107 protein-coding genes, 3 tRNA genes and 1 pseudogene are annotated in these 110,513 nt (G+C 72.7%); 57 read left to right on the forward strand and 54 right to left on the reverse strand.

Annotated features, from left to right (window positions below; translation table 11 throughout):
- Positions 1–92 precede the first annotated feature (92 nt).
- The 4 genes from ACIRPK_RS23135 to ACIRPK_RS23150 are packed head-to-tail and all read right to left on the reverse strand — an operon-like array spanning position 93 to position 5,775.
- The gene (locus tag ACIRPK_RS23135) at positions 93–2,252 is read right to left on the reverse strand and encodes a 3-hydroxyacyl-CoA dehydrogenase NAD-binding domain-containing protein (protein WP_403041180.1); all 2,160 of its coding nucleotides are present in this window, start codon (positions 2,250–2,252) and stop codon (positions 93–95) included.
- Between the two features lie 29 nt (positions 2,253–2,281).
- On the reverse strand, positions 2,282–3,496 hold the full coding sequence (locus tag ACIRPK_RS23140; RefSeq protein ID WP_403041181.1) for an acetyl-CoA C-acetyltransferase: 1,215 nt from the start codon (positions 3,494–3,496) through the stop codon (positions 2,282–2,284).
- An 11-nt stretch (positions 3,497–3,507) separates the two neighbouring features.
- A complete protein-coding gene (locus ACIRPK_RS23145) occupies positions 3,508–4,650 on the reverse strand; it encodes an acyl-CoA dehydrogenase family protein (RefSeq protein ID WP_403041182.1) in 1,143 nt (380 codons plus the stop codon).
- 12 nt (positions 4,651–4,662) lie between these two features.
- Positions 4,663–5,775, reverse strand: a complete 1,113-nt coding sequence (locus ACIRPK_RS23150) for a CaiB/BaiF CoA transferase family protein (RefSeq protein WP_403041183.1) — start codon at positions 5,773–5,775, stop codon at positions 4,663–4,665.
- A gap of 173 nt (positions 5,776–5,948) precedes the next feature.
- Between ACIRPK_RS23150 and ACIRPK_RS23155 the strand changes: the two genes are divergently transcribed.
- From ACIRPK_RS23155 to ACIRPK_RS23185, 7 genes are all read left to right on the forward strand, one after another.
- Positions 5,949–6,212 (forward strand): DUF1876 domain-containing protein, encoded by a 264-nt coding sequence (locus tag ACIRPK_RS23155; protein WP_403041184.1) that lies wholly within the window; start codon positions 5,949–5,951, stop codon positions 6,210–6,212.
- 98 nt (positions 6,213–6,310) lie between these two features.
- Positions 6,311–7,015 (forward strand): hypothetical protein, encoded by a 705-nt coding sequence (locus ACIRPK_RS23160; RefSeq protein WP_403041185.1) that lies wholly within the window; start codon positions 6,311–6,313, stop codon positions 7,013–7,015.
- Positions 7,016–7,205: 190 nt separating this feature from the next.
- Positions 7,206–8,582: an FAD-dependent oxidoreductase gene (locus ACIRPK_RS23165; protein ID WP_403041186.1), complete on the forward strand. Its 1,377-nt coding sequence runs from the start codon at positions 7,206–7,208 to the stop codon at positions 8,580–8,582.
- An 80-nt stretch (positions 8,583–8,662) separates the two neighbouring features.
- Positions 8,663–9,646, forward strand: a complete 984-nt coding sequence (locus tag ACIRPK_RS23170; RefSeq protein ID WP_403041187.1) for a hypothetical protein — start codon at positions 8,663–8,665, stop codon at positions 9,644–9,646.
- The gene (locus ACIRPK_RS23175; protein WP_403041188.1) at positions 9,643–10,854 is read left to right on the forward strand and encodes a sensor histidine kinase; all 1,212 of its coding nucleotides are present in this window, start codon (positions 9,643–9,645) and stop codon (positions 10,852–10,854) included. The genes ACIRPK_RS23170 and ACIRPK_RS23175 overlap by 4 nt, the downstream gene beginning before the upstream one ends.
- Entirely contained in the window at positions 10,851–11,495 is a 645-nt protein-coding gene (locus ACIRPK_RS23180) for a response regulator (protein WP_403041189.1), read from the forward strand. The genes ACIRPK_RS23175 and ACIRPK_RS23180 overlap by 4 nt, the downstream gene beginning before the upstream one ends.
- A gap of 104 nt (positions 11,496–11,599) precedes the next feature.
- Positions 11,600–12,247 (forward strand): Pr6Pr family membrane protein, encoded by a 648-nt coding sequence (locus ACIRPK_RS23185; RefSeq protein ID WP_403041190.1) that lies wholly within the window; start codon positions 11,600–11,602, stop codon positions 12,245–12,247.
- An 8-nt stretch (positions 12,248–12,255) separates the two neighbouring features.
- On the opposite strand, the gene aroA is transcribed toward ACIRPK_RS23185, so the two are convergent.
- Both aroA and ACIRPK_RS23195 read right to left on the reverse strand, forming a co-directional pair.
- Positions 12,256–13,494 carry a 3-phosphoshikimate 1-carboxyvinyltransferase gene (gene aroA, locus ACIRPK_RS23190; RefSeq protein WP_403041290.1) on the reverse strand — a complete coding sequence of 413 codons (1,239 nt, stop codon included), beginning with the start codon at positions 13,492–13,494 and terminating at the stop codon, positions 12,256–12,258.
- Between the two features lie 389 nt (positions 13,495–13,883).
- Complete coding sequence (locus tag ACIRPK_RS23195; protein WP_403041191.1) at positions 13,884–14,654, reverse strand: SDR family oxidoreductase; 771 nt, start codon at positions 14,652–14,654, stop codon at positions 13,884–13,886.
- Between the two features lie 96 nt (positions 14,655–14,750).
- On the opposite strand from ACIRPK_RS23195, the gene ACIRPK_RS23200 reads away from it, so the two are divergent.
- Positions 14,751–15,398, forward strand: a complete 648-nt coding sequence (locus ACIRPK_RS23200) for a TetR/AcrR family transcriptional regulator (RefSeq protein ID WP_403041192.1) — start codon at positions 14,751–14,753, stop codon at positions 15,396–15,398.
- Here ACIRPK_RS23200 and ACIRPK_RS23205 read toward each other — a convergent pair.
- The gene (locus tag ACIRPK_RS23205; RefSeq protein WP_403041193.1) at positions 15,395–16,195 is read right to left on the reverse strand and encodes a helix-turn-helix domain-containing protein; all 801 of its coding nucleotides are present in this window, start codon (positions 16,193–16,195) and stop codon (positions 15,395–15,397) included. The genes ACIRPK_RS23200 and ACIRPK_RS23205 overlap by 4 nt on opposite strands.
- Before the next feature lie 49 nt (positions 16,196–16,244).
- Between ACIRPK_RS23205 and ACIRPK_RS23210 the strand changes: the two genes are divergently transcribed.
- Positions 16,245–16,688: a DUF2000 family protein gene (locus tag ACIRPK_RS23210; RefSeq protein WP_403041194.1), complete on the forward strand. Its 444-nt coding sequence runs from the start codon at positions 16,245–16,247 to the stop codon at positions 16,686–16,688.
- Between the two features lie 26 nt (positions 16,689–16,714).
- Positions 16,715–17,287: a YdeI family protein gene (locus ACIRPK_RS23215; RefSeq protein ID WP_403041195.1), complete on the forward strand. Its 573-nt coding sequence runs from the start codon at positions 16,715–16,717 to the stop codon at positions 17,285–17,287.
- A 24-nt stretch (positions 17,288–17,311) separates the two neighbouring features.
- On the opposite strand, the gene ACIRPK_RS23220 is transcribed toward ACIRPK_RS23215, so the two are convergent.
- Together ACIRPK_RS23220 and ACIRPK_RS23225 are read right to left on the reverse strand one after the other, a co-directional pair.
- Positions 17,312–17,698, reverse strand: a complete 387-nt coding sequence (locus tag ACIRPK_RS23220) for a hypothetical protein (protein ID WP_403041196.1) — start codon at positions 17,696–17,698, stop codon at positions 17,312–17,314.
- On the reverse strand, positions 17,695–18,033 hold the full coding sequence (locus ACIRPK_RS23225) for a hypothetical protein (RefSeq protein ID WP_403041197.1): 339 nt from the start codon (positions 18,031–18,033) through the stop codon (positions 17,695–17,697). Before ACIRPK_RS23225 ends, ACIRPK_RS23220 begins: the two co-directional genes overlap by 4 nt.
- Positions 18,034–18,477: 444 nt before the next feature.
- Between ACIRPK_RS23225 and ACIRPK_RS23230 the strand changes: the two genes are divergently transcribed.
- A complete protein-coding gene (locus tag ACIRPK_RS23230) occupies positions 18,478–20,454 on the forward strand; it encodes a carbohydrate binding domain-containing protein (protein WP_403041198.1) in 1,977 nt (658 codons plus the stop codon).
- 31 nt (positions 20,455–20,485) lie between these two features.
- On the opposite strand, the gene ACIRPK_RS23235 is transcribed toward ACIRPK_RS23230, so the two are convergent.
- The 3 genes from ACIRPK_RS23235 to ACIRPK_RS23245 form a co-directional block, all read right to left on the reverse strand.
- Positions 20,486–20,863, reverse strand: a complete 378-nt coding sequence (locus ACIRPK_RS23235; RefSeq protein WP_403041199.1) for a toxin Doc — start codon at positions 20,861–20,863, stop codon at positions 20,486–20,488.
- On the reverse strand, positions 20,860–21,108 hold the full coding sequence (locus ACIRPK_RS23240) for a hypothetical protein (RefSeq protein ID WP_403041200.1): 249 nt from the start codon (positions 21,106–21,108) through the stop codon (positions 20,860–20,862). Before ACIRPK_RS23240 ends, ACIRPK_RS23235 begins: the two co-directional genes overlap by 4 nt.
- A gap of 75 nt (positions 21,109–21,183) precedes the next feature.
- Positions 21,184–22,791, reverse strand: a complete 1,608-nt coding sequence (locus ACIRPK_RS23245; RefSeq protein ID WP_403041201.1) for an ABC-F family ATP-binding cassette domain-containing protein — start codon at positions 22,789–22,791, stop codon at positions 21,184–21,186.
- Positions 22,792–23,071: 280 nt separating this feature from the next.
- Between ACIRPK_RS23245 and ACIRPK_RS23250 the strand changes: the two genes are divergently transcribed.
- From ACIRPK_RS23250 to ACIRPK_RS23265, 4 genes are all read left to right on the forward strand, one after another.
- A complete protein-coding gene (locus tag ACIRPK_RS23250; protein WP_403041202.1) occupies positions 23,072–24,721 on the forward strand; it encodes an ABC-F family ATP-binding cassette domain-containing protein in 1,650 nt (549 codons plus the stop codon).
- 56 nt (positions 24,722–24,777) lie between these two features.
- Positions 24,778–25,452: a nitroreductase family protein gene (locus ACIRPK_RS23255; RefSeq protein ID WP_403041203.1), complete on the forward strand. Its 675-nt coding sequence runs from the start codon at positions 24,778–24,780 to the stop codon at positions 25,450–25,452.
- A 108-nt stretch (positions 25,453–25,560) separates the two neighbouring features.
- Positions 25,561–26,178 (forward strand): GNAT family N-acetyltransferase, encoded by a 618-nt coding sequence (locus ACIRPK_RS23260; protein WP_403041204.1) that lies wholly within the window; start codon positions 25,561–25,563, stop codon positions 26,176–26,178.
- 109 nt (positions 26,179–26,287) lie between these two features.
- Positions 26,288–27,262: an aldo/keto reductase gene (locus ACIRPK_RS23265; protein ID WP_403041205.1), complete on the forward strand. Its 975-nt coding sequence runs from the start codon at positions 26,288–26,290 to the stop codon at positions 27,260–27,262.
- 48 nt (positions 27,263–27,310) lie between these two features.
- Here ACIRPK_RS23265 and ACIRPK_RS23270 read toward each other — a convergent pair whose 3' ends face one another.
- Both ACIRPK_RS23270 and ACIRPK_RS23275 read right to left on the reverse strand, forming a co-directional pair.
- A complete protein-coding gene (locus tag ACIRPK_RS23270; RefSeq protein WP_403041206.1) occupies positions 27,311–28,267 on the reverse strand; it encodes an aldo/keto reductase in 957 nt (318 codons plus the stop codon).
- Positions 28,268–28,360: 93 nt separating this feature from the next.
- The gene (locus ACIRPK_RS23275; RefSeq protein ID WP_403041207.1) at positions 28,361–29,011 is read right to left on the reverse strand and encodes an HAD family hydrolase; all 651 of its coding nucleotides are present in this window, start codon (positions 29,009–29,011) and stop codon (positions 28,361–28,363) included.
- Between the two features lie 36 nt (positions 29,012–29,047).
- Here ACIRPK_RS23275 and ACIRPK_RS23280 point away from each other — a divergent pair.
- The 5 genes from ACIRPK_RS23280 (at position 29,048) to ACIRPK_RS23300 (ending at position 31,127) form a co-directional block, all read left to right on the forward strand.
- Positions 29,048–29,122: transfer RNA gene (locus ACIRPK_RS23280), tRNA-Trp, on the forward strand.
- Between the two features lie 72 nt (positions 29,123–29,194).
- Positions 29,195–29,270 (forward strand) — tRNA-OTHER (locus ACIRPK_RS23285).
- Between the two features lie 8 nt (positions 29,271–29,278).
- Positions 29,279–29,350, forward strand: a tRNA-Ala gene (locus tag ACIRPK_RS23290).
- 20 nt (positions 29,351–29,370) lie between these two features.
- On the forward strand, positions 29,371–30,729 hold the full coding sequence (locus ACIRPK_RS23295) for an SDR family NAD(P)-dependent oxidoreductase (RefSeq protein ID WP_403041208.1): 1,359 nt from the start codon (positions 29,371–29,373) through the stop codon (positions 30,727–30,729).
- Positions 30,726–31,127, forward strand: a complete 402-nt coding sequence (locus ACIRPK_RS23300; protein ID WP_403041209.1) for a hypothetical protein — start codon at positions 30,726–30,728, stop codon at positions 31,125–31,127. Before ACIRPK_RS23295 ends, ACIRPK_RS23300 begins: the two co-directional genes overlap by 4 nt.
- 132 nt (positions 31,128–31,259) lie before the next feature.
- Here ACIRPK_RS23300 and ACIRPK_RS23305 read toward each other — a convergent pair whose 3' ends face one another.
- Positions 31,260–32,300, reverse strand: a complete 1,041-nt coding sequence (locus ACIRPK_RS23305; RefSeq protein ID WP_403041210.1) for a hypothetical protein — start codon at positions 32,298–32,300, stop codon at positions 31,260–31,262.
- Between the two features lie 39 nt (positions 32,301–32,339).
- Positions 32,340–32,990, reverse strand: coding sequence for a LysE family translocator (locus ACIRPK_RS23310; RefSeq protein WP_403041211.1), 651 nt, complete (start codon positions 32,988–32,990; stop codon positions 32,340–32,342).
- 248 nt (positions 32,991–33,238) lie between these two features.
- Here ACIRPK_RS23310 and ACIRPK_RS23315 point away from each other — a divergent pair, with 248 nt between their 5' ends.
- Positions 33,239–34,066, forward strand: a complete 828-nt coding sequence (locus ACIRPK_RS23315) for an SDR family oxidoreductase (protein WP_403041212.1) — start codon at positions 33,239–33,241, stop codon at positions 34,064–34,066.
- Between the two features lie 69 nt (positions 34,067–34,135).
- Positions 34,136–36,493, forward strand: a complete 2,358-nt coding sequence (locus tag ACIRPK_RS23320; RefSeq protein WP_403041213.1) for a SpoIIE family protein phosphatase — start codon at positions 34,136–34,138, stop codon at positions 36,491–36,493.
- A 63-nt stretch (positions 36,494–36,556) separates the two neighbouring features.
- Here ACIRPK_RS23320 and snpA read toward each other — a convergent pair whose 3' ends face one another.
- Positions 36,557–37,207: a snapalysin gene (snpA, locus tag ACIRPK_RS23325; protein ID WP_403041214.1), complete on the reverse strand. Its 651-nt coding sequence runs from the start codon at positions 37,205–37,207 to the stop codon at positions 36,557–36,559.
- A 198-nt stretch (positions 37,208–37,405) separates the two neighbouring features.
- Here snpA and ACIRPK_RS23330 point away from each other — a divergent pair, with 198 nt between their 5' ends.
- From ACIRPK_RS23330 to ACIRPK_RS23340, 3 genes are all read left to right on the forward strand, one after another.
- A complete protein-coding gene (locus tag ACIRPK_RS23330; RefSeq protein WP_403041215.1) occupies positions 37,406–38,362 on the forward strand; it encodes a LysR family transcriptional regulator in 957 nt (318 codons plus the stop codon).
- 74 nt (positions 38,363–38,436) lie between these two features.
- Positions 38,437–38,868 (forward strand): SRPBCC family protein, encoded by a 432-nt coding sequence (locus ACIRPK_RS23335; RefSeq protein ID WP_403041216.1) that lies wholly within the window; start codon positions 38,437–38,439, stop codon positions 38,866–38,868.
- Between the two features lie 4 nt (positions 38,869–38,872).
- A complete protein-coding gene (locus ACIRPK_RS23340) occupies positions 38,873–39,295 on the forward strand; it encodes a MarR family winged helix-turn-helix transcriptional regulator (protein ID WP_403041217.1) in 423 nt (140 codons plus the stop codon).
- A 19-nt stretch (positions 39,296–39,314) separates the two neighbouring features.
- Here the strand turns inward: ACIRPK_RS23340 and ACIRPK_RS23345 are convergent, their stop codons facing one another.
- Both ACIRPK_RS23345 and ACIRPK_RS23350 read right to left on the reverse strand, forming a co-directional pair.
- Positions 39,315–40,130 (reverse strand): hypothetical protein, encoded by an 816-nt coding sequence (locus ACIRPK_RS23345; RefSeq protein ID WP_403041218.1) that lies wholly within the window; start codon positions 40,128–40,130, stop codon positions 39,315–39,317.
- Positions 40,131–40,163: 33 nt separating this feature from the next.
- On the reverse strand, positions 40,164–40,397 hold the full coding sequence (locus ACIRPK_RS23350; protein WP_403041219.1) for a helix-turn-helix transcriptional regulator: 234 nt from the start codon (positions 40,395–40,397) through the stop codon (positions 40,164–40,166).
- Between the two features lie 79 nt (positions 40,398–40,476).
- On the opposite strand from ACIRPK_RS23350, the gene ACIRPK_RS23355 reads away from it, so the two are divergent.
- Positions 40,477–41,046: an NUDIX domain-containing protein gene (locus tag ACIRPK_RS23355; protein ID WP_403041220.1), complete on the forward strand. Its 570-nt coding sequence runs from the start codon at positions 40,477–40,479 to the stop codon at positions 41,044–41,046.
- 177 nt (positions 41,047–41,223) lie between these two features.
- Here ACIRPK_RS23355 and ACIRPK_RS23360 read toward each other — a convergent pair whose 3' ends face one another.
- The 3 genes from ACIRPK_RS23360 to ACIRPK_RS23370 all read right to left on the reverse strand — a co-directional run bounded on the left by ACIRPK_RS23360 (position 41,224) and on the right by ACIRPK_RS23370 (position 45,171).
- Positions 41,224–43,560, reverse strand: a complete 2,337-nt coding sequence (locus tag ACIRPK_RS23360) for a Tex family protein (RefSeq protein ID WP_403041292.1) — start codon at positions 43,558–43,560, stop codon at positions 41,224–41,226.
- A 174-nt stretch (positions 43,561–43,734) separates the two neighbouring features.
- Positions 43,735–43,932, reverse strand: a complete 198-nt coding sequence (locus ACIRPK_RS23365) for a ferredoxin (protein WP_403041221.1) — start codon at positions 43,930–43,932, stop codon at positions 43,735–43,737.
- Positions 43,933–43,938: 6 nt separating this feature from the next.
- On the reverse strand, positions 43,939–45,171 hold the full coding sequence (locus tag ACIRPK_RS23370; protein WP_403041222.1) for a cytochrome P450: 1,233 nt from the start codon (positions 45,169–45,171) through the stop codon (positions 43,939–43,941).
- Between the two features lie 357 nt (positions 45,172–45,528).
- On the opposite strand from ACIRPK_RS23370, the gene ACIRPK_RS23375 reads away from it, so the two are divergent.
- Positions 45,529–46,005 (forward strand): MarR family winged helix-turn-helix transcriptional regulator, encoded by a 477-nt coding sequence (locus tag ACIRPK_RS23375; RefSeq protein WP_403041223.1) that lies wholly within the window; start codon positions 45,529–45,531, stop codon positions 46,003–46,005.
- 136 nt (positions 46,006–46,141) lie between these two features.
- Complete coding sequence (locus tag ACIRPK_RS23380; RefSeq protein ID WP_403041224.1) at positions 46,142–46,804, forward strand: HAD family hydrolase; 663 nt, start codon at positions 46,142–46,144, stop codon at positions 46,802–46,804.
- Here ACIRPK_RS23380 and ACIRPK_RS23385 read toward each other — a convergent pair.
- The 3 genes from ACIRPK_RS23385 to ACIRPK_RS23395 form a co-directional block, all read right to left on the reverse strand.
- Positions 46,773–47,423: a hypothetical protein gene (locus ACIRPK_RS23385; protein ID WP_403041225.1), complete on the reverse strand. Its 651-nt coding sequence runs from the start codon at positions 47,421–47,423 to the stop codon at positions 46,773–46,775. The genes ACIRPK_RS23380 and ACIRPK_RS23385 overlap by 32 nt on opposite strands.
- Positions 47,424–47,539: 116 nt before the next feature.
- Entirely contained in the window at positions 47,540–47,890 is a 351-nt protein-coding gene (locus tag ACIRPK_RS23390) for a VOC family protein (RefSeq protein ID WP_403041226.1), read from the reverse strand.
- Between the two features lie 153 nt (positions 47,891–48,043).
- Positions 48,044–48,496: a MarR family winged helix-turn-helix transcriptional regulator gene (locus ACIRPK_RS23395; RefSeq protein ID WP_403041227.1), complete on the reverse strand. Its 453-nt coding sequence runs from the start codon at positions 48,494–48,496 to the stop codon at positions 48,044–48,046.
- Between the two features lie 99 nt (positions 48,497–48,595).
- On the opposite strand from ACIRPK_RS23395, the gene ACIRPK_RS23400 reads away from it, so the two are divergent.
- Complete coding sequence (locus ACIRPK_RS23400) at positions 48,596–48,970, forward strand: cupin domain-containing protein (protein WP_403041228.1); 375 nt, start codon at positions 48,596–48,598, stop codon at positions 48,968–48,970.
- Between the two features lie 22 nt (positions 48,971–48,992).
- Here the strand turns inward: ACIRPK_RS23400 and ACIRPK_RS23405 are convergent, their stop codons facing one another.
- Positions 48,993–49,778, reverse strand: coding sequence for an SGNH/GDSL hydrolase family protein (locus ACIRPK_RS23405; RefSeq protein ID WP_403041229.1), 786 nt, complete (start codon positions 49,776–49,778; stop codon positions 48,993–48,995).
- Between the two features lie 94 nt (positions 49,779–49,872).
- Here ACIRPK_RS23405 and ACIRPK_RS23410 point away from each other — a divergent pair, with 94 nt between their 5' ends.
- Positions 49,873–50,685 (forward strand): GNAT family N-acetyltransferase, encoded by an 813-nt coding sequence (locus tag ACIRPK_RS23410; protein ID WP_403041230.1) that lies wholly within the window; start codon positions 49,873–49,875, stop codon positions 50,683–50,685.
- Between the two features lie 60 nt (positions 50,686–50,745).
- Here the strand turns inward: ACIRPK_RS23410 and ACIRPK_RS23415 are convergent, their stop codons facing one another.
- Both ACIRPK_RS23415 and ACIRPK_RS23420 read right to left on the reverse strand, forming a co-directional pair.
- A complete protein-coding gene (locus ACIRPK_RS23415) occupies positions 50,746–52,320 on the reverse strand; it encodes a S8 family peptidase (protein WP_403041231.1) in 1,575 nt (524 codons plus the stop codon).
- A 317-nt stretch (positions 52,321–52,637) separates the two neighbouring features.
- The gene (locus ACIRPK_RS23420; RefSeq protein WP_403041232.1) at positions 52,638–53,024 is read right to left on the reverse strand and encodes a winged helix-turn-helix transcriptional regulator; all 387 of its coding nucleotides are present in this window, start codon (positions 53,022–53,024) and stop codon (positions 52,638–52,640) included.
- Positions 53,025–53,121: 97 nt separating this feature from the next.
- On the opposite strand from ACIRPK_RS23420, the gene ACIRPK_RS23425 reads away from it, so the two are divergent.
- Together ACIRPK_RS23425 and ACIRPK_RS23430 are read left to right on the forward strand one after the other, a co-directional pair.
- Complete coding sequence (locus ACIRPK_RS23425; protein WP_403041233.1) at positions 53,122–54,333, forward strand: pyridoxal phosphate-dependent aminotransferase; 1,212 nt, start codon at positions 53,122–53,124, stop codon at positions 54,331–54,333.
- A 267-nt stretch (positions 54,334–54,600) separates the two neighbouring features.
- A complete protein-coding gene (locus ACIRPK_RS23430) occupies positions 54,601–54,975 on the forward strand; it encodes a GNAT family N-acetyltransferase (RefSeq protein ID WP_403041234.1) in 375 nt (124 codons plus the stop codon).
- A gap of 7 nt (positions 54,976–54,982) precedes the next feature.
- Here the strand turns inward: ACIRPK_RS23430 and ACIRPK_RS23435 are convergent, their stop codons facing one another.
- Positions 54,983–55,678, reverse strand: a complete 696-nt coding sequence (locus tag ACIRPK_RS23435; protein ID WP_403041235.1) for a GNAT family N-acetyltransferase — start codon at positions 55,676–55,678, stop codon at positions 54,983–54,985.
- 258 nt (positions 55,679–55,936) lie between these two features.
- Here ACIRPK_RS23435 and ACIRPK_RS23440 point away from each other — a divergent pair, with 258 nt between their 5' ends.
- Complete coding sequence (locus tag ACIRPK_RS23440; RefSeq protein ID WP_403041236.1) at positions 55,937–56,269, forward strand: YnfA family protein; 333 nt, start codon at positions 55,937–55,939, stop codon at positions 56,267–56,269.
- A gap of 91 nt (positions 56,270–56,360) precedes the next feature.
- Positions 56,361–56,846: a peroxiredoxin gene (locus tag ACIRPK_RS23445; RefSeq protein ID WP_403041237.1), complete on the forward strand. Its 486-nt coding sequence runs from the start codon at positions 56,361–56,363 to the stop codon at positions 56,844–56,846.
- Positions 56,847–56,942: 96 nt separating this feature from the next.
- Here ACIRPK_RS23445 and ACIRPK_RS23450 read toward each other — a convergent pair whose 3' ends face one another.
- Positions 56,943–57,701, reverse strand: coding sequence for a GNAT family N-acetyltransferase (locus ACIRPK_RS23450; protein ID WP_403041238.1), 759 nt, complete (start codon positions 57,699–57,701; stop codon positions 56,943–56,945).
- A 165-nt stretch (positions 57,702–57,866) separates the two neighbouring features.
- Here ACIRPK_RS23450 and ACIRPK_RS23455 point away from each other — a divergent pair, with 165 nt between their 5' ends.
- Together ACIRPK_RS23455 and ACIRPK_RS23460 are read left to right on the forward strand one after the other, a co-directional pair.
- Positions 57,867–58,340: a Dps family protein gene (locus ACIRPK_RS23455; RefSeq protein WP_403041239.1), complete on the forward strand. Its 474-nt coding sequence runs from the start codon at positions 57,867–57,869 to the stop codon at positions 58,338–58,340.
- A gap of 142 nt (positions 58,341–58,482) precedes the next feature.
- The gene (locus ACIRPK_RS23460; protein ID WP_403041240.1) at positions 58,483–59,466 is read left to right on the forward strand and encodes a hypothetical protein; all 984 of its coding nucleotides are present in this window, start codon (positions 58,483–58,485) and stop codon (positions 59,464–59,466) included.
- A 53-nt stretch (positions 59,467–59,519) separates the two neighbouring features.
- On the opposite strand, the gene ACIRPK_RS23465 is transcribed toward ACIRPK_RS23460, so the two are convergent.
- The 3 genes from ACIRPK_RS23465 to ACIRPK_RS23475 form a co-directional block, all read right to left on the reverse strand.
- Positions 59,520–60,296 (reverse strand): aminotransferase class IV, encoded by a 777-nt coding sequence (locus ACIRPK_RS23465; protein ID WP_403041241.1) that lies wholly within the window; start codon positions 60,294–60,296, stop codon positions 59,520–59,522.
- Between the two features lie 32 nt (positions 60,297–60,328).
- Positions 60,329–60,730: a (2Fe-2S) ferredoxin domain-containing protein gene (locus tag ACIRPK_RS23470; protein WP_403041242.1), complete on the reverse strand. Its 402-nt coding sequence runs from the start codon at positions 60,728–60,730 to the stop codon at positions 60,329–60,331.
- Between the two features lie 97 nt (positions 60,731–60,827).
- Positions 60,828–61,544, reverse strand: a complete 717-nt coding sequence (locus ACIRPK_RS23475) for a lysostaphin resistance A-like protein (RefSeq protein WP_403041243.1) — start codon at positions 61,542–61,544, stop codon at positions 60,828–60,830.
- A gap of 198 nt (positions 61,545–61,742) precedes the next feature.
- On the opposite strand from ACIRPK_RS23475, the gene ACIRPK_RS23480 reads away from it, so the two are divergent.
- Positions 61,743–62,231: a carboxymuconolactone decarboxylase family protein gene (locus ACIRPK_RS23480; RefSeq protein WP_403041244.1), complete on the forward strand. Its 489-nt coding sequence runs from the start codon at positions 61,743–61,745 to the stop codon at positions 62,229–62,231.
- Between the two features lie 61 nt (positions 62,232–62,292).
- On the opposite strand, the gene ACIRPK_RS23485 is transcribed toward ACIRPK_RS23480, so the two are convergent.
- The 3 genes from ACIRPK_RS23485 to ACIRPK_RS23495 all read right to left on the reverse strand — a co-directional run bounded on the left by ACIRPK_RS23485 (position 62,293) and on the right by ACIRPK_RS23495 (position 65,185).
- On the reverse strand, positions 62,293–62,943 hold the full coding sequence (locus ACIRPK_RS23485) for a hypothetical protein (RefSeq protein WP_403041245.1): 651 nt from the start codon (positions 62,941–62,943) through the stop codon (positions 62,293–62,295).
- Positions 62,944–63,017: 74 nt separating this feature from the next.
- Positions 63,018–63,533 carry an HAD domain-containing protein gene (locus ACIRPK_RS23490; protein WP_403041246.1) on the reverse strand — a complete coding sequence of 172 codons (516 nt, stop codon included), beginning with the start codon at positions 63,531–63,533 and terminating at the stop codon, positions 63,018–63,020.
- Positions 63,530–65,185, reverse strand: a complete 1,656-nt coding sequence (locus ACIRPK_RS23495; RefSeq protein ID WP_403041247.1) for an FAD-binding dehydrogenase — start codon at positions 65,183–65,185, stop codon at positions 63,530–63,532. Before ACIRPK_RS23495 ends, ACIRPK_RS23490 begins: the two co-directional genes overlap by 4 nt.
- 311 nt (positions 65,186–65,496) lie before the next feature.
- Between ACIRPK_RS23495 and ACIRPK_RS23500 the strand changes: the two genes are divergently transcribed.
- Positions 65,497–66,417, forward strand: a complete 921-nt coding sequence (locus ACIRPK_RS23500) for an SGNH/GDSL hydrolase family protein (protein ID WP_403041248.1) — start codon at positions 65,497–65,499, stop codon at positions 66,415–66,417.
- A gap of 58 nt (positions 66,418–66,475) precedes the next feature.
- Here the strand turns inward: ACIRPK_RS23500 and ACIRPK_RS23505 are convergent, their stop codons facing one another.
- Positions 66,476–68,899 carry an endonuclease/exonuclease/phosphatase family protein gene (locus ACIRPK_RS23505; protein WP_403041249.1) on the reverse strand — a complete coding sequence of 808 codons (2,424 nt, stop codon included), beginning with the start codon at positions 68,897–68,899 and terminating at the stop codon, positions 66,476–66,478.
- 283 nt (positions 68,900–69,182) lie between these two features.
- Positions 69,183–70,283, reverse strand: a complete 1,101-nt coding sequence (locus ACIRPK_RS23510; RefSeq protein ID WP_403041250.1) for a HoxN/HupN/NixA family nickel/cobalt transporter — start codon at positions 70,281–70,283, stop codon at positions 69,183–69,185.
- A gap of 227 nt (positions 70,284–70,510) precedes the next feature.
- Between ACIRPK_RS23510 and ACIRPK_RS23515 the strand changes: the two genes are divergently transcribed.
- Together ACIRPK_RS23515 and ACIRPK_RS23520 are read left to right on the forward strand one after the other, a co-directional pair.
- Positions 70,511–71,998 carry a peptide MFS transporter gene (locus ACIRPK_RS23515; protein WP_403041251.1) on the forward strand — a complete coding sequence of 496 codons (1,488 nt, stop codon included), beginning with the start codon at positions 70,511–70,513 and terminating at the stop codon, positions 71,996–71,998.
- Between the two features lie 10 nt (positions 71,999–72,008).
- Entirely contained in the window at positions 72,009–74,039 is a 2,031-nt protein-coding gene (locus tag ACIRPK_RS23520; RefSeq protein WP_403041252.1) for a CocE/NonD family hydrolase, read from the forward strand.
- Between the two features lie 10 nt (positions 74,040–74,049).
- On the opposite strand, the gene ACIRPK_RS23525 is transcribed toward ACIRPK_RS23520, so the two are convergent.
- Positions 74,050–74,529, reverse strand: a complete 480-nt coding sequence (locus ACIRPK_RS23525) for a hypothetical protein (protein WP_403041253.1) — start codon at positions 74,527–74,529, stop codon at positions 74,050–74,052.
- A gap of 89 nt (positions 74,530–74,618) precedes the next feature.
- Here ACIRPK_RS23525 and ACIRPK_RS23530 point away from each other — a divergent pair, with 89 nt between their 5' ends.
- Entirely contained in the window at positions 74,619–74,753 is a 135-nt protein-coding gene (locus tag ACIRPK_RS23530; RefSeq protein ID WP_403041254.1) for a hypothetical protein, read from the forward strand.
- A 266-nt stretch (positions 74,754–75,019) separates the two neighbouring features.
- Here the strand turns inward: ACIRPK_RS23530 and ACIRPK_RS23535 are convergent, their stop codons facing one another.
- The 4 genes from ACIRPK_RS23535 to ACIRPK_RS23550 form a co-directional block, all read right to left on the reverse strand.
- Complete coding sequence (locus ACIRPK_RS23535; RefSeq protein WP_403041255.1) at positions 75,020–76,357, reverse strand: GH1 family beta-glucosidase; 1,338 nt, start codon at positions 76,355–76,357, stop codon at positions 75,020–75,022.
- Between the two features lie 20 nt (positions 76,358–76,377).
- The gene (locus ACIRPK_RS23540; protein ID WP_403041294.1) at positions 76,378–77,229 is read right to left on the reverse strand and encodes a carbohydrate ABC transporter permease; all 852 of its coding nucleotides are present in this window, start codon (positions 77,227–77,229) and stop codon (positions 76,378–76,380) included.
- A 145-nt stretch (positions 77,230–77,374) separates the two neighbouring features.
- A complete protein-coding gene (locus tag ACIRPK_RS23545; RefSeq protein WP_403041256.1) occupies positions 77,375–78,307 on the reverse strand; it encodes a carbohydrate ABC transporter permease in 933 nt (310 codons plus the stop codon).
- Position 78,308: 1 nt separating this feature from the next.
- Positions 78,309–79,622 (reverse strand): ABC transporter substrate-binding protein, encoded by a 1,314-nt coding sequence (locus tag ACIRPK_RS23550; RefSeq protein WP_403041257.1) that lies wholly within the window; start codon positions 79,620–79,622, stop codon positions 78,309–78,311.
- 145 nt (positions 79,623–79,767) lie between these two features.
- Between ACIRPK_RS23550 and ACIRPK_RS23555 the strand changes: the two genes are divergently transcribed.
- Both ACIRPK_RS23555 and ACIRPK_RS23560 read left to right on the forward strand, forming a co-directional pair.
- Positions 79,768–80,988, forward strand: coding sequence for an ROK family protein (locus ACIRPK_RS23555; protein ID WP_403041258.1), 1,221 nt, complete (start codon positions 79,768–79,770; stop codon positions 80,986–80,988).
- A gap of 300 nt (positions 80,989–81,288) precedes the next feature.
- Entirely contained in the window at positions 81,289–83,850 is a 2,562-nt protein-coding gene (locus ACIRPK_RS23560) for a discoidin domain-containing protein (RefSeq protein WP_403041259.1), read from the forward strand.
- Between the two features lie 44 nt (positions 83,851–83,894).
- Here the strand turns inward: ACIRPK_RS23560 and ACIRPK_RS23565 are convergent, their stop codons facing one another.
- From ACIRPK_RS23565 to ACIRPK_RS23575, 3 genes are all read right to left on the reverse strand, one after another.
- Positions 83,895–85,235 carry an acyltransferase gene (locus ACIRPK_RS23565; RefSeq protein ID WP_403041260.1) on the reverse strand — a complete coding sequence of 447 codons (1,341 nt, stop codon included), beginning with the start codon at positions 85,233–85,235 and terminating at the stop codon, positions 83,895–83,897.
- Positions 85,236–85,280: 45 nt separating this feature from the next.
- Complete coding sequence (locus ACIRPK_RS23570; protein WP_403041261.1) at positions 85,281–86,138, reverse strand: polysaccharide deacetylase family protein; 858 nt, start codon at positions 86,136–86,138, stop codon at positions 85,281–85,283.
- Positions 86,139–86,205: 67 nt separating this feature from the next.
- Positions 86,206–87,222, reverse strand: coding sequence for a LacI family DNA-binding transcriptional regulator (locus ACIRPK_RS23575; protein WP_403041262.1), 1,017 nt, complete (start codon positions 87,220–87,222; stop codon positions 86,206–86,208).
- A 152-nt stretch (positions 87,223–87,374) separates the two neighbouring features.
- On the opposite strand from ACIRPK_RS23575, the gene ACIRPK_RS23580 reads away from it, so the two are divergent.
- Together ACIRPK_RS23580 and ACIRPK_RS23585 are read left to right on the forward strand one after the other, a co-directional pair.
- Positions 87,375–88,493: an alpha/beta hydrolase gene (locus tag ACIRPK_RS23580; protein WP_403041263.1), complete on the forward strand. Its 1,119-nt coding sequence runs from the start codon at positions 87,375–87,377 to the stop codon at positions 88,491–88,493.
- Between the two features lie 79 nt (positions 88,494–88,572).
- Complete coding sequence (locus ACIRPK_RS23585; RefSeq protein WP_403041264.1) at positions 88,573–90,915, forward strand: ArnT family glycosyltransferase; 2,343 nt, start codon at positions 88,573–88,575, stop codon at positions 90,913–90,915.
- Positions 90,916–90,977: 62 nt separating this feature from the next.
- Here the strand turns inward: ACIRPK_RS23585 and ACIRPK_RS23590 are convergent, their stop codons facing one another.
- A complete protein-coding gene (locus ACIRPK_RS23590; RefSeq protein ID WP_403041265.1) occupies positions 90,978–91,598 on the reverse strand; it encodes a TetR/AcrR family transcriptional regulator in 621 nt (206 codons plus the stop codon).
- Between the two features lie 37 nt (positions 91,599–91,635).
- Here ACIRPK_RS23590 and ACIRPK_RS23595 point away from each other — a divergent pair, with 37 nt between their 5' ends.
- Positions 91,636–91,962, forward strand: coding sequence for a rhodanese-like domain-containing protein (locus ACIRPK_RS23595; RefSeq protein ID WP_403041266.1), 327 nt, complete (start codon positions 91,636–91,638; stop codon positions 91,960–91,962).
- A gap of 191 nt (positions 91,963–92,153) precedes the next feature.
- The gene (locus tag ACIRPK_RS23600) at positions 92,154–92,900 is read left to right on the forward strand and encodes an HNH endonuclease family protein (RefSeq protein WP_403041267.1); all 747 of its coding nucleotides are present in this window, start codon (positions 92,154–92,156) and stop codon (positions 92,898–92,900) included.
- 154 nt (positions 92,901–93,054) lie between these two features.
- Here the strand turns inward: ACIRPK_RS23600 and moaA are convergent, their stop codons facing one another.
- The gene (gene moaA / locus ACIRPK_RS23605) at positions 93,055–94,050 is read right to left on the reverse strand and encodes a GTP 3',8-cyclase MoaA (RefSeq protein WP_403041268.1); all 996 of its coding nucleotides are present in this window, start codon (positions 94,048–94,050) and stop codon (positions 93,055–93,057) included.
- 130 nt (positions 94,051–94,180) lie between these two features.
- Between moaA and ACIRPK_RS23610 the strand changes: the two genes are divergently transcribed.
- The 6 genes from ACIRPK_RS23610 to ACIRPK_RS23635 all read left to right on the forward strand — a co-directional run bounded on the left by ACIRPK_RS23610 (position 94,181) and on the right by ACIRPK_RS23635 (position 98,510).
- Positions 94,181–94,825, forward strand: a complete 645-nt coding sequence (locus tag ACIRPK_RS23610; RefSeq protein ID WP_403041269.1) for an NTP transferase domain-containing protein — start codon at positions 94,181–94,183, stop codon at positions 94,823–94,825.
- An 89-nt stretch (positions 94,826–94,914) separates the two neighbouring features.
- Positions 94,915–95,775 (forward strand): hypothetical protein, encoded by an 861-nt coding sequence (locus ACIRPK_RS23615; RefSeq protein WP_403041270.1) that lies wholly within the window; start codon positions 94,915–94,917, stop codon positions 95,773–95,775.
- A 151-nt stretch (positions 95,776–95,926) separates the two neighbouring features.
- The gene (locus tag ACIRPK_RS23620) at positions 95,927–96,712 is read left to right on the forward strand and encodes a hypothetical protein (protein ID WP_403041271.1); all 786 of its coding nucleotides are present in this window, start codon (positions 95,927–95,929) and stop codon (positions 96,710–96,712) included.
- Between the two features lie 120 nt (positions 96,713–96,832).
- Complete coding sequence (locus ACIRPK_RS23625; RefSeq protein WP_403041272.1) at positions 96,833–96,985, forward strand: hypothetical protein; 153 nt, start codon at positions 96,833–96,835, stop codon at positions 96,983–96,985.
- Between the two features lie 17 nt (positions 96,986–97,002).
- On the forward strand, positions 97,003–97,308 hold the full coding sequence (locus ACIRPK_RS23630) for a (2Fe-2S)-binding protein (protein ID WP_403041273.1): 306 nt from the start codon (positions 97,003–97,005) through the stop codon (positions 97,306–97,308).
- A 170-nt stretch (positions 97,309–97,478) separates the two neighbouring features.
- Complete coding sequence (locus tag ACIRPK_RS23635; RefSeq protein ID WP_403041274.1) at positions 97,479–98,510, forward strand: DUF2637 domain-containing protein; 1,032 nt, start codon at positions 97,479–97,481, stop codon at positions 98,508–98,510.
- 19 nt (positions 98,511–98,529) lie between these two features.
- Here ACIRPK_RS23635 and ACIRPK_RS23640 read toward each other — a convergent pair whose 3' ends face one another.
- The 4 genes from ACIRPK_RS23640 to ACIRPK_RS23655 form a co-directional block, all read right to left on the reverse strand.
- Positions 98,530–100,752 carry a SpoIIE family protein phosphatase gene (locus ACIRPK_RS23640; protein WP_403041275.1) on the reverse strand — a complete coding sequence of 741 codons (2,223 nt, stop codon included), beginning with the start codon at positions 100,750–100,752 and terminating at the stop codon, positions 98,530–98,532.
- 316 nt (positions 100,753–101,068) lie between these two features.
- Positions 101,069–101,470, reverse strand: a complete 402-nt coding sequence (locus ACIRPK_RS23645; protein WP_403041276.1) for an ATP-binding protein — start codon at positions 101,468–101,470, stop codon at positions 101,069–101,071.
- Positions 101,471–101,755: 285 nt separating this feature from the next.
- Entirely contained in the window at positions 101,756–102,226 is a 471-nt protein-coding gene (locus ACIRPK_RS23650; RefSeq protein WP_403041277.1) for a MarR family winged helix-turn-helix transcriptional regulator, read from the reverse strand.
- Between the two features lie 69 nt (positions 102,227–102,295).
- Positions 102,296–103,261, reverse strand: a complete 966-nt coding sequence (locus tag ACIRPK_RS23655; protein ID WP_403041278.1) for a zinc-binding alcohol dehydrogenase family protein — start codon at positions 103,259–103,261, stop codon at positions 102,296–102,298.
- A gap of 232 nt (positions 103,262–103,493) precedes the next feature.
- Between ACIRPK_RS23655 and ACIRPK_RS23660 the strand changes: the two genes are divergently transcribed.
- From ACIRPK_RS23660 to ACIRPK_RS23670, 3 genes are all read left to right on the forward strand, one after another.
- Positions 103,494–104,204, forward strand: coding sequence for an urease subunit gamma (locus tag ACIRPK_RS23660; protein WP_403041280.1), 711 nt, complete (start codon positions 103,494–103,496; stop codon positions 104,202–104,204).
- A 159-nt stretch (positions 104,205–104,363) separates the two neighbouring features.
- Positions 104,364–106,082 (forward strand): urease subunit alpha, encoded by a 1,719-nt coding sequence (locus tag ACIRPK_RS23665; RefSeq protein WP_403041282.1) that lies wholly within the window; start codon positions 104,364–104,366, stop codon positions 106,080–106,082.
- 36 nt (positions 106,083–106,118) lie between these two features.
- Complete coding sequence (locus tag ACIRPK_RS23670; protein WP_403041284.1) at positions 106,119–107,159, forward strand: agmatine/peptidylarginine deiminase; 1,041 nt, start codon at positions 106,119–106,121, stop codon at positions 107,157–107,159.
- 832 nt (positions 107,160–107,991) lie between these two features.
- On the opposite strand, the gene ACIRPK_RS23675 is transcribed toward ACIRPK_RS23670, so the two are convergent.
- On the reverse strand, positions 107,992–108,168 hold the full coding sequence (locus ACIRPK_RS23675; RefSeq protein ID WP_403041286.1) for a hypothetical protein: 177 nt from the start codon (positions 108,166–108,168) through the stop codon (positions 107,992–107,994).
- 205 nt (positions 108,169–108,373) lie between these two features.
- On the opposite strand from ACIRPK_RS23675, the pseudogene ACIRPK_RS23680 reads away from it, so the two are divergent.
- Positions 108,374–109,647, forward strand: a pseudogene (locus ACIRPK_RS23680) (transcriptional regulator).
- Here the strand turns inward: ACIRPK_RS23680 and ACIRPK_RS23685 are convergent.
- Positions 109,628–110,290, reverse strand: a complete 663-nt coding sequence (locus tag ACIRPK_RS23685) for an HAD family hydrolase (RefSeq protein WP_403041288.1) — start codon at positions 110,288–110,290, stop codon at positions 109,628–109,630. The pseudogene ACIRPK_RS23680 and the gene ACIRPK_RS23685 overlap by 20 nt on opposite strands.
- Positions 110,291–110,513: the final 223 nt, after the last annotated feature.

Below are 110,513 nucleotides of genomic sequence, written 5' to 3' on the forward strand. Positions count from 1 at the left end.
GAAAGTTGCACACGTGTCATGGAACACGGTCTACCGGATCAGGCCGTACCGCGAGGACAACTTCCCAGAATGATCACAACCGAATACGCACCCTAGAAGGTCCGCCCGTCGGCGGCCATCTCGTCCAGCAGCGCGGGCGGCTCGAAGCGCGACCCGTACGCGGCGGCCAACTCACGGGCCCGGGCGGTGAATCCGGGCAGACCGCCGTCGTAGCCGTTGATGTACTGGAGCACGCCGCCGGTCCAGGCCGGGAAGCCGATGCCGAGGATGGAGCCGACGTTGGCGTCGGGCACCGAGGTGAGGACGCCCTCGGCGAGGCAGCGGACCGAGTCCAGTGCCTCGGCGAACAGCATCCGCTCCTTCATGTCCTCGAACGGGATCTCCGCGCCCGGCCGGGCGAAGTGCTCCCGCAGGCCGGGCCAGAGCCGGGCGCGGCGGCCGTCCTGGTAGTCGTAGAAGCCCGCGCCGCCGCTCCGGCCCGGGCGCTCGAACTCGTCCAGCATCCGGTCCATCACGGTGTCGGCGGGGTGCGCGGGCCAGACGCCGCCCGCCTCCTCGATCGCCCGGCGGGTCTCGTCGCGGATCTTGCGCGGCAGGGTCAGGGTCAGCTCGTCCAGCAGCGACAGCACCTTGGCCGGGTAGCCGGCCTGGGCGGCGGCCTGCTCGACCGAGGACGGGTCGAGGCCCTCGCCGATCATCGCCACGCCCTCGTTGATGAACTGGCCGATCACCCGCGAGGTGAAGAAGCCGCGCGAGTCGTTCACCACGATCGGGGTCTTGTTGATCTGGCGGACCAGGTCGAACGCCCGGGCCAGCGCCTCGTCCCCGGTCTCTGGGCCCCGGATGATCTCGACCAGCGGCATCTTGTCGACCGGCGAGAAGAAGTGCAGACCGATGAAGTCGGCCCGCCGGGTGACCCCTTCGGCCAGCACGCCGATCGGCAGGGTGGAGGTGTTGGAGCAGAGCAGCGCGTCCGGCGCGACCACGTCCTGGACCTCCTGGAACACCTTGTGCTTGAGCTCGGTGTTCTCGAAGACCGCCTCGATCACGGTGTCGCAGCCGGCCAGGTCGGCGGCGTCGGCGGTCGGGGTGATCCGGGCCAGCAGGGCGTCCCGCTCCTCGGGCGTGGTCCGGCCGCGCGCGACCGCCTTGTCCAGCAGCCCGGCCGAGTACGCCTTGCCGCGCTCGGCCGCCTCCTGGGTGACGTCCTTGAGCAGCACCTCGATCCCCGCCCGGGCACAGGAGTACGCGATGCCCGCGCCCATCATCCCGGCGCCCAGCACGGCCACCCTGGCGGCCTTCCGGGCCGGCACGGCATCCGGGCGGCTGGCACCGGAGTTGACCGCCTGCATGTCGAAGAACAGCGCCTTGATCATGTTCTTCGAGGTCTGCCCGCAGGCCAGCTCGGCGAAGTAGCGGGCCTCGATCACCATCGCGGTGTCCACGTCCACCTGGCTGCTCTCCACCGCCGCCGCCAGGATGTTGCGCGGCGCCGGGTAGGGCGCACCGGCCAGCTGCTTGCGCAGGTTGGCCGGAAAGGCGGGCAGGTTGGCGGCGAACGCGGGCGTGCTCGGGGTGCCGCCGGGGATCTTGTACCCCTTGACGTCCCAGGGCTGGACGGCCTCCTCGTGGGCGTCCACCCAGGCCCGCGCCTTCGCCAGCAACTCCTGTGGAGTTGAAGCCAGTTCGTCGACCAGGCCGTGCTCCAGCGCCTGGGCCGGCCGGTACTGCCTGCCCTGCAGCAGCACCTTGAGCAGCGCGTCGGTGATGCCGAACATCCGCACCGTACGGACCACGCCGCCCCCGCCCGGGAGCAGACCCAGCGTCACCTCGGGCAGGCCGATCTTGCTGCCGGGGGCGTCCAGTGCGACCCGGTGGTGGCAGGCCAGCGCGAGTTCGAGGCCGCCGCCGAGCGCGGCGCCGTTGATCGCGGCGACCACCGGGCGGCCGAGCGTCTCCAGGGTGCGCAGCGCGCGCTTGATCCGCATCGAGTTGTCGAACACCCGCTCGGCGTCCTCGGGGCGGGCGGCCGAGATCAGCCGCAGGTCCCCGCCGGCGAAGAAGGTCTTCTTGGCGGAGGTGATGACGACACCGCGCAGGCCGTCAAGGGCCTTCAGTCGGGCGACGGTTGCCTCCAGCGCGTCGGTGAAGGCGGCGTTCATGGTGTTGGCGGACTGGTCCGGGTCGTCCAGTACCAGGGTGACCACGCCGGTCGCGTCCTGCTCCCAGCGGATGGGGGTGGTGGCAGTCATGAGTCCAGGTCTCCAGGAGTGACGGGTGGTCAGATGCGCTCGACGATGGTGGCGACGCCCATGCCGCCGCCCACGCACAGGGTGATCAGGCCGTAGCGCAGGTCGCGCCGCTCCAGCTCGTCGACGATGGTGCCGAGCAGCATCGCGCCGGTGGCGCCGAGCGGGTGGCCGAGCGCGATCGCGCCGCCGTTGACGTTCACCTGGTCGGGGCGGAAGCCGAGTTCGCGGATGAAGCGGAGCGCGACGGCGGCGAACGCCTCGTTGATCTCGACCAGGTCGATGTCGGCGGCGGTCAGCCCGGCCTTGGCCAGCGCCTTGCGGGTGGCGGGGGCGGGACCGGTGAGCATGATGGTGGGCTCGGAGCCTGAGACGGCGGCCGAGACGATCCGGGCCCGCGGGCGCAGCCCGTACCGCTCGCCGATCTCCCGGGAGCCGATCGCCACCAGGGCGGCACCGTCCACGATGCCGGAGGAGTTGCCCGCGTGGTGCACGTGGTCGATCCGTTCGACCCAGTGGTACTTCTGCAGCGCCACGGCGTCGAAGCCGCCCGCCTCGCCGATCCCGGCGAACGAGGGCTTGAGCCCGGCCAGCGTCTCGACCGTGGTGCCGGGGCGGATGAACTCGTCCCGGTCCAGCACCACCAGCCCGTTGCGGTCCTTGACCGGGACCACCGAGCGGTCGAACAGGCCGTCGGCCTGGGCCTTGGCGGCGCGGGCCTGGGACTCGGCGGCGAAGGCGTCCACGTCGGTGCGGGACAGGCCCTCGATGGTGGCGATCAGGTCGGCCCCGATGCCCTGCGGGACGAAGTGGGTGTCGTAGGAGGTCATCGGGTCGGCGAACCAGGCGCCGCCGTCGGAGCCCATCTTCACCCGGCTCATCGACTCCACGCCGCCGGCCAGGATCAGGTCCTCCCAGCCCGAACGGACCTTGGCGGCGGCCAGGTTGACCGCCTCCAGGCCGGAGGCGCAGAAGCGGTTCTCCTGCACCCCGGCCACGGTGTCCGGCAGCCCGGCCGCGATCGCGGCGATCCGGGCGATGTCGGAGCCCTGGTCGCCGATCGGGCTGACCACGCCGAGCACGATGTCGTCGATCGCGGCCGGGTCCAACCCCGGTTGGCGGGCCTGGAGTTCGTGGATCAGACCGACCACCAGGTCGATCGGCTTGGTGCCGTGCAGACTGCCGTTGGCCTTGCCCCGGCCGCGTGGGGTGCGGACAGCGTCGTAGACGTACGCTTCGGTGGTCACGTGAGTGCCTCTCAGGTCAGCAGGGAGCGGCCGATGATCTCTTTCATGATCTCGGTGGTGCCGCCGTAAATGGTCTGGATCCGGCCGTCGGTGAACGCCTTGGCGACCGGGTACTCCGTCATGTAGCCGTATCCACCGTGCAGTTGCAGGCAGCGGTCGGCGGTGCGCTTCTGCAGCTCGGTGGCCCACCACTTGGCCATCGAGGCGTCCACGGGGGTGAGCGCGTAGCGGTTGTGCTCGGTGATGCAGCGGTCCACGAAGGTCCGGGTGACCGCGCACTCGGTGGCCAGCTCGGCGATCTCGAACCGGACGTGCTGGAGCTTGGCCAGCGGCTTCCCGAACGCGGTGCGCTGCTTGACGTACGCGGTGGTCAGCTCGACCAGGTACTCCGCCCCGGCGATCGCCGAGACCGCGATGCCCAGGCGCTCCTGGGCCAGGTTGCGCATCAGGTACAGGAAGCCCTGGTTCTCCTCGCCGAGCAGGTTGGCCTTCGGCACCCGGACGTCCTGGAAGAACAACTCGGCGGTGTCCTGGGCCTTCTGGCCGATCTTGTCCAGGTTCCGGCCGCGCTCGAAGCCCGGCATGCCGCGCTCCACCACCAGCAGGCTGAGGCCGTGCGCGCCGCCCTCGACGGTGGTCCTGGCGACCACCACCACCAGGTCGGCCAGGATGCCGTTGGAGATGAAGGTCTTCGCGCCGTTCAGCAGGTAGTGGTCGCCCCGGTCCTCGGCCCGGGTGGTGATGCCCTGCAGGTCGGAGCCGGTGCCCGGCTCGGTCATCGCGATCGCGGTGACCAGCTCGCCGGAGCAGAAGCCGGGCAGCCAGCGCCGCTTCTGCTCCTCGGTGGACAGCTGGGTCACGTACGGGCCGATGATGTCGTTGTGCAGGCCGAGTGCCAGCCCGCTGGCCCCGGCCCGGGTGAACTCCTCGGCCAGCACGGCCGGGTAGCGGAAGTCGAGGCTGCCTCCGCCGCCGTACTCCTCGGGGACGGCCAGGCCGAGCAGGCCCTGCCGGCCGGCCGCCAGCCAGGCCGAGCGGTCGACGATCCCGGCCCGCTCCCAGCGTTCGTGGTGCGGGAGCACCTCCTTGGCCAGGAAGGCGCGCACGGTCTCCCGGAACGCCTCGTGCTCCTCGGTGTAGATCTCACGCTGCACGGTTTCCTGCCTTCAGCTGGAGAGGCTCTTGACGTCCCAGTCCCGGGCCACCTCGGCGGTGTGACCGCCGGGCTGTGCCGGGAGGCGGCGCAGCGCGCCGGGGGTGACGGAGAAGCGCGGGGCGGGTGCGGGCTGGGTGATCCCGCCGGCGGTGACGTACGTGCCGCGCGCCACCAGGTGTTCGTGCTCGGCCGCCTGACCGAGCGTCAGCACGGGGGCGGTGCAGGCGTCGGTGCCCTCGAAGACGGCGGCCCACTCGGCCTGGGTCCTGGTCGCGAACCGGGTGGCGATCAGCGCCCGGAGTTCGGGCCAGCGGGCCTGCTCGTACTGGCCGGGGGCGTCCGGGCCGAGTTCCAGCAGCCGGGCGAACTCGGCGTAGAACTGCGGCTCCAGCGCACCGACGGCCAGGTAGCCGCCGTCGGCCGCCTGGTAGACGGAGTAGCAGGGGGCGCCGCCGTCCAGCAGGTTGACGCCGCGTCCGTCCTGCCAGAGCCCGGCGGCCAGCAGGCCCCAGAGCATGGTGGTCAGGTGGGCCGCCCCGTCCACGATGGCGGCGTCCACCACCTGTCCGGTGCCGGTCCGTTCGGCGTGCCGGAGCGCGGCCAGCAGGCCGGTCACCAGGTAGAGCGAGCCGCCGGCGTAGTCGCCGAGCAGGTTGGCGGGGAAGGCGGGCGGGCCGTCCGCCGCCCCGGCCAGGCCGAGCACGCCGGCGGTGGCCGCGTAGCCGAGGTCGTGCCCGGCCCGCTGGGCGAGCGGGCCGCTCTGGCCCCAGCCGGTCATCCGGCCGTAGACCAGCGCGGGATTACGGGCCAGGCAGGCGTCGGGGCCGATGCCGAGGCGTTCGGCCACGCCCGGGCGGTAGCCCTCGATCAGCAGGTGGGCCCGCTCCACCAGGTCGAGCACCCGGCCGGGCCCCTCGGGCGCCTTCAGGTCGACCAGCACCGAGCGCTTGTTGCGGTTGGTGACGTCGTACGCCGGGTCGACGCCGAGCACCGCCGGGCCTGGCCGGTCCACCCGGACCACGTCGGCGCCGAGGTCGGCGAGCAGCATCGCGGCGAACGGCCCCGGCCCGATCCCGGCCAGTTCCACCACCCTGACCCCGGCCAGCGGCCCGGGACTGGTCATCTGTGCCACCGGCTGTCCTCCAAGTTTGACAGTGGGGCTGTCACAGTCGCGATGATAGACAAGTGACCAGCCGGTAACAAGGGCCCCGACAGCGCGTCGGGGACGGCCTTGCGATCGGCTGCACACAGGCGGATTCTGGGGGCTGAACGATCGACCGGGAGAGGTGATCGGACATGCAGAACCACTGGATCGTCGACCTCGTCTTCGAGGAGGACGACAACCGCACCGCCTGCACCGCGACGCTCAGCGGCTTCAGCGCCCCCGGCGTCCGGGGAGTCGGCATCGCCCGCCGCAATCCGGGCGACTCCCCCGACTCCACCGTCGGCGAGGAACTGGCCGCCGCCCGCGCCTGCTCCAACCTGGCCCACGAGCTGATCCACCGGGCCGCCGCCGGAATCGAGGACCGCACCCGCACCACCGCCCACCTGATCTTCTGACCCACCGCCAGCCGCCCCCACCGCCGGGCCCGGGTGGCCACGAGGGCCCGGTGGTAAAATTTCATAGCTCGGGATGATTCGTCCGGAAGGTCGCGATCATGACGTCATTGCGCGTGGATCCCCATCGCAGCACCATGTCGGCGGTGGTCGCGGGTGTGCTGTCCGCCGGCTTGCTGGTGACCGGACAACTGCTCCTGTGGCGGACGCCGGAGTACGACGGAGCGAACGCGGTGCCGCAGCTCACCCGCTTCTACCTCAACCACGGCAACCAGAACCTCGCCGAGGTGTCGGCCCTGATGCACCTCGGTTCGGCCCTGCTGTTCGCCTGGTTCCTGGTGGCGCTGATCCGGACCGTGCGCGGGGCGGAGCGGCGGGCCGGCCGGGTCGGCAACCTGTCGACGCTGATGCTGCTGGGCGGCACGGTCTTCATGGTGTTCATCATGCTGGCCGGCACCACCGGGAACCTGTTCGGCATCACCGCCGACAACGCGGACGGCTTCCCGGTCGAGCCCCGCACCGCGGTGATCGCCATCCTGCTGCTGGACATGTCCTACGCCGCCGCGATCGCCGCGATGGTGGGCGTGTCGATCCTGCTGTTCGCCCTCTGGCGCGCGGTGCGGACCGTCCACGCGCTGCCCGCCTGGCTCGGCTGGTTCGCGTTCGTGCTGGCCGTCCTGTGCCTGGCCGGCCCGTTCGGCGCCTGGGTCACTCCGCTGATCTTCGCGCTCTGGATGCTGGCGGCCTGCGTCGCGCTGCTGATGACCACCGAAGCCGCGCCCGAGCAGCCGGGCCCAGCGGCCTGACCGTTCCGCACTGACGCCCCTCGACTGCGGGGTCCGGACCACCGGGCCCCGCAGCCGGCTGCGCGGACCTGCCTGTTCCCGGCCGGACATAGATCATCCCTATGAGGCCATAACCGCGGAAAGGGTAGCCTAACCAGAAGCCGCCAGCCACCCTGGCGGATAACCGCCGCCCAGCCGAAGGACGCATCGCATGCCTCGCCCCATCCGAGTGGCCATAGTCGGAGCCGGCCCCGCCGGCATCTACGCCGCCGACGCGCTGCTGAAGTCCGAGGTCGCCACCGAACCCGGGGTCTCGATCGACCTGTTCGAGCGGATGCCTGCCCCCTTCGGTCTGATCCGCTACGGCGTCGCCCCCGACCACCCCCGGATCAAGGGCATCGTGTCCGCGCTGAACCAGGTGCTCGACAAGCCGCAGATCCGCCTGTTCGGCAACGTCGACTACGGCACCGACCTCACCCTGGACGACCTGCACCGGTTCTACGACGCCGTGGTCTTCTCCACCGGCGCCGACGCCGACCGCGCGCTGGACATCCCCGGCATCGGCCTGGACGGCTCCTACGGCGCGGCCGACTTCGTCTCCTGGTACGACGGCCACCCGGACGTCCCGCGGACCTGGCCGCTGGAGGCCGAGAAGGTCGCCGTGCTCGGCGTCGGCAACGTCGCGCTGGACGTGGCCCGGATCCTGGCCAAGACCGCCGACGAGCTGCTGCCCACCGAGATCCCGCCGAACGTCCACGCCGGTCTGGCCGCCAACAAGGCCGTGGAGATCCACGTCTTCGGTCGCCGCGGCCCGGCCCAGGCGAAGTTCAGCCCGATGGAGCTGCGCGAGCTCGACCACTCGCCCACCATCGAGGTGATCGTCAACCCCGAGGACATCGACTACGACGACGGCAGCATCGCCACCCGCCGGGGCAACAAGCAGGCCGACATGGTCGCCTCCACCCTGGAGAACTGGGCGATCCGCGACGTCGGCGACCGCCCGCACAAGCTCTTCCTGCACTTCTTCGAGTCCCCGGTCGAGGTGCTCGGCGCGGACGGCAAGGTGGTCGGCCTGCGCACCGAGCGCACCGAGCTGGACGGCACCGGCAACGTCAAGGGCACCGGCACGTACCAGGACTGGGACGTCCAGTCGGTCTACCGCGCGGTCGGCTACCTCTCCCAGGAGCTGGCCAAGCTGCCCTTCGACACCCTCTCCGGCACCGTCCCGCACCAGGCCGGCCGGGTGATCGAGGGCGGGCAGCACCTCCCGTCCACCTACGTCACCGGCTGGATCAAGCGCGGCCCGGTCGGCCTGATCGGCCACACCAAGGGCGACGCCAACGAGACCGTGGCCTGCCTGATCGAGGACTTCCGGGCCGGCGCGCTGCGTTCCCCGGAGGCCCCGGAGCAGGACGCGGTCGTCGCGCACCTGACCGCGAACGGCGTCGGCTACACCACCTGGGACGGCTGGAAGCTGCTGGACGCGTACGAGCGGGCGCTCGGCGAGCCGCAGGACCGCGAGCGGGTCAAGGTCGTGGAGCGGGCCGAGATGCTCCGCGCCAGCGGGGCGACCCTCCCTCAGGAGTAGCTCGACTTCCCCCGCCAGGGGGAGCCGGTTCGTGACCACGGTGGACGTGGCGCAGGGGCGCCGGGCGAGAGGGTCGAGGCATGGACCTCACCTCTGCCGGCGCCCTCCGCCGTGGCCTGTGCGCGGCCACCGTCGCGGCGACCCTCCCCTACCTGACCGTCAAACTGCTCTGGCTGTGCGGCAGTACGGTCGGCTTCACCGACCGGGCCGACCTCCCGGTCGGCGACGACGCGCTCTGGCTGGCCAACCTGATCACCTTCGGGATGGACGCCGTCGCCCTGCTGCTCGCGCTCGCCTTCGTCCGCCCCTGGGGCCGGCGGGTGCCGGTCGGCCTGCTGGTCTTCCCGATGTGGGTGGCCACCGGGCTGCTCGGCACCCTGGTGGTCGAACTGCCGCTGATCTTCGGCGCGCAGCTGGTGCTCGGCGGCGAACCCCCGGCCACCGCGCAGGGGTGGCTGCAGCCCTGGGTGTTCGTCCTGGTCTACGGCGGCTTCGTGCTCCAGGGGCTGACCCTGATCACCGGATTCGTGCTGCACGCCCGGGAGCGTTGGGCCGCGCTGCTCGGCGGCCGGATCGGCGACCTGCCGCGCACCGCCACCCTCCGGCTCCAGCAGGTGCTGAGCTGCGTGGCCGCCGGGCTCGCCCTGCCGGTCGCGGCCGCCAAGCTGTACTGGGCGCTGGGCGGGGACCGCGGCCTGCCGCTCTCCTTCCAGGACGGTCCGCAGCGGCCGACCCGGATCATCGCGGGCGTCACCGCCGTGCTGCTGCTCGCGGCCGGCGCGGCCTTCCTCCGGCTGGCCTTCCGGCTCGGCCCGGACCGCCCGCTCCGGCCCACCCTGGTCACCGCCTGGCTGGCGGCCGGTGCGGTGTTCGCCTGGGGGTCCTGGATGCTGTTCGCGGACGGGCTGCGGACCGAGGTGCCGAGCGCGGCCGACGCCGTCCCGCCGGTCACCTCGCTGGTGGGCATCGGACAGGCCGGGGCGGGTCTGCTGCTGCTGGTGGTCGGCGCGGTCGCCCTGCTCGAACACGCCTCCGCCCGGGCTGACGTAGAGTCAGCCGGATGAGTGCACTGATCGGGCGCAGCGCGGCCCTGCGCTGGGTGCATCTGGTGCTCGGCGGCGCGCTGTTGATGCCGTACTGGATGCTCTCGCTGGTCCTGCTCATCTCCCGGTTCGGCGACCAGGACCCCGGGCGGACGGTGCTGCTGCAGTTCCTCGCGCTGGCCCTGGCGCTGCCGATGGCCGCCGTCACCGCGCTGGTCCCGCTGGTCCGGGTGCTGGAGAGTACTGCCGCCCGGGCGCTCGGGCTGGGCGGGGCGGCGGAGTTGGCGACCACCCCGTCGCAGTCCTGGGCCGCCCGGCGGCGCACGGCGGCCTGGTACGTCCAGCACCTGCTGCTCGGCGGGATCGTCTCCGGGCTGTCGCTGGCGGTGCAGCCCGCCGTGGTCGTCCTGCTGGCCTTCCCGCACCACGACGCGATCCCGCTCTGGTTCGGCGAGACCGATGTGCCGCTGCCGCTGCTCGCGCTCGGCCTGGCCACGCTGCCCGTGCTCGCCAACGCGGCCGCCGGGGCCTGGCTGGCCAGGACCGCCCCCGCGCTGCTCGGCCCGACGCCCGACGAGAAGCTCGCCGCCGCCGAGCGGCGGGCCCTGGCACTGGCCCAACGCAACCTGCTGGCGCGGGAGTTGCACGACTCGGTCGGGCACGCGTTGAGCGCGGTCGGCATCCAGGCGGCCGCGGCCGGACGGGTGCTGGCGAGCAGTCCGGAGTTCGTCGCGGAGGCGCTGCGGGCGATCGAGGAGACCGCGCGGGCCGCCGTCGCCGAACTGGACACCGTGCTCGGCCTGCTCCGCGAGGATCAGCTCGCCGATCCGGCCGCCGGTCCGACCCTGGCGGAACTGAGCTCCCTGCTCCGCCAGTTGGAGCTGGCCGGGGTGCCGGTCGAGACCCGGGCCGGTCCTGGGCTGGCCGCCCTGCCCGGCGAGGTCTCCCGGGCCGCGTACCGGATCGTCCAGGAGGGCCTGACCAACGTACTCCGGCACGCCGGGCGGGTGCCCGCCGCACTCCGGATCGAACTGGCCGACGGAGTACTGGAGTTGGAGTTGAGCAACCCGGTCGGCGCGGAGCGGCCGAGCCGCCCCGGTGGCGGCCGGGGGTTGCCCGGGATGGCCGAGCGGGCCGCCGTGCTGAGCGGCGAGTGCGCCGCCGGACCGACCGGGGACGGCCGGTGGCGACTGGCCGCCCGGCTGCCGATCGAGGGGGAGACGTCATGATCCGGGTGGTGGTGGCCGACGACGAGCGGCTGGTCCGGCTGGGCCTGCGGGCCATCCTGGACGCCGAGGCCGACCTGACCGTGGTGGGCGAGGCGGCGAGCGGCGCCGAGGTGGTGTCGCTGGTGCGCGAGCTGCGGCCGGACGTGGTGCTGATGGACGTCCGGATGCCGGGGATCGACGGCATCCGGGCCACCGAACAGCTGACGACCACCCTCGACCCGGCGCCCCGGGTGCTGGTGGTGACCACCTTCGAGAACGACGACCACGTCTACGGGGCGCTGCGCGCCGGGGCGGCCGGCTTCCTGCTCAAGCGGGCCAGGGCGGAGGAGATGGTGCAGGCGGTCCGGCTGGTCGCGCACGGCGACTCGCTGCTCTTCCCGAACGCCATCCGGCAGTTGGCGGCCGGCCGGCCGGCGCCCGCCGCCGGCCCCGCGCCGACCGACCGGCTCACCGAACGGGAGGGCCAGGTGCTCCGGCTGATGACCGCCGGCCTCACCAACGGCGAGATCGCCGAACGGCTGGTGGTCAGCCCCGAGACCGTGAAGACGCACGTCGGCAGCGTGCTGGCCAAGCTCGGCGCCCGGGACCGCACCCAGGCGGTGATCACCGCGTACGAGTCCGGCTTCGTCCGGCCGGGCTGACCGGACCGACCCCCGGGATCTCCTTCCGCACCCGGCTACCCGCGGGTAGAGTGCGGCGACCGGGCCCCTGGGGGGCGAACCGTACGACAAGAACTGGTGAACGCATGTCGGTCTGGACCCGCCCGGCGCTCTGGTTGCGCCTGGCCGTGGTGGTGTCGGCGGGGCTGGGGCTGGTCCTCGGCACCGGCTCCCTGGTGTACTTCACCGTGGACAGCAACGTCATCGTGCTCGGCTACTTCATCGGTGCCGTGTACTGGATGGTCCAGCGGGACACCGTGGACGCCCCCGCGCCCCGGCTGCGCGGCGCCGCGACGCTGTACATCACCATCACCGGCCTGGTCGCGCACATCCTGCTGAACAAGGGCGTCAACCCGCTGCCCGGCCTGGTCGACGGCGCCGACCTGCGGCAGGAGTGGTCGAGCTTCTTCCTGCACTACGTCACGCCGGTGCTGGTGCTCACCGACTGGCTCTGCCTCAAGCCGCGGAACGCCTCGCGCTGGAAGGACCTGCCGCTCTGGCTGGCCTTCCCGCTCGGCTACGCGGCCGTCACGCTGGTCCGGGCCGCGGCCTTCCCGGACTTTCCGAACAAGTACCCGTACTTCTTCCTCGACCCGTCCGAGAAGGGCTACGGCTGGGTGTCGCTCCAGGTGGTCCAGCTGACCTTCGAGTTCGTCGCGCTGGCCGCGCTGGTGGTCGGCCTCGACCGGCTCGGCACGCTGGTCGCGCGCAGGCTCCGGCCGGTCGAGGCGTAGCGCCGGGCTCAGACGCCCCAGGCCGCGCGCAGCCGCGCGAACTCCTGGTGGAACGCCGGGAAGGTCTTCCGCACGCAGCCCGGGTCGTCGAAGGTGGTGCCCGGCGTGCGCAGGCCCGCGACCGCGAAGGACATCACGATCCGGTGGTCCCCGTGGGTGGCGATCTCCGCCGCCCGCGGGGTGCCGGGCCGGATCTCGATCCAGTCCCGGCCGGTCTCGACCGCGATCCCCTGGCGGCGCAGGTTCTCCGCACACGCCTCCAGGCGGTCGCACTCCTTGACCCGGGTGTTGTAGACGTCCTCGATCCGCACCGGAGCGTCGGCGAACGGGGCGATCGCGGCGAGCGTGGGCATGGTGTCGGAGATGTCCCGCATGGTGACGGTCAGCCCGCGCAGCCGGCCGCCCTCGGCGCCGGTGACGGTGACCGCGTCCGCGCCGATCCGCACCGTCGCGCCCATCCGCTCCAGCACGTCGACGAACCGCAGGTCGCCCTGGAGCGCGTCCCGCCCGAGGCCGGGGACGGTCACCTCACGGCCCGTCAGCGCGGCCGCCGCGAACACGTAGCTCGCCGTCGAGGCGTCCGGCTCGACCGGGTAGTCCACCGCCGTGTAGCCGCCCGGCGGCACCACGAAGACCTTGCCCTCGCGCCGCACCTGCACGCCGAAGCTGCGCATCATCGCCAGCGTGATCTCGACGTACGGCGCCGAGACCAGGTCGGTGACGGTGATCCGCAGGCCCTCCTCGGTCAACGGGCCGAGCAGCAGCAGCGCCGTCAGGTACTGCGAGGACAGCCCGGCGTCGAGGGTCAGCTCGCCGCCCCGGACACCCTTCGCGCGGATCCGCAGCGGGTGGTGGCCCTCCTGCTCCTCGTGCACCAGCTCGACCCCGAGCTCCCGCAGCGCCTCGGTCAGCGGGCCGAGCGGCCGCCGCCGCATCTGCGCCGAGGCGTCGAACCGGAACTCCCCGTACCCGGCCGCCGCCAGCGCCGGCAGGAACCGCGACGTGGTCGCCCCGTCCCGGCAGTACACGTCGGCATCGTTGGCCGGCCCCTGCGGCCGCCCCTCGATCACCCAGTCCGCCCCATCGGCCGTCACCCGGTACCCGAGCCCGGCCAGCCCTTCGGCGAACCCCTCGGTGTCGTCCGAGTGCAGGGGCCGCACCAGCCTGGTGGTCCCCTCCGCCGCAGCCGCCAGGAACAGCGCACGCGCCGTCACCGACTTCGATCCGGGTATCTCGACAACCGTCACAACATCCTCCACGGCGGGATCATCTCGGGCCGCCCCATCCTCCCCCGCTGCACCCCGACCACCGGGGGCCGTCCCACGACTCGGACCACAGTCCGTCAGCTCGGGCCCGGGGCGGCCGTCGGCGGTGGCAGCCGAAGGCCACCCCGAGCCGGACGCACCGTCAGTTCGATGGCGACGTATCGTGCACGGTGTTCGACCGGGCTGAATCCATTTCCTTGCGCATCGTGGTCGGATATTTTCAGCTCGCCGTATGTTCGGCAGATCTGCCACATGAATGCCCGGGGCCTGCTCGCTGCTCTGCATCCTGGCCGGGCCCGACCAGGACTGACCGTCCGTCAGGCGGTCGAGGGCGGCCCGGGACGCTCCCGGGCCGCCCTCCCCGGTGCGGACTACACGCCCAGCGCCGAGCCCCCGGTCGCGTCCAGCGTCTGGCCGGTGACCCAGCGGGCGTCCTCGGAGGCCACGAAGGCGACCACGCCGGCTATGTCCGCCGCCTCGCCGACCCGGCCGAAGACGGAGTAGGAGGCCGCCTGGGCGTGTGCTTCGGGGTCGGCCAGCCAGGGGTTGATGTCGGTGGCGACGATCCCCGGGCTGACCGAGTTCACCGTGATGCCGCGCGGCCCGAGGTCCTGGGCCAGGGTCAGCGTCAGGACGTCGAGCGCGCCCTTGGTCATCGAGTAGGCGGTGATGCCGGGGAAGGCGATCCGGGTGGCGCCGGAGGAGATGTTGACGATCCGGCCGCCGTCCCGCAGGCGGTCGAGGCCGTGGCGGATGACGAAGAACGGCGCCTTGACGTTGACCGCGAAGACCCGGTCGTAGTCCGCCTCGGTCACCTCGTGGATGCGCCCGAGGGCGTTGATACCGGCGTTGTTGACCAGGATGTCCAGCCCGGTCGCGCCCTCGGTGTGCTCGGCCAGCCCGGCGTCGAACGCCGCCCAGAGCGCCTCCGCGTCACCGGGCACGCCCAGCTCGGCGCCGATCGCGAACGCGCTGCCGCCCCCGGCCCTGATCTCCTTGACGACCTGCTCGGCGGCCTCCCGGTTGGTGCCGTAGTGCACCGCGACCAGCGCGCCCTCGCGGGCCAGCCGCTCGGCCACGCCCCGACCGATGCCCCGGCTGCCGCCCGTGACCAGTGCCGTCCTACCTGCAAGCGAACCCATGGCTGTGCCCTCGTTCCCCTCGTGGCCAGTTCTGTAGCGATCACTACGGAACGAGACTGTAGCACTTTTCTGTAGTGCCCGATATAGAATTCCGGCATGGCCACTGATCGGACCGCCGAATCACCCGGACAGCCCAGCGCCCTGCCCGCCGACCACACCGCACCCGCGCGCGGCAGGCCCCGCTCGTTCGACCGCGAGGCCGCCCTGGCGCGGGCCGTCGACCTGTTCTGGGAGCGCGGCTACGAAGCCACCTCGGTCGCCGACCTGACGGCCGCCATGGGCATCCGCCCGCCCAGCCTCTACGCGGCCTTCGGCGACAAGCGCTCGCTGTTCGAGGCAGCGGTGGCCAGCTACCAGCAGAGCCACGGCGTGACGCTGCCGCGCGCACTGGACGAGGGGCCGACCGTCCGGGCGGGCATCGAGCGGATGCTGCGCGCGGCGGCGGCCGAGTACACCGACCCGGCCCACCCCTGGGGCTGCCTGCTGACCAGCTCGACGGTCAACTGCACGGCGCCCGAGGTGGAGCAGGCCATGCGCGAGGTCCGCAACGCCAACGTCCGGGCCCTGGCGTCCCGGATCCGGGCCGATGTCGCGGCCGGGCACGAGCCGCCCGGCACCGACGCCGCCGCCCTGGCCGTCTTCGTCGGCACGGTCCTGCAGGGCATGTCCCAGCGGGCCCGCGACGGCGCGACCCGGGCCGAGCTGGAGCAGGTCGCCGAGTTCGCCATGCGGGCCTGGCCCTAGCGAGCGGCGCCGGTCCGGGCGTAGCGCCCCGGGGTGACGCCCCAGGTCCGCTTGAAGTGCCGGGTGAAGTGCGACTGGTCGTAGAAGCCGACGGCCACCGCCACCTCGCCGGGCGGCTGCCCGTCCAGCAGCAGCCGCCGGGCCAGGTCCACCCGACGGGACGTCAGGTACTGGTGCGGCGCGATGCCGTACGCGGCGGTGAACGCCCGGACCAGATGAGCGGGGTGGGCGTGCAGCAGCCGTCCGGCCTGGTCCAGCGTGGTGGCCTCGCGGAGCCGGGCGTCGAGCAGGTCCCGCAGGTCCTGGGCCACCCCGCGCGGGGGCTCGCCGACCGGCACCAGCCGGGGCCGCAGGTGCGTCCGCAGGCGTTCGCCGATCAGCGCGAGCCGGCTCTCCGCCTCCAACTCGTCGCCGGGGCGGGCCAGCGCCGTGTGCAACCGCCCGATCCGGGCGCGCAGTACGGGGTCGGTGAGGTCCGGGCCGTCGACGGCCGGGCCGATGAAGCTCGCGTCCAGCTGGGTGGTGTCCAGGTAGAGCACCCGCTTGCGGAAGCCGTCGGCAGTGGCCGGTGAACCGTTGTGCGGGACGAGCGGCGGCAACAGGCTGACGGTGTCGCCCGGGGTGCCGCGCCGGTGGCGGTCCAGGTCGTAGGAGACCGCGCCGTCGTCGACGATCAGCAGGGTCCAGCTGTCGTGGACGTGCATCGGGTACCTGTGCCCGGTGAAGCGGGCGTGCAGCACCTCGGTGACACCCGGGACCGCCGGGCGCCAAGCGGTGATGTCCTGGCGGGGCGTCATGCAAAGAACGTACAAGACGGCGCCGCCGCCCACCCCGCAGTCTCGACCCATGAGCACCGACCACGAGACCGCCCCCGCCCCCGTCCGCTTCGACACCAAGATCGCCGTACTGCTGCGCACCGACCTCGAGCCCTGGCAGCGGCTGAACGTGACCGCCTTCCTGGTCAGCGGCCTCGGCACGGCCGCTCCCGAGCTGATCGGCGAGCCGTACGAGGACGCCGACGGGGTCGGGTACCTGCCGATGTTCCGTCAGCCGGTGCTGGTCTTCGAGGGGTCGAAGGAGCTGCTGACCGCCGCGCACGGCCGCGCGCTGTCCCGCGAGGTGCCGGCGGCCGTGTTCACCTCGGACCTGTTCGGCACCGGCAACGACCGCGACAACCGGGCGGCCGTCCGGGCCGTGGGCACCCACCAGCTCGACCTGGTCGGGCTGGCCGTGCACGGGCCGCGGAACGCCGTGGACAAGATCCTCAAGGGCGCCCGGATGCACCCCTGACCCGCGGCGGCCCTACCCTGAGCGGCATGGACGAGCGTGACGGCGTGGAGATCGTGGCCTTCCCGGACGGGGCCGCGTTCGAGCGGTGGCTGGCCGAGCACAACGGGCGGCAGGAGGGGGTGTGGGTCAAGGTCGGCAAGAAGAACTCGGGCGTCCCGAGCGTGACCGAGGACGAGCTGGTCGACCACGGCCTCTGCTTCGGGTGGATCTCGGGCCAGCGCCGCTCCCTCGACCAGGAGTACTACCTCCAGCGGTACGTGCCCCGCCGCCCCCGGAGCCTCTGGTCCCAGGTCAACGTGGAGAAGGTGGCCGAGCTCACCGCCGCCGGCCGGATGCGCGAGCCCGGCCTCGCGGAGGTTCGCCGGGCCCAGGCCGACGGACGGTGGGCCGCCGCGTACGCCTCGCAGCGGAACGCCACGGTGCCGGCCGACCTGGCCGAGGCGCTGGCCGCCGATCCGGCGGCGGCCCGGGCCTTCGAGGCCCTCAACCAGTCCGGGCGCTACCAACTGCTGCTGCCCCTGTTGCAGGCCCTCACCCCCGCGACCCGGCGGGCCCGCCTGGAGCGGGCGGTGAAGTCGCTCGCCGGGAAGGTCGGCTGACCGGCCGTCGGATCTGACGGCCGGTCAGGGGCGGAGCTGGAACGCCGCCGTCAGGGTGTAGCCGACCAGGGCGCCGAAGAAGGCGACGGCGGTCACGTGCCGGGCGGTGAACGGCAGTCCGGCCAGGGCCGGGTAGAGCAGGACGGCGACCGCGGCGCAGCCGTCCGCCACGTAGAGGCCCAGCGGCGGCAGGATGTTGGTGGTGCGGGCGGCCCAGCCGGTGGCCACCAGGAAACCGGTGAGCAGCACGAAGCCGGACAGCAGGCCGGAGCCGATGGTCAGCAGGACCGAGTGCGGCTCGGGCACCGGCTCGCCCTCGGGGAGGGCGGGGCGCAGCCGGTGGGCGACGGCCAGGCCGGTCACCGCGATCAGCAGGGCGGCGAGGGCGCCGAGCAGGGCGAGCAGGTTCACGTGCGGCTCCCGGGGCGGTGGATGGGGTGGAGCAGGGCCGCCAGCGCGGCCGGGACGAGGACCACCAGCAACAGCACGACCGACCAGACCACCGGGTCGATCCCGGGCGCGGTGGCAGCGGGCGGCACGACGGGCGGCGGGGCGGCGAGCGCGCTGAAGGTCACCGGTGGCGGTGGCGGCACCGACGGCGGTGGGGGCACCGCGACCTGAGAGGTCGTCGACTCGGCCGCCACCGCCGGCACCACGGCCGGCGGCTTGGGCCGGGCCGCCTTGGGGGCCGGCGGACGGGGCGCGGCGGGCACCACGGCGACACTGCTCGCGGGCGCGGCGGGCACGACGGGCACGGTGGGCTCGGTGGGCGTCGGGCTGGGCACCGCGACGGTGGGCGAGGGTGAGGGCGACGGTGAAGCCGAGGGTGACGGCGGTGCGGTGGACGCCGTCGGCGTCGGGGTGGCCGGCTCCGACGGGCACGCCGGTGGCGGCGGCGGCGGAGGGCAGCGGGGAACGTCATCCATCCGGCCGATTGTGCGGCCCCACCCCGTTCATCCCACCCCGGACGACTACGGCGCTACCCGGACGGGTGACGCCATGTCAGTTCCCACGCGCCCCGGGCGCACCCCGGGTCGCCCGGGGCGGTGTCAGCTCCGGCCACCGCAGAAGGTTTCCCTTTCCCCGTGCACAGGTCTGTTCCGACCACCCGATCACTTTGTAGCATTCGATCGCCGATTGATCTAACGATATCGATCGATCTCACTGTCGCTCAGGGAGTCACCCCACCCATGCTCCTGCCCCGTATCGCACTCGCCCTGCTGGCGGTCACCGCCGCGGCCCTCCCGGCCCCGGCAGTCGCCGCCACCCCCGTCACCAGCTATCTGGACTGCTCTGCGGCGACCAACGGAACCGGTACCGCCGCCAGCCCCTGGAACACTCCGGCCGCCGCCAACGCCCATGTCTTCGGCCCCGGCGACCAGTTGCTGCTCAAGCGCGGCGCCGACTGCCTCGGCACCCTCCGGCCGCAGGGTTCCGGCGCCCCCGGCGCGCCGATCACCCTGGCCGGCTACGGCCCCGGCACCGCCCGCCCGGTGGTGCACGGCGACCCGGCCTCGGCCGAGCAGGCCGCCGTGCACCTCCACAACGTCGAGTACTGGGAGCTGCGCGAGCTGGAGATCAGCTTCCCCGATCCCGCCGCCACCAGGCGCGAGCGCAACGGCCTGCTGGTCGAGGTCGCCGACCTGCCCGACGGGGTCGGCTCGCACTACCTGGTCGACGACGTCTACGTGCACGACGTCAACGGCGACGCCACCAAGTGGTCCAACGGCATCCAGTTCCGGGTCTCCGGCACCACCACCCCCACCAACTTCGACGACGTCGTGGTGCAGAACTCCCGGATCACCCGGGTCGACCGCGAGGGCCTGACCAACCGCTCCACCTGGATGTGCCGTCCGAGTTACGGCAGCGGGGACGGCTGCGGCTCCACGGTCAACTGGCGCCCGAGCACCCGGCTGGTGTTCCGGGGCAACACCGTCAGCGACACCGGCGGCGACGGCATCGTGGTCCGGGCCGCCGATCACGCGCTGGTCGAGCACAACACCGCGTACGACATCGCGATGCGCCCGATGGGCTCCAACGCCGGTGTCTGGACCATCAACTCGGACCACACCACCGTCCAGTACAACGAGGTGCACCATGTCCGCCGGCTGTCCGACAACAACGACGGGATGGCCTTCGACTCCGACTACGGCAACACCGGCGCGGTGTTCCAGTACAACTACAGCCACGACAACGAGGGCGGCTTCATGCTGTTCTGCGGCGCCTGCGGCGCGGGCTCCAGCAGCACCGGGACGGTGGTCAGGTACAACCTGAGCCGGGCCGACAAGAGCCGCTGGCTGTTCGCGGTCGGCGAGAAGAACGCCCAGATGTACAACAACACCGTGTACCTGCCCGCCGGTTCGACCACCGCGATCATCCAGGACGGCTCCGGCACCACCGCCACCCGGCTGTCCGGCAACCTCTTCCACAACCTCGGCACCGGCGGCTACGCGGGCTTCGGCTCCAACACCTACCAGCCCGCCGACTTCGGCTGGACCGCCAACACCTTCTTCGGCAACCACCCGGCCAACGAGCCGGCCGACCCGGAGAAGCTGACCGCTGACCCGGGCTTCACCAACCCCGGCGGCAGCGCCGCCGAGGACTACCGGATCGGCGCCGACTCCCCCGCCCGCAGCACCGGTTCGGTGATCGCGGACAACGGCGGCCGGGACTGGTTCGGCATCGCCGTACCCGCCGTCTGCCGACCCGACCGGGGCTTCCAGCAGGCCGCCGCCTTCGACGACGCCGCCTGCGCCCCGGCCAACGCCGTCCGCAACCCCGGCTTCGAGACCGGCGCCCTCGCGCCCTGGACCTTCTACGGCGGCGTCACCGTCGACGCCACCGCCGCACACTCCGGCAGCCGCGCCGCCAAGGTCGGCCCGGCCCAGGCCGCCGCCGAGCAGGTGATCACCCTCGCCCCGAACACCACCTACCGGCTCTCCGGCTGGGGCCGGGTCTCCGCCGCCGGCACCGAGCTCTCGCTCGGCGTGAAGCAGTACGACACGCTCGGCTCCACCACCCGGGCCGCCTTCACCACCACCGGCTGGACCGAGGGCGCCACCACCTTCACCACCGGGCCGAACGCCACCGGCGCCAAGGTCTACTGCTACGCCCGCAGCGGCACCGGCTACGGCTGGTGCGACGACGTGACCGTCGTGCCGGCCTGACCCGGGAAGGCCGCCTCCGGTCCGCGCGGGCTCAGATCCGCCAGGACCGGATGCGGTCCGCCGCCACGAACACGTCGGCCTTGAACTCGGCCACGTCCCGGGCCAGTTCGACCAGGGCGCCGTACGGCGGGTCGATGCCCTCCTCGGCCGCGTGCATGTACGCGGCGGTGGCCATGCAGGCGTAGAGGTTGTTGCGCACCGGCAGCGGGCGCAGCTGCACGATGGTGTGCATCAGGGCCGCCGCACACCAGGACGGGTCGGCGTCGTGGCCGAGCTGGGCGGTGTTCACCCGGTGCCGGGCGACGGCGGCCTGCAGGGCCGAGTAGTCGCGGACGGTCAGGTCCTCCGGGTACGCCTGCTCCTGGACGTCGAGCAGCCAGCGGATGTCCACGTGCAGCACGGTCTTCACGCGGCGGGGCCCCGTTCGGCCGGGGCGTCCCCGGGGAAGGCCGGGGCGTCCTCGGGGAAGGCCGCGTCGAACTCGTCCAGGTGCTCGTGCCAGAACGCCACCGCGTGCTCCACGAAGGTCCGCCGCTGCTGCTCACGGACGCTCAGATCGTGGACGTACGCCTTCACGCTCTTGCCGTCCGCGGCGGCGGCCGCGCGGATCGCGGCGAGTTCGAGCTCGGTGTACTCGATGTTGAGCGCTGGCATGAAAGGCACGGTACCGGAGGGGTACCAGGCAGCAGTACCCCTCCGGCGAATCCCGTCACCCGACCCGTCACCGGCTCACATCGGATCGACCGGCCGCAGTTCGCCGTCGAGTTCGAGCCAGCGGGTGATGCCGATCCCGCGCAGGAACGGCAGGTCGTGGCTGGCCACCACCAGCGCGCCCCGGTACCCGGCCAGCGCCTGGGTGAGCTGGCGCACGCTGGCCAGGTCCAGGTTGTTGGTCGGCTCGTCCAGCAGCAGCAACTGCGGCGGCGGGTCGGCCAGCAGCAGGGCGGCCAGGCTGGCCCGGAACCGCTCGCCGCCGGAGAGCGTGCCGGCCCGCTGGTCGGCCCGGCCGCCGCGGAACTGGAACCGGGCCAGCCGGGCCCGGATCGCGTTGTCCCCGGCCCCCGGCGCGTACCGCTTGACATTGCCCACCACCGACAGCTCGTCGTCCAGCAGGTCCAGCCGCTGCGGCAGGTGACGGACCGGCACCGGTACCGACAACTCACCTGCCACCGCCCGGAGTTCACCGGTGATGGTGCGCAGCAGGGTGGACTTGCCGGCCCCGTTCCGCCCGACCAGCGCGATCCGCTCGGGGCCCCGGACCTCCAGGCTGACCCGGTTGCCGTACGCGAGCCGGACGCCGTCCAGGCTGAGCACCGTCCGGCCCTCCGGCACCGCCGTCCTGGGCAGGTCGATCCGGATCTCGGCGTCGTCCCTGACCGCCTCCTCGGCGGCGGTCAGCCGCTCCTTGGCCTCGTTCAGGCGCTCGGTGTGCATGCCCTTCAACCGGCCCGCCGTCTCCTCGGCCCGCCGCTTGAAGGCGCCTGCGAGGATCTTCGGGTCGTTGCGCTGGACCGACTTCCGCTTGCCGTAGCTGGCGCTCCGGTCCAGCCGGATCCGGGCGTCGGCCAGGTCCCGCTGCTGCCGGTGGACGTCGGACTCGGCCGCCCGGACCAACCGTTCGGCGGTCTCCTGCTGGGCTGCCACGGTGCGCTCGTAGTCGGCGAAGTTGCCGCCGTACCAGGTGACCGTGCCGTCCCGCAGGTCGGCGATCTGGTCGACGTGGGCGAGCAGCTCGCGGTCGTGGCTGACGATCACCATCACCCCGGGCCAGCCGGCCACCGCCTCGTACAGCAGTGAACGGGCCCGCCGGTCCAGATTGTTGGTCGGCTCGTCGAGCAGCAGCACGTCCGGCCGGCGCAGCAGCAGGGCGGCCAGGTGCAGCAGCACCGCCTCGCCGCCGGAGAGGCCGCCGACCGTCCGGTCCAGGCCGAGCCGGCCGAGGCCGAGCTTGGCCAGGGTGGCCGTCGCGCGCTCCTCGACGTCCCAGTCCTCGCCGATGGCGGTGAAGTGCCGCTCGTCGGTGTCGCCGGACTCGATCGCGTGCAGGGCCCGGCGGGCCGCCGCGATCCCGAGCGCCTGGTCCACCCGCTGGGCGGTGTCCAGGGTCAAGTCCTGCGGTAGGTAGCCGAGTTCGCCACCGATCCGGATGCTTCCCGAGGTCGGGGTGAGCTCCCCGGCGAGCAGCCGGAGCAGGGTGGACTTGCCCGCCCCGTTCAGGCCGATCAGACCGGTGCGGCCGGGGCCGACCACCAGTTGGAAGTCGTGCAGCACGCTGCGGCCGTCCGGCCACTCGAAGCCGAGGTCGGTGCAGCGGATGGAGGAACTGGGTTGTGCCATGGATGGCCTCCCGAAATGTGGTCGCCGTGGTGGGGAACGAGCACGGGGAGACACCGCTGCGCTGCGGAGGAGGGGAGGGCACCACGAGAAGGGGGCTCGCCACCGAGGTCAACGCACGCACGCCCGCGAAGGATGTCAGCGGGTGAGCGGTGTCTCAGGACCTCAGTAGAGCAACGGCCTTCTCCAGTCTTCGGATCTCTTGCGGTGCGGGATCCACGGTAGGCCGGGGCCGGGACGGCCGCAAAGGGTTTTCCGGCGGGCCCGATAGGATCGGGGCATCATGAGCGCCACTCTCGTAGTCAAGGACCTCAGCGCCGGCCACGGCGACCGCATCCTCTTCTCCGGCCTGGACCTGGTCGTCGCCCCCGGCGACGTGGTCGGCCTGGTCGGGGCCAACGGGGCGGGCAAGTCGACCCTGCTCCGGTTGATGGCCGGTCTGAGCACCCCCGAGAGCGGTTCGCTCAAGCTCAGCCCGCCGAGCGCCAACGTCGGCCACCTGCCGCAGGAGCCGGAGCGCCGCCCCGGCGAGTCGGTCCGCGACTTCCTGGCCCGGCGCACCGGGGTGGCCGCCGCCCAGGCCGCGCTGGACGAGGCCACCGAGGGCCTGGTCGAGGGCCGCCCGGGCGCCGACGACGCGTACGCGACCGGCCTCGACCGCTGGCTCGACCTCGGCGGCGCGGACCTGGAGGAGCGCGCCGAGGAGGTGGCCGGCTCGCTCGGGCTGAAGGTGAGCCTGGACCTGCCGATGACCGCGCTCTCCGGCGGCCAGGCGGCCCGCGCCGGGCTGGCCTCGCTGCTGCTCTCCCGCTACGACGTCTTCCTGCTCGACGAGCCGACCAACGACCTGGACCTGGACGGCCTGGAGCGGCTGGAGTCCTTCGTCAAGGGCCTGCGCGCCGGCACCGTGCTGATCAGCCACGACCGCGAGTTCCTCACCCGCACGGTGACCCGGGTGCTGGAGCTGGACCTCGCCCAGCAGCAGGTGAACCACTTCGGCGGCGGCTACGACGCGTACCTGGAGGAGCGCGCGGTGGCCCGTCGGCACGCGCGCGAGGAGTACGAGGAGTTCGCCGACACCAAGGCCGGGCTCGAGGCCAGGGCCCGGATGCAGCGGGGCTGGATGGATAGCGGCGTCCGCAACGCCCGCCGGAAGTCCAGCGACAACGACAAGATCGGCCGCGCGACCCGCGCCGAGTCCAGCGAGAAGCAGGCCGCCAAAGCCCGGCAGACCCAGCGCATGATCGAGCGCCTGGACGTGGTCGAGGAGCCGCGCAAGGAGTGGGACCTGCGGATGGAGATCGCCGCCGCGCCGCGTTCCGGCTCGGTGGTGGCCACCCTGCGTGGGGCGAAGGCCGAGCTCGGCGCCTTCGCCTTCGGCCCGGTCGACCTTCAGATCGACTGGGCGGACCGGGTGGCGATCACCGGCGCCAACGGCGCGGGCAAGTCCACCCTGCTGGCCGCCCTGCTCGGCCGACTCGAACTCACCGACGGCAGCGCCACCCTGGGCTCCGGCGTGCTGGTCGGCGAGGTCGACCAGGCGCGCGGGCTGTTCTTCGGCGAGGAGCCGCTGCTGGACGCCTTCCAGGCCGCGGTGCCCGACCTCGCACCGGAGGAGGGCCGCACCCTGCTGGCCAAGTTCGGCCTGAAGGCGGCCCACGTGCTGCGCCCGGCCCACACCCTCTCCCCCGGCGAGCGCACCAGGGCCGCCCTGGCCCTGCTCCAGGGACGCGGGGTGAACCTGCTGGTGCTGGACGAGCCGACCAACCACCTCGACCTGCCCGCCATCGAGCAGTTGGAGTCCGCACTCGCCTCCTACACCGGCACCCTGCTGCTGGTCACCCACGACCGCCGGATGCTGGAGGCGGTGACGGTCAACCGCCGCCTGGAGGTCGTCGGCGGCCGGGTCCGGGAACTTCAGGACCGGGTCTGACGGATACGTGGTCCAGACCTTCCGCTGAGGCACCGTCATGTGCTGTGCTGTCGCCCATGGTTGACAGCACAGCACCAGCGGCCACCCACCCCACCGTGCCGCTCCGCCCGATGACGGTCCCCACCCACGAGGCGGAGACCCGCAGCAGGTCCTTCCACGACGTGATGGCCCTGCGCCGGACCGTCCGCGACTACTCGACCCGCCCGGTCCCGGACGGGGTGATCGACTGGGCGATCCGGACCGCCTCGACCGCCCCCAGCGGAGCACACGTCCAGCCCTGGCGGTTCGTGGTGATCACCGACCCGGAGCGCAAGCGGCGGCTGCGCGAGGCGGCCGAGGCCGAGGAGCGCGAGTTCTACGCGCACCGGGCCTCCGAGGAGTGGCTGGCCGCGCTGGCCCCGATCGGGACGGACTGGCAGAAGCCCTTCCTGGAGGACGCCCCGGCCGTGATCGTGGTCTTCGAGGTGCACAAGGGACCGGACTCGCCCCGCCCCTACTACACCAAGGAGTCGGTCGGCATCGCGGTCGGCTTCCTGCTCGCCTCCCTGCACCAGGCCGGTCTGGCCACCCTGACGCACACACCCAGCCCGATGCGCTTCCTGAACGAGGTCTGCGAGCGGCCGAGCGAGGAGCGGGCCGCGTACGTCATCCCGGTCGGCTACCCGGCGGACGGGGCCCTGGTGCCCGACCTGCACCGCAAGCCGCTGGACGACGTGCTGATCCGGCTCTGACCCGCCGTCCGCCCCGTCCCGTACCGACCGTCCGGTTATCCGGAAGCGGTCTCCGCTGAGCGAGAAAATACCTGGTCGGGGGCGTGCCGCGGAGGGGATAATCCGCGCATGAGCGAGACCACCCACGAGCCCGCCCCCGACCCCGAGGCCGCCACCGCTGCCGAGGTCACCGCCGTCACCTCCGGCCGTCCGCCCGAGCTGATCGCCCTGACCGGCGGGGTGTCCCTGCGCCGCCGGGCCCTGGCCGACGCCGATCCGCTGAACGAGGCGGTGGTCGCCAACCTGGACCACCTGCGGCCGTGGATGGCCTGGGCCGCCGAGGCCCCCACCCCCGAACTCTCCAGAGACCTCGCCCAGGCCGGGGTGACCGCCTGGGACGAGGGCACCGACTTCATGTACCTGGCCGGCCTGGACGGGCAACCCGGCAGCGTGGTGGGCGCGTTCGGCCTGCACGGCCGGATCGGCCCCGGTGCGCTGGAGATCGGCTACTGGGTCTCCGCCGACCACACCCGCCGGGGCATCGCCACCGCCGCGGCCGCCCGGCTGACCGAGGTCGCCCTCGCGCTGCCCGGCATCACCCGGGTGGAGATCCACTGCGACGAGGGCAACCAGCTCAGCGCCGCCGTCCCGCAGCGGCTCGGCTACCGGCTGGACCGGGTGATCGACTACACCCCGACCGCCCCTGCCGAGACCGGCCGCAAGCTGATCTGGGTCCGGACCGTCTGACCGTCCGCCGCCGTCCCGGCCCAGGTCAGCGGCGGTCCGTGGCATAGGGTGCGGACAGGGCCGACGTGCCGCCGTCACCCTGTCCGCCCCTGTCGAGAGGACCCGCACCGTGCCGACCGCGCCCGCCACCGGACCCACCGTCAGCCCCTCGCCCGGACGGTTCGGCCTGGGCACGGCCGCAGTCGGCCGGCCCGGCTACCTCACCCTCGGCCGCGACCTCGACCTGCCCGCCGAGCGCACCGTGGCCGCCCTGCGGGAGCGCACCCACGGCCTGCTGGACGCCGCGTACGCCGCCGGCGTGCGGTACTTCGACGCCGCCAGGTCGTACGGCCGGGCCGAGGAGTTCGTCGGCGAGTGGCTGGCCGCCCACCCGGCGGCCGACGACGTGCTGGTGGGCAGCAAGTGGGGCTACACCTACACCGCCGACTGGCAGACCTCCGGGGTGCCGGTGCACGAGGTCAAGGAGCACTCGGTGGCGGTGTTCGACCGTCAACTCGCCGAGACCCGAGCCCTGTTGGGCGAGCGGCTGAACGTCTACCTGGTGCACTCGGTCACCCCGGACAGCCCGGCCCTCACCGACCCCGCCCTGCACGGGCGACTGGCCGCGCTGGCCGACCGGGGCGTCCGGGTCGGCCTCTCCACCAGTGGGCCCGCGCAGGCCGAGGCGATCCGGGCCGCCCTGGCCGTGACGGTGGCCGGCCGCCCGGTGTTCACCGCCGTGCAGTCCACCTGGAACGTGCTGGAGCCGTCCGCCGGGCCGGCGCTGGGCGAGGCGCACGCGGCGGGCTGGTTCGTGGTGGTCAAGGAGGGCATGGCCAACGGCCGGCTGGCCGACCGGAACGCCGCCGATGCCCTGCGCGCCCTCGCCGCCGGGATCGGGGCCTCCTGCGACGCCCTCGCCCTGGCGGCGGCCGCCGCCCAGCCCTGGGCGGACGTCGTGCTCTCGGGCGCGGCCACCACCGAGCAGCTGGCCTCCAACCTCACCGCCCCGGCCCTCGACCCCGATCGGCTCGCCGCGCTGGCCGGCCTGGCCGAGCCCGCCGAGGCGTACTGGCGCACCCGGGCCGCCCTGCCCTGGGCCTGATCCGGCCCGGCCCCGGGCCCGGGGTCTCCCCCGGGCCCGGCCGTGCGGTCAGTACCGGTCGCCGACCGGGGCGGGCAGCGCGTCCAGCTCCGCGAGGTCGGCGGCCGACAGCGTGAGGTCGGCCGCAGCGGCGTTGTCCGCCAGGTACTTGGGCGTCTTGGTCCCCGGGATCGGCACCACGTACCGCCCCTGGGCGACCACCCAGGCCAGCGCAACCTGCGCCGGGGTCGCGCCGTAGCCGTCGGCGATCCGGCGGACGGTGTCCACCAACACCTGGTTGGCCGCCAACGCGTCCTCCTGGAAGCGCGGCAGGGTGGAGCGCCAGTCGTCCGCCGGGAGGTCGGCGGCCGAGCCGAACCGGCCGGCCAGGAAGCCCCGGCCGAGCGGCGAGAACGGCAGGAACGCGATCCCGTTCGCCTCGGTGTACGGCACCACCTCGGCCAGCGCGTCCCTGGTCCAGAGCGAGAGCTCCGACTGCACCGAAGTCACCGGGTGCACCGCCGCGGCCCGCTGGATCTGCTCCACCGTCACCTCGGAGAGCCCGAGTCGGCGCACCTTGCCCGCCGCGACCGCCTCGGCCATGGCCCCCCAGGTCTCCTCGACCGGCACCGCCGGGTCGACCCGGTGCAGCTGGTACAGGTCCACGTAGTCGGTGCCCAGCCGGCGCAGGCTCTCGTCGATCGACCGCCGCACGTGCTCCGGTCGCCCGTCGTTGCCGACCCTGGCCCCGTCGGTGCCCCGCACCAGGCCGACCTTGGTGGCCAGCACCGCCCGCTCGCGGTACCCGCCGGCCAGGCCGGTGCCGACCAACTCCTCGTTGTCGAAAGGCCCGTAGACGTCCGCCGTGTCGATCAGCGTCACCCCGAGGTCGAGCGCCGACCGCAGCACCTCGACCGAGGCCAGGTCGTCACGCCCGTTCGGGTCGTACGCCCAGGTCATCCCCATGCAGCCGAGGCCGATCACGCCGACCTCGGGACCGTCGACGCCGAGCTTGGTGGTCCGCACAGTTGTCACTCCTTCAGATCCGGTGAACCGATCACGCGGGAACCAGCCTGCCCCCTGGAGTGCACCCCAAGTCAACCTCGCCCCGCCGGTCGCCTAGTGCGCCGCGAGCAGCCCGGGCAGCGCACGCATGTCGTGGAACACCACCGTCCCCGGGCCTTCGAGCCGCTCGGCACGGGTCAGCCCGCCCGCGTAGCCGAATGCCCGCATCCCGGCCGCCCGGGCCGCCCGGACACCGGGGTTGCTGTCCTCGACCACCGCGCAGGCGGCCGGGTCGACGCCCATCCGCTCGGCGGCGAGCAGGAAGAGGTCCGGGTCGGGCTTGCCCCGGGCCACCTCCGAGGCGCTGAAGATCCGGCCCGCGAAGTGGTCGTACAGGCCGGTGCGGCCGAGGGTGTGACGCATCTTCTCGTGCGAGCCGCTGGACGCGACGCAGGTCGGCAGGGTGATCGCGGCGAGCGCCTCGGGTAGACCGTCCACGGCGGTGATCCCGGCGTCCACCGCCACCCGGTGACGCTCGATCAGCTGGTCCCACCAGAGGGCCGCCGTCGGTGCGCCGAGCCGTTCGGCGATCTGCTCCTTGATGGAGGCGCTGGACCGGCCGATGAAGCGGTCGATCACCTCCTCCTCATCGAGCGGCCAGCCGAGTTCGGCGCCGAGCTCGACCTGGAGTCGGAGCGCGATCCGCTCGGTGTCCACCAGCACGCCGTCGCAGTCGAATATCACCAGTTCTATCGGCTTGATCATCTCCGCAGCATAGGACCGGCTAGGATCGCCCCAGTTGCCCGGGCGTAGCGCAGAGGCAGACGCATGGTCTCCAAAACCACCACACGCCGGTTCGAATCCGGCCCCCGGGCAGCCTCTCGACCCACCCTCCGGACACAGCCGACCGCCCTCCATGTGCCGGTTGCTCTAAGATCGTCGGCAGCTGTCCGGGCGTAGCGCAGAGGCAGGCGCGCCACTACCGCATGGTGGTCCACGCCGGTTCGAATCCGGCCCCCGGGCAGCACCCACGGTCCCGTAGCGCAGAGGCAGGCGCGCCGCTTTGGCAAAGCGGGTACGCCGGTTCGAATCCGGCCGGGACCACCGAGAAGCGGGAGAGAGCAGTGCCGCAGGACGAGTTGACGCAGCAGGAGCTGGCCGCGTTCGAGCTGACGCTCGGACGACTGCGTCGGCTGCCCTTCGACCATCCGGTGCGCCTGCGGGCCGAGCGCAGCAGCGAGTCCTTCGTCCGCGACGGCCGCAAGCGCCGCCGTCGGGCGGGCCTCGCGGGGGACGCCGTGCTGATCGGCAGCACCGCCACCGGCGGTCTGACCCGCCGTGAGGACGCACCCCTGCCGACCGCCCCGGCCACCGCCCCACTCGGCGAGCTCCGGCGCGCCCAGCACTGCTACGTCTGCAAGTCCGCCTACCGCCGGGTGGACGGCTTCTACCACCGGCTCTGCCCGGACTGCGCCGCCGACAACACCGCCCGGCGCGGCCTCAGCACCGACCTGCGCGGCCGCCGCGCGCTGCTCACCGGCGGCCGGGTGAAGATCGGCTTCCAGCTGGCCCTGATGATGCTCAGGGACGGCGTCGAACTGACCGTCACCAGCCGTTTCCCGCACGACACCCTGCGCCGCTTCGAAGCCGCCCCGGGAAGTGCGCAGTGGCTGGACCGGCTCGACGTGGTCGGCATCGACCTCCGTGACCCCCGTCAGGTCCTCGGCCTGTGCGAGCGGTTGCGCGCCGACGGACGGCCGCTCGACATCCTGGTGAACAACGCCGCCCAGACCCTGCGCCGCCCACCGGAGGCGTACGCGCTGCTGGCAGCCGGGGAGCACGAGAGCCTGCCGCCCGGCAGCCGGGTCTCGCTCGCACCGGGCTTCCGGCCGATGCCCGCGCTCACCGCCGCCTGGCCCGCCACCGAGCTGGCGGGGCCCGAACTGCCGGGCCGGGTGGCCCCGTTGGCCGACGAGGCCGGACTGCTACCGGACGCCGCACCCGCCAACTCCTGGTCCGCCCGCCTCGGTGAGCTCGACCCGGCCGAGGTGCTGGAGACCCAGCTGGTCAACTCGCTGGCCCCGGCCCTGCTCTGCGACCGGCTGCTGCCGCTGCTGCTCGCCTCGCCGCACCCGAACCGCTACGTGGTGAACGTCACCGCCGTCGAGGGCCGGTTCGAGGTCCGCAACAAGACCGGCGGCCACCCGCACACCAACATGGCCAAGGCCGCCCTCAACATGCTCACCCGGACCAGCGCGGCCGAACTCGCCCTCCAGGGCGTGCACATGTGCGCGGTGGACACCGGCTGGATCACCGACGAGAACCCGGCCCCGAAGAAGTCCCGGCTGGCCGACCGCGGCTTCCGCACCCCGCTCGACATCGTGGACGGCGCGGCCCGGGTCTACCACCCGATCGTCCGGGGCGAGGCCGGCTCCCCGCTCTCCGGGGTGTTCCTGAAGGACTACCGCGAGGCGGCCTGGTGAGCACCGGCCCCGATCTGACCCCGCTGCTCGCCTGGCTGCGGGCCGGCCGCCCCACCACCGAGCGGATCGACTTCCCCACCGGCACCGCCCTGCCCGACGGCCGACTCGACCTCTGCAAGCAGGACCTCGGCCCGGACGGCGCGGCCCTGGTCACGGAGTCCCTGCCGCCGCGCGGGCACCTGGTGCTGGCCGACACCGGGCTGCGCGGCCAGGAGGCGCACCTCCTGCTGGACGCCGCCCGGCGCGCCGTCACCCCGACCCGCTACGTGCTCGGCAAGGGTGTCGCCACCACCGTGCGCCGCCGCCTGGACGAACTGGCCGCCGCCGTACCGCCGCCCGCCGTGCCGGGCGACGTGGCGGCGGTGGTCAGCGTGCACCGGACCGCGGGCCCGTCCTGACGCCGGATCAGCGGGGCGGCGCGGCGACCGCGCCGGCGGCGACGTGCCGGTCGGCGACAGACCGGTCGGCGACAGACCGGTCGGCGACAGACCGGTCGGCGACAGACCGGTCGGCGACGTGCCGAAGGCCGGTCACGACCGTCCGGTGATCCGGCGCACCAGGTCGCCCAGCATCTGCCAGGCGGTCGGCTCGGCCTCCGGCTCGACCGGAGCCGGGGCCGGGACCTTGCGCCTGACCGAGGCCCGGACCACCGGGGGACGGCGCGGCGCCACGAGCGCCGGCTCGGGCTCGGGCTCCGGCAGTTCCTCGTACTCCGGCTCGTGCTCGGGCACCGGCCCGGCGATCGCTCCGGCGGTGGTGACGAGTCGGGGAAGGGTGCCGGTGAAGCCGGGCAGCAGCTGCGCGAGCACCGCCCAGGCTTCGCCGTGCCCGCCCAACTCCCGCTCCACCAGTGGCTGGAGGATGGCCTCCGCCTCGGCCAGCCGGGTCGGGAAGAGCGTCCGGCCGGCGCCGAGCAGCCGTAGGGTCTCCAGGACGGGGCCGGACCGGCCCAGGAGGTCCGCCGGACCACCGAGCACACCGGCCTGTCGCAACCGGTGGTCGAACTTGGCGTGGGTGCCGAACGCGGCCCGCAACTCCGGCGGACAGTCGATCTGTTCGGCCAGCGCCCAGCGGGCGTAGCCGGGGAGGGGCTGCTCCTGGTGGGCGGCCACCACCAACGGCCAGTCGGCGCGCCGCAGTTGGCGGGCAGCGGTCTTCGCTGCCCTGAGCGACCTGCCGTGGGTGGCCTGCCGGAGCCGGTCGATCACCGCGGCCGGCGCGCCGAGCTCCGAGTGCCGCGTCAGCACCTGGCCCTCCGGGGCCGGCCCGTCCCGGCCCGGGCCGAACAGCAGGCCGCTGCGCAGATCCTCGGTCACGCCCCAGGGCAACAGACCGTACCGGTCGAGCAGTTCGTTCAGCTCGGGCCGGTCCTGCTGGAGCATCCAGATCCCGACGGCGGGTGTCGCCGTCCGGACCAGGTAGCTGAGCGAGTGCACCTGGTAGCGCTCCGCCGAGGACGGCCCCACCGGACCCTCCGGGCGGATCCGCAGCCGCGCACAGATCTGCCGCCGGGCCCCTTCCGGGGCCAGCCCCACCAGGTAGCGCACCCCTCGGGTGGTCGACTCGTCCATGATCCCCCTCCAACTCCGGCCCGCCATCATGCCAGCCGGTCAGGGCGCGGCCAGCACCGCCTTCGAACGGTCGGCGGCCAGCCGCAGGGCGAAGCCGGCCAGCAACGTGCCCATCGCGTACCGGTGCAGGCGCTGCCAGGTCGGGCGGCGGGCCAGGAAGGCCGCGACCGAGCCGGCCATCAGCACGAAGGCGCCGTCGCAGAGCAGGCAGACGGTGATCTGGGTGAGTCCGAGCAGCAGGCTCTGCAGCGCGACCCGGCCGTGCTCGGGCGAGACGAACTGCGGGAGCAGCGAGATGTACAGGATGGCGATCTTGGGGTTGAGCAGGCAGGTGACCAGACCCATCAGGAACAGCCTGCGCGGCCGGTCGGGCGCCAACTCCCTGGGAGTGAAGACCGATTCGCCACCCGGCCGGACCATCTGCCAGGCCAGCCAGAGCAGGTAGCCGGCCCCGGCCAGCTTGAGGGTCAGGTAGACCTCGGGCACCAGCGCGAAGACGGTGGCGATCCCGGCCGTCGCGGCGACCAGGTAGACCGTGAAGCCGACCCCCACCCCGGCCAGCGAGACCAACCCAGCCCGCCGGCCCTGGGCCACCGACCGGGAGACCAGGTAGATCAGGTTGGGCCCCGGGGTGAGCGCCATCCCGAACGACACCAGGGCGATCCCCGCCAACGCTCCACCGCTGATCATGTCCGTCTCCTCCGCCCACCACGCCGGCCCGCTGCCGGAGCGGTCATGATGGCAGCCGACCCCGCTCCGGCTCGCCCCATTTTCCGGCCACCCCACCCCGCGCGCCCGGGCAGAAGTACGTACCGGGGGCGCATCGCACCGGGTCCCGCACGCCCCCGTACACCCCAAGCGCCCCCTCCTCCGGTGCGGCGGCCGGTCGTGGTTTCTGGGAACGTGGGCCGATCGCTTCGGACCGCAGGGGGACCCGCATGGCACGTCGTTGGCTGATCACCGGATGCTCCTCGGGCCTCGGCCTGGCCCTGGCGGAGGCCGTCGCCGCGGCGGGCGACACCGTCCTGGCCACCGCCCGCAAGCCCGCCTCCCTGGCGGAGCTGAGCCGCCGTCACCCCGACCGGGTGCTCACCGCCGCGCTGGACATCCGCGACCAGGCGCAGGTGGACGACGCGGTGGCGCTCGCCGCCGACCGGCTCGGCGGGCTGGACGTGCTGGTCAACAACGCGGGCAGCGGCCTGTTCGGCGCGGTCGAGGAGGTCTCCGACGAGGAGCTGCGCGACCAGCTGGAGACCCTGGTGGTCGGCCCCTGGCGGCTGGTCCGGGCCGTGCTGCCGCTGTTCCGGGCCCAGCGCTCCGGGCACGTCGTCAACGTCTCCTCACTGGCCGGCCGGATGGCGTTCCCCGGCCTGGGCGCGTACGTCACCGGCAAGTACGCCTTGGAGGGCATGAGCCAGGCGCTGGCCGCCGAGGTCGGGCCGTTCGGCATCCGGGTCTCGGTGATCGAGCCCGGCGGCTTCGCCACCCGCTACGGCGCCGCCATCGCCGAGACCGCCCGGCGGGTCCCGGTCTACACCGAGCCGCTGGAGCCCATGCGGGAGGCGATGCGGCAGCTGGAGCACACCCCCGGGCTGAACCGGCCCGAGCTGTTCGCCGAGCTGGTCCGGCGGCTGGTGGCGGCCGAGCAGGACACCCCGCTGCGGATCCCGGCCGGGCCGGACGCCTACGCCTTCCTGGACCAGGTCGAGCAGGCCGCCCGGGACGAACTGGCCGCCGCCAGGGCGTTCGCCGAGCTGGGCGACTGACCGCCGCCCGAGGCCCGCCCCGGCGGGCCTCGGGTTGACTCCCCTGGTCACGCGGCGTACAGAGAGAACATGCGCCGGGAAGAGCCAGTCGAGGCCCTGCTCGCCGAGGCGCTGCTGCGTGCGGTCCGCACCACCTCGGCCTACGGCGGCGTGCTCTACCTGCGCTCGGCGGACGGCCGGTCACTGGTGCTGAGCACTGTCACCGGGGTCCCGCCGCACCTGCTGAGCGCCTTCCGGCACATCCCGGTGGCCGCTCCCCTGCCGGTGGCCGAGGCGTACCGGACCGGCCGCACGGTGCAGGTGGCGGACGCCGACGACACCATGCGGCGGTACCCCCGGCTGGCCGTCGGGCTGCCGTACGTGCACGCCTTCGCCTGCACGCCGATCAGCGTCGACGGGAAGTCGCTCGGGGTGCTGGCGGTGCTCTGGCCCAGCTCGGCGGTGCCGCCGCCGGGGGCCAAGCGGCAGCTGCGGGCCACCGCCAACCGGCTGGCCGCCGCGCTGGGCGAGCGGGTGCCGGACGTGCCGGGCAGCCCGGTGGTGGTGCCGCTGCCCACCACCGGCAGCCCCGCGCCCCGGGCCGGCGGCCTGGACTGGCGGCTCGCCGACGGCCGGATCACCGCCGACCCGGCCCTGCTCGCCGTCCTGGGCCTGGCCCCGGACGACTTCGGCGGCCGGGCCGAGGACCTGACCGAACGCCTGGAGCCGACCGACGTCGGGCCGCTGCTGGCCGCGCTGGCCGCGGACGCCCCGTTCACCCTCCGGGTCCGGCTGCGGGACGGCCGGCACTGGCTCGACCTGCACGGCCGGCCGGGCCGCCCGGGCACGGTCGGCCTGGTCGCCGTGGACACCGATGCCGCGACCGCCGCGGTGGCCGCGGTGGAGCGGCTGCGCGACGGGGTGGTGGCGCTCGACCCGGACGGGCGGATCAGCTACCTCAACCACGCCGCCGAGCTGCTGCTGGAGCTCGGCCGGGAGGAGCTGACGGGCCATCACCCCTGGTCCGCCCTGCCGTGGTTGGCCGAACCGGCCTACGAGGACCGGTACCGCTCGGCGATGCTCGCCCAGCAGCCCACCGCCTTCCTGGCCTGCCGCCCGCCCGGCCACTGGCTGGCCTTCTCGCTCTACCCGGACGCGCACGGCCTGACCGTACGGATCGTCCCGGCCGGTCCGCCGGGCGCGCACCGGGCCGCCCTGCCGGAGGCGCCGCCGGCCACCCCCGCCACCCTCGGGGCCACCTACCACCTGCTCCAGCTGGCCAGCGCGCTGACCGAGGCGGTGACGGTCAAGGAGGTCTGCGACTGCGTGATCGACCAGATCCTGCCGGGCTTCGACGGCCAGGAGATGGCGCTCTACCTGGCCCGCTCGGGCCGGATGCACCTGGTCTCGCAGACCGGCTACCCCGAGGGCTTCCTGACCCCGTTCGAGGGCACCCCGATCCGGGCCCGGCTGCCGGGCACCGAGGTGTTCAGCACCGGTGCGCCCGCCTTCTTCGAGTCGCCGGACGAACTGCTCGCTGCCTACCCGGGCATCAGCCAGGACGAGATGCGGTCTTGGGCCTTCCTGCCGCTGATCGCCTCCGGCCTGCCGGTCGGCAGCTGCATCCTGGGCTTCGACCGGCCCCGGAAGTTCACCAGCGAGGACCGGTCGGTGCTCACCGCGCTGGGCGGCCTGATCGCCCAGGCGCTGGAGCGGGCCCGACTGTACGACGCCGAGTTCGCCCTCGCCCGGGGGCTGCAACAGGCGCTGCTGCCGCACCGGTTGCCGGAGGTGCCCGGCCTCGCGGTGGCCGCCCGCTACCTGCCCGGCACCCGGGGGATGGAGATCGGCGGCGACTGGTACGACGCGATCAGCACGCCCGCCGGGGTCTGCCTGGTGATCGGGGACGTCGAGGGGCACAACGTCGGCGCCGCCGCCACCATGGGCCAACTCCGCAGCGCGGTGCGGGCGTTCGTCGTCGGCGGCAGCCCGCCGGACGAGGTGCTGACCCGGACCAACCAGCTGCTGCTCGACCTCGATCCGGGACTGCTGGCCAGCTGCTGCCTGCTCCGCCTCGACCCGGCCACCGGCCGGGCGCTGGCCGTCCGGGCCGGGCACGTACCGCCGCTGCTGCGCCTCCCCGGCGGCGACACCGAGCCGCTCGACCTGGCCGGCGGTCCGCTGCTCGGCATCGACTCGGGCGCCGAGTACCCCGGCACCGCCCTGGAGTTGCCGGTCGGCGCAATCCTGGCCCTGTTCACCGACGGCCTGATCGAGCGCCCCGGCGTCCCGCTCGACGAGGGCCTGGACCAGTTGCGCACCGACCTCGCCCACTCCCCCGCCGCCGGACTCGACGCGCTGGCCGACCACCTGCTGCGGGACGCCCGGCGGTCCTCGCACCGCGCCGACGACGTCGCCCTGCTGCTGGCCCGCCGGACGGCGGACTGATCCCGGGCACGACGGCGGCCCGACCCTGTCGGTACGGGGCCGGGCCGCCGTCGGTGCGTCAGGTCAGCGCGCGGCCACGGCCGCGGCCAGGCCGTTCGCCCAGAGGCTGTTGACCCGGTTCTTCTCGGTCGTGTTCGGGTACGGGTTGGTGCAGGAGGTGCCGGGGCCGCCACCGGACATCAGCTCGCTGCACGGGCCCGAGTAGTGGTCCGGCAGACCGAGCACGTGGCCGGTCTCGTGGGCGGTCACCCGGGTCGAGTTGTACTGCTGGTTCTGCCGGTAGTCGAGGAAGATGTAGCCGCGGCCGTGGCCGTCGGTGCTGGCGTAGGAGCCGCGCGAGTCGTTGCCCTCGTAGTAGCGGAAGTCCGCGTTGGTGCCGGCCCGGAGCTGGACGTTGCGCACCGAGCTGTTCCAGATCGAGGCACTGTTGGCGATCTGGGTGCGGAACGTCGGCGCGCTGCTGGCGTCGTAGGTGACCGCCACCACCAGCAGGTACGGGTTGGCCGCCTGCTTGGCCAGCGCGGACTTCATCACGGCCTCCTGGAAGGCCTTGACGTCGGCCTGCTCGGAGGCCGATCCGGTGTACTGGGCGACCGCCTGCGGCTGGGGGGCCGCGCTCGCGACGGGTGCCGCCAGCAGGCCCGCGGACAGGCCCAGGGTGGCGGCCACCGCGGCGGAGAGCATCGAGCGCTTCATCTGGGGACTCCAGTTCATTTCTTCCAAAACCCCTGTGGGGCAAGAGTTTTGGGAGTGGGGGACGGACTGTCGTGCCACTGAGCTTCGGCCACCGGCACCGGACGGCGGATGATGCCAGCCGGAGATAGCGCCGCCCTATACCCCCCTCCGGGCGTCCCTGACATGTCCCTGGCGTGAATCCCCGGTCGGCCGTATGCTCCCGCTGTGGAGCTCGAAGTGAGACACCTTCGTGTGCTGTGTGCGATCGCCGACACCGGCAGCGTCCGGAAGGCCGCCCGGCAGCTCGGCACGAGCCAGCCCTCCGTCAGCACCCAGCTGCTCCGGATCGAACGGGCCCTCGGCGGGCGGCTGTTCACCCGCGAGCGGACCGGCAGCCGGCTCACCCCGCTCGGCCACACCGTGCTGGCCCGGGCCCGGACGATCATCACCGACATGGCCGAACTGGTCAGCGCCGCCCGCCAGGAGGCCGACGACGCCGAGCAGATGACGCTGCGGATCGGCAGCGTCGGCAGCCGCGCGGTGGCCAGCTGGCTGCGCCGGGTGCACGCCAGACTGCCGGACACCCGGACCACCATCCGGATCGACATCTCCGCCAACGCCCTGCTCCACCTGGTCGCCGCCGACCAGCTGGACATCGCCCTGGTGCACGAGAGCGAGGGCTTCCCGCTCCGGCTGCCCGCCGAGGCCGAGCACCGGGTGCTGATCGCCCGCGAGCCGCAGTTCGTCGCCCTCGCGCTCAGCCACCCGGCGGCCGGCTCACCGGTGGTGCGGCTGGAGGACCTGGCCGCCGACGCCTGGATGGTCGACCCGACCGCCGACCACGAGTACGCGGCGCTCTGCCGGGTACTCTCCGAGGCCGGGCTCAGCCCCCGGGTGGTCCAGGTCAGGGACAACGCCACCGCCGCCGAACTGGTCGCCTCGGGCGAGGCCGTCCGCCCCTGCCAGCCCACCTCACTGCCCGGCCCCGGCACGGTGATCCGCCCGGTGCACGGCAACCCGTTCAGCGTCCGGCTGCTGCTGGTCTGGCGCCCCCGTGCGCTCAGCGCCCCGGCCTTCGACGGCCTGTACGCCGATCTGCGGGCCGCCTACCTGGACCTGGCCGGGACCAATCCCTCCTACCTGGCCTGGTTGCTCAGCAACGACAGCTCGCTGCCCCGGCTGCTGGCGCACTGACCCGCCGACCGCCGAGCGGACTCCCCTGGACGGATAGTCTTCGCGCAGATAGTCTTCGCATAGATAATCAAGCCGTGGAGGCCACCATGTGGACGTACCAGCACAGCATCGAGACCGACGCCGCAGCCGAGGCGATCTGGCGGCTCTGGGCCGACGTGGACGGCTGGGGCGGGTGGAACGCCGAGATCGAGAAGATCGACTTCCGCGGCCCGTTCGCCGTCGGCGCCACCATCGCGATGACCCCGCCCGGCGAGGACCCGATCGAACTGACCGTGGTCGAGCTCGGCGAGGGTGAGCACTTCACCGACGAGGCCCGCTTCGGCGGCCTGGTGCTGCGCACCACCCACCGCCTGGTGCCGCTCGGCGCGGGGCGCACCGAGGTGGTCTACCGGATGGAGATCAGCGGTGAGGGCGCCGACCAGGTAGGCCCGGAGATCGGCCCCGGCATCACGGCCGACTGGCCCGACACGATGGCCGCGCTGGTCGCGCACGCGGCCCGGGGCTGACCCCGTGCAGCCGGCCGAGAGCCCCGGTTTCCTGCTCTGGCACGCCACCCTGCGCTGGCAGCGCGGGATCGCCGCCGCGCTGGCCCCGCTCGACCTGACGCACGTTCAGTTCGTGCTGCTCGCCTGCACCTGGTGGCTGAACGGCCAGGGCGAGCACCCCAGTCAGCAGGCGCTGGCCCGGCAGGCGGGCACCGACGTGAAGATGACCTCCCAGGTGCTGCGCACCCTGGAGGCCAAGGGCCTGGTCGGCCGTGAGGTGGACCCGGCCGACAGCCGGGCCAGGCGGCTCCGGGTGACCGCCGCCGGGGCCGAACTGGCCCCGCGCGCGATCGCGGCTGTCGAGCAGGTCGACACCGAGTTCTTCAGCCCGGTGCCACGGGACACGGTGGTCGCACTGCTCGGCCGGCTCGCGCACCCCGAGGACTGACGGCACCTCAGCCGGCGCCTCAGCCCAGCAGGTCGCTCATCGAGGCGGCCATCGCGCGGACGAAGGCGTCCCGGGTCGGCCCGGCCACCAGGTCGAGCGAGAGGTAGGGGTTCAGGTCCTCCAACTCGACCAGCAGCAGCTCGCCTTCGGCCGTCCGGCAGGCGTCCACCCGCTGCACGCCGTGGTCGAGCGAGTTCCAGTCCACGAAGGTCCGGGCGAAGGTCAGGTCGGCGCCGGTCGGCCGGTACGGCTCCAGCTGCCAGCGGGCGCCCGGGTCCGGGGCGTACAGCGCGTACTGGAACTCCCGGCCGACGAAGTAGAAGGAGACCTCGTACCGGAAGTCGATCCGGGGCTGCAGCAGGGTCGACCCGTCCAGCTCCAGCTCGGCCAGCGCGGCGGCCGGGAGCACCGTGAGACCTATCGAGTCGGCCCCGAGCTTCGGCTTGCCGACGTACTCGGCGACCTCGGGCAGCCGGCCGAGGTCGGCCCGGTCCGCCACGGTGGGGATCACCGGGAGGCCGGCGGCGGTCAGGTCGAGCAGGTACTGCTTGCCCGCCATGTCGCCCCGGCCGTGCAGCGGGTTGAAGACCCGGGTGCCGCTCGCCAGCGCCCGGGCCCGGAACGCGTCGTAGCCCTCCTGGTAGTGCAGCACCGGTCCGCTGTTGCGGACCACCGTCAGGTCGAAGCCGTCCATCAGGGCCGCCGCGTCCAGCGGGTGGCAGAGCGCCAGCTCGAACGAGCCGCGCAGCGCGGCCGACAGGGCGATGTCCTCGTCGCAGTAGCGGCGGCCCCGGGCCGGGTAGGTCAGGTCGGTGACGTAGAGGACACGGGACATCGGCGGAGCTCCGTTCGGCAGGTGCGGCCCACCCTACGTCCGGCTGCCGAACGGCCGGTCGTCCGGGTCCGCCGGGTCGTCCGGCTGGAAGATCTCCTCGACCGCCCGGCCGAAGAACCGGGCAAGGCCGAAGGCCAACGGCAGCGCCGGGTTGTACCGGCCGGTCTCGATCGCGTTCACGGTCTGCCGGGAGACCCCGAGGACGGTGGCCAACTTCTGCTGGGAAAGCCCGAGTTCGCGGCGCAGCTCGCGCACCTTGTTGCGCACACCGGAGAACGTAGGACGCCCCCGGGAGTGCGTCAAGGGTGCTTTACACCACCCACCCCACCGGGACTACCATCTGTGAATGACGGACACCTCGGAGAGAGCACGGGAACTCGCGGACCTGGCGGCCCGGTTCCCGCAGTTGCACGCGCCCCAGCGCTGGGCCTGGGGCGGCATCGACGCACAGTTCTCGGCGGCGCTGCCGCCCGACGAACTCATCACCAACATCCACCTGGTGGGCTTCTCCGGCGACCAGGTGGTGCTCTGCCGGGACGCCCGCGGGCACTGGTTCCTGCCCGGCGGCACCCGGGAGGCGGCCGAGAGCATCGAGAGCTGCCTGGCCCGCGAGCTCCGCGAGGAGGCCGGCGCCCGGCTGCTCGGCGAGCCGGTCTGGATCGGCGCCCACCGCTGCGTCACGGATCACCCGGTGCCGTACCGCCCCTGGCAGCCGCACCCGGAGAAGGCGTGGCTCTGGGGCTGGGCCGAGGTCACCGTGGACTCCGAGCCGAGCAACCCGGACGACGGCGAGCAGGTGGTCGAGGTCCGCGCGATGGACCCGGCCGAGGCGCAGCGGTTGCTCACCCACCACCGCGAGACCTGGTGGCGCGAACTGGTCGCGCTGGCCGTCGAGTCCCGGGTCGGCGCCCACTGACGGCCCCGTCGCCCCGGACGGGGCCGGCCCGCTCGGGACCGGGGCGGCCTGGTCGACTCGATCGCCCGAGGGCCTCGGGGTGCTGCTGCCCGCGCTCACCGCGCTGGGAGCAGGACGCCCCGGGCCCGCTCGTCGGGGCCCGGGGCGTCCGGTTCGGTCAGCCGTGGCCCGCCGGGGTCACTTGCCGGTCAGGCCGGCCCGGCGCAGCGCGTCCGCCATCGCGCTGTTGGCGGCGGGCGCCGGCGCCGGGGCGCTCCGCCGGTCCTGCCGGGGCGGCTTGGCGCCCCGGCCCCGGTCGCGGTTCTGCTCGCGGTCGCGGTCCCGCTCGCGCGGCGCCGCCTGACCGACCTCGTCGTCCAGCCGCAGCGTCAGCCCGATCCGCTTGCGCGGCACGTCCACGGTGACCACCCGGACCTTGACGATGTCACCGGGCTTGACCACCTCGCGCGGGTCCTTGACGAAGTTCTTCGACAGCGCCGAGACGTGCACCAGACCGTCCTGGTGGACGCCGACGTCCACGAACGCGCCGAACGCCGCGACGTTGGTGACCACGCCCTCCAGCACCATGCCCACCACCAGGTCGCCGATCTTGTCGACGCCCTCCTTGAAGGTCGCGGTCCGGAACGCGGGGCGCGGGTCGCGGCCCGGCTTGTCCAGCTCGCCGAGGATGTCGGTGACGGTCGGCACGCCGAAGGTGCCATCGGCGAAGTCGGCCGGCCGCAGCGCCCGCAGCGCCGCCCCGTTGCCGATCAGCGAGGGCAGGTCGCCACCGGTCGCGGCCAGGATGCGGCGCACCACGGGGTACGCCTCGGGGTGCACCCCGGAGGCGTCCAACGGGTCGTCACCGCCGGGCACCCGCAGGAATCCCGCGCACTGCTCGAACGCCTTCGGGCCGAGCCGCGCCACGTCCTTGAGCGCCCGCCTGGTCCGGAACGGGCCGTTCGCGTCGCGGTGCGCCACGATGTTGTCGGCCAGCGTGCCGGTCACCCCGGAGACCCGGGTGAGCAGCGGCGCCGAGGCGGTGTTGACGTCCACCCCGACCGCGTTGACGCAGTCCTCGACCACCGCGTCCAGCGAGCGGGACAGCTTCAGCTCGCTCAGGTCGTGCTGGTACTGGCCGACGCCGATCGACTTGGGGTCGATCTTCACCAGCTCGGCCAGCGGGTCCTGGAGCCGCCGGGCGATCGAGACCGCGCCCCGGATCGACACGTTCAGGTCCGGCAGCTCCTGCGAGGCGAAGGCGGAGGCGGAGTACACCGAGGCGCCCGCCTCGGAGACCATCGCCTTGGTGAGGGTCAGCTCGGGGTGACGCTTGATCAGGTCCTCGGCCAGCTTGTCGGTCTCCCGGGAGGCCGTGCCGTTGCCGATCGCGATCAGCTCGACGTCGTGCCGCTCGGCCAGCGCGGCGAGGGTGGCGATCGAGGCGTCCCACTTGTTGGCGGGCTGGTGCGGGTAGATCGTGTCGTACCCGAGCACCTTGCCGGTGGCGTCCACCACGGCGACCTTGACGCCGGTCCGGAAGCCCGGGTCCAGTCCCATGGTGGCGCGGCTGCCGGCCGGGGCGGCCAGCAGCAGGTCGCGCAGGTTGGCGGCGAAGACCCGGACCGCCTCGTCCTCGGCCTCCTGGCGCAGCCGGGTGCGCAGGTCGATGCCGAGCCGGACCAGGATCCTGGTCCGCCAGGCCCACCGGACGGTGTCGTCGAGCCACTTGTCGGCCGGGCGGCCCCGGTCGGCGATGCCGAACTTGGCGGCGATCCGCCGCTCGTAGTCGTTCTCGCCGGGCAGGTCGCCGTCGGCGCCCTCGTAGGGGGAGAGTTCGAGGTCGAGCACCTCCTCCTTCTCGCCGCGCAACATCGCCAGGATGCGGTGCGAGGGGAGCTTGCCGTACGGCTCGGCGAAGTCGAAGTAGTCGGCGAACTTGGCGCCGTCCTGCTCCTTGCCGTCCCGCACCGTGGCGACCAGCCGGCCCCGGGTCCACATCCGCTCGCGGAGCGTGCCGACCAGGTCGGCGTCCTCGCCGAACCGCTCCACCAGGATCGACCTGGCCCCGTCCAGCGCCGCCGTGGCGTCGGTCACCGACTCGTTCAGGTAGCCCGCCGCCAGCACGGCCGGGTCCTTGGACGGGTCGGCGAGCAGGGTGTCGGCGAGCGGTTCGAGACCGGCCTCGCGGGCGATCTGCGCCTTGGTCCGCCGCTTGGGCTTGAACGGGAGGTAGATGTCCTCCAGCCGGGCCTTCGAGTCGGCGGCCAGGACCTGCGCGCGCAGCGCGTCGTCCAACTTCCCCTGGCTCTCGATCGACTCCAGCACGGCGGCCCGCCGCTCCTCCAACTCCCGCAGGTAGCGCAGCCGCTCCTCGAGCGTGCGCAGCTGGGTGTCGTCGAGTTCGCCGGTGACCTCCTTGCGGTAGCGCGCGATGAAGGGCACGGTGGCGCCACCGTCGAGGAGCTCGACGGCGGACCGCACCTGCCCCTCCCGTACGCCCAGCTCTTCGGCGATCTTCCGTTCGACTGACATGGTCACGAAGCCGGTCACCTTCTCCTGCGTTCAGCCTGAGTTCCGCCCCGCATTCTGGCAGGTAACCCGGACCGGACGGGGGCGACCTGCTCCCCGGGGCGGCGCGGCCCGCCGTCGCCGGGGTGCCGCAAGGCGTGGGGGCGCGTCGCGGCACCCCGGCCGGCCGGGCCGGGGTCAGTCCTGGTCGAGCGAGATCGCCGCGACGGGGCAGCGCTCGACGGCCGAACGGACGGACCGTTCGTCCGCCGGGTCGGTACCGTCCGTCAGCAGGGTGACCAGACCGTCCTGCTCGTCCTGGGCGAAGACGTCGGGCGCGGTGTAGACGCAGGTCCCCGATCCGATGCAGCGTTCACGATGGACCGACAGCGGCATGGTGGCTCACCAGGTGACCGGTAGTGCGTCCAGGCCCTGGATGAGGGTGGCGCGCTTGAACGGGAGCTCCTCCACCGGCACCGCGAGCCGCAGGCCGGGGATCCGCGCGAAGAGGGTGTCGTAGACGATCTTCAGCTCGACCCGGACCAGGCTGGCGCCCGGGCACTGGTGGACGCCGTGGCCGAACGCCGAGTGCAGGCCGATCTCGCGGAAGATGTCCAGCTGGTCGGCGTTCTCGAAGACGCTCTCGTCCCGGTTGGCCGAGGCGGTCAGGTTGATGATGCCCTCGCCCGCCTTGATCTTGACGCCACCGACCTCCATGTCCTGGGTGGCGACCCGGGAGGGGGCGGAGTCGGCGATGCTGAGGAACCGCAGCAGCTCCTCGATGGCGTTCCGGGTGAGGTCCGGGTCGGCCTTCATCTGGGCGAGCTGCTCCGGGTGTTCGAGCAGCGCGGCGACTCCGAGCACGATCATGTTGGTGAGGGTGTCGAAGCCGCCGGAGATCAGCATCCGGGCCAGCGCGACGATCTCCTTGTGGTTGAGGTTGCCCTCCTCGGCGTTCCGGCTGACCACCCGTCCGACCAGGTCGTCCTCGGTCGGCGTCTCCTCCTTCGAGGTCACCAGCTTGTCGAGGTAGACGTCCATCTGGTGGATCGCCATGCCGACCTCCTGCGGCGTGACGTCGCTGCGCACCGTGACCTCGGCGAAGTCGCGGAACCCGGGGATGTCCTCCGGCGGCACGCCGAGCAGCTCGCACAGCACCAGCGAGGGGACCGGGATGGCGAGTTCGGTCAGCAGGTCCACCGGGCCGCCCTTGGCCAGGATCGCGTCGATGTGCTCGTCCACGATCTTCTGGATGCGCGGGGTGAGGGCCTGCATCCGCTTGAGGGTGAACTCGGGGATGATCTCCTTGCGGTGCCGACCGTGCACCGGCGGGTCCATCGCGACCAGCGGCAGCTCCATGGCCTGCAGGATGTCGTCCGGCACCGGCACCTGGAGCGGGTAGCCGGGGTGCTTGAAGTTGGAGCTCACGGTGGGGTCGGTGAGGACCTGACGCACGTGCTCCTGCCGGCTGACCGCCCACATCTCCTTGCCGGACACCGCGAGCGTGACCTTGGAGACCGGCTCCTCGGCGCGCAGCACGGCGTACTCGGCCGGCGGCTGGAACGGGCACTTCCGCTCCATCGGGAACTGCGGCGGGTCTTGTCTGAGGGGTGAGGTGGTGTCAATTTCGGTCATTTCCGCTCCCGTTGTTCGGTCCCTGGGACCAGTCGAGCACGTTTGCGAAAGGCAAGATATCGACTCCCTGCCCGGTTATCGACCCCCTAGTGAACCCCTTACAAAGGCCCCCGACCACCCCAGTCACCGGTACCGTTCCTGGACGCACCATCACATTCTTGGTACTGGCCATGTCAGATCGCCTGCGGCCGAAAACCCCCCGGCGGCTCAGGACGCCCTCTTGACGGATCATCACGCAACCGCATCCGGTACGAAGGGCTGCCGGAGTGCCGTTCCCCCACCGCGCTTGCTCCGGCCGGAGTAGTTCGGGACACGAATCGGCCACCCCCCCGCGTCGCCTGCCGTACGCTGACCCGCATGGCGAAATCCGCGACCCGGCGGCCGAGCGTCGTCGCCGGCTTGGTGCGCTCCGCATTCCTGGTGAATGCCGTGTACGCCGAGTCCGGCCGCATCTTCGGACTGACGCCCCAGCAGGGGCAGTTGCTGTGCGTCCTGATGGCGCAGCCGTACGGGATGACCGAACTCGGGGCCGTCCTGGGCCTGGCCAAATCCAGCCTGACCGGCCTGGTGGACCGCACCGCCCAGCGCGGCCTGGTGCGCCGCGAACCCGACCCCTCGGACCGCCGCGTCATCCGGGTCGCCCTCACTGCCGACGGTGCCGTTGCCGCGAAGGACTTCTACGCCGAGACCTGCCGCCGCATCAAAGTCCTGCCGGCCGGCCTCAGTACTCCCGAACGCGGCCAACTCGCACTGCTGCTGGGCCGGATGACGATCGACAACAAGGTTCCCGCCGTCTTCCTGGAACTCGACGAGAGCCACCCCGACCACGGATAGGTCCTCCGGTTCGACCACGAACTCCCACTCGGCAATCCCGTCGCCTCGTCGTCGTGCCGACGCCAGGCAGCACTCCGGAGCGGCAGCCGTCCCCATGCGGTGGCACCCTCGGGGTACCGGGTGATATCCAGACGGGATGATCCCGATTCCCGCCCCCCGCAGCTCCGCCTTCGACGCCGTCCTGTGCGACCTCGACGGTGTGATCCGCTTCTTCGACCACACCGAACTGGCCGAGCTGGAAAAGGCGGCCGGCCTGTCCCGGGGCAGCACCGCGCTGGTGGCCTTCGGCCCGGACACCGCTCAGCCGCTGATCCTCGGACAGCTCACCAGGCAGCAGTGGGAGGACTCGATCGCCGCCGGGCTGGCCGGCCGGGTCCGGACCGACGAGGCCCGCGCACTCGCCGCCGCCTTCACCGGCAGCCCGGTCCGGGCGGACCGGGAGGTGGTCGACCTGCTGCGCCGGACCCGACAGCACTGCCCCGTCCTGCTGGTCACCAACGCGACCCCGTGGCTGGCCGAGGACCTGGCCCGGCTCGGCCTCGCCGACCTCGCGGCGGGCGCGGTCAACAGCGCGCTGGTGGGCGCCGCGAAGCCGGACCACCGCATCTACCGGGTCGCCGCCGACCGGGCCGGCGTCGTACCCGAGCGCTGCCTCTTCGTCGACGACCGGCCGGAGAACGTCCGGGCGGCCGAGCAGTTGGGCATGACGGGTGTGCACTTCCGCAGCCCGGCCGATCTGCGCGCCGCGCTGTCCCCGGTGCTCGGGGTCAGCCCTTCAGACGCAGGTCCCAGATCGTGACCTCGACGTCCAGCTCACCGTAACTGCCCTGGGAGTAGTGGGTCTTGGTGACCTTGAGCAGGCCGATCGGCGAGGACTCGTCGACCACGCAGACCCGGTCGCCCGCCACCACGTCCACCTCCTTGTGCTGCTGGGTCAGCAGCAGGTCGCGGCAGCCCTGGGCGGTCGGCTCGCCGGCCTCGGTCCAGAGGGCGGAGGGGCCCCTGACCGCCATGCCGCTGCTGCCGCTGCGCTGTGCGGCCGGCTGGAAGAACGGCAGCGAGTCGCCCTTGGCCGGCGGCACCTGGGCCAGGTCGATGCCCTCCATGCCCAGCACCACCTTCCCGGTCCAGCGCACGGACACCCCGGCGGCCGGCGTCGGAGCGGGCTTCGCCGTGGCGGTCGCCGCAGTGGCCGGGTCGGGCGCCGGTGCGGGCGCGACCACCGAGGTGGCCGGCGCGGCGGACGGGTGCGGGCTGCCGCCGGTGAAGGCCGCGACGGCACTGGCCACGCCGGCCGCCGCGCTCACCACGGCCGCCACCACACCCCAGACCATCACCGGCGACCGCCGGTGGGCCTCCGTCGGCGCCGGCACCCCGGGAGGGGTCGGGCCGCCGAAGGAAGGTGGCTGGTTGTCCATCGAGTCCCCCGATGTTCTGGGCCGCGACCGGGCTCGCGCGGCGTTGGATCACCGGGCACGATAGCAACTCTGACGAGGTGTCGGCGGCCGGGTGCCCGGCCCCGGCCGGAGCGGGCTCAGAGCCCGTGCGCGACCGGGTGGGTGGGCTGGTAGAGCGGCAGCTCGAAACCGCTCGGCAGCGGGATCGCGGTGACCGTGCCCCAGCTCTGCCGGGTCGGCGGTGCGACCGGCTGGACGCCGTGCCCGGCCAGCCGGGCGAGCACGGCGTCCAGGTCGTCGCACATCAGGTAGCACTCGCTGTGCGGCGGGGCTTCGGTCGGATGGAAGGCCAGCTCGGCCGGCGGCAGCTTGAAGATCAGCCACCCACGGCCGGCGTCGACGTGCGCGAAGCCGAGCACGTCACGGACGAACGCCCGGTCGGCCTCGGCGTCCGAGCTGTGCAGAATCACGTGTGCGCCACTGAACATGACCCGATGGTAGAAGTCGCGCCGCCGACCGCCCGCGCGAACCGCCGGAGCGTCACCCCGGCCTTGATCAGGAGTCAGGACGCGGAGTGCGACCCGGCGGTCCGGCGTGCGCCGGGTGTACCAACCAGCTTCGATCCGTACTCCGCCGGTCTGTCACCACACCGGCCGCAACCGGCCAGAGGGGGCCAACCGGGCCAGGTCGTCGTGGAGTTGACGGAGCCGGTCGGGCCCCAGCACGGCGGCCCAGGGGACCACCGCCTCGGCCGCGGCCGCGTCGGCGGCGCGGGTGCACTCCCAGCCGCGACCGGTCAGTTCGATCAGTTTGGCGCGTGCGTCGGTGGGGTGCGGACGGCGTTCGACGTAGCCCTTGCGGACCAGTTCCTCCACCATCTGGCTGGCGGCCTGCTTGCTGACGCCGAGGTGTTCGGCCAGCTCGTTGACGGTGGCACCGCCGGGCGCCAGCCGGGCGAAGGCGAAGCCGTGGGCCGGGCGCAGATCGTCGTAACCGCGCCGGCGAACGCCCGCGTCGATCTCGTGGACCACCTCGGCGGTCAGCGCGATCAGCAGCGGAGGGATGCTCAGGGCGATGGGGTCGGGCTCGCTCATGCGCGAGATTGTGCCACTCATTCATGTCGTTCCCTTGACGGAATGGTCAAGTAGCTTGACCATATAGACAAGCAGCTTGTCTATTGAGAGCAGGGACGTATGCCCGTCATCCGCAGCGCCCGGACCACCGTGCACGAGATCCACGGCGCCCGGTTCACCCCCCACGCCAACCCCCGTACCGGCAGCGCCGAGCTCTGCGCCTGGCGGCTGGACGTCCCGGCCGGGACCCGGGGCACCGCACACATCGTCAGCCACGAGGAGATCGTCCACCTGCTCGCGGGCGCGCCCGACGTCGTACTGGACGGCGAGCGGAGCACGCTGGCCCCCGGCGACACCGTGATCGTCCCGGCCGGGTCCAGCTTCTGCCTCGACAACCCCGGCGAGTCGGCCGCCACCGCCTGGGTGACCACCAGCGTCGGCCTCAGCGCCACCCTGGCCGACGGCACGGTGCTCGCCCCGCCGTGGGCCAACTGACCGGTCATCGTCGGACGGGCCGTCAGCCCTCGTACGGGAGCAGCTCGGCCCGCTTCGGCGCCCGCCCGTCGCCGGAGGACCGGCCGGTGAGGCGGCGCCCGATCCAGGGGCCCAGGTGCATCCGCAGCCAGCGCAGGTCGGCGCGCAGTTTCGCGCTCCGGCCGCGCGGCGCGGCGGGCGGCAGCGGCGCCCGCCAGTCGAACGGGGCGGGGCGGCCGAGCGCCTCCAGCACGGCGACGGCCACCCGGCGGTGACCCTCCGGCGAGAGGTGCAGCCGGTCCTCGTCCCAGAGCCGGCGGTCGTCGAAGCAGGGGGCGGAGAAGAGGTCCACCACCACCAGGTTGGGGTGGGTCCTGGCCAGCCCCTCCACGAACGCCTTCATCTGCAGGATCGGGGCCAGCAGTCGGGCGCTGCCGCCGAGCCGCCTGGTCGGGTCGGTGCTGGTGAACATCACCACGGTGCCGCCGCCCGCGAGCAGGCGCTCGGCCGACCGGCCGAGCAGGTCCTCCACCCGGGCCACGTCGCAGCCCGGCCGCAGCACGTCGTTCAGCCCGCCGGCCAGGGTGACCAGCTCGGCGCCCATCGCGACGGCGGCCTCCAGCTGCTCGTCGTGGATCTGGCCGATCAGCTTGCCGCGCACCGCCAGGTTGGCGTAGCGGAAGCCTGGCCCCTGCTCGGCGGCCAGCGCCCGGGCGACCCGGTCGGCCCAGCCGAGGAACTGCCCGTCGGGCAGCAGCTCGTCGCACATGCCCTCGGTGAAGGAGTCCCCGACGGCGACATAGCTGCGGTACGTGGTGGTGGTGTCCATAGGGGAACGATCGTACGCGCCGGGTTACCGGCGGGTGGGTGGCGGTCCGGAATATCGGGTGGCGGATCACCCGGGGTGCTGGTTGCATGCGCGCGTGACCGATCTCCTCGACCGCATCGAGCGGTACTACGACACCGTGCCCCGCGCCGCCGCCCGAGCCGAGGGCTTCGGGCCGCTCTCGCTCTTCGTCCGGGAGGGCGAGGGCTGGCCCTACTACGGCCGGCCCGCCCTCGACTGGACCGGGGCGGCCGTGACGGTCGCGGACGTGGACCGGGTCCGGGCCCGGCAGCGCGAGCTCGGCGTGCCGGAGAGCTTCGAGTGGGTCGCCGAGACCAGCCCCGCACTGCGGGCCGCCGTCGAGGGCTCCGGGCTCCACGTGCACGAGCACCCGCTGATGGTGCTCGATCCGACCGCGCCGGCCGTCGCCACCCCCTCGGCCGCCGCCCGGGTGGTCGGTGCCGACGACCCGGCGCTGGCCGAGGCGCTGGCGGTGGCCTATCTCTCCTTCGGCGAGCCCGGCACCGCGATCGGCACCGCAGGACCGGACGAGCTCGCTGCCCTGACCGCCCAGTTGACCGCCGACGGCACCGCGGCCCGGACCGCCGGACGGATCCGGGACGGCCTGACCGTGGTGGCCGCCGCATTCGGCCCGGACGGCACCGCCCTGGGCGGCGGTCAGCACCAACCGGTCGGCCCGGTCAGCGAGTTGGTCGGTATCGGCACCCTCCCGTCGGCCCGCCGCCAGGGTGTCGGGTACGCGGTCACCGCCGCCCTGGTCGCGGACGCCCGGGCGCGCGGGGTGGAGACGGTCTTCCTCTCGGCGGGTGACGACGACGTGGCCCGGATCTACGCCAGGCTCGGCTTCCGGCCGGTCGGCACCGCGCTGATCGCCGAGCCCGCCGCGTGAGCGGCAGTGAGCCGGGACCGCACCTCGACGGCGCGGCCCCGGCTCACTGCCGAGCAGGCGTCAGAACTGCAGCGCCCAGCGGTCGATCCTGCCGGTGTCGGCGGCGGCGTTGTCGCTGACCCGCAGCTTCCAGACGCCGTTGGCCACCTCGGCGGAGGCGTTCACGGTGAAGGTCCCGATCACGTTGTCGGCGCTGCCGCCGTCCCCGTAGTTCTTGATCGGGTAGGTCGAGCCGTCGGGCGCGACCAGGTCCACCTTCAGGTCGCCCTGGTAGGTGTGCTTGATGTCCACCTCGACGCTCAGCGCGGCCGGGGCGTTGCCGGTCACCCCGCTGACGGTGACCGGCGACTCGACGGTGCTGTTGTCGGCGATCGCGTAGTCGGCGGCGTTCTCGAACTTCGGCCCGGTGGGCGGGGTGGTGCTGCCGGCGCCGACGTTGAGCAGCTTGTTCGGCGAGCCGGTGCCCGGGTTGGTCACCACGCCGCTGGTGGCGTTGGCGACCAGCGCGGTGGCCACCTGGGCCGGGGTGTCGGTGCGGTGGTCGGCCAGCCAGAGGGCGGCCGCGCCGACCACGTGCGGGGTGGCCATCGAGGTGCCGGAGATGGTGTTGGTGGCGGTGTCGTTGGTGTTCCAGGACGACTTGATGCCGGAGCCGGGCGCGAAGACGTCCACCAGGCTGCCGTAGTTGGAGAAGCTGGACCGCGCGTCGGTGTTGGTGGTCGACCCGACCGTGATCGCCTCGGCGACCCGGGCCGGGGAGTGCGTGCTCGCGTTCTGGTTGTCGTTGCCCGCCGCGATCCCGTACGTGACGCCGGAGGCGATCGAGCGGCGGACGGCCGCGTCCAGCACGTCGTCCACCCCGCCGCCGAGGCTCAGGTTGGCGACGGCCGGCTTGACCGCGTGGGCGGTCACCCAGTCGATGCCCGCGACCACCTGCTCGGTGGTGCCGGAGCCGGAGTTGTCGAGCACCCGGACGGCGACGATCTTCGCCTTCTTGGCCACCCCGTACGAGCTGCCCGCGACCGTACCGGCCACATGGGTGCCGTGGCCGTTGCCGTCCTGGGCGACGTTGTCGTTGTCGATGGCGTCGTAACCGTTGCTGGCCCGGCCGCCGAACTCGCCGTGGCTGATCCGCACCCCGGTGTCGATGATGTAGGCGGTGACGCCCTCGCCCGCGGTGTCGGGGTAGCTGTAACTGCTGTTCAGCGGAAGGGACTTCTGGTCGATCCGGTCCAGCCCCCAGGACGGCGGGTTCGGCTGGGTGGTGTCGGCGTGGAAGGTGCGGTTCTGGCTGACCACGGCGACCGCCGGGTCGGCGGCCAGCCGCTTGGCCTGCGCCTCGGAGAGCCGGGCGGCGAAGCCGTTCAGCGCGGCCGAGTAGGTCCGGGTGACGGTGCCGCCGTACTTCCCGGCCAGCGCCTTCCCCTGGTCCGAACTCGCTGCCACGAAGCCCTGGTTGAGTACCACGACATAGCTGCCGGGGACGGTGCCCGGAGCACCGGCGTTGGCGATCACACCTTCGGCTCCGGCCGAGGCCGCCGCCGGCAGTGCCGAGCCGACACCGAGGGCGAGCACGGCCGCGGTGGCCGCCGTGGCGGCGACGAAGCCGCGCCGGGAGGGACGTATCACTGCCATCGGGGGATTCCTCCTAGGTGGGGGCGTACGTGCTCGACTGCCCGACGGGACCCGGCACTTGGGGCCGGTCAGGGCAGGGCGGCGCAGTGGACAGGCCAAATGGGCATGCCCATGACAACAGAGAAGACGGATCGGGCCGCGACTGGTGTCCGGCCGCCAGCGAAAGGTTCGCGCATCGGCGACCGGGCACACAAGAGCCGGGCCGGATTGTCACGTGCAGGACACATTCGACCGGCGTTCAGCCGCCGTCCACACCGGCGATGACGGTCCGTCACGGGCCGACGGCGACCCGGACGGCCGATCGGCCGCCGCCGGTTTCAGCCCTCGACGGCCCCGGCCGGATCGCCGGTCACCCAGTGCTCGCGGACCGCGTCGGTCGGGCGCTGCTCACCCAGCACGCCCAGCCCCCAGTCGCCCAGCGCGGCGACCACCCGGCGCAGCATCAGACCGTGCTCGGTGAGCTGGTAGACCACCGCATTGGCGGGGCGCTCCAGCTTGCGGCGCACCACCACGCCCTCGCCCTCCAGCTGCTTGAGCCGGGTGGCCAGGATGTCGGTCGACACGCCCGGCAGATCGGCGTGCAGGTCGGTGTAGCGGCGCGGTCCGTCCAGGAGTTCACGGACGATCAGGAGGCTCCAGCGCTCCCCCACCGCGTCCAGGGCGCGGGCGACGGCGCAGTACTGGTCGTAGCTTCGGCGTGGCATGTGGATCAGCATAGCCAAAAGGTTGGACTTTCCAAGTGGTTACTTGGTAGAACAAAGCAACCGAATGATGGCGCGGTGCGACGGTCGGGAGGCCGCAGTGGAGTTTCGGCAGTCCAGCAAGCTGGCGGGCGTGTGTTACGAGATCCGCGGCCCGGTGGTCGAGCAGGCCAACGCGCTCGAGGAGGCCGGGCACAGCGTGCTGCGGCTGAACACCGGCAACCCGGCCCCGTTCGGCTTCGAGGCGCCGGAGGAGATCCTCCAGGACATCATCCGCAACCTCCCCAACGCGCACGGCTACAGCGACTCGCGCGGCATCCTGCCCGCCCGCCGCGCGGTGGTGCAGTACTACCAGCAGCGCGGCGTCAGCGGGGTGACGGTCAATGACGTCTACCTGGGCAACGGCGCCTCCGAGCTGATCCAGATGGCGGTCCAGGCACTGGTCGACGACGGCGACGAGGTCTTGGTCCCGGCGCCGGACTTCCCGCTCTGGACGGCGGTGGTCCGGCTGGCCGGCGGCAAGGCGGTGCACTACCTGTGCGACGAGGAGGCGGAGTGGTACCCCGACCTCGACGACATCGCCTCCAAGATCAACCACCGCACCAAGGCCATCGTGGTGATCAACCCGAACAACCCCACCGGCGCGGTCTACCCGAAGGAACTGCTGCTCGGCATCCTCGAACTCGCCCGTCGGCACGGCCTGATGGTGCTCGCCGACGAGATCTACGACAAGATCCTGTACGACGACGTGGAGCACCACTGCCTCGCCGCGCTCGCCGACGACGTCATCACCCTCACCTTCAACGGCCTCTCCAAGGCGTACCGGGTGGCGGGCTTCCGGAGCGGCTGGCTGGTGGTCTCAGGACCCAAGCAGCACGCCAAGGACTACCTGGAGGGGCTCACCATGCTCGCGGGCATGCGCCTGTGCCCCAACGTCCCGGCCCAGTACGCCGTGCAGGCCGCACTCGGCGGGCACCAGTCGATCCAGGACCTCACCCTGCCGAACGGCCGGCTCACCGAACAGCGCGACGTCACCTGGCGGGCGCTGAACGAGCTCCCCGGCGTGAGCTGCGTCAAGCCCAAGGGGGCGCTGTACGCGTTCGCCAAGCTCGACCCGGCCGTGCACCGGATCGTCGACGACGAGCGCTTCGTGCTCGACCTGCTGCTCCGCGAGAAGATCCACATCGTCCAGGGCACCGGCTTCAACTGGCCGCGCCCGGACCACTTCCGCTTCGTCACCCTGCCCCGGGCCGACGACCTGGAGACCGCGATCAGCCGGATCGGACGCTTCCTCACCACCTACCGGCAGTGACCCCGGTGAAGATCGCTGGCGGGGCGGCGGGTCCTTCTGGCACGATGCCGCGATGACCACCGTCTGGCCCCCGCCCCCCGTCGTCCCCGCCGGCCGGATGGCCGAGCGCGCACAGCCCGTGCTCGACCTGCCCGGCGGACTGGAGCTCCGGCCCTGGCGGCCGGAGGACGCGGAGAGCCTGCTGGCCGCGAGCCTCGACCCGGCGATCCGGCAGTGGAGCCTGTTCGCGCTGGGCACGGCCGAGGAGCACGCGGCCGGATCGCCCGGATGCACGAGCGCTGGCGCGCCGAGCAGGGCGCGATCTGGGCGGTCGCCCGTACCGACGGCGGCCCGGCCATCGGCCTGGCCGGCTGGAACGAGGTCGACCTCCAGGGCGGCAGTGCCGAGATCCTGTACTGGCTGCTGCCGCCCGCCCGGGGCGGCGGGGTGGCCGTGGCCGCCACCGAGCGGATCAGCCGGTGGGCGCTGGACGACCTCGGCCTGCATCGGCTGGGGCTGCGCCACTCGGTGGCCAATCCGGCCTCCTGCCGGGTGGCCGAGAAGGCCGGCTACCGACTCGAGGGCACCCTGCGCAGCTCCCAGCTGCACGCCGACGGCTGGCACGACATGCACCTGCACGCCCTGGTCCAGGGCGACCGCTGAGGGACCGTCACCCGGCCCGGCCCGGTGTCCGGACGCCCGTGAAGGTGATCGGGCGCCGGAGCCGGAAGCCCAGCGCCCCGTACAGCCGGATCGCGTCGGTGTTGTCGCCCGCCGCGTGCAGGAACGGGGTCTCGCCGCGCTCCCGGACGCCCGCCGCCACCGCCAGCAGCAGCCGGGAGGCCAGCCCCTCGCCACGGTGCGCGGGGTCGGTGCAGACCGCGCTGATCTCGGTGTGGCCGGGCGGGTGCATCCGCTCGCCCGCCATCGCGATCAGTGCACCGTCCCGGCGGATGCCCAGGTAGCCGCCCATCTCGACGGTCCGACTCAGGAACGGCCCCGGCCTGGTCCGTTCGACCAGCGCGAGCATCTCCGGCACGTCGGCGGGCCCGAGCCGCACCGCCTCAGGATCCGCCTTGCCGAGCACCTGCTCGCCGACCAACTGCACGCCCTCGATCCGGAACGGCACCTCCCAGTCGGCGGGCGGGACGACCGCCGCGTCGATCGCTAGCAGCACCACCGCCCCGGGGCCGGCCAGTTCGGCCAGCTCCGCCCAGTCCGCCGCCACCGGGCGGTCCGGCAGTCCGTGGAAGGGCGTCATGTCGGCGGGGTACCGCACCGACCGCCCCCGCCACTCGGCGAACCGGGCGTGCGGCCCGGCCAGTGACGCCACGACCGGGTTGTCCAACGGGTGCGACTCGGCCATCAGGTTCCCGTTCCGATCTCCCGCGCCCCCTCGGCACGGCCCGGTTCATCGTAACCAGAGCGTCCGGGGCGGCCCGGTCGGTCTCAGACCGACCGGCCCGTGGTGGGTGGATGAAGGAGCGGTGGTGGGGTACGTGGCTCGGCGGTGCCGAGGAGGGAGTCCCTGCGGAGCATCGGTGACCGACGAGACGCCGGCGAGGTGCGGGCCCCGGCGACGCGACGCCGCCCACCATGGGCCGGTCGGTCTAGGCTCGCCGCCATGACCGTGCTCCGCTCCGTCGCCCTGTTCGCCGTCGCCGCCGTCGCCGAGATCGGCGGCTGCTGGCTGATCTGGCAGAGCGTCCGCGAATCCCGCCCGTGGTGGCTGGCCGGCCTCGGCATCCTCGTCCTCGGCGGCTACGGCTTCTTCGCCGCCCTCCAGCCCGACTCGAACTTCGGCCGGGTGCTCGCCGCCTACGGCGGGGTCTTCGTGGCCGGTTCGCTGCTCTGGGGCATGGCCGTCGACGGCTTCCGCCCGACCCGGTCCGACGTCCTCGGCGCCGTGATCTGTCTGGCGGGCGTCGCGGTCATCATGTACGGCCCCCGCCGCTGACGCCCCGTGGGCGTCCTCGGCACGGCCACCGGGAGCAAGTACAGTGCCGGGGGTACCGCTCGAGTACCGGAGCCGTCCTGGAGGGAAGTCCATGGCCAAGCCGCCCGAGGTCGGAGCGTCCGCTCCGTCGTTCACCCTGCCCGGCCTGCTGCTGGCCGAGGACATCGCCGAGCGGCGCGAGTACCGGTTGGAGGAGGCCAAGGGCCGCCCGCTGGTGCTGGTCTTCTACCCCGGCGACGACACCCCGGTCTGCACCAAGCAGCTCTGCGAGTACACCTCCGACCTGGACCGCTTCAAGAACCTCGGCGCCACCGTCTGGGGCGTCAGCCCCCAGGACCTGGACAGCCACGAACGCTTCGCCCGCAAGCACCGCCTGGCCTTCCCGCTGCTCGCCGACCCCGACCGCGCCGTCGCCCGGGCCTACGGCATCAGTGTCCCCGGCCTCGGCCTGCGCCGCTCGGTCTTCATCCTGGACGGCGGCGGCACGGTGACCTGGCGTCACATCGCCCTGGCCGGGCTGACCTTCCAGCACACCGACACCCTGGCCACCCAGCTCGCCACCCTCACCGGGGGCTGAGCCTCCGCGCACGTAGTTCTTGAGGAACTCCGTCGGCAGCACGGACCCGACCGGCGCCGCCCCTACCGAGGTGGAGAGGTGGCTCTGCGGCCGAGGTCAGGCCCGGGTGAAGGAGTGGCACTCGCCGAGTGGGGTGAAGCCGCGGCGGGTGTACCAGTGCCGGGGCCAGTCGTCGGCGTCGGCGACCAGGAAGCGGAGCGGCTGGTCGGCGGCCAGGTGCAGGGCGGTGGCGAGGACGGTGTCGCCGTGGCCCCGGGCGGTCCGGTCCAGGGCGGTGACCAGGTCCTCGATCTGGGCGATGCCGGTGCCGGGGTCGCGGTAGAGGTCGGCCCAGGCGGCGACCCGGCCGTCGGCGCCGCGGGCGCCCAGGAAGAGCACCTCCGGCGCACCGTTGCGGCGGGCCGCCCGACGGGCGATCAGCTGCTCGACGGTGTCCTCGGAGACCTCCGGCATCCAGTCCCGCAGTCGGGCCCGGTACGGGACGGCCAGGTCGGGGACGTCCACCGGTTCGGCGGGCACCGCGGGGGCCGGGGTCGGGCCCCGGTGGGCGAGCACCACCTCGGTCATGTGCCGGTACCCCGCCGCCTCGAAGAGCGCCACGCAGGCGGCGCCCGACTCCGCGTCGTAGACCGTCAGTTGGCGGTGCCCCGCGTGGGCCAGCGCCCGGTCCGCCAGCGCGAGCAGCTCGGTCGGCCGGGCCGGGCCCTCGATGTGCAGCTGGTTGTGCTCGTAGGACAGCGGGTACGCCTCGTGCAGCGCGAGGAAGCCCCCGGGCAGCTCCCGGACCTCGGTGGCCTGCCGGCGGGCGAAGGCGGTCCGGAAGGCGTTGGCGCGCAGCAGCTCACTGGTCGGCATCCGCCGATGGTAGGGCAGGGCGGACGGCGGCCGAAGGGAATCGCGCCCGGCCGCCCGCACCCGGCGGGGCAGGCCGATTCGCCACCACAGCGGAGAAATGACCGACTTGTCCGGTTCTTGTGGCATGCTGGCCAGCGGAGTCGAGCCCAGTACCGGAGGCAACCGATGTACGGAATCAAGAGCCCGCTGCCGGACGCCGACCGCAAGGTCGTCGGCGAGGCATTGCAGGGCGCGCTGGTCGACCTGGTCGACCTCTCGCTGGTGGCCAAGCAGTTGCACTGGAACGTGGTCGGGCCGAGGTTCCGCTCGGTCCACCTCCAGCTGGACGAGGTGGTGGCGCTGGCCCGGCTGCACGCCGACACCGTCGCCGAGCGGGCCGCCGCGATCGGCATCTCGCCGGACGGCCGGGCGAAGACCGTCGCCGACACCAGCGGCATCTCCACCTCCCCGGAGGGCCAGGTGGTCGACTCGGCCGCCGTCGGCACCCTGGTCGAGGCACTGGCCGCCGTGATCACCCGGATGCGCGGCCGGATCGACGCCACCGCCGACGCCGACCCGGTCAGCCAGGACATCCTGATCGGCCTCACCGCTGACCTGGAGAAGTACTCCTGGATGGCCCAGGCGGAGAACTCCGCCTGACCCGTCCGGTCACCGCAGCCCCCGGCCGCCCACCGTGCTCTTCGGTGGGCGGCCGTGCCATGGCAGGATGATTGACCGAACGTCAACACACGGGGTGCGGGCGAAGGTTCGCAGGCGGACCGGGAGCAGGGGGCAGCGGCGTATGAGCGGTGACAGGTTCGGGGTCTCGTTGGGCGAGCTGGCCGAGATCCAGCGGGACTGGCAGCAGATGAGCGAGCGGATGGCCGAGATGAGCGCCAAGCTCGGCCAGATCAAGAGCACGGTGGCCAAGGCGGTCGCCACCGACCTGATGGCCGCGCCGTTCGCCGGGATCGTCGGCTTCGCGGCGGTGGCAGGCCAGGTGGCCGGCGAGGTCGCGGAGATCAACGAGCGGGCCGAGAAGCTCCAGCAGACCAAGGAGAAGCTCACCCGGGCGATCGCCGAGGACGTCCAGAAGCTCCAGTCGGTGATCAAGGCGTACCAGGAGGCGGACCGCAAGATCGAGGAGGATCAGCGGAACCAGGACAAGGACCGCCAGCAGCCCGACAAGCCCAAGCCGGTCGGCAACGACGACGGCCGCGGCCACGGTAAGGGCAACGGTCACGGCAGCGGCGGCGACCAGGGCGGCAACGACTCCGGTGACCAAGGCGACAAGGGCGGCGACCCGGACGCCAAGCCGTCGCACGAGGGCAAGATCGGGGTCAAGGACGTCGAGTACGGCGGCCGTGGCTCCTGGAAGAGCGGCGAGGCCGCCGTCCGGGACTACATCAGCCAGACCCTGGACCTGATGGGCATCACCGACCCGGCCGCCCGCGAACAGTGGACCAAGGGCCTGCTCACCATGGCCGGTCGCGAGTCCTCCTTCAACTCCCTCCCGCTGGCCAACGGCTGGGACAGCAACGCCACCGGCCCGAAGCAGTCCGACGGCTTCCCGGCGAACTCCTCGCGCGGCCCCTGGCAGTGCATCCCGAGCACCTTCGCCGCCTACCACCAGCAGGGCACCTCGACCAACATCTACGACCCGGTCGCCAGCTGCGCGGCCTCGATGAACTACATGATGGACCGGTACAACGTCTCCCGGGACGGCCACGACCTGGCCGCCAAGGTCCAGCAGGCCAACCCCGGCAAGAGCGCCCGGGGTTACTGACCCGCCCGCGACGGCGGCCGGGGCACGGTGCCCCGGCCGCCGGCCCGCACCGGTCAGACCGGGGTGCCGGGCAGCTCGCGGTAGGCGGCGGCCAGCTCGGCGATCAGCGGGTGCCCCGGAGCCAGTTCGACCCCGTCCACGGCGGCGATCGGACGGACGCCGATCGCGGCGTTGGTGGCGAAGGCCGCGTCGTAGCCGGCCAGCCCGGCCACCGGCACGGCTTCGCGCCGCCCCGGCCGCAGCCCGCGCAGCAGTTCCAGCGTCGTCCCGGGCAGGTGCGCCGCCTCGGGCCAGACCGGCTCGCCGTCTCGGACCAGCCCGATGTTCCAGGTGCCGCCCTCGCTCACCGCACCGGCGTGGTCGACGAACAGCGCGTCGTCGTACCCGGCCAGCTGCGCGGCCCGGCGGTGCCGCAGCGCGCCGAACAGTCCGACGCTCTTCACCTCGGGCTGCTCCCGGACGTACCGCACCGAGCGCACCCGCAACGGCGCCGGCAGTGCGCCGTCGCCCGCCGGACGGGTCGTCACCAGGACGGCGGGGTCGGCCCGCCCGCCCAGGCTGCCGAGGTCGAGCGCGGGGTCGAAGACCGTCACCCGCAGCAGGACGCTGCCGGCGGCGGGCACCGCCCGGCGGGCGTACGAGCGGACCAGGTCGAGGTCCAGCTCGGTGTCGAACAGGGCCCGGCAGTCCCGCCGCAGCCGGTCCAGGTGGAGCGTCAGCCCGCGCACCCGGCCGTCGGTCACCCGCATGGTGGTGAAGTGCCCGTAGTTGGTGAGCGCCAGGGCCTGGAGCTCGGCCGGGCGCACCGGCCTGCCGTTCAGTTCCGTCACGCCCCGAAGCATGCCAGGCCGTCGGCCCGCGCTCAGCCCGGCAGGCCCTCGCGGATCCGCCGGGAGACCGCGAACTCCTGCAGGTCCAGCGTGCCGGGCGACTCCGCCAGGCCCGGGCCGCCGGCCTTCACCCAGTCGGTGATCTCGTCCAGCATGTCGTCCGCCAGCACCCAGCCGAGCCAGACCGGGCGGCCGCCGGCCGCCCGCCCCTCCGCCGACGGGCTGACCACGACCACGTTGGAGTGGTCGCAGGCGTCCAGGCAGGGCACCGCGCGGACCCGGCCGGCCGCGCCGACGCCCTCCTTCAGCCGGACCAGCTGGGCCGCGTGGTCGACCTCCGGGTGCCGTCGCTCCGTCCCGCAGCAGCAGCCCCGGCAGACCGTCACCGTCACCGGTGCGGCGGCGGCCGGCTTCTCGCGCGCCTTACGAGCCATCAGATTCCCTCCCACGCCCTCCGAGCCGGCACCCCGGGCCCCTGACGTGCACCTTACCGCCCGCCCCGGCCGGGCAGCCGGGCCCGGTCGATCCGGGTCAGCCGAGTGCGCCGAGCACGAAGCCCGCCACCAGCCCCAGCGCGTTGGTGGCCCAGTGCAGACCGGCCGGCGCCAGCAGGCTGCCGCTGCGCCGTCGCAGTTCGCAGAACAGCACACCGGCCAGGCCGGTGAACAGGACGGTGCCCAACTCCACCAGCAGCACGCCGAGCGCCGAGCCCCCGAACAGCGGGGTCAGCGCGGGCTTGTCCTCGGAGAGGTGGAGCGAGGGCAGCACGTGCCAGAGCCCGAACAGCAGCGCCGAGCCGGCCGTGGCGACCCGGACGTCCCACTCCTTGCGGAGCAACCCGTAGAGCACGCCGCGGAACCCGACCTCCTCCAACAGCACGGTGCCCAGCGGAATCCGGACCAGCACCTCGAAGGCCACCGTGCCCGCGCCGTCCCCCTCGGTCCTACGGTCGGTGAACAGACCCTGGGTCAGCGGCAGCAGTCCCGCCGCCAGGTAGCCGGCCGCCACCACCCCGATCAGCACGCCCGCCCACCGCGCCCCGCGCGCCCACCCGGCCCGGTCCAGCCCGGCGTCGGCCGCCGTCCCACCGGCCAGCCGGAGCACGCCCAGCAGCACGGCGGCCGTCAGCGGCGCGGTGAGCAGGTACCCGGAGGGCGCGATCCGGTTGTTCAGGAGGTTGGCCAGCACCAGCACCAGGACGGTGACCAGCACCCCCGCCCGTCCGGAGATCCGTGCCCCGTCGCCCACCGTCGCCTCCTCATGGCCCGCCCTCATCCTCGGGCCTGCCCGCCCCGTTCGCCCGGGGGCACGACGGGCGGGGCGGGGATCGGTGGCGGCCCGAAACTTTTTTCCGGCGTCCGGTCACATCCTCCGGCGCCCGTCCGTCGGTGCAGTGAAGACCGCAGCCCAGTGAAGACCGCGACCAGGCCGACCCGAGGAGCCACCATGACGAAGAACCCGATCTCCCGGATGCCCAACCCAGGCGAGTTCGTTCCGGAGCTGGCCGACGTCAGCGCCGCGCTGTTCAAGGCCACCGGCAACCGTTCCGTGCCCCGCAGCACCGTCAACCTGATCCACCTGCGGGCCGGACAGATCGTCAACAACACCTACCTGACGATCCTGAACACCGGATTCCTCCGCAAGGCCGGCGAGACCGAGGAGCGCATCACCGCCGTCTCCTCCTGGCAGGACGCCCCGTACTTCACCGGTCCCGAGCGCGCCGCCCTCGCCCTGCTCGAAGCCACCCTCCAGCCCGCGCCGCACGGCCGCGAGCGGGTCACCGACGAGCTCTACGCCGAGGCCGCCGCACACTACGACGACAAGGCCCTGGCCACCCTGACCGTCGCGATCGGCCAGATCAACTTCTTCATCGCCCTCGCCGTCATCGGCAAGCCCCAGCCCGTGGCCTCCCTCGCCGACCAGCAGTGGGACTGACCCCGGCCCACTGACCCCGGGCCCATGACGCCGGGCCCGGCGTCATGGGCCCGGCGGAGGTTCAGGACCGCAGCTTCGGCAGCACGGCCTTGGCGGTCACCGTCATCGCCCCGTACGCCGCCTCGGTCTCGGCATCGGTCAGCATGGTGTTGCTCTGCACCTGCACCTCGCACTCCAGGTTGCTGTCCCGGACCACCAGGCGGAGGTCGGCCAGCCACGGGGAGTCCTTGACGTTCTCGTAGCGGTAGGCCGCCTTCCCGATGCCGGACTCCTTGGTGACCCCCTTCTTCGACTCGCCGGAGGCCGCCCGGAAGCCCCGCTCGTACATCTCGACGGCGGTGGCCACGTTCTTCCAGGCGCTGCACCGCACGATCGACCGCCCGTCCACCGTCCCGGACTTGGCGAACGGCTGCAGACAGGCGGCGCCGCTCGCCACGGTGGGATCGCTGCCCGTCTCCTGCCCCTTGGGCGGCTCCGAGCTCTTGGCCACGGCGGCCGCCAGGGCGCTGAAGTCGATGTTCTTGCAGATGTCGTCCGGCGGCCGGTAGTCGCCCGGCCCGTCCGTCTTCTCCGCCGGCGCCGCCGACACGGGGGCCGCGTCCGCGGACGGGCCGCCGTCGCTGCCGCACCCCGCGAGCACACCGGCGGCGATCACCACCCCCAGCGCGGCCCCGCCCGACCGCTTCCCAACTGCCCTACCCCAGCGCTTCATGACGCCCCCTCAGCTTCCCCTGGTCATCCCGGGCAGGCTAACGGACCACCGCCCGACGGGAGGCCGGATGCCGGTCACTGGCCGGTTCTGCCCCCGCCCGACCGCAGCCAGGCATCCACGGCGACGAAGTCCGCCGTTGTGAGCCCGCACCGGGCGTCCACTCGGTGCAGCAGCGCCGGCCCCGGGTGACGGGCCGCCACCCAGGCCCGGTCGGCGTCGGTGAGCTCGTCGTCGACCCAGACGAACGGCCGGCCGGCCGCCCGTTCGACCAGGGTGGCGGTCTTCCAGTGCAGGCCGGCCGGTTCCTCCTCGGACGGCTCCGGCCAGCTCACCACCGGCAGCTCCGGCAGGCCGAGCCAGGAGGCGACGCACTCGTTCGCCTCGGCCATCCAGGTGGTGGCCCAGACCAACTCGCAGGGCAGCGCGAGCAGTCGGGGCCCCAGCGCGGGATCGGCCCGGGCCAGCAGCGGGTTGTCGCCGGGCGGCCGGCGGCCGGGCGTGTCGTACCTCGGGTAGCCCTCCGGCCGGTCCGCCCCGAACGGGATGACCGGGCCGTCCACGTCCAGGAAGAGCAGCGGGAGCGCCGTCACCCCGTGGCCTTCGCCGCCGCCCGGCCGGCCGCACGGCCGGAGAACAGGCAGCCGCCGAGGAAGGTGCCCTCCAGGGAGCGGTAGCCGTGCACGCCGCCGCCGCCGAACCCGGCCGCCTCGCCCGCCGCGTAGAGGCCGTCCAGGACCGAGCCGTCGGCGCGCAGCACGCGCGAGTCGAGGTCGGTCTCCAGGCCGCCGAGGGACTTGCGGGTGAGGATGTTCAGCCGCACCGCGATCAGCGGGCCGGCCTTGGGGTCGAGCAGGCGGTGCGGGGTGGCGGTGCGGATCAGCTTGTCGCCCAGGTAGCGGCGGGCGCCGTGAATGGCCGTCACCTGGAGGTCCTTGCCGAACGGGTTGGCCATCTCGCGGTCCCGGGCCTCGATCTCGCGGCGCAGCTCCGCCTCGTCGATCAGCGCGTCCGGCGTCTTCGCGTTCATCCCGGCCACCAGCTCGGTCAGCGAGTCCGCGACCACGAAGTCCGCGCCGTGCTTCTTGAACGCCTCGACCGGTGCGGTGGCGCCGGGCAGCGCCCGGCGCAGCACGTCCCGGACGGACTTCCCGGTCAGGTCGGGGTTCTGCTCGGAGCCGGAGAGCGCGAACTCCTTCTCGATGATCTTCTGGGTGAGCACGAACCAGGTGTGGTCGTGACCGGTCGTCATGATGTGCTCCAGCGTGCCCAGGGTGTCGAACCCGGGGAACAGCGGCACCGGCAGCCGCTTGCCGCGCGCGTCGAGCCAGAGCGAGGAGGGGCCGGGCAGGATCCGGATGCCGTGCTTGGCCCAGATCGGGTCCCAGTTCTCGATGCCCTCGGTGTAGTGCCACATCCGGTCGCCGTTGATCAGGTGGCCGCCCGCCGCGCCGGCGATGCCGAGCATCAGGCCGTCCACGTGTGCCGGGACCCCGGAGAGCAGCTTCTCGGGGGGCGTGCCCAGCCGGGCCGGCCACGCCTTGCGGACCAGCTCGTGGTTGCCGCCGATGCCGCCCGAGGTGACGATCACCGCCTGCGCCCGCAGCTCGAAGGAGCCGGCCACCTCGCGCGAACTGCCTTCGCCCCGGGCCACCGTGCTGGGCACCAGCACCTCGCCGGTGATGGTGTCCACGGCACCCGCCGAGGCGGCCAGGCCGGTCACCCGGTGCCGGAACCGCAGCTCCACCAGCCCGCGCGCCACCGCCGCCTGCACCCGGCGGACGAACGGCTCGACCAGCCCGGGCCCGGTGCCCCAGGTGATGTGGAACCGCGGCACCGAGTTGCCGGGACCGCTGGCCAGCAGGCCGCCGCGCTCCGCCCAGCCGACCACCGGGAAGAACCTGACGCCCTGTCCGTGCAGCCAGGAGCGCTTCTCACCGGCCGCGAAGTCGACGTACGCCTCGGCCCAGCGGCGCGGCCAGGCGTCCTCGGGCCGGTCGAAGCCCGCCGTGCCGAGCCAGTCCTGCCAGGCCAGCTCGTGCGAGTCGTGGATCCGCATCCGCCGCTGTTCGGGTGAGTCGACCAGGAACAGGCCGCCGAAGGACCAGTGGGCCTGCCCGCCGAGCGAGGCGGCGGGCTCCTGGTCGAGCAGGATCACCTTCCGTCCGGCGTCGGCCAGTTCGGCGGTGGCGACCAGGCCCGCCAAACCGGCCCCGATCACGATGACGTCGGCGTCCAGTGCCACGGATGACCCTCCAGGGTGAGCAGGCGTGTCCGGATTCTGCGGCCTGCGGCGCACCAGGTCAACCGGCCGGTAACCGCCCACCGGGCCGCTCCCCGGCGGCCGGGAATTCCTCCGCTCCACTTCGTAGCGGATATTCGCCGTCAAACGATCCACTCCGGAGCGTAATTCCGAAGACAGTTGACGGATATTCGGGAATTCCGAACAGCGCTCTGGACAGCCCAATTAACCTGCCAGTAACTTACCAGTCAGTAGCCGTGGCCAGGGCCTACCCCCACCCGTTCGCCGTTTCTCTCCACCCCTCAGGAGGAACCGTGCTCAGCCCTGCCCGAAAGCGTCTCCCCGCCGTGCTCGGCGGCCTGTTGGCCACCGCCGCACTCGCCGCGCTGACCGCACCGACCGCCCACGCCGGGACGGGCGCGGGCCCCTATGTGGCACTCGGCGACTCGTTCGCGGCCGGCGCCCTGGTGCCGAACCAGTCCGGCGGGCTCTGCCTGCGCTCGGACCAGAACTACGGCCACCTGGTGGCCGCCGCGCTGAAGAGCACCGCGTACACCGACGTCACCTGCTCGGCCGCCAAGACCAAGCACCTGACCGAGGCCCAGTATGGCGTCTACGCACCACAGTTGAACGCCCTCAAGGCCGACACCTCGCTGGTCACCCTGGGCATCGGCGGCAACGACCTCGGGGTGAGCGACCTCGGGGTGGCCGAGCTGATCGCCACCTGCGTCGGCGGGGCCGTGGTCAACCCACTCGGCACGCCCTGCAAGGACGTCTACGCCCACGGGCACTGGGCCTGGCAGGACTGGCGGTTCCAGTGGGTCTACGGCGAGGACGACCTGCGGAGCCGGATCGCCGCCGCCGCTCCCCAGCTCGCGGACGGCCTGCGCCGGATCCACGCCAAGTCTCCCAACGCCAAGGTGCTGCTGGTGGGTTACCCCTCGGTGGTGCCCGCGAACGGAGCGAACTGCATCGGCCGCCAGCCGGTCACCCCGGGCGACGTGGAGTACCTGCACGGCGTGCTGGGCGACCTGAACGCCATGCTGGCCAGGACCGCCGCCGCGAACGGCGCCACCTACGTGGACACCGCCACCCCGACCAGGGGCCATGACGCCTGCTCGGACACCCCGTGGATCGAGGGCCTGATCCCGCAGTCCCCCGCCGCCCCGTTCCACCCGAACGCGGCCGGTGAGCGGGCGATGGCCGGCGCGGTGCTCAAGTCGCTCGGGAAGTAGCCGGGAACGACGACGGGGCGCGGACCGGAACTCCGGTCCGCGCCCCGTCAGTTCGGCGTCACGGCTTGATGCGGACGATCTGCGGGTCGTGGTCGCTCGCCTGCTGGGCGAACTCGCTGTTGATGTGCACGATGTCGTACTTGGCGTGCTTCACCGCCGGGCTGACCAGGATGTGGTCGAGCACCTGCGAGTTGCCCTGGAAGACGTACGAGTACCGCTGGCGCTCCGGCAGCTCGTTCACCAGGTCGCGCAGCACGCCGTCCTTGGTGAGCGTGCTCAGCGCCGGGGAGAACTGGTAGTCGTTGAAGTCGCCGAGCGAGACCACGGCGGCCTTCGGGTCGGCGGCCAGCAGCTTGGCCAGGAACGCCTGCTCCAGCGTGGCCTGCTTGATCCGCTGCACCTCGGAGCTGCGGGTCGGCTGCTGGAAGCGGCTCTCCAGGCCCTGGTCGCCACCCTTGCTGTTGAAGTGGTTGGCGATCACGAAGACCTTCTTGCCCTTGAAGGCGAACTGACCCACCAGCGGCTTGCGGCTGCTGGCCCAGGCGTCCTCGGCCGGCTCGATCCGGCCGGGCGAGGCGGTCAGCGCGGTGGCCTTCCCGGTACCGGTGATCCCCACGGCCGTGGTGGCCGAGCCGCCGGGGATGTCGGTGAAGGAGACCCGGGCCGGGTTGAACAGGAAGACCTGGCGGATGTTGCCGCCGGGCTCGCCGCCGTCCTTGTTGTTCTCCGGGTTGATCGAGCGCCAGTCGTACGCCGGGCCACCGGCCGCCTTGATCGCGGCGACGAACTTCTGCACGGTCGCGGCGGCGTCCACGGTGCCGTCGTTGACCGCGCCGTTGGCGTCCTGGACCTCCTCCAGGGTGAGGATGTCGGGCGAGCGCAGGTTGGTGACGATCCCGGCCGCCAGCTCGGCGAACTTCGAGTCCGGGTCCGACGGGTCGAGGTTCTCCACGTTGTAGGTGGCGACGGTGAGTTCGCCGGCCGCCGCCTCCTTGGTCACCTCGCGCTCCAGACCGTTGTCCTGGCGGGCGCCGATGGTGTTGGCGATCAGGGTGTAGCCGCCGAAGCGGTTGTAGTCCAGCGGACCGTCGGTGACCCCGGTCAGCTCGTCGCCGACGTTGGCCACCGGGAACGGCCGGTCCGCCTCCAGCGGGGCCGACTGGACCATCAGGCGGCCGGAGTTGGGGTTGTCGTAGCCCAGGTACATCACGCCACCGCGCTTGGACTTCTCGTCCTTGCGCCGGGCCGCCACCCACAGCTCGTGGAACTGGTCGGTGGCCTGGATCACCCGGACGTCCTTGACCTGGACGTTCATGCCCTCCAGCGACTCGTACCGGTCCAGCGCGAAGCTGCCGGGCTGCAGGGTCAGGCCCTCGATCGAGCCGCCCGCCGCGTCCGGGGCGTACGGCACCGGGATCGACTTGTCGTTGAGCACGAACGGCGCGGGCACCGGGTTGCCGGCCGACAGCACCTTGATCGACGGCGCGGTCAGCTGGGTGAGCGACTGACCGCCCGCACTGGCGGCCGGGTAGTACTCGGCGACCTTGCCGGTCACCAGCACCGAGTCGCCCACCTTGACGGTCGGGTTGGCGCTGCCGGTGTAGACGAACAGGCCCTCGCTGGTCGCCGGGTCGGCGTCCGGGTTCGGGTCCTGGATCCAGAAGCCCTTGGAGCCGTACGCGCGGACCGCGGTGACCACGCCGGGCACGCCCTGCAGGGTCTGGCCGGCCAGCGGGGAGACCCGGGTGGTGCCCTGGATGTCGTGGATGCGCGCGGTGCCGGGCTCGGTCGGCTCCGGCGGGGTGTCGCCCTCGGGGACCTCGCCCTTGCTGTTCACCGGGCTGGTCGGTCCTGCCACCAGGTCGGCGGCGTTGTCGTCGGTGTCCGGCAGCCCGGCCTTGCGGGCCACCGAGGCGGTGTTGCCCGCCCCGGCGACCGGGCCCGAACCCTCCCGGACCACCGCGGTGCCGAAGCCGACCAGGTCCTTGATCCGCGGCTCGGCGGCGCAGTCGGCGGCGGTCTTGCAGGTCAGCGGCGCGGTGCCGTTCACCAGCGCGACGGTGCCGCTGGTGCCGGAGAGCGCCAGCGTTCCGGTGGCGTCCGGGGTGGGCAGCGCCACGGTGCCGCCGGTACCGGCGGACTCGGCGATCAGGTAGCGGGCGCCGGGGGCGACCGAGCCGGTGAGCGGGGTGACGCCCCACTGCGAGCCCGCGCTCGGGGTGCCGGGCAGGTACTGCACGCTGTACCCGGCCAGGCCGAAGGCCGCGGTGCCCTTGTTGGCCAGCTCGATGAAGTCGTTCTTCAGCGTGGCACCGGAGTTGCCACCGCCGCCGTACACCTCGGAGATCACCGCGTCGGCGGAGGTCGCGGCGAACGCCCCCGGGAGCGGGACGAGCACGAGCGAACCCGCCACGGCGACGGGCAGGACGGCCGCGCGCAGCAGGCTGCGGCGGGAACGGCGGGGAGCGGTGGACTTCGTCACCGGGCAGAACTCCTCGGTTCATGCTCCGACGCTCGTGGGGTCGCCGGGAGCTGAGGGTGGGTCAGGCAGCGCAGGACGGCGCACTACCCGCGTAGATCATCCGCCGGGCTGATCCGGCGGGCCCCAAGATACGCGCGTAGAAAATGACCCGACAAGGGGTTGCCCGTTAACAGTTGGAAACCACCCGGAGACGGTCGGCCACCAGGTACGACGAAGGCCCGGGCCGGGAGCCCGCACCTGGCGGCTGCTCCGACCCGGGCCCCGAGGGGGGTCTGACCCTGCGTCAGTCCCGGACGGCGACCTTCTCCAGGCTCGCCGACCAGCGCTCCTCGACCCGGCCGAACTTCCAGTACCCGACCGCTCCGGCCCAGGTCAGCACGAACAGGCCGACGATCGCGTACCCGACCATGTCGAGCTCGATCGACCCGATCCAGGCCACCGGGCCCGAGGTGATCTCGAGCTTGTCGCCGAGCAGGCCGACCAGCTCGATGGTGCCGATCACCAGCGCGACCAGCACCGAGAGGCCGGTCACGGTGAGGTTGTAGTAGATCTTGCGGATCGGCTTGGAGAAGGCCCACTCGTAGGCGAAGTTCATGAACGAGCCGTCGATGGTGTCCAGCAGGCTCATGCCCGCCGCGAACAGCACCGGCAGCACCAGCAGCGCGTACCAGGGCAACTGGAAGGCGGCGGCGCCGCCGGCCAGCACCAGCAGCGAGACCTCGGTGGCGGTGTCGAAGCCGAGGCCGAAGAGCAGGCCGACGGGGTACATGTGCCAGGGCTTGGTGACCGCCTTGGTGACCCGGCCGAGGATCCGGTTCAGGAAGCCGCGCTTGTCGAGCTGGCGCTCCAGCTCGGCCTCGTCGAACTCGCCCTGCTTCATCTTCCGGAACACCTTGAGGATGCCGTTGAAGGCCCCCAGGTTGATCAGGCCGATCAGCACCAGGAACACCCCCGAGACGCTGACCCCGATCAGACCGGTCAGGTCGTGCAGGGTGGAGTCGTCCGACTCGACCTGCCCAGCCAGCGACTGGATGCCGAAGGCGAGCAGCGCGCAGAGCCCGAAGACGATCGAGGAGTGGCCGAGCGAGAACCAGAAGCCGACCGACAGCGGGCGCTGGCCCTGGCCCATCAGCTTGCGGGTGGTGTTGTCGATCGCCGCGATGTGGTCCGCGTCGAACGCGTGCCGCATCCCGAGGGTGTAGGCGGTCAGGCCCATCCCGACGCCGAAGACCTGCCCACCGACGTCGTACTGCTCCGGGGCCACCAGCGCGATCAGGGTGAACCACCCGATCACGTGCAGCGCCAGGACGAAGCCGCCCATCCCGGCCAGCCGGAACCATTCCTCGCGGGTGAGCCGGTCACGCAGTCTGCCAGACGCGGCCATGCGGCAGTCCTCCAGTAAGTCGTAAGGGATGCCCAGATCCCCGAGCTGGACCATCCTTCCCTCTATCCGGCCGCAGTTGCAACCCGTTCGCAATTGCGTCCTCCCGGCGCATCGGGGCACTCGGGTCGTCCGGGCGGCGCCACAGCTCACGTTCCGTCAGGAAATAGGAGTAAAAGTCATCTATTGTCTGATTCGGTGATCATCAGGACCGACCGGAGGCAGTCCCCTTGCTGAACAGCACAGACCTCGACAGCCAGGACACCCCGCGGCTCGACCACTCCTTCTTCGGTCACCCCCGCGGCCTGCTCACGCTGTCCGGCCTGGAGGTCTGGGAGCGGTTCTCGTTCCTCGGCATGCAGGCCATCCTGGTGCTCTACTTCGCCGACCCGGTCGCCAACGGCGGCCTCGGCATGACCCAGGGCACCGCCGCCTCGGTGGTCTCCGCCTACGGCACCCTGGTCTACCTGACCTCGGTGGTCGGCGGCTGGGTGGCCGACCGGATGCTCGGCTCCTACCGGTCGGTGCTCTACGGCGGGGCGCTGATCGCCTGCGGCCACTACGCGATGTCGGTGCCCACCGCCGCCATGACCTGGGTCGGCCTCGGCCTGATCGTGGTCGGCACCGGCTTCCTGAAGCCGAACGCGGCCACCCTGGTCGGCGGGCTCTACGCCACCGACGACGACCGCCGGGACGCGGGCTTCGCCCTCTACTACATGGCCATCAACATCGGCGCCTTCGCCGGCCCGCTGATCAGCGGCTGGCTCGGCCAGAACGAGGGCTGGCACTGGGGTTTCTCGGCCGCTGCGGTCGGGATGACCTTCGGCGTGGTCCAGTACGTGCTGGGCCGCTCCACCCTGCACCGGGACCGCGGCCCGGTGCACCCGCTCACCGAGGCCGAGCGGAGCCGCTGGGCCGGCCGCGCGGTGGCGGTGGTGGTCCTGGTGGCCGCCGTCGGGGTGGTGCTGCAGCTGGTCGGCTGGCTCACCATGGACCGCGCCGTCGACCTGATCACGCTGGTCTCGGTGCTGGCCCCGATCGCCTACTTCGCGGTGATGTTCCGCAGCCCCGAGGTGAGCCGGGCGGAGCGCGGCCGGCTGCGGCCGTACGTGGTGCTCTTCCTCGCCTCGGTGGTCTTCAACCTGGTGCTGTTCTCCTCCTACACCACGCTCGCCCTGCTCGCGGTGGACCACGTGGACAACAGCATCTTCGGCTGGCACTTCCCGTCCAGCTGGTGGACCTCCATCCTGGGCGCGATCGAGGTGCTGCTCGCCCCGGTGATCGCCGCGCTCTGGGTCCGCCTCGGCGACCGCCAGCCGCACGCCTCCCGGAAGATCGCCTACTCGCTGTTCGCGGCCGGCCTCTCCTTCCTGGTGCTGGTCCCGGCCACCCTCGGCAAGAGCGGCGACTACCAGGTGGCCGGGCTCTGGCTGCTCGGCTGCTACCTCTTCATGGGCGGCGGCGACATCCTGCTGGAGACCACCGGGATGTCCGCCACCAGCAAGCTGGCGCCCCGTCACTTCGCCAGCCAGACCATGGCGGTCTGGTTCCTCTCGCTGGCCCTCTCCCAGGGCATCGCCGCCCAGCTGACCAAGCTCTACGGCGAGGTCGCCGACTCCGCCTACTACGGCGCGCTCGGACTGTTCGCCGTGGTCGCCGGGATCGCGCTGTACCTCGCGCTCCCCTGGATGCGCCGGACCATGCACCCCGTTCACTAGGAGGTCCTCGATGCAGCACCCCGACAGCTACCCGTACGGGACCACCCGCGAGGACCTGCGCATCCCGCTGGCCGACGGCACCGAGCTGTACGCCCGGATCTGGCGCCCCGTCACCGACGTGCCGGTGCCCGCGCTGCTGGAGTACCTGCCGTACCGGCTCACCGACTGGACGGCGCCGCGCGACGCCCAGCGCCACCCCTGGTACGCGGGCCACGGCTACGCCTCGGTCCGGGTCGACGTGCGCGGCCACGGCAACTCCGGCGGGCTGCCCGGCGACGAGTACTCCGCGCAGGAACTGGCCGACGGCGTCGCGGTGGTGGAGTGGCTGGCCGCGCAGCCGTGGTGCAGCGGCCGGGTGGGCATGTTCGGCATCTCCTGGGGCGGCTTCAACAGCCTGCAGATCGCGGCGCTGGCGCCCGAGGCACTGAAGGCGGTGGTCACCGTCTGCTCCACCGACGACCGCTACGACAACGACGTGCACTACATGGGCGGCTCGCTGCTCGCCGTCGACATGCACGCCTGGTCCGCCACCATGCTCGCCTTCGTCGGCCGGCCGCCGGACCCGAAGTACGTCGGCGAGGACTGGCGGCGCCAGTGGCTCACCCGGCTCGAAGCGGTCGACCCCTTCGTCCACCCCTGGCTCGCGCACCAGACCAGGGACGACTACTGGCGGCACGGCAGCGTCTGCGAGGACTACGGCGCGATCAAGGCCGCCGTGCTCGCCGTCGGCGGCTGGGCCGACCCCTACCGGGACACCGTGCTGCGGCTGGTCGAGCACCTGGACGCGCCGGTCCGGGGCATCATCGGCCCCTGGTCGCACCAGTACCCCGACCGGGGCCTGCCGCCCGGCCCGGCGATCGGCTTCCTGCAGGAGACCCTGCGCTGGTGGGACCACTGGCTGAAGGACCTGGACACCGGGGTGCTGGCGGAGCCCGCGCTGCGCACCTGGATGAACGAGTCGGTGCCGCCCGCGACCTCGTACGCCAACCGGCCGGGCCGCTGGATCGGCGACGACTCCTGGCCCTCCTCGGACGTCCGGGAGATCCACTACGGCCTGGACGACGCACTGCGCACCGCCGGGACCTCCTCCCCCGACCGCTTCGTCCGGGTCCGCTCCCCGCAGCACACCGGGGTGGACGCCGGGCGGTTCTTCCCGTTCGGCAACGCCGCCGACCTGCCGCCGGACCAGCGCGAGGAGGACGGCCGCTCGGTCTGCTTCGACTCCACCCCGCTGCCCGAGACGGTGGAGATCCTCGGCAACGCCTCCGTCCGGCTGCGGATCCGCTGCGACAGCCGACGCGGGCAGGTGGTCGCCCGGCTCTGCGACGTCGCCCCCGACGGCTCCTCCACCCTGGTCACCCGGGGCGTGCTCAACCTGACCGCCCGTCAGGGCCGGGACCGGGTGGTCGAGTGGACCCCGGGCGCGGTCGAGGAGGTCGAGTTCCCGCTGGTCTCGATCGCCCACGCCTTCCCGCCCGGCCACCGGGTCCGGCTCGCCCTGTCCTCCGCCTACTGGCCCTGGATCTGGCCGCAGCCCGACACCGCCGGCTTCGAGGTCGACCCCGGCCACAGCGTGCTCGCGCTGCCCGTCCGTCACCTGGCCGCCGACGCCGGCTCCCCGCCGATCACCTTCGAGCCCCCCGAGCAGTCGGTCGGCCTGGACGTCCGCCCCGTCGAACCGCTCACCGCGCGCCCCGAACGTCTGGTGCTCCGCGACGTCGCCACCGGCGAGTGGCGCCTGGAGGTCGACCCCGGCTACGGCGGCTCCCGCCGCTACCCGGACGACCTGGTCTTCGACGAACACGCCGTCGAGGCCTACCGCATCCTCACCGACGACCCGCTCTCCGCCGCCACCCGCTCCGACTGGACCGTCCGCCTGCAACGCCCCGACCTCGGCTGGGACGTCACCGTCCACACCCGCTCCGAAATCACCTGCGACGCCACCCACTTCACCACCCACAACCACCTCACCGCCCTGGAAGCCGGGGACGTGCTCTTCGAACGCGACTGGGAGCGGCGGATCCCACGCACCGCGTCCTGACCCCGGGGGCTCAGACCGACAGGGCGATGACGATCGGTCCGATCGTCATCGCCGCGCCCACCAGCGCGACGGGCAGCGCCAACAGCACCAGGACGGCCGACCGCCCGGCGATCTCCGCCCCGTACCGCGTGCCGGTGTCCACCAGCCGGGTGTGGTCCGGCACGTAGCAGAGCTCGATCCGGTCACCGATCCGGGCGCCCCTGGAGACGATCCGCTCCAGGCTGCGCGGCCGGCCGTCGAGGTCGACGAAGGCGTACTTCCCCTTCAGGTGGCTGCCGTCCCCGTCCCCGTCGGGCTGCTCCCGCAGGCGGTCCAGTCTCGCCATCACCCGGACCCCCCGGAACTGGTAGAGCCAGGGCGCACGCAGGCGCCCGACGCCGTGGACCACCCAGGCCACCCCGGCCGCCAGGATCGGCGGGCCGAAGCCCCACAGCATGACCAGGGCGAAGCTGTCCGCCGGACGGAGGTCCACCAGCACGGGCAGCACCACGAACCCCAGCGCGTAGAGCCAGGCGGCGACCTTCCACCAGCGGGCGGAGGACCCGGAGCGGAATCCACCACCGTCGTCGCGGCCGCACCGTGCTCTCCACCGACGCCGCGCCGTCCCGGTCCCGCTCGGCCCGGTCGGCCACCGGCCGCGCCCGGTTCACCGACTCGACGAACGCCGCCAACGCCCGCGCGTTCCGGCACCGCACCCGGTACTCGGCGCCCTGAGCACCCGTCAGCACCAGCCGCGCCCCGCCGGGGACCACCTCCGCCCGCTCGACCGCCGCCACCGGTATCCGGTGCGTGGCCCGGCGGCGCTCGATCAGCACGGCGCCGTCGACCAGTCGCGCACTGCTCCGTCCCGCCCGGAGCACCACCTCGGGCAGGAGTTCTGTTCCGCTCATGGCCGCAGAGTCTAGGTCCCCCTGGCCGGGCACCGACGCGGCTGCCCTTCCGTCGCGGTCGGGAGGCGAGGGAAGGGCAGCCGAACGGCGTTACCGCGTACGGTGGTTGCGGATCAGCTCCGCGTAGCGGTGGCCGCTGGTCTTGACGATGCGTCGCTGGGTCTCGTAGTCGACGTGGATCAGACCGAAGCGCTTGTCGTAGCCGTACGCCCACTCGAAGTTGTCCAGCAGGGACCAGGCGAAGTAGCCGCCGAGCGGGGCGCCCTGGGCGACCGCGCGGGCGCAGGCGGCCAGGTGCTGCTCGAAGTAGGCGGTGCGCTCCGGGTCGTGGACGGCGCCGTCGGCGGTCACGGTGTCCTGGTAGGCGGAGCCGTTCTCGGTGACGTAGATCTTCCGGGCGCCGTACTCCTGGGTGAGCCGGAGGATCAGCTGTTCCAGGCCGGGGCCGTGCACCTCCCAGTCCATCGCGGTGTGCTCGGCGTTCGGACCGCGGACCTGGCGGAAGCCGGGGGCCGGCGCGGTCGGGTCGTCGGCGACGAACTGGCGGAAGTAGTAGTTGAGTCCGATCCAGTCCAACGGGGCACCGATCAGGTCCAGGTCGCCGTCCTGGATGGGGAGTTCGACGCCGTAGAGCTTGACCATGTCCTCGGGGTAGCCCCGGCCGAGCACCGGGTCCAGCCACCAGCGGTTGATGTGGCCGTCGGCGCGGACGGCGGCGGCCCGGTCGGCCTCGCTGTCGGAGGCGGCCTCGATCGGGCTGAGGTTGTTGACGATGCCGATCTGCGCACCGGGGACCGCGGCCCGCAGCGCCCGCACCGCCAGGCCGTGGCCCAGGTGCAGGTGGTACGAGGCCCGGACGGCGGTGGCCAGGTCGGTGATGCCGGGGGCCATCGTGCCGTCCAGGTGGCCGATCCAGGCCGAGCAGAGCGGCTCGTTCAGGGTGGCCCAGTGGGTGACCCGGTCGCCGAGGCGCTCGGCCACCACGGCGGCGTACTCGGCGAACCGCTCCGCCGTCCCCCGGACCGCCCAGCCGCCCCGGTCCTGCTGGGCCTGCGGGAGGTCCCAGTGGTAGAGGGTGGGGAAGGGGGTCATCCCGGCGGCCAGCACCGCGTCGGTGAGGCGGTCGTAGAAGTCCAGCCCGGCCGGGTTCACCACGCCGTCGGCGAGCGGTACCACCCGGGGCCAGGCGATCGAGAACCGGTAGGCGTCCAGGCCGAGTTCACCGGCCAGCCGGAGGTCCTCGGGCCACCGGTGGTAGTGGTCGCACGCCACGTCACCGGTGTCGCCGTTGTCCACCTTGCCGGGGGTGTGGGAGAAGGTGTCCCAGATCGAGGGCGCCCGGCCGTCCTCGTTCACCGCGCCCTCGATCTGGTAGGCGGCGGTGGCCGCGCCCCAGAGGAAGTCGTCGGGGAGCGCACTGAGATCCATCGTCTGCCTTTCGAAGAGGGTCACTTGACGGCCCCGGCGGTGAGTCCGGCGACCAGGTAGCGCTGAAGCAGCAGGAATCCGGCGACCACCGGCACGCTGACCACCAGGGACGCCGCCATCACCTGGTTCCAGTACACGTCGTTCTGGGTGGCGTACCCCTGGAGCCCGACCGAGAGGGTGCGGGTGGTGTCGTTGGTCATCACCGAGGCGAACAGCACCTCGCCCCAGGCGGTCATGAAGGCGTACACGCTGACCGCGACGATCCCGGGGGTGGCGGCCGGCACCACGATCCGCACCAGGGTGCGCAGCGGGCCGCAGCCGTCCACCGCCGCCGCCTCGTCCAAGTCCCGTGGGATCGAGTCGAAGTAGCCGACCAGCATCCAGATCGAGAACGGCAGCGAGAAGGTCAGGTAGGTCAGGATCAGCCCGCCCCGGCTGCCGTACAGCGCGACGCCGGTGGAGTTCCCGATGTTCACGAAGATCAGGAAGAGCGGCAGCAGGAACAGGATGCCGGGGAACATCTGGGTGGAGAGCACCGTGACGGTGAACAACTTCCGCCCCCGGAACCGGTACCGGCTGACCGCGTAGGCGGAGAAGATCGCGATCAGCACCGACAGCACCGTCGCACTCACCGACACGATCAGCGAGTTGACGAAGTAGTCGGCCAGCGGGACGGTGCTCCAGATGTCCAGGTACGGACGGAACGTCAGCTCACTGGGGATCCACCGGAACGGACCCTGCACGTCGCGGAGCGGCTTGAGCGAGGAACTGACCATCACCAGCACCGGGGTGAGGGTGAAGGCGGTCAGCAGAGTGAGGAAGATCCGGCGGGTCCAGAGGAACGAGGCGGGGGGCCTGGTCACTCCGGCGATCGGAGGGCGGAAAAAGGAGCGGCGTCGGGGTGCATGGCTCGGCGGGGCCGAGGAGGGAGTAGCAGCAGAGCTGCGGCGACTGACGAGAAGCCGGCGAGGTGCGGGCCCCGGCGTCGCGACGCCGCCGCCCGATCGCCTCAGTGACCTAGGCATCGGCGTCCCTCCGGCGTGAGGTGAGGAAGAGGTAGACGGCGGTCACCAGGAGCAGGAAGAGCAGCAGCAGGACGGACATCGCCGAGCCCGCGCCGAAGTTCCAGGTGACGAAGGACGACTGGTAGATGTGGATCGAGATCAGGTCGGCCGCCTCCGGCGCGGACTTCCCGAACAGCACGTAGGGCGTGTTGAAGTCGTTGAAGGTCCACAGGAAGAGCACCAGCACCAGTACCTGGTTCACCGGCCGGAGCGAGGGCAGGGTGATCTTGCGCAGCTGCTGCCAGACCCCGGCGCCGTCCATCGCGGCGGCCTCGTACAGCTCGCGCGGGATGTTCTGCAGGCCCGCCATCAGGGTGAGGAAGGCGAACGGCCAGGTCTTCCAGACCGCCACCACCACCAGCGCGGTGAAGCTGTTGTCACCGATCAGCCAGAACGGCTTCTCGTCGAACAGGTGCAGTTGGTCCACCAGCAGATGGTTCACCAGGCCGGTGTCCCGCTGGAACATGAACGACCAGGTGATCACCGCCGCGTACACCGGCAGGGCGTACGGGACCAGGAAGAGCGTCCGGAGCAGCCCACGGCCCCGGAACGACTCCTGCAGGAAGACCGCCGCCGCCGTCCCAAGCAGCCAGGAGAACCCGACAGCCAGGGCGGTGAACAGGCAGGTGACCCAGAACGAGTTCAGCAGCGACTGGCCGATCGGGGCGGAGAAGTCCACCGACACGCGGTAGTTGTCGAGGCCGGACCAGGGAGCGGTCGACCAGTCCCGGATGTAGAACTGGGTGAGCTGCTTGAAGCTCATCACCATGCCGACCACCATCGGGACCAGGTGGATCAGCAACTCCAGGGCGAGCGCCGGGAGCAGGAGCAGGTAGGGCAGGCCGATGCGGCCCAGTTTCGAGCGGCCAGGTCGCTGTCTGGTCATGTCAGCTGGCCGGCATCTGCTGCTGGGCCTTGGTGAGCTCGGCCTTGACCGACTCCTCGGTGACCGGCTTGCCGGCGGCGGCAGCGGCCAGCAGGTTCTTCACCGCCGTGCCGACCAGGGTCTCGAACTGGCTCTCGTTGGCGACCTGGGGCAGCGGGGCAGCGCTGGTGGCGAGCACGTTCGACAGGGTCTTCAGCTCGGGGGTGGCGAAGGCGCTGTCGGCCTGGGCGTCCTTGACCGGGGGGATCGAGCCGTAGGTCTTGTTGAGCTGGATCTGCTCCTCCTTGCCGGTCATGAACTTCACGAACTGCAGCGCACCGTCGGTGTTCTTGCTGTTCTTGAAGACCGCCAGGTTGATGCCCGCGACCATCGAGCTGGTGGCCTTGCTCCCGCTCGCACGGGCGGGCAGCGGGATCGGCGCGACCGCGTAGTCGTCCGGGTTCATCCCGTGCGACTTGAGCGAGGCACCAGCCGCCTGCCACATCAGCATCGCGGCCTTGCCGCTGGCGAAGTCGGTGACCGACTGGTTGGCGGCGTACTCGGCGTTGCCCGGGGCGGCGATCTTGTCCTTGGCGATGAAGTCGACGTACTGCTTGATCGCCGCGACCGCCTCGGGGGTGTCGAAGGCGGGCTTGCCCGCGGCGTCGAACCAGTCGGCGCCGTGCTGCTTGCCGAAGGCGAAGGCGTGGTGGACGTTCTCCGAGACGTTGCCGCCCTCGATCGCCAGGCCGTACTTGCCGTCCTTGGTCAGCTTCTGACCGTCCGCCACCAGCTCGTCCCAGGTGGCCGGCGGCGTGCTGATGCCGGCCGCGTCGAACAGCTTCTTGTTGTAGTAGAGGCCGTACGCCATCGAGTACAGCGGCACCGCGGCGGGGGCTTGGCCGGCTGCGCCGGCCGAGGCGATGGTCGAGGGGACGAAGCGGTCCTTGCCGCCGATCTTGCCGAAGGTGGCGTCGTCGAACGGCAGCAGCGCGCCGGTCGCCTGCAGCGAGGCCGACCAGGTGTTGCCGATGTTCAGCACGTCGGGGCCCTGCCCGGAGGCGGTGGCGGCCAGGATCCGGTTCAGCAGGTCGGACCAGGGCACCACCTCCAGCTTCACCTTGATGCCGGTCTGCGCCTCGAACTTTCTCAGCTCCGGTTCGAGGACCTGCTTGTCGTTCTCCAGGCTGGTGCCCTGGTTGCTCGCCCAGTAGGTGAGAGTCTTGGGGGCGCTGTTGTCGCCGCCTCCGGAGGTGGAACCGCCGCCGCAGGCGGTGGCGGTCAGGGTGAGGACGGAAACCAGGGCGGTGGCCGCAGCAAGACGGTTGATGCGCATGACCGTGTCCCTCTCGGACGAGTGGGTGGGGATGGGGGGTGAAGTCGCCAGCTCTGATGCTTACTTCGGACCGTGATTTAACGTGTGAGAAAAGCTGGCGTCAAGAGTCTGTGCAGCGATAGATTCGGATCAGGAGGGAGACCAGATGGCAGAGCGAGGCAAGCAGACCGTCCGTGACCTGCGACGGGGCAGTCGATCCACCCTGTTGCACCGGCTGTACTTCGAAGGTCCGTTGAGCAGACAGGAGTTGGGTCAGATCAGCGGGCTGAGCGGCGGCTCGGTCAGCAACGTGGTGGGCGAACTGATCTCGGACGGGCTGGTCGAGGAGTGCGGATCGGTCGAGTCCGACGGGGGCCGGCCGCGCATTCTGCTCCAGGTCACCCCCGACCGGGCCCACCTGATCGGGGTGGACGTCGGCGAGACCCAGGTCCGGGTCGCGCTGTTCGACCTGGCCCTGACCGAGCTGGCAGCGAGCGACCACCCGCTCTCCGACCACGGCCACGACGTGGACCACGTGGTCGAGTTGATGCTCACCGGGATCAGCGAGGTGCTGAAGCAGACCGGCGTGCAGGAGTCCCAGGTGCTGGGCGTCGGGGTCGGCGTGCCCGGCATCGTCGAGCAGGGCGATCCCGGCCAGGACGGCCTGGGCATCGTGGTGCACAGCCAGACCGTGGACTGGGACGCCGTCCCGCTCGGTCGCCTGCTCCGGGCCGGCACCGACCTGCCGCTCTACGTCGACAACGGCGCCAAGACGCTCGGCCAGGCCGAGATGTGGTTCGGCGCCGGGCAGGGCGCCCGGCACGCGGTGGTCGCCCTGTTCGGCTCCGGCGTCGGCGCCTGCGTGATCGCCGACGGCGCCCGGTTCCGGGGCGCCACCAGCAGCGCGGGCGAGTGGGGCCACACCAAGGTGCACGTCGGCGGCCGGCTCTGCCGGTGCGGCTCCCGGGGCTGCCTGGAGGCGTACGTCGGCGCCGAGGCGCTGGTCGAGCGCTGGGGCGAGGCACCGCCCGGCAGCTCGGAGAAGGAGGGCCTGGCCGCCCTGCTGGCCGCCGCCGAACGCGACGAACCCTCGGCCGTCGAGCTGCTCGCCGAGTCCTCCGAGTACCTCGGCGCGGCCATCGCCGACCTGATCAACCTGTTCAACCCCGAGCGGATCATCATCGGCGGCTGGGCCGGCCTGCTGCTCGGCCCCCGCCTGCTGCCCGCCATCCAGGACGCGGCCGGCTCGTACGCGCTGCGCTTCCCCCGCGCCCAGACCTCCATCGAACTCGGCCGGCTCGGCCCCGACGCCGTCACCGTCGGCGCCGCCACCCTCCCGCTCTCCCGCTTCCTCGACTCCGGCGGGGACCTCTCCGCTCGCCCCTAGAGCGCAGCCATGCACCCCGCAGGGGCTCGGGGAACCGCGACGCCAGTCCCGGAGAACGGTGCAGGTCCGAGGGTGGTCAGGCACCTTCGCGGTGACCCGAACGCCAGATCTCCTCGCAGTTCCCCGAGCCCCCGGACAGGGCAACTCGATCGTGTGCCGAACGCTCACCAGCGCCTTGACAGCGGGAAGTTGAGCCCTCCACACTCCCTCGGGGAGCGCTCTCCGAGAGATGTTCCGACGGCGCGTCAGTCCGCCGCTGCGCCTCCCCCACCCCCACCCCACCCAGCGCAGGAGAAGCCCGTGAGGCTCACTTCGGCACGCGGTATTGCCGCGACCACCACCACGCTCGCCCTGCTCTCCGGAGCAGTGCTGGCCCTACCCGGCGCCACCGCCAACGCCGCCGACTCGCTGATCTCGCAGGGGAAGACGGTCACCGCCTCCTCCACCGAGAACGGCGGCACCGGTGCGTCCCTGGCCGTCGACGGCAACAACGGCACCCGCTGGTCCTCGGCCGCGACCGACCAGCAGTGGCTCCAGGTCGACCTGGGCGCCACCGCCACCATCAGCAAGGTCGTGCTCAACTGGGAGGCCGCGTACGGGAAGTCGTACCAGCTCCAGACCTCGGCGGACGGCACCAGCTGGACCACGGTCTACAGCACCAGCACCGGCACCGGCGGCCTGGAGACGGTCAACGTCACCGGTTCCGGACGGTACGTCCGGATGAACGGCATCACCCGGGGCACCGGCTACGGCTACTCGCTCTGGGAGTTCCAGGTCTTCGGCACCACCGGCGCCACACCCCCGACCTGTGGCACCACCAACGCCGCCCAGGACAAGCCGACCACCGCCTCCTCCACCGAGAACGGCGGCACCGGCGCGGCCCTGGCCACCGACGGCAACACCGGCACCCGCTGGGCCTCGGCCGCCAGTGACCCGCAGTGGCTCCAGGTCGACCTGGGCTCGGTCCAGCAGATCTGCCGCGTGGTGCTCAACTGGGAGGCGGCCTACGGGAAGTCGTACCAGCTCCAGACCTCGACCGACGGCGCCACCTGGTCCACCGTGCGCACCACCACCAACGGCACGGGCGGCACCGAGAGCCTGGACGTCAGCGGCTCGGGCCGGTACGTCCGGATGAACGGCCTGACCCGGGGCACCGGTTACGGCTACTCGCTCTGGGAGTTCCAGGTCAACACCGGCGGCGGCAGCGGGCCGCAACTGCCCGGCGGCGGCGACCTCGGCCCGAACGTGATCGTCTTCGACCCCTCGACGCCGAACATCCAGGCCAAGCTGGACCAGGTCTTCGCCCAGCAGGAGTCGGCGCAGTTCGGCACCGGCCGTTACCAGTTCCTGTTCAAGCCGGGTACCTACAACAACCTGAACGCGCAGATCGGCTTCTACACCTCGATCTCCGGCCTCGGTCTCTCCCCCGACGACACCAACATCAACGGTGACGTCACGGTCGACGCGGGCTGGTTCAACGGCAACGCCACCCAGAACTTCTGGCGCTCGGCGGAGAACCTCGCGGTCAACCCGGTCAACGGGACCGACCGCTGGGCGGTGTCGCAGGCCGCGCCGTTCCGCCGGATGCACGTCAAGGGCGGCCTCAACCTGGCTCCCAGCGGCTACGGCTGGGCCTCCGGCGGCTACATCGCGGACAGCCGGATCGACGGCTCGGTGGGCAACTACTCGCAGCAGCAGTGGTACACCCGGGACAGCTCGATCCAGGGCTTCAGCAACGGCGTCTGGAACCAGGTCTTCTCCGGCGTCCAGGGCGCCCCGGCCGGCGGCGCGTTCCCGAACCCGCCGTACACCACCTTGGACACCACCCCGGTCTCCCGGGAGAAGCCCTTCCTCTACCTGGACGGCAACGACTACAAGGTCTTCGTCCCGGCCAAGCGCACCAACGCCAGCGGCGTCTCCTGGGCGGGCACCCCGCAGGGCAGCTCGATCCCGCTCAGCCAGTTCTACGTGGTGAAGCCCGGCGCGACCGCCGCGACCATCAACGCGGCGCTGGCCCAGGGCCTCAACCTGCTGTTCACGCCCGGCGTCTACCACGTCGACCAGACCATCAACGTGACCCGCGCGGACACCGTGGTGCTCGGCCTCGGCCTGGCCACCGTGATCCCGGACAACGGGGTGACCGCGATGAAGGTCGCCGACGTGGACGGCGTCAAGCTGGCCGGCTTCCTGATCGACGCCGGCCCGGTCAACTCGGCCACCCTGCTGGAGGTCGGCCCGGCCAACTCCTCGGCCGACCACGGTGCCAACCCCACCACCGTCCAGGACGTCTTCGTCCGGGTCGGCGGCGCCGGCGCCGGCAAGGCGACCACCGCCGTGGTGGTGAACAGCGACGACGCGATCATCGACCACACCTGGCTGTGGCGCGCCGACCACGGCGAGGGCTGGGGCTGGGAGACCAACCGCTCGGACTACGGCCTGGTGGTGAACGGTGACGACGTGCTGGCCACCGGCCTGTTCGTCGAGCACTTCAACAAGTACGACGTGCAGTGGTACGGCAACAACGGCAAGACCGTCTTCTTCCAGAACGAGAAGTCCTACGACGCGCCCAACCAGGCCGCCGTGCAGAACGGTTCGGTCCAGGGGTACGCGGCCTACAAGGTCGGTGACAACGTCACCACCCACGAGGGCTGGGGCCTGGGCAGCTACTGCTACTACAACGTGGACCCGACCATCCGTCAGGACCACGGCTTCGAGGCACCGGTCAAGCCGGGCGTGAAGTTCCACGACCTGCTGGTGGTCTCGCTGGGCGGCAACGGCCAGTACAACCACGTGATCAACGACACCGGCGCCCCCACCTCGGGCACCGGCACCACCCCCTCGGTGGTGGTCTCCTACCCGTGACGCACCGCCGGTGGCCCCGCCCCCACCGGGGCCACCGGCTCGGCTCACGCCAACTTCTTCATCTGTAGCGCGAGTTCGGGCAGCCGCTCGGCCGGGTCGCGGTACCGGTGCAGGGCTGCCCGCCCCTCCTCCCCGCGCAGCCGGGCGGCGAGGCGGGTCGGCAGCACCACGGTGAGCAGCTGACCTGAGCCCGCGAAGCCCTCCACCATCCAGGCGACCCAGGGCAGTTGCACACTGGCGCCGGGACTGAAGGCAAGCGGTCGGCACCCTTCGAAGGCGACCTGGTAGACCCCCGCCTTACTCCAACTGGAGAGGGTGAAGGTCTTGTTGGCCGGATCGAAGCCGAGCGGTACGCAGTCCCGCAGCCGGTCCCGGCCGACCGAGGCCAGGAAGTCCCGGTTGGTCCGCAGGCTCAGGTGCTCGGTGGCGAACCCGTCCACCGCCGCCCGGATCCCGGCGGCCAGCTCGGCCGGCTTCCCGGCCGGGGCGCAGCGCAGCATCACCTCGCCCAGCAGATTGCCGAGTTCCCCGGCCGGGACGCCCAGGTGGCGCCGGACGTTCACCGGCAGCACCAGGTCCCTGGCCTCGCCGTCCTCGTCCAACTGCCGGACGGTGGTGACCACATGCGCGGCCAGCACGTCGTTGGCCGACAGCCGGACCCCGGTGGTCGCGCCGAACGCGGCCTTCATCGCGGCCACCTCGGCGTCGGTGAAGTAGACCTGGACGGTCCGGTTGGCGCGCGGTGCGGTCCGGAACTCGTGGGCCAGCAGCTCGGCCTCGGCCTGCTCCGGGACCCGGAAGCCCAGCCGCCCGGAGTCCACGGCCGGCAGCACCGCGTCCAGGAAGACCTCCCGGTCGGCGGCCATGCCGACCTCGGGCGGCTCGGTGCCCTCGACCGCCGCCGACCAGGCCAGCATCAGCGTCATGAAGCTCTGCACGTCCCCGATCACGTGGTGCCAGGAGCACCCCAACGCCGTGCCACCGTCGGCCAGTCGGCTGACCTTGACGGTGAACAGCGGCGCCTCGCCGGACTGCGCCCGGTTCGCCTCGACGTGGTCCACGTATCCGGAGGAGCCGAGCGTCATCCGGCTCATCGCCTCCGGCAGGGTCTCGGCCGCGTCGGCCAGCACCAGCGGCACGCCGGCGTCCGAGCAGACGATCTCCAGGCCGTCCGCGCCCGCCCGCAGCCGACCGCCGAACGGCGGCACCCGGCGGAGCGCCTCGGCCAGCCCGGCCGCCAGCCCCTCCGGGTCGAGTTCCCGGTCGTAGAAGAACACGACGGAGACCGGGAGTTCGGCGAGCATCGCGTCGGAGACCCCGCACCGGACCACCGCCCCCGACACGTGTCCGGCATGGATGGTGCGGCTCTGCGCAGAGCGGATCATCGGCCCTCCCGGTGGCTACCGGAACGATAGTGGACTAGACCGGTGTCACTCACCCTTCGAGAGGTGCACGAACTTCCGCCCCTGGTCGAGCATCTCGGGCAGGGCCGCCGCGAGACCCGCCGCCGTACCGTGGCCGGGCTGGTTGAAGTGCCCGATCACCACATCGCCGGGCCGCACCTCGCCGAGGGCCCGGCGGACCTGGGCGGCGGTGAAGGTCGCGCCACCGTCCGCGTTCACGGTGAACCCGGCCACCTGTTCGTCCAGTTCGGCGACGATCCGGACGGCCACCTCGTCGTAGTGCGCGGTGCCGGACCGGAAGAACCGGGGCGGGTGCCCGAGCAGCGCGGTCAGCGCGAGGTGGCTGGCCATCACCTCGTCGTACACGCCGCCCGCGTCCCGGGTGCCGTCGATGCCGTACGCGGCCCGGCCGGTGACCGAGAGCGGGCGGTGCGCGGTGCCGTGGTTGCCGAGCTCGAACAGCGGGTCGGCGGCCAGCTCCCGGAGCACGGCCGGGTTGGTCTCGGCCCAGCGGGAGTTGACGAAGAGCGTGGCCGGAACGGCGTACCGCCGGAGGGTGCCGACCAGCTCCCGGTCGTACCCGCTGCCGCCGGGGCCGCCGCAGGCGTCGAAGGTGAGCGCGACGCCCTGCCCGCCCGGCAGTCGGCGGAGCACGCCGGTCACGTCGAGGCCCCACTCGGTGGGCACCGCACCGGCGTACCCGGCCACCACCTCGTCCCGGCTACGCGGCCGGGCCGCCGGTGTCGGGCTCGGGGAGGGCGACGCGGCGGGCGGGGACGGCGACCAGGCCGGGGTGGCCGGGGTCCCGCTCGGGCCGGGGGCGGCGCAGGCGGTCAGGGCCCCGGCCGCCAGCCCGGCCAGCACCGTCCGCCGGGTCGGTGACATCCCGTCAGCCTACGAGCCCGGCCCGGCACTCCCCCGGGCGACGCGCGGGCCGGCCGGGGTCGCCGGTTCAGGCGGACTCGCGGATCACCAGCTCCGGGTCGAACAGCACCGAGCCGGGACCGGCCAGTGGATCGGCGATCCGGTCCAGCAGGATCCGGGTCATCTCGGCGGCCATCTCCTCCACCGGCTGCCGCACCGTGGTGAGCCGGGGCAGCCCGACGGTGGCGGCGCTGCTGTCGTCGAAGCCGACCACCGCGACGTCCTCCGGCACCCGGCGGCCGTGCTCGGTGAGCACCGCGACCGCCCCACGGGCCATCAGGTCGTTGGCGGCGAACACCCCGTCCAGATCGGGGTGTTCGGCGAGCAGCCGCTGCATCGCCCGGGCCCCGCTGGCCTGGCCGAAGTCGCCCTCGGCCACCGGGAGGTCGCCGAGCACGGCCCGGGTCCCGGCCAGCCGGTCCGCTCCGGCGGAGATCGCGGCCGGCCCGGCGATGGTGACGATCCGTCGGCAGCCCCGGGCCCGCAGGTGCTCGGCGGCCAGCCGGCCGCCCTCGACGTTGCGCAGGTCCACCCAGCTCAGCCGCCCGGGCAGCGGCTCGGCCGGACGGCCGAACAGCACGGCGGGCAGCCCGGCTTCGAGCAACCGGCCCGGCAGCGGGTCGTCGGCCCGGGTGGAGACCAGCATCGCCCCGTCCGCGTTGCCCTGCCGCAGGTAGGAGAGCACCTGCTCGCGGGCGGCCGGGTCGTCGGCCAGCATCAGCACGGGGTGCACGCCGAGCGGGCGCAGTGCGCCGATCATCCCGCCCACCACCCGGCCGAAGAACGGGTCGGTGAAGATCTCCTCCTGCCCGGCGGAGCTGGACACCACCAGCGCCACCGCCCCCGCCCGCCGGGTCACCAGGGCGCGCGCGGCGGCGTTCGGGACGTACCCGGTGGCGGCAACCGCGTCACGGACGGTCTGCTGCAACTCCGGATCGACATTACGGATGTTGTTGATCACCCGGGACACCGTGGACCGGGAGACGCCCGCGGCTCGGGCCACATCCTCCAGCGTGGCGGCCCGCCGGGCCAGGGCTTCGCTCATGTCGCCGTTTATAGCACGGGCCCGAAGGACCGCCCCGGCCCTTTCCGGCCGCCGATGCCGGGCCGTCACCTCCCGGGCCACGAACGGCCGGCCGGGCCGAGCTGAGAGGGGGCCGGGCGCGTTCACAGAAATCTCTCATCTACCATCAGCTGGTGCCCAGCCTGACCGGAAACCTGATCCAGATCATCGCCATCCTGCTCGCGGTGGCCGCCTTCGTCACCACCCTCTCGCTCTGGCCGAAACTGGCCGGGCGCGGCTGGCGGTCCTGGACCGGCCGGCTCGGTGCCTTCCTGGTCACCCAGGTCACCGTGCTGGTGGCGATGGGCCTGGTGGCCAACTCCTACTTCGGCTTCTACACCACCTGGAGCGACCTGCTCGGCACCGACGGCGCGCCCGGCACGGTGGTCGAGCAGCAGCCCGGCAAGCCGGTCGCGGTCCGGGGCGAGCAGAAGGTGTACTCCTCGCAGGGCTCGGCCCGGGAGCGGGCCGGGGTGATCCAGCAGGTCGAGATCAAGGGCGCGTCCTCCGGGATCAGCAGTGCCGGGTACGTCTACCTGCCGCCGCAGTACTTCCAACCCGGTTACGCCGAGCGGAAGTTCCCGATGGCCCTGGTGCTGGCCGGGTACCCTGGGTCGGCGGAGAAGCTGATCTCGCTGATGGCCTACCCCGCCTCGGCGCTGTCCGCGATCGAGGCCGGGAAGCTGCCGCCGACCGTGCTGGTGATGATGCGTCCGACCGTGGTCGGCAACCGGGACACCGAGTGCGTCGACGTCCCGAACGGCCCCCAGGTGGAGACCTACTTCGCCGAGGACCTGCCGAAGGCGGTGGCGGCCACCTACCGGGTCTCCGACCAGCCGGGCCAGCGGGCGGTGATCGGCAACTCCACCGGTGGCTACTGCGCGCTCAAGTTCGCGCTGCGCAGGCCGGACTCGTACCGCAGCGCGATCTCGCTGTCCGGCTACTACAGCGCGCCGACCGATCCGACCACCGGTGACCTGTTCGGCGGCAACGAGCAGTTGGAGCGGGAGAACGACCTGCTCTGGCGGCTGCGGAACACGCCGCCGCCGACCGTCGCGCTGCTGCTGGCCACCAGCTACAACGAGCAGAACTACCCGGCCACCCAGCAGATGGTGGCTTCCTTCAAGGCGCCGACCCGGCTGGCCACCATCACCCTGGACAGCGGCGGTCACAACTTCCACACCTGGACCAGGGAGATCCCCCCGGCGCTGGAGTGGCTCGGCAAGCAGCTGGCACCCGTCCAGCCGGTCTGACGACGCCCCGGCCGATTCCTGACCGGGCTCACAGCTGTGCTTCACGAAAATCTCAGCGGGGCCACCGAGCGTAGGCCCCATGACCACGACCAGTTCCCCTCCTCCCACCAGTGACCCGTGGCCCGAGGCTGCGAACTACCCGCCGCCGGAGATCCCCGCGCCCCCGGCCCGGGCCACGGTCGAACCGCTGTTCCCGCCGGTCGAGCTCCCGGCGGCCGGCCCCAAGGGCCCGTCCTCCTGGGCCGGCCGACTGCGCACGCTGCCCACCCGGGCCTGGCGCGGCCGCCCGGACGACCCCGCCTGGGCCCGCCCCGCCCTGCTCGGCCTGCTGGCCGCCACCGCGCTGCTCTACTTCTGGAACCTGAGCTCCTCCGGCTGGGCCAACTCGTTCTACTCGGCCGCCGTCCAAGCCGGCTCGCAGAGCTGGAAGGCGTTCTTCTACGGCTCCTCCGACGCGGCCAACTTCATCACCGTCGACAAGGCGCCGATGTCGCTCTGGCCGATGGCCCTCTCGGTCCGGCTGTTCGGGCTGAACTCCTTCGCCGTACTGGCCCCGCAGGTCCTGATGGGCGTGGCCACCGTCGGCACCGTGTACGCCACGGTGCGCCGCCGGTTCTCCCCGCTCGGCGGGCTGGTGGCCGGTGCGGTGCTGGCGCTCACGCCGGTCGCCGCGCTGATGTTCCGGTTCAACAACCCGGACGCGCTGCTGGTGCTGCTGCTCACGCTGGCCGCGTACGGGCTGGTGCGGGCCACCGAGACGGCGAGCACCCGGTGGCTGCTGTTCGTGGGCGTGATGCTCGGCTTCGGCTTCCTCACCAAGACCCTGCAGGCGTTCCTGGTGCTGCCCGCCTTCGCGCTGGTGTACCTGCTGGCCGCACCGACCGGGTTCGGCCGTCGGCTGCTCCAACTCCTGTACGGCGCCGGGGCGATGATCGCCTCGGCGGGCTGGTGGGTGGCGATCGTCGAGCTCACCCCGGCCTCCGCCCGGCCCTACATCGGCGGCTCGCAGGACAACAGCTTCCTCTCCGTCACCTTCGGCTACAACGGCTTCGGCCGGCTGACCGGCGAGGAGACCGGCAGTGTCGGCGGCGGTCGTGTCGGCGGCGGACAGGGCGGCGGCTGGGGCGAGACCGGGCTCACCCGGCTGTTCGGCGGCGACATCGGCGGCCAGATCTCCTGGCTGCTACCCGCCGCGCTGCTCCTGCTGCTGGTCGGCCTCTGGGCCACCCGCCGGGCGCCGCGCACCGACGGTGCCAGGACCGCGTTCCTGGTCTGGGGTGGCTGGCTGCTCTGCACCGCGCTGACGTTCAGTTACATGTCCGGCATCTTCCACCAGTACTACACGGTGGCGCTGGCCCCGGCGGTCGCCGCACTGGTCGGCATGGGCGTGGACGGCCTCTGGCGGGCCCGCCGGCGGCTCCCGTACGCGGCGCTGCTGGCGCTGTCCGTCGGCGGCACGGCGGTCTGGGGCTACTTCCTGCTCGGGCGCAGCACCGACTTCCTGCCCTGGCTGCGCTGGGCGGTGCTGGTCGGCGGTCTGCTCACCACCGTCGCACTGGTCGCCGCCGCCCAGGTGTCCGGCCGGACGGCCGGCCGGATCGGTGCGGCCGCCGGACTGGTCGCGCTGGCCGCCGCGCTGGCCGGTCCGGCCGCGTACGCCGCGGACACCGTCTCGACCGCGCACACCGGGTCGATCCCGACCGCCGGGCCCCGGGTCGCGGGCGCGATGGGCATGGGCGGACCGGGCGGGATGCGCACCCGGGGCGGCGCGGACGACGGCCGGATGGCCTTTCCCGGCGGCGGCGCGTTCCCGCAGGGCGGCGGGGCCTTCCCCGGCGGCCAGGCAGGTGGCCAGGCAGGTGGTCGGACGGGCGGTCAGACCGGCGGTCAGACCGGCGGTCAGGGTGGCGGGATGCCCACCGGACAGCTCCCGCCGGGCGGCGGCACCGCTCCCGGCGCAACCGGCGGTCGTGGCACGGGCGGCGGTGGCATGGGCGGCCTGATCAACGGCGCCCAGGTCAGCGACGAGCTGGCGAAGCTGCTGAAGCAGGACGCCGACCGGTACACCTGGGCCGCGGCAGCGGTCGGCTCGCAGAACCAGGCCAGCTACCAACTCGCCACCGGAGCACCGGTGATGGCCCTCGGCGGCTTCAACGGCTCCGACCCCTCGCTCACCCTGGACGCGTTCAGGCAGTACGTCCAGGAGGGCAAGGTGCACTGGTTCATCGGCGGTGCTGGCGCGATGGGCGGCGGCGGCACCGAAGGCGGGATCGGCGGCCGGACGGGCGGTGGCATGGGCGGTGGCGGCATGGGCGGCTCCAACCAGTCCGCCGAGATCGCCACCTGGGTGGCGGCCACCTTCACCGCCCAGACGGTCGGCGGGACCACGGTCTACGACCTGACCGCACCGACCCAGGGCTGATCACCCCTCAGCCGCGCACCTGGACCGCCCGCCGGAGTTCGCTCCGGCGGGCGGTCCGACGTTCAGCCCGCTCCCAGCCCGGCCGCCAGCCGGGTCACCGCGTCGCGCATCCGCCGCTCGCCCAGCTCCGGGAGCAGCGCGGCGACGTGCTCGGCCCCCAGGAGCGCCAGCAGCGCGTGTGCGTCGGCCGCCGGATCGGGTGCGTCCGCGAGCAGCAGCGACAGGTGCCGGTGCCAGAACCGGTACGCGCCGATCCGGTACCTGGCGCCCGGCGCGGCGGTCTCGGACATCCGGACCAGATCCAGGTGCTCGACCAGGTAGTCGAGGTAGGCGCCGGTGAAGGCGGCCAGTCGTTCGGCGTCCGACGCGCCGGGCCCGAGCGGCGGCGGCCCGGACAGGACGGCCTGCTGGAGTTCCCGTTCACGGTCGTCGAGCAGCGCCACGGCGAGCCCGGCCTTGTCGCCGAAGCGGCGGAACAGCGTGCCCTTGCCGACCCCGGCCGCGGCCGCCACCTGATCCATCGACACCGCCTGCACCCCGCGCTCGGCGAACAGCCGGGCCGCGGCGTCGAGCACGGCGGCACGGTTGCGGGCCGCGTCGGCCCGCTCCTTGACCGGTGGCGTGCGCAGCAGTTCCAACGGGACAGCAGAAACGGACTGCGGTCCGGTAATGTCTCCAGTCACAGGCGGACTATAGTCCGATTTCTCTGGAGGCTGCCGTATGACCACACTCATCTCCCGCGAGGACCTGCGGGCGGCGATCGCCGCCGGCTCGGTCACCGTGCTCGACGCCCTCGGCGGCGAGTACTACGCCCGGCAGCACCTGCCCGGCGCCGTCGCGCTGGTCCGCGCCGACGTGGACACGCTCGCGCCCACCCTGCTGCCGGACCGCGACGCCCCGATCGTCACCTACTGCTCCAACCCGTCCTGCCCCAACAGCGGCCAGGTGGCCGACCGCCTCACCGCGCTCGGCTACACCGACGTCCGCAAGTACCGCGAAGGCATCGAGGACTGGGCCTCGGCCGGCCTGCCCCTGGAGTCCGCCTGACCCTCCGTCCTCCCCGGTCCGCCACCCGGGGAGGACGGGCCGGCCTCCGCCACCGCGCCCACTCCTCCGCGATCCCCCGCGAGTCCCCACGCACCCGCGCGGTGCGCCGTCGCGCCGACTTGACCCCCCGTGAGGCGGCTGGTCTGCTGGTGGACCGTCAGCCGCCCACACCACCACCGGGGGAGAACGCCGTGCGCGCCCGCCGTACCGCCCTGTCCGCGACCGCTCTCCTCCTCCTGCTGGCCTCGCCGGCCCTGGCCGCCTGCACCAGCGTCAGCAGCTCCCAGGACCAGGCCGCCCCCGCCGCCGTCGGCACCAATCCGCTGCAGAACCCGGACGGCACCAAGCCCGGCCTCGGCCCGATCAGCTCCCCCGAGGACCGTAAGGCCGCCCGCGACCTGATCGCCAAGGTCACCACCGCCGAGAGCGGCGGCAAGGCCGGGTACGACCGCGACCAGTTCGGCCCGCCGTGGACGGACAACGTGGACGGCGTCCCGCTCGGCCACAACGACTGCGGCACCCGGGACGACCTGCTCGCCCGGGACGGCAAGTCCCTTGAGCACAAAGACGGTTCGACGTGCGTGGTGACCGGGATGACCATCTACGACCCGTACACCGGCAAGACCGTGCAGTGGAACAAGCAGCAGGCCAACAAGATCCAGATCGACCACGTGATGGCGCTCTCCTACGACTGGCAGATGGGCGCCGCCAAGTGGGACAAGGCCAAGCGGGTCCAGATCGCCAACGACCCGCTCAACCTGATCCCCGCCGACGGCTCGCAGAACGCCTCCAAGGGCGACTCCGGCCCGGCCGAGTGGCTGCCCGCGAACGAGGCCGTGCGCTGCTCCTACGTGGTCCGGTTCGCCCAGGTCTCGCTCAAGTACCAACTCCCGGTCACCGCCGCCGACAAGAAGGTCATGCTGGCGCAGTGCGCCTGAGCCCGCCGGCCCGGGGCACCCCCTCAGCCCGACCGCACGAAACCCCCGACCCCCGCCGGAGGCGACCCCTCAGCCACCGATCGCACCACCCTTCGCCCGAAGCCCCCCTCAGCCCGACCGCACGAAACCCCCGACCCCCGCCGGAGGCGACCCCTCAGCCACCGATCGCCGACATCGGCCGGTCCGGCTGCACGAAGTCCGCCGAGTTGATGTCGTGCCCCGGCCCCTTGCGGGCGATGGTGGTGCGCCAGGCCCGCTCGATCGCCGCGTCGTCGGCCTCGCCGCGCAGCAGCGCCCGCAGGTCCGACTCCTGGGTGGCGAACAGGCAGTTCCGCAGTTGCCCGTCGGCCGTCAGCCGGACCCGGTCGCAGCCGCCGCAGAACGGCCGGGTCACCGAGGCGATCACGCCCACCACGGTGTCCGTCCCCGCGATCCGCCACTCCTCGGCCGGGGCGTTCCCGTGCCGTCCGACCGGGACCAGGTCCCAACGCTCCGTCAGGATCGCCAGCAGCTCGTCGGCGGTGATCATCTTGTCCCGCTCCCAGGCGCCCTGCGCGTCCAGCGGCATGGACTCGATGAACCGCATCAGGTACCCGTGCCCGGCGGCGAACTCGACCAGGTCGAGGATCTCGTCGTCGTTCACCCCGCGCACCGGCACCGCGTTGATCTTCACCGGCGCCAGCCCGGCGGCCTGGGCGGCGGCCAGCCCGGCGAACACGTCGGCGATCCGGTCCCGGCGGGTGATCTCGGCGTAGCGCTCCGGCCGCAGGGTGTCCAGGCTGACGTTCACCCGGTGCAGTCCGGCCTGCTTCAGCTCGACCGCCGTCCGGGCCAGGCCGATGCCGTTGGTGGTGAGCGAGACCTCGGGGCCGAGCCCGGTCAGCCGGGCGACCAGACCGGGCAGTCCGCGCCGCAGCAGCGGTTCGCCGCCGGTCAGCCGGATCGACCTGATGCCCAGCCGGGTGACCGCGATCCGCACCAGCCGGACGATCTCGTCGTCGGTGAGCACCTCGGCCCTGGGGAGCCAGTTCAGCCCCTCGGCCGGCATGCAGTACGTGCAGCGCAGGTTGCAGCGGTCGGTGAGGGAGACCCGCAGATCGGTGTGGACCCGGCCGTACCGGTCCACCAGCGGGGGAGGTGCGGTGTACATCTGCCCAGTACAGGCCCCGGGCGGGGGAAGAACCAGGGGTGGAAGACCCGGCGGGGGACCCGACAGCACCCTCCCCCGCTGTACGATCACACAACTCCGCCCCGGCCGGACCGGGCGGCAGACTGGTCCCATGGCAGCTCTCCCGTACGTTCCGGCCCTGGTGCTCGCCGCAGGCGGCGGGCGGCGACTCGGCGGCCGGCCGAAGGCGCTGATCCGCCACCGGGGCCGCCCGCTGCTCGAACACGCACTGGCCGTGGTCCGGGCCGGCGGCTGCGCCGACCCGGTCGCGGTACTGGGCGCCGCCGCCGCCGAGGTACGGGCCGGCGTCGACACCGGTGACTGTCTCCTTGTCGACAATCCCGACTGGGCGAGCGGTATGGGCTCCTCGCTGCGGGTCGGACTGGCCGCCCTCCCCGCCGGGGCCGACGCCGTCCTGGTGATGCTGGTGGACACCCCCGGCGTCACCCCCGCCGCCGTCGCCCGCCTGCTGGCCGCGCACCGGGCCGGTGCCGGACTGGCCGCCGCCGGGTACGACGGCCGGCGCGGCCACCCCGTACTGATCGCCGCCCGGCACTTCGCCGAGGCCGCCGCCGGTGCGGAGGGCGACGCCGGGGCCCGCGCGCTGCTGGCCGCGCACGCCCCTGACGTGCGGCTGGTCGAGTGCGGCGACGTCGCCGTGCCGGACGATCTGGACACTCCGGCCGACCTGGCCCGCTGGACGGACCGTCAGCTCGACCGGCCGTGCGCCCCTGACGTGCCCCTGGTCTCTCCCTGAGGATTGCCGCAATTCTCGGCACCGGCCCGGCGGATCGGCGACGATGGGTAACGACCCCGGCCAGGCGACCAGAACGGACGGTGCGAGCAATGCCCGGAGTGCCGCTGCCCGACGACTTCAACGAGCAAGGGGGCGAGCGGCCTTACGGCGCGACCGAGATCCGCTGCCCGGCCTGTCGCCGCGAGCACCTCTACGAGCCGCCCAGCCTGCCCTGCCCCTGCGGCGCCCAGCTGCGCGTCCCGCTGCTGCGCGGCGGCGTGCCGGTCCAGGTCAGGTTCCGGTCCTGGGAGGACTCCTGGCTGAGCATGCGCTGCCCGCACTGCGGGCGCAACGACCAGTGGCCGCAGCCGGAGTTCACCTGCAACTGCGGGGCCACCGTGCGCCTGCCGGTGGACCGCGCGCCCCGGCTGCAGAGCACCGGTCCGCTCGGGCCCGGCCAGTCCCGCCGCCCGCAGGACCAACGGCCGCACACCGCCCGCCCGTTCACCGGCATCGCGGCCGGCGGCGGGCAGACCGTGCCGCCGCAGAGCCCGCAGTGGCAGCCCGCCGCCTGGCACCACCGGCCGCCGTTCCGGCCGCACCCGGTGCGCACCCAGGAGGACGCGGTGCTGACGGCGGCCCGCTACCTCCAGTGGCTCGGCTTCGACGACCTGGAGCTGACGGAGGATCAGGAGAGCACCACCGTCACCCTGCTGGGCACCCGGATGGTGGCCCAGGTGGACGCGGCCGGCACCGCGGCCGACGTCAAGACGGTGGAGTGCCTCTGGCTGCAGACCCTGCACACCGAGGAGATCGCCGCCGCGCTGTTCACCCTCTCCGGCTTCACCCAGCAGGCCGTGGTCCGGGGCGAGCAACTGCTGGTCGCGCTCTTCCGGCTGGACCCGGCGGGCATACCCCAGCCCGCCAACGGCGCCGCCGAGGCGCTGATGGAGACCGGCTGGACGTTCTGATCCGGGCCGCCCCAACCGGTCTGGACCACTCGATCAGGAGTGGCCGGTTCCGGATCATCTACCGCTCGTGATCTGGTGCACAAGCTCGCCCCCGTGTTGAATTGCCGCCACAGCAGCCCGCTCGCTGGACACCGCACACAAGGAGGTGGCGTTGTCAGAGCACGGTACGGCCCTGGGGGGCAGCAAGACGGACGCGGTGTGGCGACTGCGTTCGCGTGGATGTTGGCAGGAGGCCGCCGAACTGCTCCGTCCGGCCGCTGCGGCCGATCCGTCGGCTGCCCTCGGCAGGGCCGAACTCCTCATCGAACAGTGCATGTTCACCGCCGCGCACTGGGAGCAGGCCGAGCAGGCCCTGCGCCTGGCCGAGGCCGGTGCGGCCACGCCCGACCAACGGGCGGGCGCGGCCTGCGCGCGCGGCTTCCTGGCGTACGTGGCCAGCGTCCTCGGTCCGCGCGACCGGCTGGACGAGGCGCAGGCCGCGCTCGGCCGCACCTCGGCCCTGCTGCCGCCGGACGCGCCCGGACGGCCACTGCTCGACTTCCGTCGGGGCCTGGTCGCGGAGAACCTGCTGCACGACCGCACGGCGGCCTGGATCGCGTACCGCAGGGCGCACGAGGGCGCCGACCGGGTCGGGGACGAGCTGCTGCGCTCGTACACCTGGCGCCACCTGGCCTCGCTCTCGCTGGCGGCGGGCGAGCCGGACCGGGCCAGGGAGGGCTTCCGGGCCTCGCTGACCATCCGGGAGGAGCTCGGCTTCACGGTCGGGGTGGCCCCGGCGCTGGCCGCACTGGCCGAGGTGTCGGAGCCGGCCGAGGCGGTCCGGCTGCGGGCCGAGGCGGCCCGGCTGGTGCAGGCGCTCGGCGGCGTACCGGTCTGGCTCGCACGCCGCCTGAACCCGGTGCCCGCTCCTGCCCCTCCCCTGGACGGCCCCGCCTGACGCCCAGCCGGGGACGGCATCAGCTAAGGTAAGCCTAACTTGTCCGGGGAGAGCCTCCGGGTCGGCCCACCTTGCCGTCCCCGGGCTCCGTGGAGCTCCGGTCGTCCCGATCGGGCCAGCATGACCGTGAGCAGCGCCGTTCCCCGTCGGCCCGTCAGCACTGCACCGCTGCGCGGCAGTTACGCCCGCCAGCACGAGGTCTTCCCGAGCCTGCGGATCCGCACCGGGCCGCTGCCCGGCGGGCCGGGCGGGCCGAGCTGCGGGGCGCCCTGACCGAGCACCTGACCCCGGTGCTGGCCGCCTTCCGCCCGCTGGTCCGGCGCGGCCCGCGCACGCTCTGGGGCATCGTCACCGACGACGTGATCGAGGGCCTGTGGTTCCTCGGCGGCCTGCTCGGTGAGGAGGACCGGGCCGCCGCCGAGGCGTCCGAGCTGCTGCCGGGCCCGAGTGACGCACCGTTCGTCGGCGGGGCGGACTTCCGCCCGGTGGCGTCCGGCGAGGCCACCCGGACCAGGACCAGGGTGAGTTGCTGCCTGTTCTACACCGTGCGCCCGGACGAGTTCTGTCGGACCTGTCCGCGCGCCTGCTCGGAATAGGCCGGAAAAGTTCGAATCGGTTCGGTCATTTCATCGGACCTTACGGAGAGAACCAGGTCGGAATTCCCTCTCCTCGGTGCATTGACGGCGAATCAGCCAAATGGACCGCACGCATCCGCCATAGTGGTGGCTCGCCATCACGAGGCAGGAAAGCGAGGCTGGTTCCGGCCATGAAACTGTCCGATATTCCACTGGGCTGGGCCGTCACGGGCGTGACCGGTCTGGTGGTGGTCGCCGTCCTGGTGACCTTCCTGCGGACCAGGGCCGCCGCCGCGGCCGCCGGTTCGGGTGACTCCTGGGAGCGCGGCGAGGAGCGCCGCCGCCGCAAGGAGTCCCTGTACGGGGGCGCCTCGTACACCCTGCTGTTCTGCTGCGCCGGCGTGGCCGCCGCGCTCTCCTTCCACGGCCTGGTCGGCTTCGGGGTGCAGAACCTCGGGCTGTCCGGCGGCTGGGAGTACCTGGTGCCGTTCGGCCTGGACGGCGCCGCGATGTTCTGCTCGGTGCTCGCCGTCCGGGAGGCCAGCCACGGTGACGCCGCGCTCGGCTCCCGGCTGCTGGTCTGGTTCTTCGCCGGGGCCTCCGCCTGGTTCAACTGGGTGCACGCGCCGCGCGGCGGCGGCCACGACGGCGCCCCGCAGTTCTTCGCCGGGATGTCGCTGTCGGCCGCGATCCTGTTCGACCGGGCGCTGAAGCAGACCCGCCGGGCGGCGCTGCGCGAGCAGGGCCTGGTGCCCCGCCCGCTGCCGCAGATCCGGATCGTCCGCTGGCTGAGGGCACCTCTGGAGACGTACGCCGCCTGGTCGTTGATGCTGCTGGAGGGTGTCCGCAGCCTGGACGAGGCGGTCGACGAGGTCCGTGACGACAAGCGGCAGGCCGCGCTGGACCGCGAGCGGCAGCGGCTGGCCAGCCGCCGGGAGCGGGCCGAGATCCGGGCCATCGGGCGGCAGCCCGGCGGGCACTGGCGGCCACGCTCGGCCGAGCGGCAGCTCGCCGCCGCGGCCGCGCAGCTGGAGGCGGGCAGCTCGGAGCCCGCCATAGCGGCCGAACCGGTCGAGGAGAAGGCGGTCGAGGGCAAGGCCGCCCAGCCCGGGCTGCCGGCCCGCCGCAGCGTGGACCTCACCCCGGAGGAGGACACCATGACGCTGCCCCGGCTGGACTCGCTGGAGCAGAAGCTCAAGGACCTTGAGCAGCAGTTCGGCTGACGCCCGGTCGGAGGCGCTGCTACTCGGCCTGGTCCGGTGTGAGCTCGAACCACATCCGCTTGCCGGTGCCGCGCGGCTCCACGCCCCAGCCGTCGGCCAGCGCCTCGACCAGCATCAGCCCGCGCCCGGAGGAGGCCTGCTCGCCCGGCGTCCGCCGGGTCGGCCAGAGGTCGGACTCGTCCTCCACCTCGACCCGCAGCCTGACCCTGCTCTCGCCGCCCACCGTCTCGCGGTACAGCCGGGCGGTGAACATCGCGTCCCGGTCGGTGTGCCGGATCGCGTTGGTGACCAGCTCGGAGGCGAGCAGCTCGGCGGTGTCCACCAGCTCGCCGACGCCCCAGCGGCGCAGCGCGTCCCGCAGCTCACCGCGCAGCTCGGAGATCCGGGCCAGGTCGGCCTGGCCGATCCGGCGACGCAGCTGCTGGGCGGCCAGCCCGCCCGCCGGGCCGTCCCAGCGGAGCAGCAGCAGCGCTATGTCGTCCTCGCGCTCGGTGGAGTCGGCAGCCTGCGAGGCGATCCGGTCGGCCAGCTCCTCCAGCTGGTCGCGCGGGCCCTCGTCCCGGCCTGGCAGCTCCTGGGAGACCGCGGCGCAGAGCCGGGCGAAGCCGGTGTCCAGGTCCATCTCGCGGGACTCGACCAGGCCGTCGGTGCAGAGCACCACCGTCTCCCCCGGGTCCAGGCTGAACCGGGTGACCCGGTACTCCTCGTCCGCCGCGACGCCGAGCGGCAGCCCGCCGGCCACCGGCACCACGGTGGCGCTGCCGTCGCTGCGCCGGACCACCGGGTCGAGGTGGCCGGCCCGGACGGCGTAGACCACGCCGTAGTCGACGTTCACCTCGGCGTAGGTGCAGGTGGCGAAGTGGTCGGTGTCCAGGTCGGCCAGGAAGCGGGAGGCCCGGGCCATCACCGCGGCGGGCGGGTGCCCCTCGGCGGCGTACGCCCGGAGCGCGATCCGGAGCTGGCCCATGATGCCGGCCGCGTGCACGTCGTGGCCCTGTACGTCGCCTATCACCAGGCCGACGTGCCCGCCGGGCAGCGGCACCACGTCGTACCAGTCCCCGCCGATCTGCAGGCCGGAGCCGGCCGCCAGGTAGCGCACGGCGGTGGTCACGCCCGGCACCGAGGGCACCGTCCGGGGCAGCATCACCCGCTGCAGACCGGCCGCCAGCTCGTGCTCGGCGTCGTGCAGCCTGGCCCGGGCCAGGGACTGGGCGACCAGGCCGCCGAGGGTGGAGAGCAGGGTGCGCTCGTCCGCGTCCAGCTCCCGGTCGTCGTCGAAGCTGACCAGGCAGACGCCGATCGGCCGCCCGCTGGCGACCAGCGGCAGGAAGGCCCAGGCGCTGCGCACGCCCGTCTCGGCCACCTGCGGGTACGCCTCGGGGTAGCGCTCGCGGTACTCGTCCCGGCTGGAGATGAAGACCGGCGTCCGGCTGCGGATCGCCTCGGAGGCGGGGTGGGCGGGCGAGACCGGGGTGCGGTCGTACGGCCGCAGCTCGACCTCGCGGTAGCCGCTGGCGCCGAGGATCTGCAGCCGGCCGGCCTCCAGCGAGCTGAGCACCAGGCCGTCCGGCGGCAGGCCGGGCAGCGGGAGCTCGGTGAAGACCCGGGCCACGTCCCGGACGGTGACGGCCTCGGAGAGCGCCCGGGCGGCCTCCTTGATGAAGCGGGAGCGCTCCTCGCGCAGCTGGGCCATCGCCCCGGCCCGCTCGCGCTTGTGCAGCTCGACGGTGGCGTCCCAGACGAAACCGACCATCCGGGACGGCCGCCCGAAGGCGTCCGCCAGCACCCGGCCGCGGAACCGCACCGCGTGCAGGTCACCGCCGGGGAAGACCGTCCGGTAGTAGGCCCCGCACTGGCCCAGCTCGGTGACCGCCCGCTCGACCCGGCGGCGGACCACCGGCGCGTCCTCGGGGTGCAGCATCGCCAGGAAGGCGCCCGAACTGCGGTCGAACCGGCCGGGCTCCAGACCGAGGATCGCGCAGGCCCGCTGGTCCCCCTCCAGCCGGTCGCGGCGGATGTCCCAGTCGAACGAGCCGATGCCGTTGGCGGCCATCGCCGGTTCGAGCCAGTCGGGGGTGGAGTCGCCGGTTCGGGTGGGCAGGCCCCGGGAGACGGCGGGGACGATCCGCCCGCCCGCCAGGCCGGCGGCGGACCGGAGCGATCCGGCGGCCGCCGCACTGCGGGTGGACTGGGCCGGTGGGGTACGGCGTGCGGGCCCCTGCGGCTCGGGCTCTGTCGCCATGCTTCTCCTGCCGCTGCCGTGCCACGCCGTCCGGGCGGACTGCGATGGACGTGTGCTGAGTGGTGGGCGGTGCGTGCGTCGGGCGGTGCTGGTCGGTCGAGGCTCCGTTCTCCCCGCCGGCTTCCCGGGCACACATTCTCACTATCCTGCCGAAAGATTACTAGTACCGCCTCACCAGCACGGATAGGGCGGGGATTCGGCATCGGCCGCACCTGGCACTGCCAGGTCAGCACACCGGCGCTCGGTCGGCAATGGTGCCGACGGTTTTCGTGACACCGCCGCCGACACCACCGCCGGGACCGCCGCGCCCTCGGGATCAGGCGGCGCCGAGCTCGAACCAGGTGACCTTCCCGTCGCCGCGCAGCTGCACGCCCCAGTCGTCGGCGAGCGCCTCGACCAGCAGCAGGCCGCGGCCGGAGGTGGCGGTCTCGCTCGGCGTCCGGCGGTTGGGGAGTCTGCTGGTGGTGTCCTGGACCTCGATCCGCAGCCGCTGCTCGGGGGTGAGCACCGCGTCCAGCACGGCGCCGCGCTCGGTGTGCAGCAGCGCGTTGGTGACCAGCTCGGAGGCGAGCAGCTCGGCGGTGTCCGCGAGCTCCGGCACGCCCCAGTGGTTGAGCGCGGCCCGCAGCCGGCGGCGGACGGCGCCGACCGCGATCAGGTCGGCGGGGTCCAGCGCCGCGTGCAGTCTGCGGTGCAGCGCGCAGCCGGGCTCGTGCACCGGCGGCGATCCCTCCCCGAGGTTTCCGGACCGAACCTGGTCGCTGCTCGAAGCCGTCCGCTGTCGCGGAAATCTCGCCTGACCGTCCATCACGTACGTCCCCACCCCTCGTTCGGACAGTCGACCGCGCCACGTCCCCCGCCGGCGGCCTGTCCCGATACTGACGACCATCCTCATGCCCAGTGGTCGTGCTACGCAACAGTAGGTACCCGATCACCTGGGGTGAACCGGAGCTCAGCTGGTCAGAAGTGATCCTTCTCGCGGTCCTCCGGAGGTTTGGTTCGACTACGGCTGTTGGAGGGCGGAGACGGCGCGGAGCAGCAGGGCCCGGAGCTGTTCCCGCTCGGCGGGATCGAAGGCGGACCAGAGAGCGGCCTCCACCGCGACCGCGCGGGCGTCCGCCTCGGCGACCAGGGCCCGGCCGGACTCGCTCAGCCGGGACAGCATCACCTTGCCGTGCACCTCGGACTGCTGACGTTCGATCAGGCCCTTGGCCTCCAGGTTCGCCAGCACCCCGGCCATGGTCTGCGGGGTGACGGCGGCGCCCCGGGCCAGCTGGGCCCCGGAGCGGTCCGGGCGGTCGGCGAGCTGGAGCAGCACGGCGTACTGCGGCACCGTCAGGTCCAGCCCGCGCAGCGCCTCCGCCTTGGCCGACATCATGGCCTGCTCGGCCTGCTTGACGGCCAGTCCGAGACGGAGCTGGGCGCCCTGGGGCCCGGCCAGCAGCTCGGCGGGGTCGTCGGTGCTGCTGCTCATCGGCCGGGGCCTCTCGTCGGCGGTGCGCGGGGCCGGTCGTGGGCGTGCGCGGGACCGGTCCAGTATGGGTCAGGCGGTGCGCAGCACGTACTTCGCCTCGGCGGTCCGGCCCTCCAGTCGAGCGTGCGCCTCGGCGACGCCGTCCCAGCCGATCTCCCGGACGTCCAGGGTCAGGGTGCCGTCGGCGACCAGCCGCAGGCCCTCGGCGAGGTGGGCCCGGAGCAGGTCGGGGCGGCGGGCCAGCACGCCGCCCAGGTTGTAGCCCGCCAGCGTGAAGCTGTCGAACCAGACCTGGTTGGCGCCCAGGCTGATGTCCTGGTCGGCGGCGTTGCCGATCACCACGTGCCGGCCGAGCACCGCGAGCAGGCCCCTGGCCTGGGCGCGCGGCTCGCCGCCGACCGAGTCGACGATCACGTCGAAGCCGTGTCCGTCGGTCAACTCCGGGGTCCGCTCGGCCAGTTCGGCGTAGGTGAACGCGTGCCGGTACCCGTTCGCCCCGGCCCGGGCGGCCCGGTCGGACGTGCTCGCGGCACCGACCACCAGGGCGGCGCCGTACGCGGTGGCGAGCCGGCCGAGCAGGCTGCCGAGGCCGCCGGAGGCGCCGAGCACCAGCACCCGGTCACCCGCCGTGAGCCGGGCCGCGCCGCGCAGGGTGCCGACGGCGGTGGCGGCGTTGCAGGCGGTGGCGGCCGCCAGCAGCGGGTCGAGCCCGTTCAGCGGCAGTGTGGTGACGGCGGGCGCGACCACCCGCTCGGCGTTGCCACCGAAGCCGGTCGGGACCGCCACCACGGGCTCACCGACCTGAAGCCCCGTCACCCCGGCGCCGAGCGCGGCGACGGTGCCCGCGACCTCGATGCCGGGGACAGCGGGCAGCTCGATCGGGAACTGGCCGCGCCGGAACATCACGTCGGCGAAGTGCACCCCGGCGTGGCTCACGTCGATGGCGACCTCACCGGGCCCGGGCAGCGGGGCGGGCAGGTCGACGAGCTCCAGGACCTCGGGGCCGCCGGTGCGGGTGTAGCGGACTGCGCGCATGGGTGCGCTCCTCACTTGTATACGTCCCCATAGTTATATCAGGACCCTGCCATCTGGCCGCTACCGAATACACGGTTGCGACATCCGACGCGCCGAACGGACCCGGACGGACAAGGCTGGACATGGCGGCCCGGCCCGGGTTCAATGGCCTGAGATGTTTGAACGGCGTTCTAACTTCCGCGCCGAGTTCCGACTTCTGTACTGACCCACCGGCACGAGCGAGCGAGGCACCGTGCGATTGACCCCCACCGAGCGGGATCGGCTGCTGATCTTCACAGCGGCCGAACTGGCCCGCGCCCGGCGTGCGCGGGGCGTACGCCTCAACATCCCGGAAGCCACCGCGCTGATCGCGGACACCGTCTGCGAGGCGGCCCGGGACGGCCGACGGCTGGCCGAGGCGATCGAGGCCGGGCGCTCCGTGCTCACCGCCGCCGACGTGCTGCCCGGCGTACCGGACGTGGTCACGGTGGTCCAGGTGGAGGCCGTCTTCGACGACGGCACCCGGCTCGCCGTGGTCAACGACCCGTTCCGGGGCGCCGGTTCGCTCGGCGGCGACGCCCCCGGCGGCGCGCTGCTGGGCAGCGGCGCGGGCTACGACCCGGTCGAGGAGACCCTGCTGCTCCCGGTGCACAACACCTCGGCGGTGCCGATCTCGGTCACCTCGCACTTCCACTTCTTCGAGGCCAACCCCCGGCTGGCCTTCGACCGCTCCGCCGCCTACGGCACCCACCTGGCCGTCCCGGCCGGCTCCTCGGTCCGCTTCGACCCGGGCGCCACGGTCGAGGTCGGCCTGGTGCCGATCGGCGGCGACCGGGTGGCGATCGGCTTCGCCGGCCTGGTCGACGGCCCGCTGGACGCGCCCGGCGCGCGCGAGGCCGCCCTCACCAAGGCACGCGCCACCGGCTACCTGACCAGCTTCGACGACGCGGAGCTCGAGACGTGAGCCCCATCCAGCGCCTGAGCCCTGCCCGGCACGTGAGCCCCGCCCGCCCCTTCCGTGAGGTCGCAGCATGAGCGCCATCACCCCCCACGCCGCCACCCTGCGGGGGACGACCCCCGCGCCCCCAGCCGCCCACCCGCACGTCTCCCGTGAGGTCGCAGCATGAGCGCCATCACCCCCCATGACTACGTCTCCGTCCACGGCCCCCGCGCCGGTGACCGGATCAGGCTCGGCGACAGCGGCCTGATCATCCGGGTCGAGTCCGACTCCCAGGAGCCCGGCGAGGAGTTCCTGGCCGGCTTCGGCAAGACCGCCCGGGACGGCCTGCACCTCAAGGCCGCCGCCGTCCGGGACACCTGTGACGTGGTGATCAGCAACGTGCTGGTGATCGACGCGGTGCTGGGCATCCGGAAGACCTCGATCGGTCTGATCGACGGCCGGATCGCCTCGATCGGACGGGCCGGCAACCCCGACACCCTGCACGGCGTCGACGTGGTCGTCGGCACCGGCACCACGATCGTCTCCGGCGAGGGCCTGATCGCCACCGCTGGCGCCATCGACACCCACGTGCACCTGCTCTCCCCCCGGATCATGGAGGCCTCACTCGCTTCCGGTGTCACCACGATCATCGGCCAGGAGTTCGGCCCCGTCTGGGGCGTCGGGGTCAACTCCCCCTGGGCGCTGCGCCATGCCTTCAACGCCTTCGACGCCTGGCCCGTCAACATCGGCTTCCTCGGCCGGGGTTCGTCCTCCGACCCGGCGCCGCTGATCGAGGCACTCGCCGAGGGCGGCGCCTCCGGGTTCAAGGTCCACGAGGACATGGGCGCCCACACCCGCGCCCTCGACACCGCCCTGCGCGTCGCCGAGGAGTACGACGTCCAGGTCGCCCTGCACACCGACGGCCTCAACGAATGCCTCTCCGTCGAAGACACCCTGCGCGTCCTGGAAGGCCGCACCATCCACGCCTTCCACATCGAAGGCTGCGGCGGCGGACACGTCCCCAACGTCCTCAAAATGGCCGGCGTCGAAAACGTCATCGGCTCCTCCACCAACCCCACCCTCCCCTTCGGCCGCGACGCCCTCGGCGAACACTTCGGCATGATCGTCTCCGCCCACGACCTCAAGATCGACCTCCCCGGCGACGCCGCCATGGCCCGCGACCGCATCCGCGCCGGCACCATGGGCGCCGAAGACGTCCTCCACGACCTCGGCGTCATCGGCATCACCTCCTCCGACGCCCAAGGCATGGGCCGCGCCGGCGAAACCGTGCGCCGCACCTTCGCCATGGCCGGCAAGATGAAAGCCGAACTCGGCCCCCTCGACGGCGGCTACGGCACCACCGAATCCGGCGACGACAACGAACGCGTCCTGCGCTACATCGCCAAACTCACCATCAACCCCGCCATCGCCCACGGCCTCGCCCACGAAGTCGGCTCCCTCGAAATCGGCAAACTCGCCGACATCGTCCTGTGGCGCCCCGACCACTTCGGCGCCAAACCCCAACTCATCCTCAAAGCAGGCTTCCCCGCCTACGGCGTCACCGGCGACCCCAACGCCTCCACCGACCGCTGCGAACCCCTCGTCCTCGGCCCCCAGTTCGGCGCCCACGGCACCACCCCCGCCGACATCTCCGTCGCCTTCGTCGCCCAAGCAGCCGCCGACGGCGCCTACCTGGACCGGATGGCCGACCAACTCCCCACCCGCAGGCGCCGGGTGGGCGTCCGCAACACCCGCGGCATCGGACCACGCGACATGATCCGGAATGCCCGGATCGGCCACGTCCAGGTCGAAGCCGACACCGGACTCGTCTCCCTCGACGGCTCCCCGCTCCGCTCCGAACCGGCCGACTCGGTCTCCCTCAGCCGCCTGTACTTCCTCTGACCGCCCAGGCCTCCACTCGTTTAGGACTGCACCCCCATGACCAACACCCCCGCCGCCCTCGGTTTCCGGATGCCCGCCGAATGGCACCCGCACGAGCGCACCTGGATGGCGTTCCCCACCGACAACCCGACCTTCGACAGCCCCGAGCACCTGCACGCCGCCCGGGAGGCCTGGGCCCGGGTGGCCAACACCATCGTCCGGTACGAGCCGGTCACCCTGATCGTCAACACCGGCGAACTGGACGCCGCCCGGCGCTACGTCTCCGCCGAGGTCGAGTTGGTCGAGCGGCCGCTGGACGACGCCTGGATGCGGGACATCGGCCCGACCTTCCTGATCAACGGCTCCGGCGAACTCGCCGCCACCGACTGGGTGTTCAACGGCTGGGGTGCCCAGTCCTGGGCCCGCTGGGAGCACGACCAGCACATCGCCGAGGAGATCACCGGCCTGACCGGCGTGCAGCGCTTCGCCTCCGAGCTGATCAACGAGGGCGGCGGCATCCACGTCGACGGCGAGGGCACCGTCCTGGTCACCGAGACCGTCCAACTCGGCGAGGGCCGCAACTTCGACTGGACCAAGGAGGCCGTCGAGGCCGAGCTGCACGCCAAGCTCGGCACCACCAAGGCGATCTGGCTGCCGCGTGGACTCACCCGCGACTACGACGAGTTCGGCACCCGGGGCCACATCGACATCGTCGCCGCCTTCGTCCGCCCCGGCGTCGTGGTCGCTCACGTCCAGCCCGACCCGGCGCACCCCGACCACGAGGTCTGCCAGGAGCTGGTCGCCATCCTGCGCGCCGCCACCGACGCCCAGGGCCGCCCGCTCCAGGTCATCGAACTCCCCGCCCCCACCGTCCTCACCGACGAGGACGGCGAGCCGGTCGACTACTCCTACATCAACCACTACGTCGCCAACGGCGCCGTCATCCTCTGCGCCTTCGACGATCCCCGCGACCGCACCGCCGCCGACCTGCTCGCCGAGGCCTACCCCGGCCGCAAGATCGAACTCGTCGACGCCCGCGAGATCTTCGCCAACGGCGGCGGTATTCACTGCATCACCCAGCAGCAGCCGAAGCCCTGACATCTCCGCTGGTCAGGGCACTGGCCGACCAGAACGCGAATCGCGATCATCTCCCGTCCTCCCCCGGATGATCACGAGGGAATCGGAGCCGGGTCGCCCAGCACTTGGGGGCACCATGTACGACCCGGCTCCGACCCCTCGTCAGTGGATCACACCCCGGCCGCCGCCTCCGCACCCGATGGCCCAGCAGGCTGCCGCAAGCCACCTGGGTGACGATGCCTCAGGACTCCGGGTCCCGTCAGGAGCGGCTGCCCCCACGGATGTGCGCGGGTCGGGAAACGGGTTCCGCAGCGGCCGGTGTGCCGGTCCCCGGAGTCGCTCTGGCAGACGACGCTGCTCCTGGCTTGCTCCTGATCTTCTGTTGGGTGGCCCAGGCTTTGACCCGGGCCTCGGAGGTGAACAGCTCGGGCTCGCCTGCTCTGGCGCCGGTCCCGAGACGGCGTACCCAGTCGCGGTACCGGCGATCCCAAGCACCCCACAGGGGTGGAGCAGCGCCGACCGGCGGGAGCCGGCGGGCCTCGTAACGATCAGCCACTGGTGGTCTCCGGGAGAAGGACCGCAGGTCGCGCCCTTCCGCCCGGCGGTCGCACTCGGCCATTGCGGCGGTGCGCTGCCTCGGCCACAGAGTGGTCGATGTCGGCTCCGACAGCGAGGCGCTGGGCGTGGTACCAGTGGCTCTGCCGGTGCATCCGGGCCTGGTCGGGGGTGCCGTAGCGGTCTGTCTCGCCGCCGGCGGTAGCCAGCTCGCCGGTGACCTGGTCGCGCAGGCCCCAGGTTGGCCGACCCCTTGCATCGGGCTCCAGCTCCTCGACCAGGAACCTCTCCTCCGGGGTCACTTGCCGATCTCCAGGTCTGCCGTGCAGACGACGGTGACGATCTGTTGGACCACGCCCGGGGCGTACGGCACTTCAACGGTCTGATCAGGGTGGAGCGGTGATGCCTGGGATCCGTAGTACCTGCACGCGTTCCCGGCTGCCTGCTCCGGGGTGAGCTGCATTCGCTCGGCCACGATCGTCCCCCACGGTGGGTCATCTGATGGAAACCTGTTGCGTCGGGTTCATCGTCGCTTCCAGAAAGGACGTCATAAAGGCCCTATCAAGGACGTCTTGCGGTCTCTTTGCGGACTGATCGGGTACATCTGCGATCCCAAGGGCCACTAACTGTCCTATTCGCCAGTACCGTTGAGTGACTGTCAGTCCTCACAGGAGGCCGCCGTGACCCGACCTGCCGGAAACGTCTCGCTCAAGGCCGCTCGCCAGCAGGTCGGGCTCAGCTCTCAGCAGGCGTTCGCCGACGCCCTCGGCGCTGCCGCCCGCCAACTCGGCATGGGGAAGGTGGACGTGAGCACCCGCCAGATCCGGCGTTGGGAGTCCGACACTCCGCCCTGGCCGCAGGACGACTACCAGCGGCTCCTGACCCATGTGCTCCACCTGCCTGTGGAGCAGCTGGGGTTCCGGCCACCGTGGGACTCGCCCCCGCAGCTGATAAGGCCCCAGCCCTCCACGGCCCCGCTGCCCCACCCCGTGTCAGCCCTGCGGACGACCTTGCCCCGGCCTTCACAGGCGTCCCCCCAACAGCCCCCCACCATCGGCGCGGACTACGCCATAGTCACCGAGGCCCACCGCCGCCTGTACTGGAGTGTCTCCCCCGCGAACCTGGTCCAAGCCGTCATCGGGCTGCACTGGGTACAACGCTTCTCGGGGAAACCAGCGGAGTGGCTCGCCGAGTGCTCGCCTGCGCCCTCGCCGAGTCGCTGATGCTGGCCGGACGGATCCAGTTCTTCGACCTCCGCCAACCTGGGCAGGCGGACGGGACCTACCTGCGAGCGCTCCAAGCAGCAGGCGAGGCAGACGATCCGCTCCTGGGCGCCGCTGTCCTGGCGCACACCGCGTTCATCCCCGGTTGGGCCGGGCGCCGGGACGACGCCATCGAGCGAATGGTGGCCGCTCGCACCTACGCACGGCGTGGGCCCTCCTCGGCTGAATTCCTTGCCTGGCTGGATGCCGTGGAAGCGGAGTGCCTCACCCGCTGCGGCGACAGCCGCAGCGCGCTCACCCTGCTCCGCAGGGCCGAGGACACCCTGACCGCCGGCACTGAACATGTAGCACCGGACTGGTTCACCTGGTTCAGCCCTGTTCGGCTCGCCGCTTTCAAGGGAAACACCGAGCTGCTGGCCGGACACCTGCCACAGGCCCGCACCACTCTGCGCCGAGTGCTTGACCAGCTGCCTGCCACGGACGGAAAGCAGCGCATCGTCGTGCTCGCCGACCTTGCGGCGGTCGAGGCGGCGAGCGGTGACTACCAGGCCGCGTGCGAGCTGGCCGAGCGGGCACTCGACCAGCTCGCAGCGACCTGGTACGCCACCGGAATGGACCGCGTCCGGGACGCCCGCCGGGCCTTGGCACCGTGGCAGGACGAGGCCGAGGTACGGCGGGTGGACGACCGGCTCTACTCGTGGGGCGCGACGCTCAGCGCGATGCAGCGTTGAACTTGGCGATCAGCTCCGGCAGTTCGGCGAGCGAGTCGATGCGGAACGTCGACCGGCCGGCGGCCGGGTCGTGCTGCTGGATCCAGCCCCACGGCCCGCGCCGGATCAACGCGGTGCGCATCCCGGCTTCAAGCGCGGGGAGTACGTCGTTGTCGAGGCGGTCTCCGACGTAGAGGATCTCGTCCAGGGCCGCCGGAGTGACCTCGGCGACGCGCTCGAAGAACAGCGGGTCCGGCTTCGAGGCGCCCCAGTCGTCCGAGGTGCCGATCAGGTCGACGTCGCCGGTGAACAGCTCGCGCAGCAGCCCGCCCGCGCGCACAGTCTGGTTGCCCGCGATGGCCAGCCACAGTCCGGCCGCACGGAGCTCGGCGAACGCCGGGCGGACATCCGGGTAGACGTCGTCCTCGCCGAACCACTCCGGTCGGCCGGCTGCCGCGCGGGCTTCGCGCTGCTGGTAGAGATCGAACCCGGGCTGGAACACCTGGAACGTCTCGCGGTAGTCCTTGCCCTGGGCGATGGTGGCGCCGAACTGGGCGACGAACGTGTGCCGGGGGACGCCGAGCCAGTCGGCCCAGGTGCCGTACTCCCGGGTCTCGTCCACCAGGCACTCGCCGACATCGAAAACCACCGCACGGATCGTCATGGCCGCAGCCTAGTCAAGGGATGGGTCACCTTCTGCCTCGGCGCTGCTGCGGCCAATGCTCCCGCCACCGATGATCGCCCCGCTGTCCATCAGCCCAGATGAGCCCGGCCGCACGGACCAGCAATTCACTGAACCGCCCCGGGTTCGATAGAGATCTCAGATTATGGTTGTGACCTGCGGTTTTGTGGTGGTGAGGTAGTAGGTTTTCTCGTACTCGACGGGC

This window comes from Kitasatospora sp. NPDC101801 (assembly GCF_044766665.1).
Lineage (GTDB): Bacteria > Actinomycetota > Actinomycetes > Streptomycetales > Streptomycetaceae > Kitasatospora.

Bases quoted from the DNA above. Each gene is read 5' to 3' on its own strand.
- ACIRPK_RS23135 (WP_403041180.1), bottom strand. From the start codon at position 2,252: ATGACTGCCACCACCCCCATCCGCTGGGAGCAGGACGCGACCGGCGTG.
- ACIRPK_RS23150 (WP_403041183.1), bottom strand. From the start codon at position 5,775: ATGACCAGTCCCGGGCCGCTGGCCGGGGTCAGGGTGGTGGAACTGGCC.
- ACIRPK_RS23155 (WP_403041184.1), top strand. From the start codon at position 5,949: ATGCAGAACCACTGGATCGTCGACCTCGTCTTCGAGGAGGACGACAAC.
- ACIRPK_RS23160 (WP_403041185.1), top strand. From the start codon at position 6,311: ATGACGTCATTGCGCGTGGATCCCCATCGCAGCACCATGTCGGCGGTG.
- ACIRPK_RS23165 (WP_403041186.1), top strand. From the start codon at position 7,206: ATGCCTCGCCCCATCCGAGTGGCCATAGTCGGAGCCGGCCCCGCCGGC.
- ACIRPK_RS23170 (WP_403041187.1), top strand. From the start codon at position 8,663: ATGGACCTCACCTCTGCCGGCGCCCTCCGCCGTGGCCTGTGCGCGGCC.
- ACIRPK_RS23175 (WP_403041188.1), top strand. From the start codon at position 9,643: ATGAGTGCACTGATCGGGCGCAGCGCGGCCCTGCGCTGGGTGCATCTG.
- ACIRPK_RS23180 (WP_403041189.1), top strand. From the start codon at position 10,851: ATGATCCGGGTGGTGGTGGCCGACGACGAGCGGCTGGTCCGGCTGGGC.
- ACIRPK_RS23185 (WP_403041190.1), top strand. From the start codon at position 11,600: ATGTCGGTCTGGACCCGCCCGGCGCTCTGGTTGCGCCTGGCCGTGGTG.
- ACIRPK_RS23195 (WP_403041191.1), bottom strand. From the start codon at position 14,654: ATGGGTTCGCTTGCAGGTAGGACGGCACTGGTCACGGGCGGCAGCCGG.
- ACIRPK_RS23200 (WP_403041192.1), top strand. From the start codon at position 14,751: ATGGCCACTGATCGGACCGCCGAATCACCCGGACAGCCCAGCGCCCTG.
- ACIRPK_RS23205 (WP_403041193.1), bottom strand. From the start codon at position 16,195: ATGACGCCCCGCCAGGACATCACCGCTTGGCGCCCGGCGGTCCCGGGT.
- ACIRPK_RS23210 (WP_403041194.1), top strand. From the start codon at position 16,245: ATGAGCACCGACCACGAGACCGCCCCCGCCCCCGTCCGCTTCGACACC.
- ACIRPK_RS23215 (WP_403041195.1), top strand. From the start codon at position 16,715: ATGGACGAGCGTGACGGCGTGGAGATCGTGGCCTTCCCGGACGGGGCC.
- ACIRPK_RS23230 (WP_403041198.1), top strand. From the start codon at position 18,478: ATGCTCCTGCCCCGTATCGCACTCGCCCTGCTGGCGGTCACCGCCGCG.
- ACIRPK_RS23240 (WP_403041200.1), bottom strand. From the start codon at position 21,108: ATGCCAGCGCTCAACATCGAGTACACCGAGCTCGAACTCGCCGCGATC.
- ACIRPK_RS23245 (WP_403041201.1), bottom strand. From the start codon at position 22,791: ATGGCACAACCCAGTTCCTCCATCCGCTGCACCGACCTCGGCTTCGAG.
- ACIRPK_RS23250 (WP_403041202.1), top strand. From the start codon at position 23,072: ATGAGCGCCACTCTCGTAGTCAAGGACCTCAGCGCCGGCCACGGCGAC.
- ACIRPK_RS23255 (WP_403041203.1), top strand. From the start codon at position 24,778: ATGGTTGACAGCACAGCACCAGCGGCCACCCACCCCACCGTGCCGCTC.
- ACIRPK_RS23260 (WP_403041204.1), top strand. From the start codon at position 25,561: ATGAGCGAGACCACCCACGAGCCCGCCCCCGACCCCGAGGCCGCCACC.
- ACIRPK_RS23275 (WP_403041207.1), bottom strand. From the start codon at position 29,011: ATGATCAAGCCGATAGAACTGGTGATATTCGACTGCGACGGCGTGCTG.
- ACIRPK_RS23305 (WP_403041210.1), bottom strand. From the start codon at position 32,300: ATGGACGAGTCGACCACCCGAGGGGTGCGCTACCTGGTGGGGCTGGCC.
- ACIRPK_RS23310 (WP_403041211.1), bottom strand. From the start codon at position 32,990: ATGATCAGCGGTGGAGCGTTGGCGGGGATCGCCCTGGTGTCGTTCGGG.
- ACIRPK_RS23315 (WP_403041212.1), top strand. From the start codon at position 33,239: ATGGCACGTCGTTGGCTGATCACCGGATGCTCCTCGGGCCTCGGCCTG.
- ACIRPK_RS23320 (WP_403041213.1), top strand. From the start codon at position 34,136: ATGCGCCGGGAAGAGCCAGTCGAGGCCCTGCTCGCCGAGGCGCTGCTG.
- snpA (WP_403041214.1), bottom strand. From the start codon at position 37,207: ATGAACTGGAGTCCCCAGATGAAGCGCTCGATGCTCTCCGCCGCGGTG.
- ACIRPK_RS23345 (WP_403041218.1), bottom strand. From the start codon at position 40,130: ATGTCCCGTGTCCTCTACGTCACCGACCTGACCTACCCGGCCCGGGGC.
- ACIRPK_RS23355 (WP_403041220.1), top strand. From the start codon at position 40,477: ATGACGGACACCTCGGAGAGAGCACGGGAACTCGCGGACCTGGCGGCC.
- ACIRPK_RS23360 (WP_403041292.1), bottom strand. From the start codon at position 43,560: ATGTCAGTCGAACGGAAGATCGCCGAAGAGCTGGGCGTACGGGAGGGG.
- ACIRPK_RS23365 (WP_403041221.1), bottom strand. From the start codon at position 43,932: ATGCCGCTGTCGGTCCATCGTGAACGCTGCATCGGATCGGGGACCTGC.
- ACIRPK_RS23370 (WP_403041222.1), bottom strand. From the start codon at position 45,171: ATGACCGAAATTGACACCACCTCACCCCTCAGACAAGACCCGCCGCAG.
- ACIRPK_RS23375 (WP_403041223.1), top strand. From the start codon at position 45,529: ATGGCGAAATCCGCGACCCGGCGGCCGAGCGTCGTCGCCGGCTTGGTG.
- ACIRPK_RS23380 (WP_403041224.1), top strand. From the start codon at position 46,142: ATGATCCCGATTCCCGCCCCCCGCAGCTCCGCCTTCGACGCCGTCCTG.
- ACIRPK_RS23385 (WP_403041225.1), bottom strand. From the start codon at position 47,423: ATGGACAACCAGCCACCTTCCTTCGGCGGCCCGACCCCTCCCGGGGTG.
- ACIRPK_RS23390 (WP_403041226.1), bottom strand. From the start codon at position 47,890: ATGTTCAGTGGCGCACACGTGATTCTGCACAGCTCGGACGCCGAGGCC.
- ACIRPK_RS23395 (WP_403041227.1), bottom strand. From the start codon at position 48,496: ATGAGCGAGCCCGACCCCATCGCCCTGAGCATCCCTCCGCTGCTGATC.
- ACIRPK_RS23400 (WP_403041228.1), top strand. From the start codon at position 48,596: ATGCCCGTCATCCGCAGCGCCCGGACCACCGTGCACGAGATCCACGGC.
- ACIRPK_RS23405 (WP_403041229.1), bottom strand. From the start codon at position 49,778: ATGGACACCACCACCACGTACCGCAGCTATGTCGCCGTCGGGGACTCC.
- ACIRPK_RS23415 (WP_403041231.1), bottom strand. From the start codon at position 52,320: ATGGCAGTGATACGTCCCTCCCGGCGCGGCTTCGTCGCCGCCACGGCG.
- ACIRPK_RS23420 (WP_403041232.1), bottom strand. From the start codon at position 53,024: ATGCCACGCCGAAGCTACGACCAGTACTGCGCCGTCGCCCGCGCCCTG.
- ACIRPK_RS23430 (WP_403041234.1), top strand. From the start codon at position 54,601: ATGCACGAGCGCTGGCGCGCCGAGCAGGGCGCGATCTGGGCGGTCGCC.
- ACIRPK_RS23435 (WP_403041235.1), bottom strand. From the start codon at position 55,678: ATGGCCGAGTCGCACCCGTTGGACAACCCGGTCGTGGCGTCACTGGCC.
- ACIRPK_RS23440 (WP_403041236.1), top strand. From the start codon at position 55,937: ATGACCGTGCTCCGCTCCGTCGCCCTGTTCGCCGTCGCCGCCGTCGCC.
- ACIRPK_RS23445 (WP_403041237.1), top strand. From the start codon at position 56,361: ATGGCCAAGCCGCCCGAGGTCGGAGCGTCCGCTCCGTCGTTCACCCTG.
- ACIRPK_RS23450 (WP_403041238.1), bottom strand. From the start codon at position 57,701: ATGCCGACCAGTGAGCTGCTGCGCGCCAACGCCTTCCGGACCGCCTTC.
- ACIRPK_RS23455 (WP_403041239.1), top strand. From the start codon at position 57,867: ATGTACGGAATCAAGAGCCCGCTGCCGGACGCCGACCGCAAGGTCGTC.
- ACIRPK_RS23460 (WP_403041240.1), top strand. From the start codon at position 58,483: ATGAGCGGTGACAGGTTCGGGGTCTCGTTGGGCGAGCTGGCCGAGATC.
- ACIRPK_RS23470 (WP_403041242.1), bottom strand. From the start codon at position 60,730: ATGGCTCGTAAGGCGCGCGAGAAGCCGGCCGCCGCCGCACCGGTGACG.
- ACIRPK_RS23480 (WP_403041244.1), top strand. From the start codon at position 61,743: ATGACGAAGAACCCGATCTCCCGGATGCCCAACCCAGGCGAGTTCGTT.
- ACIRPK_RS23485 (WP_403041245.1), bottom strand. From the start codon at position 62,943: ATGAAGCGCTGGGGTAGGGCAGTTGGGAAGCGGTCGGGCGGGGCCGCG.
- ACIRPK_RS23510 (WP_403041250.1), bottom strand. From the start codon at position 70,283: ATGGCCGCGTCTGGCAGACTGCGTGACCGGCTCACCCGCGAGGAATGG.
- ACIRPK_RS23520 (WP_403041252.1), top strand. From the start codon at position 72,009: ATGCAGCACCCCGACAGCTACCCGTACGGGACCACCCGCGAGGACCTG.
- ACIRPK_RS23535 (WP_403041255.1), bottom strand. From the start codon at position 76,357: ATGGATCTCAGTGCGCTCCCCGACGACTTCCTCTGGGGCGCGGCCACC.
- ACIRPK_RS23545 (WP_403041256.1), bottom strand. From the start codon at position 78,307: ATGACCAGACAGCGACCTGGCCGCTCGAAACTGGGCCGCATCGGCCTG.
- ACIRPK_RS23550 (WP_403041257.1), bottom strand. From the start codon at position 79,622: ATGCGCATCAACCGTCTTGCTGCGGCCACCGCCCTGGTTTCCGTCCTC.
- ACIRPK_RS23555 (WP_403041258.1), top strand. From the start codon at position 79,768: ATGGCAGAGCGAGGCAAGCAGACCGTCCGTGACCTGCGACGGGGCAGT.
- ACIRPK_RS23565 (WP_403041260.1), bottom strand. From the start codon at position 85,235: ATGATCCGCTCTGCGCAGAGCCGCACCATCCATGCCGGACACGTGTCG.
- ACIRPK_RS23570 (WP_403041261.1), bottom strand. From the start codon at position 86,138: ATGTCACCGACCCGGCGGACGGTGCTGGCCGGGCTGGCGGCCGGGGCC.
- ACIRPK_RS23575 (WP_403041262.1), bottom strand. From the start codon at position 87,222: ATGAGCGAAGCCCTGGCCCGGCGGGCCGCCACGCTGGAGGATGTGGCC.
- ACIRPK_RS23585 (WP_403041264.1), top strand. From the start codon at position 88,573: ATGACCACGACCAGTTCCCCTCCTCCCACCAGTGACCCGTGGCCCGAG.
- ACIRPK_RS23595 (WP_403041266.1), top strand. From the start codon at position 91,636: ATGACCACACTCATCTCCCGCGAGGACCTGCGGGCGGCGATCGCCGCC.
- moaA (WP_403041268.1), bottom strand. From the start codon at position 94,050: ATGTACACCGCACCTCCCCCGCTGGTGGACCGGTACGGCCGGGTCCAC.
- ACIRPK_RS23610 (WP_403041269.1), top strand. From the start codon at position 94,181: ATGGCAGCTCTCCCGTACGTTCCGGCCCTGGTGCTCGCCGCAGGCGGC.
- ACIRPK_RS23615 (WP_403041270.1), top strand. From the start codon at position 94,915: ATGCCCGGAGTGCCGCTGCCCGACGACTTCAACGAGCAAGGGGGCGAG.
- ACIRPK_RS23625 (WP_403041272.1), top strand. From the start codon at position 96,833: ATGACCGTGAGCAGCGCCGTTCCCCGTCGGCCCGTCAGCACTGCACCG.
- ACIRPK_RS23635 (WP_403041274.1), top strand. From the start codon at position 97,479: ATGAAACTGTCCGATATTCCACTGGGCTGGGCCGTCACGGGCGTGACC.
- ACIRPK_RS23640 (WP_403041275.1), bottom strand. From the start codon at position 100,752: ATGGCGACAGAGCCCGAGCCGCAGGGGCCCGCACGCCGTACCCCACCG.
- ACIRPK_RS23650 (WP_403041277.1), bottom strand. From the start codon at position 102,226: ATGAGCAGCAGCACCGACGACCCCGCCGAGCTGCTGGCCGGGCCCCAG.
- ACIRPK_RS23655 (WP_403041278.1), bottom strand. From the start codon at position 103,261: ATGCGCGCAGTCCGCTACACCCGCACCGGCGGCCCCGAGGTCCTGGAG.
- ACIRPK_RS23665 (WP_403041282.1), top strand. From the start codon at position 104,364: ATGAGCGCCATCACCCCCCATGACTACGTCTCCGTCCACGGCCCCCGC.
- ACIRPK_RS23670 (WP_403041284.1), top strand. From the start codon at position 106,119: ATGACCAACACCCCCGCCGCCCTCGGTTTCCGGATGCCCGCCGAATGG.
- ACIRPK_RS23685 (WP_403041288.1), bottom strand. From the start codon at position 110,290: ATGACGATCCGTGCGGTGGTTTTCGATGTCGGCGAGTGCCTGGTGGAC.